Here is a 114897-nt window from a genome sequence, read left to right on the forward strand (position 1 = left end):
CCAAGCGCAGCTGCATCGTGATCGTGGAGATCGCGCATGGCCAGCTGCATCAGGTGCTCGGGCTCCTGGTGGATGCGGTCAGCGAAGTGCTGGAAATCGCGCCTTCCGACATCGTCGACACGCCCAGCTTCGGCGCCGGCATCGCGCGCGACTTCATCCACGCCATGGGCAAGATCGGCGAGCGCTTCGTGATCCTGCTCGATGCCGATGCCGTGCTGGGCAACGACACGCTCGCCCAGCTGCCGGCCGCCGAGCTGGCGGCCTGACCTCACGCATGCACTCAAGGACTCCCATGCGCCCCGCCCTTCTCTCCTGCAACTGCACGCTGGCCGGCCCGGTCCTGGTCGTGGACGACAGCGTGGTCCAGCGCGAACACGCCATGGCGCTGTGTCGCCAGCTCGGCGCAAGCGTGGTCGACGGTGCCGTCGACGGAAACGCGGCACTGGAATGGCTGACGCGCGCCCAGGCGCCATCGTTGTTGCTGGTGGATCTGGAAATGCCGGGCATGGACGGCGTGCAGTTGCTCGACGCCCTGGCGCGCGGCAAATACAGCGTGCCGGTGGTGGTGGTCTCGCAACGCGGCGGTGCCTTGATCGATGCGGTGATGCAACTCAGCCGCAGTGCCGGCGTGCGCGTGCTAGGCGGCATCGAAAAGCCGATGAACCTGCAAGATCTGGCCACCGTGCTGGATTGCGAACCGGAGCCGGCCGCCGATGCACCGGCATTCGCGCCGGTGGCGATCTCGCCGCTGATGTCCAGCGGTGGTGCCGCCGCCTCGCGGCTGGACCGTGCCATGCGCCGCGGCGAGATCCGTGTGGCCTACCAACCCAAGCTCGACCTGAAGGACGGCCGCCTGCGTGGCGTGGAAGCGCTCGCACGTTGGCGCCGCCCGCAAGGCGACATGATCGGCCCGGACCGTTTCATTCCGCTGGCCGAACGCGAAGGCTTGATCCACGCGTTGACGCAGCAGGTCATCGACAAGGCCATCGCGCAATTGGTGGACTGGCGCGCCGAAGGCTTCGACCTGAGCCTGGCCTTGAACCTCTCGCCCCGGCTCTTGGGCGAAGACCATTTTCTCGAAGAGCTGTGCGCCAAGCTGGGCGAGAACGGCCTGAGCCCGGCCAACCTGGTGCTGGAACTCACCGAAAGCGCCATCGTGGAGCCGGCCAATGCGCTGAGCATGCTGGCGCGTTTGCGCCTGCACGGGTTCGGCCTGTCCATCGACGACTACGGCACCGGCTTCTCCTCGCTGCAGCGGCTGGCCAGCATTCCCTTCACCGAACTCAAGCTGGACCGCAGCTTCGTGCATGCAGCGCATCGCAGCCGCAGCCAGCGCACCGTGCTCGAATCGACGCTGGAGCTGGCGCATCGGCTTGAGCTCACTGCCGTGGCCGAAGGCGTGGAAACGCCCGACGACTGGCGCCTGCTGCGCGAACTTGGCTGCGACTTGGCACAAGGCTATCTGATGGCCTCGCCGATGCCCGGGCCGATGCTGTCGGAGTGGTGGCGCGAACACGCCATGCGCATCGCACGCCTGAGCGACAGCACGTTCCACAGCGATACGGATGTGGCCTGAGCCGATGAGCACCGCGACCGCCATCACCGAACAGGAGTTCGGCCGCTTCCAGCGCTTCATCTTCGAAGCGGCCGGCATCACCATTTCCTCCGGCAAGAAGGCGATGCTGTGCGGCCGCCTGGGCAAGCGCCTGCGCGAACATCAGTTCAGCACCTATACGCAGTACCTGCAGCTGCTGGAAAGCCGCCAGGACCGCAGGGAAATCCAGACCGCGATCGACCTGCTCACCACCAACGAAACCTATTTCTTCCGCGAGCCCAAGCATTTCGAGCTGCTGCGCAAGCTGGCCGGCGAACACCGTGGCGGGCTGCCGTTCCGCTGCTGGAGCGCGGCCAGTTCCAGCGGCGAAGAGGCCTACAGCATGGCCATGGTGCTGGACGACACCTTGCAGGGCCGCCCGTTCGAGGTGGTAGGCACCGACATCAGCACGCGCGTGCTGGCCAAGGCGCGCACCGGCCATTACGCGCTGCAACGTATCGACGGCATCCCGCAGGCCTATCTCAAACGCTATTGCCTGCGTGGCCAGGGCGAGTACGACGGCACCTTGCTGGTGGAGCGGCGGCTGCGCGAGCGCGTGCAGTTCGTGCACGCCAACCTCAATGCCGCGCTGCCGGCACTGGGCAGCTTCGATGCGATCTTCCTGCGCAATGTGATGATCTATTTCAACGGCCAGACCAAGCGCGAAGTGATCCTGCGCGTGCTGTCCAACCTCAAGCCGGGCGGGCACTTCTGCATCGGCCATTCGGAAAGCCTGAGCGAACTCGACATCGATCTGGTCCAGGTGGCGCCCTCGATCTTCCGCAAGGCATGACCCAAGGATTCACCGTGTCCACAGCGCTCCATCGCCCCGCCGCCAACCCCACGACCATCAAGGCCATGGTGGTCGACGATTCGGCAGTGGTACGCCAGGTGCTGGTGGGCGTGCTCAACGACGCGCCGGGCATCGAGGTCATCGCCACTGCCGCCGACCCGCTGCTGGCGATCGAAAAAATGCGCCAGCACTGGCCGGATGTGATCGTGCTGGACGTGGAAATGCCGCGCATGGACGGCATCACCTTTCTGCGCAAGATCATGAGCGAGCGGCCCACGCCGGTGGTGATCTGCTCCACGCTTACCGAAAAAGGCGCGCGCGTCACCATGGATGCACTGGCCGCCGGCGCGGTGGCGGTGGTGACCAAACCCCGCCTGGGTCTGAAGCAATTTCTCACCGACTCTGCCGACGAACTGGTGGCGACCGTGCGCAGCGCAGCGCGCGCCAACGTCAAGCGGCTGGCTGCGCGCGTGACTGCCGCGCCGCTGGAAGCGGAGGTCAAGCACACCGCCGATGTCATCCTGCCGGCACAAAGCGGACGTGCGCTGGCGCAGACCACCGAACGCATCGTCGCCATCGGCACCTCCACCGGCGGCACCCAGGCCCTGGAAGAAGTGCTCACCGCGCTGCCGCGCGTCTGCCCCGGCATCGTGATCGTGCAGCACATGCCGGAGAAATTCACCGCTGCCTTCGCCGCGCGCCTGAACGGCCTGTGCCAGATCGCGGTCAAGGAAGCCGCCAACAATGACCGGGTGATGCCGGGCTGTGCATTGATCGCACCGGGCGGCAAACATCTGCTGCTGCGTCGCAGTGGCGCGCAGTATTTCGTCGAAGTGCTGGAAGGCCCACCGGTCAACCGGCATCGCCCGTCGGTCGATGTGCTGTTCCGCTCGGCCGCGCGCGCGGCCGGCAGCAATGCGCTGGGCATCATCATGACCGGCATGGGCGACGATGGCGCCGCCGGCCTGCTGGAAATGCGCCAGGCCGGCGCACGCACGGTGGCACAGGACGAACACACCAGCATCGTGTTCGGCATGCCCAAGGAAGCGATCAAGCGCGGCGGCGCAGACCGTATCCTGCCGCTGGGCGCGATGGCGCGCGAGATCGTGACGCAGCTGCAATAACGCGACAGACGTCCACGTCACGCGCTCAACGCTCTGACACAACCACCGCGTCTTCCGCGCGACAGACCCACTGCACCTGCTGGACAGAGCCTGTGCACCTGCTGGACACAGCCATTGCCCGTGCTCCAATGCAGCCATTGCGTCTGCGCCGCATCGACGCGCGCATTCTCCTGTCCATGAAAGACCGCCACCTGCCCTTCTCCCGCCGGCGGGAGAAGGTGCCCGAAGGGCGGATGAGGGCAACACGCTAACCAGCCAGCTACAGCTGCGACTCCAGCGGCAACCAGCCCATCACCGCTGCTGCGCCACGTCGCCACACGCTCGCCGCCGGCTCGCGCGACCACACCTCGGGCGGCTGCGCTGCATCGTCGTGCCAACGCAGCTCGCCCTGCTCCAGGGTCACGCGGTAACTCACCGGCGCACTGATCTTGTGGTTGTACAGCCGCTCCAGCTCCGCGGTGACCAGGCGGTCGTTGAACAGCAGGCCCATTTCGGTATTGAGGTTCATCGAACGCGGGTCCAGGTTGAACGAGCCGATGAAACCGCTGCTGTCGTCCACGACAAACGCCTTGGTATGCAGGCTGGCGCCGCTGGAACCGAACAGGCTGCCGTCCGGCTTGCCCATCGGCTTGAGCTCATGCAGGCGCACGCCCTGATGCAGGAGCGGCACGCGATAGCCGGCATAGCCGCTGTGCACGGCCACCACGTCGTTGGCCGCCAGCGAGTTGGTCAGAATGCTCACGCGCACATCGCGCTGGCGTAGGTTGCCGATCCAGCGCATGCCCTCGTCGCCCGGCACGAAATACGGCGAGATCACTTTGAGCTCGCGCTGTGCGTGCGCCATTTCGCCGATCAGCACCGGCGTCATCCAGTCGGCTTGCGGCGGCGCACCTTCGGCTTTTTCCGGCGGGTCGGAGACGATGCGCGCCTGCGACACCCAGTGCACCGGTCGGTCGCCCTGCATCAGTTCACGCACGCTTGGCGAGCGCTTGAGCCGCTCCACATACGGATGCGCGCGCACCGATGCCATGCCCGCGTCCAGGCTGCCACGCAAGGCCTCCAGTGCCTGCGGCTTTGCGGTGACCAGCGCAGACAGCGGCAAGGCATTGGGGCTGTTCCAGTACGCGTCGAACACCTGCTCGGCCTGGCCCACCGCCGGCCCCATCAGCGCCGCATCCATATCCATGAAGTTGGTGTCGCGCGCCGCATCGAAATATTCGTCGCCCACGTTGCGCCCACCCACCACCGCGATGCGGCCATCGGCAATCCAGGCCTTGTTGTGCATGCGGCGATTGATGCTGAACATGCGCAGCACCATCTCCACGCCGCGCATCAAGGTGCCTTCGCGCGCGCGCGTGGGGTTGAACAGGCGAATCTCGATCAGCGGATGGCTATCCAGGGCAGCCAGCACCGAATCGCTGCCATGGATATTCATGTCGTCCAGCAACAACCGCACGCGTACGCCGCGATCGGCCGCGCGCAGCAATTCGTTATGCAGCAGGTTGCCGGTGAAATCGGCATGCCAGATGTAGTACTGCAGATCCAGGCTGCGCCCGGCCGCACGCGCGGTGAGCGCACGTACCGCAAACGCATCGACGTTATCCGGCAGGATCACCATGCCGGTCTGATCGACGTGCGCCTGTTGCAGTGGCGCCACCACCTTGTCGATGGGCGTCGCGACCGCCGTGGCAGGCAGCACGTGACTGACCGGCCCGCGTTGGCGGTCGGCAAAGCGCCCGTAGCCGTACAGCGATAACGCGCTGGCCAGCACCAGTACCAGCAGCGCAATGCCGAACCATTTGAAAAATTTCCGCTTTGTCACTGCCGATTCCGCGATGCGCAGCGCGGCAGTGTAGAGCCCATGCGGGCAGGCCGGTGTGCAGACGCCGCCACAAGCAACCTCGACAATTCCCGCGAGAAACAGACGGGTGTCGTGGAAGTGCCGTGGACGCGAGTACTCGCAGCACCGCGTGCCGCACAGGGCGAACGTGGTGGTTACGGCGTCATCAGCGGTATGGCGCGCCAGCTGCCGAAGCACCATCGCGCGCCCGCGGCGCTTACCAGATGGTCACCCGCTCCTTGTCGCCACGTACCATCGCATCGCCGGGCTTGCACTGGAATGCCTGCGCAAACGCCGGCATGTTCGACGGCGCACCGTTGGCGCGGAAATTCGCCGGTGCGTGCGGATCGGTGTTCAGGCGCACGCGCAATTCGCCATCGGTAAAGTTGCGGCGCCAGACCGTGGCCCAGTTCATGAAGAACCGCTGGTCCTGCGAATACCCATCGATCTGCGTGTTGGCGGCCGGCTGCTCCTGCAACGCCATTTGCAATGCATCGTACGCCACGGTCAGGCCGCCCAGATCGCCGATGTTCTCGCCCAGCGTCAGCTTGCCTTTGACGTGCACGCCCTTGATCGCTTCATAGCCATCGAACTGTGCCACCAGCCGGTCGGTGCGCTCGGTGAACAGCTTGCGGTCTGCATCGGTCCACCAGCTATCGAAGTTGCCCTTGGCATCGAACTGGCTGCCGGAATCGTCGTAGCCGTGCATCATTTCGTGCCCGATCACCGCACCGATGCCACCGTAGTTCAAGGCCGGATCGGCCTTGGGGTCGAAGAACGGCGGCTGCAGGATGGCGGCCGGAAACACGATCTCGTTGCGTGTGGCGTTGTAGTACGCATTCACCGTCTGCGGGGTCATGTGCCACTCGCGCTTGTCGACCGGCTTGCCGATCTTGTCCAGCATGTCGCGGTAGTTGAATGCCTGCGCGGCCTGCATGTTGGCAAGAAAGCCGTCGCCACGCGTCTGAAGGCCCGACCAATCGCGCCACTGGTCCGGGTAACCGATCTTGGGAGTGAAGCTGGCCCATTTCTCCAGTGCGCGCTGTTTGGTGTCCGCGCTCATCCAGTCGAGCTTTTCCAACCGCGCCTTGAGCGCCGCCGACAGGTTTTGCACCAGTTGCTGCATCTGCTCCTTCGATTCGGCCGGGAATGCAGATTGCACGTACAGCTGGCCCAGGGCCTCGCCCATCGCCTCGTTGACCGCATTCAAGGTGCGCTTCCAGCGCGGCAGCATGTCCTGCTGGCCGCGCAGGGTCTTTGCGTAGAAATCGAAATTGGCCTGCTCGAACGGCTTGGCCAGATACGGCGCCGCTTCGTCCACCGTGTGGAAGCGCAGATACGCCTTCCAGGTAGCGATCGGCGTATCGGCCAGCATCGCATCGAGCTCGGCGAAATAGCCCGGCTGGCTCAGCGAGAAGGTGCCGGCCGGCACCTTGAGCGCTGCGAAAAACGCCTTCCAGTCGAAGTGCGGCGTGATGGCGTTGGCGCCGGCCACATCGACCGGGTTGTAGCGCTTGGCCGGGTCGCGCAGTTCGATACGCGACAACGACGCATTGGCCAGGCGCGTCTCGAACGCCATCACCGCCTTGGCCTGCGCGGCCGCCTGCGCGGCCGGGATACCCGACAACTCCAGCATCCGTGCGATGTAGGCCACGTACTGCTCGCGGATCTTTGCTTGCGCCGGGTCGGTGTAATAGCCCTTTTCGGGCAAGCCCAGACCGCCCTGCCCTGCGTAGGCGATCATCTGCTCGGAATTCTTGTAGTCGGCATTGGCACCGAACGAAAACACCAAGCCCTGGCCTTGCGCATAACTGTTGCGCAACCAGGCGGCGATGGACGGCGCATCGGTCAATGCGTCGATGTCCTTCAACTGCGGCTGCAGCGGCGTAATGCCCGCTTTGTCGATCGCCGCTTCATCCGAGCCGGTCCGCCACAGGTCGGCGATCTTGGCATCCACCGAACCGGCCGACAGATTGCCGCGCGCCAGTTGCTCCACCAACGCGTGCTGGATGGTCAGCGAGCGCTCGGCCAGCACCTCAAAGCTGCCCCAGCTGGTGCGATCGGACGGCACCGGATTGGCCTTGAGCCACTTGGCGTTGACGAACCCGTTGAGGTCCTGACACGCAGCGATGCTCGGGTCCAGGTCGCTGTTGCTGAATGCCACGATCGGCGCATCGAGCTTGGACACATCCACCTTGGTCGATACCGCCTGCGGCGCGGCAGGCGCCACCTTGGCGGTGTCATCGGAGGCGCCGCACGCAGACAGCGCGACCACGATGGCGACCGCAAGCGACAGCGGAGCTAACTTGCGCAACTTCATTGAATTCTCCGGGGCATGACCGCGCAGGCGCGATCGAAAAAAAGTCGACATCCGGTCGGCAAGCGCCGGCGAAGAACCGCGCAGCGCAGGCGCCCGCCTCTTCGTCAGTCGCTCTGCAACCGGCCAGACCACATCCGTGCAGCGGCACCGCAACATGAAGTCGATGCCGTGCGCCATGAAAGTCCATTGCATCTGTACAGCACGTGCGCGTCCGTCATCGGCACCGCTACGCACTGCTTCCACTCCACCTGCATGCCGGCGCAACGCGCGCCATCGCATGCGCTCAACGCCGCGCGTAAAACGGCGCCATCACCAGATACACCGGATACGCCAGCACCATCAGCGCCAGGGCGACCTCGTGCCCCGACGCCGCATCGGCCCACGCTTCCATCTGTGGCGCCGGCCCAGCCACGCCAAACCCCAGCAACAGCGCCCCCATCGCGCAGATCAGCAGTGCCAGCGCCAGCCCCGCGCCTGAGATGTCGCCAGCAGCCAAGGCGACAAACGCGGCCCCGCCGGCCACCAGCATGCCGAGCGTCACCAGATACGCGCGACAGTAAACGGCAGTCATCTGCCGGGTTCTCCGTTTGCCGGACATCGTGTCTCGCCTGCGCCTCGGTGCCGAGCGCGTATTACCCTCTCGCACCGCTTCCATTCATCACCGCACGCAGCCGCTTGCAGCCTCATGCGCACAAGAACGCGCGCTGCGCGCACCGCACGCAGCGCTGCAACCGCCGGCGGCGATTACTTCGCCTTGCCCTGGTTGGCCACCGCTTCGGCCGCGCGCTTGGCCGCTTCCGGGTCGCCCAGGTAACGGAAGCTGCGCACCTGCAGGTTGTCGTCCAGCTCGAACAGCAACGGGATGCCGGTGGGGATGTTGAGCTCGAGGATCTGCTCGTTGGAGACATCGTTGAGGTACTTGTACAGCGCGCGCAGCGAATTACCGTGCGCGGTCACCAGCACGGTCTGCCCGGCCTTCAACTGCGGCGCAATCGCGTCGTGCCAATACGGCAACACGCGTACCAGCGTGGTTGCCAACGACTCGGTCCCCGGCAGCGCATTGCGGTCCAGGGTGGCGTAGCGCCGGTCATGGCACGGGTGGCCCGGGTCGTTGACGTCCATCGCCGGCGGCGGGATGTCGTAGGAACGGCGCCAGATCTTGACCTGCTCCTCGCCGTGCTTGGCCGCGGTTTCGGCCTTGTCCAGGCCTTGCAGGCCACCGTAGTGGCGCTCGTTGAGGCGCCAGCTCTTGGACACCGGCAACCAGTCCTGGTCCAGTTCCTTCAATGCGCCCTGCAGCGTGTGGATGGCGCGCTTGAGCACCGAGGTGTGGGCGACATCGAACTGCAGCCCTTCGTCCTTCATCAGCTTGCCGGCCGCCACAGCTTCCTGGCGGCCCTGGTCGGTGAGTTCCACATCCACCCAGCCGGTGAAACGGTTGTCCAGATTCCATTGGCTCTGGCCATGGCGCAGCAGTACGAGTTTGCGGGTCACTACGGTTCTCCGATTGGGGCCGATCAGCCTGCGATTGTAGCGGCAGCGCGTGCATCGCAGGCGTGCACGAGATCGCCACAGGCAGCGCGCGATGCTTTCGCAATGCAGACCAACGATCCCGTCTTCGCCGGTTGGGACGGCAGCGTGATTCAGGCGCGACAGTTGCAGCAGCAACTGGCACGGCGCGTGGTGCTCGATGACGCGGTGAGCGCAACGCCGCAGTTGCTTGCAGGGTTCGATGTCGGTTTCGAAGACGATGGCCAGACCACCCGCGCGGCTGCCGTGTTGCTGGATGCGCAGACGCTGCTCCCGCTGGAAACGCACGTCGCGCGCGTGCCGACCTCGATGCCCTATGTCCCCGGCCTGCTCAGTTTTCGCGAATTGCCCGCGTTGCTGGGGGCCCTGGCGCTGCTGTCGCGTACGCCGGATCTGGTGTTCATCGATGGCCAGGGCATCGCGCATCCGCGCAGGCTGGGCATCGCAGCGCACTTCGGCGTGGTCACCGGCCTGCCGTGCATCGGCATCGCCAAGCAGCGCCTGGCCGGCAGCTTCGCCGAGCCTGGGCCCGAGCGCGGCGACCACACGCCGATCCTGCTGGGCGGTGCGCAGATCGGCTGGGCACTGCGCAGCAAACCGCGTTGCAACCCCTTGATTGTCTCGCCCGGCCATCGCGTGTCGATGCAAGGCGCGCTCGACTGGACCCTGCGCACATTGCGCGCCTATCGCCTGCCCGAGCCCACGCGCCTGGCCGACCGGCTGGCCTCGCGCCGCGGCGAGGTGACGGTACCGGCAGCCTGCTCCGATCAGCTGCTGTGAGCAGGCGTCGCGTCAGCGGCCACGTGCCACAGCCCCAGCGCCGGCCGCATAGGCACGGCGCTGGGGCAACCCATCAGTTGTAAGTGATGAAGATGCGACCGGAACCGTCGATCCGGAAGAAAATCATTTGCTTGTCTGACGGAGGCCGGTAGTTCACCAATGACCCCACTGCATAGGGCTGATCGCTGCACGAGGACGAGGACGCAGCGACCTGATAGGTGGTCGCCGTGCTGAGCGTCGGCCCTGCAACACTCCTGCCGGAGTAGACCGCATAGCAGCCGACCGCGCTTCCATTTATCAGGAATGCCAGCGAGCGGACATTGGCGGACGCACTGATGATGCGACTGGGGAGGGCCCGGGCGCTCTGCGCACTACCAAGGCAGGGCGCCAACGCTGCCATCACCAAGAAGAGCAGCGATGTTGTCTTCCTTCCTGAGATCGATAAGGACATAACGTATTCCTCGGATTGGGAGTGAGAATCTGAAACGCATCGAGTAAAACGCTAAAGCGCGAGCGACTTGCCGCTAGGTGTGCACTGCAGACGATGCGCAGCAAGCGACCGTTGCCGATCCGTCACCTGAGACGCATGCAATGAAGGCCAAAGCGCTCGTGGATCGTGCAGCGCCGCCATTATTCATGGCGCGATGACGCACGTGACCTGGCACGCTGCATTTAGGATGCGGCGGTACGTTTCCCGCCATGCAACTTCGTTCGTGTTGCAACTTCGCCGCTGCCAGAACCTCGTCCGCCGATACCTGGCGGCAGCAGCGGTGGCGAGCCCTGGAGACAGCCGCTTGCGTTGCAAGATCAGGCCGGCCATGGCGGCCACAAGCGCCCCGGGCCTTGCCGATGGGAGACGTGCGCACGGCAATGGCGCCCGCGCCGAGCTTCAGTAGTGCGGCCTGCATGATCCCGGACCGCAGCGCTGGATGCGTCGTCTTCGCTGCCGACAATGTCCTCGTTGGTACCGCATCTGCCTGCACAAGACCGGGGCTGTCTCGCGCTGAGCCGCTGCTACCTCGTGCCGCGCCCGCACGGCGTTCGCGGTGCGGCACTCGCTGCCGCGCCGATGGCGCGCTCCCCCGACGCGCAGGAAGCGCCATGACCCGGACACTGCGTTTTACGCCACGCACCCGCCCCGGCCACCGCGCATGCGAAGCTCGTGCCCACGTCATCAACTCCGCGAGACCGCGCATGACCACCCTGATCGCTCCACGCGTCCATGACATCGGCGGCCTGGAAGTGCGTCGCGCCGTGCCCACCCTGCAGGCGCGCAGCGTCGGCCCGTTCGTGTTCGTCGACCACATGGGCCCAGCCGTGCTGGAGCCCGATCACGGCATCGATGTACGCCCGCATCCGCACATCGGCCTGGCCACGGTCACGTTCCTGTGGGCCGGCGAAATCGGCCACCGCGACACGCTGGGCTCGGATCAGGTGATCCGCCCCGGCGACGTCAACTGGATGACCGCCGGCCGCGGCATCGCCCATTCCGAACGCACGCCTGGCCCGGAGCGCGCACGCGAACACGCCTTGCACGGTATGCAGACCTGGATCGCCTTGCCGCGCTCGGCCGAAGAAACCGCGCCCGCGTTCCATCACCACGCGGCGGCAAGCCTGCCGCAGCAGCGCCGCGACGGCGTGTGGCTGCGCGTGATCGCCGGCCGCGCATATGGCGAGGAATCGCCGGTACAGGTGTTCAGCGGCACGCTGAATGTGGCGCTGGATCTGGCGCCCGACGCCGAACTGGATCTGGACACCGGGCACGCCGAGCGCGCCCTGTACATCCTGGAAGGCCAAGCGCAGCTGGACGGTGCCGACGTGCCAGCTCGCCACCTGATCGTGCCCTCGCCCGGCGCCCGCGGCCGCCTGCGCGCCAAGACCCCGCTCAAGGCGATGCTGCTTGGCGGCGAGCCGCTGGATGGGCCGCGTCATCTATGGTGGAACTTCGTGTCCAGTTCCAAGGAACGCATCGAGCAGGCCAAGGACGACTGGCAGGCAGGCCGCTTCGGCAGCATTCCCGGCGACGACAAGGAGTTCATTCCGCTGCCCGAGTCACCGGCCCCAAAACCGGTTAATTACCCTTGAAACCGTGCGCTGCGCGAGTGGACCAACACGCGCGATCACCAGGTCTCTTACCGGAAGTGCCACGCTGCACATGCGATGCCAGGCACAGGTGCGACACCACTTGAGCTGACTCGCAAAACTGTGGTAGTGATGGCCCTGTAGACGGAGCGCGTTGCGTAGACGGCAGTCCTTGGACGGGGAGTTCGAGGCACTGCAACGGCACGAAATCGGCGCGCCCGCATCGTCATCCAATGCCGGGGAATCGTGTATGAAGTCTGCATCCTGCCTTGTTGGCCTGAGCTTGCTGCTGGCCGCTGCCACCGCCCATGCCCAGACCTCGCCGGTCTGCCCGCCGTTGCCACCGGCCTCCGGCCTGCAGTGGAACGAGCTCGCCGGTGCCGATTACCTGGTCTGCAAGGCCATGACTGCCGATGGCCGGCAGGTGGTCGGCGTGATGCTCACTACCCGCGACCCGGCGATGACACTGGCACGCGAGCGGCGCGCCGAAAAGGGCCAGATTCAGCAGGAAGACTTCTACTGGTACAAGCTCGATCTGGGCGGCCGCGACATGCCGGGCACGGAATCGCGCCGCGTCACCGTGGTCGAACTGGGCAAGAAGCGCTACGCCCAGCTGTGGATCGACGGCGCCAGCACCGAAGAACTCGCCTCGATGCAGTCGATGGTGCAGAACATGGATCTGCAGCCGGCCAGCCTGGCGCTGCAGCGCTGACGCAGCGCGCGTCACAGCCCCGCGCACTGCTGCACCCGTCTTGCAGCGCGCGGGTTTGCCAGCACGCTGCAGACAGTGTCTGACGGTATCTGCCGCGAGCGTGTCGCCGCAGATCACCATTGCGCACTGATGCTCGTGCCCTCGCGTGTCGCGCCGACGCGCATGAGGCGACGCCCGAGCGGCTTGCGCATGCACCAAGCGCGCCGGTGCGTCCAGCCGCTCAACGATTTTGATCCCGGCGGCCACCACGTGCGGCGGCGATGGGCTGGAGAACGCTCACGGTTGCAAACGTTGGAGCAGTGGCGCACGTCATGTCGGCATACGCCCGGAATCGGGGTGGACCGATCGCTCGTTCCAATTCCGATTCCGCACTCACCGAACCCAAAGACTGCCGGCAAGCGTCTGTCAGTCGCTTCGAATCGCCGTGTCTCCACCGCCGCCAGCCGCCTGCAACTGAGTCTCGATGCGCACCTCGCCGGTCAGCAGGCGATGGATCGGGCATTTGTCGGCCACCTCCATCAACCGTGCGCGTTGCTCGTCGTCGAGCGCACCGTCAAGCACCACCGCGCGGGCGATCGCCGTGCCGGCAGCGCCGCGCTGCGTGTAACGCAGATGCACGTGCACCGCCGTCAGCGGCCACTGCTTGCGCGCGGCCACCATCGACACCGTGATGGCGGTGCACGCACCCAGTGCGCCCAACACCTGCGATTCGGGATCCGGCCCGGCGTCGCTGCCACCATTGGCCGGCTGCGTATCGCCGCTCCAGGTGTGCAGCCCGTCGTGGATGCTGACCGTGTACGGCACCGTGCCGGTGCGCACGCTGACGGGCCGGTCACTCATTGCCGGCTCCTGTTGTCGTACGCGGGCCGGTTCAAAACCGGCCTTCCTGGAAATCGACGAACGCCTGCATCAGCTCCTGCTTGGTGTTCATCACGAACGGGCCATGCCGCATCACCGGCTCGTTGAGCGGGCGGCCCGCGACCAGGATCAGCTGCGCACCGTCGGCACCGGCGTGCAGGCGCAGGCGCTGTCCGCCACCCAGCACGGCCAGCTGCTGCGCCGGCAACACGCGCGCGGTGTCGCTCTCGCCCACCGTCAGCGCGCCCTCGAAGGCATACGCGAACGCGTTATGTCCGCTGGGCAGCTGATACTCCCATTCCACGTTCGGTTCCAACGCGATATCCAGGTACACCGGGCTCGTTGCAGGTTGCACGATCGGCCCGACCACCTCGCCCACCGCACCGGCAATCACCTTGACCGTCACGCCGGGCGCCGGATGCGCCACCGGAATGTGGTCGGGTGCGTACTCCTGGTACTTGGGATCGGTCATCTTCTCGCGCGCCGGCAGGTTCACCCACAACTGAAAGCCGCGCATGCGCCCGGATTCCTGCTCCGGCATTTCCGAATGGATCAGCCCGCGCCCGGCGGTCATCCACTGCACGCTGCCCGGCGTCAGCAGGCCTTCGTTGCCGTGGTTGTCCTTGTGGCGCATGCGCCCGTCGAGCATGTAGGTCACGGTCTCGAAACCGCGATGCGGGTGGCTGGGGAAACCGGCCAGATAGTCTTCGGCCTTGTCGGTGCCGAATTCGTCCAGCATCAGGAACGGGTCCAGCTCCGGCAGCTGCTGGGTGCCGATGACGCGGGTCAGTTTGACCCCGGCCCCGTCGGAGGTCGGCATGCCGCGAATGGTGCGCAGTACGTGCGCTGCTGTGGTGGTCGTGGTGCTCATCGCTTGTCCCTGTGCCCTGTGGCGAAGCGCCAATGATGGGTGCGCGCGGGCCGCCGCCCAACCGCGACCATTGCAACCGATCGTTCCAAACGCCGCCAGCGTGCCAGCGCTCTAACCGATCTGTGACCGCAGCACCCTACGACCAAAGTTTTAACCCGTTGCGCCCGCCTGGCATTGACCGCAGCCGGGCGTGGGGGGACCCTTGAACGAATCGTTCCTGAGGGGCATGCATGAAAGGGTTCTCCAAGCTGGCCTGGGGCGCGTTGGCGCTGCTGGCCGCGTTCTGCCTGGGTACCGTTGCGCTGCGGCGTGGCGAGCACATCAACGCGTTATGGATCGTGGTGGCCGCGGTGTCGATCTACCTGATCGCCTACCGGTTCTACAGCCTGTTCATCGCCGACAAGGTGATGCAGCTGGACATCACCCGCGCCACCCCGGCGGTCGCCAACAACGACGGCCTGGATTACGTGCCCACCAACAAGCACGTGCTGTTCGGCCATCACTTCGCCGCCATCGCCGGCGCCGGGCCGCTGGTCGGCCCGGTGCTCGCCGCACAGATGGGCTACCTGCCCGGCCTGCTGTGGCTGGTGGTGGGCGTGGTGTTCGCCGGTGCGGTGCAGGACTTCGTGGTGCTGTTCCTGTCCAGCCGTCGCAACGGCCGCTCGCTGGGCGATCTGGTGCGCGAGGAAATGGGCCAGGTGCCCGGCACCATCGCCCTGTTCGGCGCCTTCCTGATCATGATCATCATCCTGGCGGTGCTGGCGATGGTGGTGGTCAAGGCGCTAGCGGAAAGCCCATGGGGCATGTTCACCGTCATCGCCACAATGCCCATCGCGATCATGATGGGCGTGTACATGCGCTACATCCGCGTCGGCAAGATCGGCGAGATCTCGGTGGTGGGGTTGATCCTGCTGCTGGGGGCGATCTGGCTAGGCGGCAAGGTGGCCGCGGACCCGACCTGGGGCCCGGCCTTCACCTTCACCGCCAAGCAGATCACCTGGATGCTGATCGGCTACGGCTTCGTCGCCTCGGTGCTGCCGGTGTGGCTGCTGCTGGCACCGCGCGACTACCTGTCCACCTTCCTCAAGATCGGTACCATCCTGGCCCTGGCGATCGGCATCCTGGTTGTCATGCCGGACCTGAAGATGCCGGCGCTCACGCAATTTGCCTCCACCGGCGATGGCCCGGTCTGGAAGGGCGGCATCTTCCCGTTCCTGTTCATCACCATTGCCTGCGGCGCGGTCTCCGGCTTCCATGCGTTGATCGCGTCCGGCACGACGCCCAAGCTGCTCGCCAACGAAGGCCACATGCGCTACATCGGCTACGGCGGCATGCTGATGGAATCGTTCGTGGCGATCATGGCGCTGGTGGCCGCGTCGATCATCGAGCCGGGCATCTACTTCGCCATGAACAGCCCCGCCTCGCTGGTGGGCACCGACACTGTCGCAGTGGCTGCCAAGATCAGCGAGTGGGGCTTCTCGATCACACCGCAGGTACTCGAGGCCACGGCACGCGATATCGGCGAGCACAGCATCCTGGCGCGCGCCGGCGGTGCCCCTACGCTGGCGGTGGGCATCGCGCAGATCCTGCACCAATTGCTGCCGGGCGAAGACACCATGGCGTTCTGGTATCACTTCGCCATCCTGTTCGAAGCCCTGTTCATCCTGACCGCGGTAGACGCCGGCACGCGCGCCGGCCGCTTCATGCTGCAGGACCTGCTGGGCAACTTCATCCCGGCGTTGAAGAAAACCGAGTCGTGGACCGCCAACATCATCGCCACCGCCGGTTGCGTGGCGCTGTGGGGCTACCTGCTCTACACCGGCGTGATCGATCCGTTCGGCGGCATCCAGACCTTGTGGCCGTTGTTCGGCATCTCCAACCAGATGCTGGCCGGGATCGCGTTGATGCTGGGTACGGTGGTGTTGTTCAAGATGAAGCGCGACCGCTACGCGTGGGTCACCATCGTGCCGGCGCTGTGGCTGTTGTTGTGCACCACGTACGCCGGGTTGATCAAGATCTTCGACAGCAACCCGGCGCAGGGCTTCCTGGCGCAGGCGCACAAGTTCCAGGCGGCCATCGCCAGCAACACCATCACCGCGCCGGCCAAGACAGTGCCGCAGATGCAGCAGATCGTCACCAATGCCTACGTCAACACCGGGCTGACCGTGCTGTTCCTGTTCGTGGTCGGCTCGATCCTGATCTATTCGATCAAGACGATCGTGGCAGCACGCCGCAACCCGCAGCGCACCGACCGCGAAACCCCGTACGTGGCGTTGCAGCCGCATCAGATGGCAGACCTGTAATGGGCACGCAACTCGTCCTGGCCAGTCACTATCAGGCGCATCGCCGCATCTGGCGGCGTCTGATCCAGACCGCGCGGCTGTGCTGCGGCATCCCCGACTACGACAACTACGTGCGCCACATGCTGGAAAAGCATCCCGACAAACCGGTGATGGACTACCCCGCCTTCTTCCGCGAGCGCCAGGATGCGCGCTATGGCGGCAAGAGTGGGTTTCGCTGTTGTTGATCGGTGACGGTTGATTGCCTGGCCGGTCGTCGGCTGATCAAGAGGTAGAACCGCAGCAGGGCGCGATGCGAATCGCGCCCTGTTGCGTTGGCTCGACCGCAACTCGATAAAACGAATCACGTAATGGCGCATTCGCTCGTCGCAGCGCCTGTCGATGTGATGGCCAATCGATCCGCAGCAAAAACCCAATCGACGCGTGCAGGAACCTGTTCGCGGCAGCGAGCTGCTTTCATCAGGCGTCAGTCAACTGTCTAGTGCGGTGTCCTCGCCACTTGCGGGACCGTTGGCGGCATGGATGCCGCCAACGACTCCCATGGACGGGTTCACGGCGTGTCCCGCAAGCGGCGAGGACACCGCGCACTCGACGACCCAGCTTTTGAATGCGTCAAGATTGGGCGACGACCCGAATCGCGATCACTCGGACGGATCGCAACGTCCAATCCATCAATTGCAGGACACTACCCGCGCGTTGGCTGCGGGCCCTCTCACGTTGGTCGTTACGCATGTTTCGACAAGACAACCGAACACCTTGCGGCGCGGTGTCCTCGCCGCTTGCGGGACGGGTCCACTGCGTACCCATGACACCGCCCCCCCTCACCAAGCTGCCGCCTTACCCAGCCCGCTTTTGCGCCAACCGCGCGAACAGCGCAGGCAAATCGCGCATGTCGTCGAACACTTCAAGCACACCAATGCGGCGCAGGGTGTCGCCATGCCCCGGTGGAATGTGGCTTGCACCGGTAAACCCCAGCACCTGCATGCCGGCCGTCACGGCCGCGGTTGCACCGGTGGGGCTGTCTTCGATGACCACACAACGCGGCGGCGCGACTCCGGCGGTGCGTGCCGCCAGCAGATACACGTCCGGTGCCGGCTTGGGCCGCTCCACCATGTCGGCGCTGAAAATACGTCCCGCCGCGCGTGCGGTGAGCCCGGCCCGTTCCACCGAGGCAATCACATTGTGGCGCCGGCTATTGGAGGCCACCGCCAACGGCAGTGGAATCTGCTCCAACGCCTCGCGTACGCCTGCGATCGGCTGCACCTGCGACTGGATCAAGGCCTCGCTACGCGCCTGGATCTGCGCGAGCAGAGTCTCTGGCAACTGCAATGCAAAGCGCTCTTCCACCCGCCGCAGCACCTCGCGCGTGGTCTGCCCGAAGGTGGTTTCCAGCAGCTGTTCCAGCGGCTCGCTTGGCACGAAAGATGCCAGCGCCTCACGCATTACCCGGTCGGCCAGTATCTCGCTGTCGACAAGAACGCCATCACAGTCACTGATCAGTAGCTCGTACGCCATCGCACCCATCTGCTCACAAAGCGCCATTATGCCGGCCCGGGTGTGACCGTCGGCTGTGGGGCAGCAGGCTGTGGCGATGGACACTTCGCCGCTTGCAGCACGCGCACCATCAGGACAGGCGGCCCCGAGCATGCGGCCCGCAGCACCGTCATGTCACAAGCCGTACCGTCATGTCACAAAAAGCCATGTCACGAAATCTTACCGCAAGCGATTTTTCCAGCTGCTAGGATCTGCCCCGCTGCGGCGGGACTTGCTGCAGCGTCATCAGGAATGCGATCAGGAGAAGGAGATTTCGATGCAACCGCGATTCCCCGCCCTGCTCGTTCTTGCGACCTCGTTTTTCGCGGTCTCATGCACCGCCTCGCCCGGTGCCAAGGAGCAAACCACCATGTCAGCCACGCTGCAGGACCACACCGTCGCCTTCCGCGACCCCGCCCTGACCGACATCGCCCAGGCCATTGCGCACGGTGATGTGGCCCGGATCAAGGCACTCGCCCCCACTGTCGATCTCGCCGCGCATGGCGATCAAAACGTCACCTTGCTCGAATGGGCAATCTGGAACGAACAACCGCGCGCGCTGGCCGCATTGCTCGATGCAGGCGCAGACCCATCGCTCCCCGGCATGGACCAGGAAACGGTCGTGCACATGGCCGCCATGGCGCAAGACCCGCAGTATCTGCAGATCCTGTTGCAGCACAAGGCGCCGATCGATGTCGTCAGCGCGCGGGCGGGCTGGACGCCGCTGTTTCGCGCGGTGCAAAGCAAGCGCGATGCGCAGATCGATTTGCTGATCAAGGCCGGTGCAGATGTACAGCGCGTCGACCACACCGGCAACAGCCTGCTGCACCTTGCAGCGCAAAGTGGCGCAGCCAGCCCTGCAGTGCTCATCCTCCTCAAGGCCGGTGTCGATCCCACCGTGCGTAATGCCCAGCAGAAGACCTTCCAGGCGTATTTCTTCACCACGCCGGACCGCCTGCTCAACGCCAGCGGCCAGCAGGTCAGGTCGGACGTACGCGCGTGGTTGAACGCCCACAACATTCCCGTGGAAAGCAGCCGCTAAGCGCGCTTTTCGCATGACGAACGCAAGGAGCCGCGCATGAGCCCGTCAGAATCCTCTTCTTCCACCCCGTTCGCAGAATCGATGCGCGGGCAACAACCGCATCCGGAAGACCGCCAGCTTCCAGCGATGCTGCAGGACCTTTACGCCACCGCCGCCCAACGACGCGAAGGCGGCGCCGAAACCTTTGCCGCCCTGCCCAATGGCTGGTCGCGCATGGACGACCGCGCGCTGCAGCAGGCAGGCATCGACCCTGCACTGCTGCACGACGCCAAGAGCGGCTTCGATGCCGCGTTCTATCGCAATGATCAGGGGCAGGTGGTGCTGGGCTTCTGCGGCACCGACGAAGGCAAGGACTGGAAGCACAACATCGGCCAGGGCCTGGGCTTCGACGATGCGCAATACGCTTCGGCGATCCAGCTCGGTAGCCAGGCCAAACAGGCGTTCGGCGACCAGGTGGTGATCAGCGGGCATTCGCTGGGCGGCGGTCTGGCCGCGGCATCGGCAATGGTCAACGACATTCCGGCAGTGACCTATAACGCCGCCGGCGTCAACGACCGCACGCTGGAGCGCCAAGGTCTGGATGCATCGGCGGCCAAGGATTACGCCAACAGCGAATTGATCCGCGGCTACCACGTCAAGAACGAAATCCTGACCCATCTGCAGGAAGACAGCATCCCGCTCAAATGGGCCATGCCCAATGCGGCCGGTCATCAGATCGAACTGCCCGAACCGGACCCGTTGTCCTTCGGCCAGCGTCTGGTGCCGGGCATGATGCTCAAGCATCGGCTGGATCTGCACGGCATCGATTCGGTGATGAAGGCGCAGGACATGCAGTCGCAGGACCAGGCGCGCGGCACCGCATTGCAGCCCGGCAGCCAGCTATTCAACGACGCGGTGGTGCAGTTGGATGGGCAACGCGACCGCCTGGGGCTGCGCGACGACACCGCGTTTCTCAATACCGCTGCCAGCGTGGCCGCGCGTGCAGGCAACGATGGCTTGCAACGTATCGATCACCTGGTGCCCAACCGTGACGGCGACAGCCTGATCGCGGTGCAGGGGCGCATGGACGACCCGGCCCATCTGCGCAGCCATGTGCAGACGGCATCGGCAGCCAACGAGCCGGCGCAGACCAATGTCAGCCAGCTGCACCAGCACAATCAGCAACACACCCAGCAGCCGCCGCAGCAGCAGGAAGAGCAGCGCCGGGTGATTCAGCAGTAAGGCGCCAGTGGCCCGCGCAATGTCGCGGGCCACTCTTCGCCTGCACGCGGCTGGCAGCAGCGCGTCAAGGTCTTGCGCGCGATCGCTGTCGGCTTCGCGCAGTGCAGCGTGTCTTTGAGACTAGCGCGCGTATTCGAACCGCGGCGCGACATGGCCGACACCGTGTCATCGGAGTCGTCAGCCAATCGCGCACGGTGCGCAGAAGCGGCATGCCAGGCGCGGCACATGGCGCAACGCCGAGCATCGCCCAGCCCAGCCGCACTGGCGATTGCACAGCGGTGTGATACCTCGCTCGGTCGCTTCATCGTGGCGTTGCAGATTGCGGCGCGAGTTATCCAGCGCCTGCCATCGCCCGCAAGGTAATGCCGACCAGATAGGCTAGATAGGTGCCGGTGGCGTAGCCCATCGTGCCCAGCAGCACACCGACCGGCGCCAGAGCCGGGTGAAATGCCGCGGCAACCACCGGCGCGGAGGCCGGGCCGCCGATATTGGATTGCGAGCCGATCGCAAAATAAAAGAACGGCACCCGCAACAACCGGCCAAGCCCCCATAACACGGCAATGTGCACGGCAATCCAGATCAGGCCGAGCAGGAACAACCATGGCCGGTCCAGCAGCGCCAGCAGATCCATCTGCATGCCGATGCAGGCGATCAGGAAATACAACAGCAAGGTGCCGATCCTGGACGCGCCCGCGCCCTCCAGCGTGCGCGCACGGGTAAAGCTCAGCAGCAGGCCCAGGCTGGTCGCCAGCACCACCACCCACACGAACGGCGTATCCAGGCTGAACTGGCTGGCCCAATCCAACTGCGCCTTGCACCACGCGGCAAGGGGATTGGCCAGGGCATGCGCAAGGCCGACACCGCCGAATGCCACCGCCACGATCACCATCAAGTCGGCCAAGCTGGGAATGCGCGCATGCTCGGCCTGGAAGCGCGCCATGCGCTCCTGCAAGGCATCCAGCGCCCGGGTGTCGGCACCGCTGCGTGCATCGATCTTGCGCGCGCGGCCGGCCAGGAAGATCAGCGCCGCCATCCACACATAGCCCACGCCGACATCGACCACCGCGAACTGCCCGAACGTGGTTGCGTCCACATCGAACACTTCGCGCATCGCCAGCATGTTGGCGCCACCGCCGATCCAGCTGCCCGCCAGCGCTGCCATGCCGGCCCAGGTATCGCCGGCCACGGTGGCCGGATGCAGCCAGCGCATCACCCAGAACGCCACCACCGCACCCAGCATGATGCTTAGCGATGCGCCCAGATACATCGCCACCAGCTTGGGGCCGAGCCGCAGGATCGCGCGCAGATCGATGCTCAAGGTCAGCAGGATCAATGCCGCAGGCAGCAGTACGTCACGGGCGATCGGGTTGTACAACCTGGTGTTGGCACCATCGATCAAACCGACCGTGTTGTAGATGCCGGGCAGTAGATAACACAGCAACAAGGCCGGCACCACCGCGTAGAAACGCCGCCAGAACCCCTGCTCCCGCGCAGACGTCCAGAACACCGCGCCCAGGGTGGCGGCGATCAGGCCGAACACGACGATATCGTTTTGAATCAGCGCAGCACCGGCAGCATTCACGACAGGCGGACATCCAGAGAAGTAGCCGCCAGAGCGCGGACCGGACCCAGGTGGCCGATCCCTCGAATCTAGCCGAACCGGACGTCTGCGCAAACCCCGCACAGCTGCGGACAGCCGCCACCGTGGGCAATGGTTTACTGCAGCAAGCGACAGCGTTGCCTACGGCCTCAGCCGTAACGCCGCACCACCCGATCGCCGCCGCCGGTATTGACCACCACGCCGCTGGGCTGGCCGGTGGTCAGGCAGTGCAGTTTTGCCATCCATTCGGCAAAGTCCAGGGCGCCCTGCTCGCGCAAATACCGCAGCGGCGACCAGTGCGGGCGGGTTACCCACCAGCCGCCCTGTGCGGGGTGGATGCGTACAACATAACGAGACTCGTCCATCAGGCCTCCGGCCAGTGCGTCTAGCGGTCGAGCAAAGGCGCATGGGGCGTAGGGCCGCGATGCGCGAGGAATGGGAACGCCTTCTCCCGTCCGGTATGCCGGCGTGCCCTTACTCAAGGGGCCGCGGGAGAGTAGCCAATGGCCCCGCGTCCGGCATAGCCAGGATGTTCTTTTATGCATGCCAATGCCGTCGGGCTGACACTGGCAGGTCGGTAGGAAAATTCTTACGTGACACACATCACGTCCAGCGCTACATTCGGTCAGGACTGGTGAACGCCGCGTCATCAGCAACCGTCAGACGGGCGTGGACGGTGCGCAGTGGGTGATCAGTCGCTCTTAAAGACTGCCTCTGGGGAGGGGTTGCATGCATCTGCTTAGGAAATTCCAGTTTTCGGTCAAGACCGCCATGGTCATTGGCTATGTGTTGGTGATCAGGGAAGCGGTCGTGCTGTGGTCGTAAGGCTGTTGCACGGTTGAGCGTGTCGGCCAGGCATGTCGGTTGGCGGGCTGCAAAGAAGAGGTAACGCGCCTGGACCGGTGTCGGTGATCGGCACCGGTCACGTCAGCGTGCGTGCAGTGACGGTGCCTGCCGCTGACGGTGCGGCCGGCGCCGATCGTGTCAGGACCCAGGCTGCCAGAGATTTGCGTGCGTACCCGTCACGGCGTCTCAGTCCGCATCGACCCAGCCGCGCTGCTGCGCGGCCGCCAGATCCGCCAGCGTGTCGATATCCAATGCCAACGCCGGAGCGCTTACGCACCCCAGGCTCTGCATGTCCAGGCTGGCGAACAGGCCGCGCAAGCCGCTGTCGGCCTGCAATGGCACATCCGCCCAGGCCGCATGCGTGACCACCGCGGGAATGCCGCGCACGCCGCTGTAGCCACTGGTTGCACACCCGGAGACGGCGCGATCGGCTTCTTCCAGCAGGGAACGCAGATGCGGGGCATCCAGCGCAGGCTGATCGCACCCCAGGATCAGGCTGCGTCGCAATGCCGGGTCGCCCTGCACATGCCGGCGCAACGTGGCCAGGCTGGAGCCCATGCCCTCGGACCAATCGGGGTGCCGCAGTATTTCGACATCCAGATCCTGCAACACCTCGCTCAACGCATCAGCATCGGCACCCAGCACGACCACGCAGCGGCGTGGCGCAGTCAGTAACGCAATGCGAGCAGCGCGATGCAGCAACGGCTCGCCATCGCGCATCAGCAATTGCTTCGAGCGGCCAAGCCGGCGCCCTGCCCCGGCGCCCAGCACCAGTGCGGCGTGATCGCCACTCATGCGCCGTACGCTGCTGGCGTGGCGGCAGCAGCGTGCGGTGCTGGTTGCCAGACGGCGGGAGCGTGGCGCTTTCCGACGTCGTCACCACGTGCGGAATGGTGGGTGGCGAAGAAGCTAACGCGAACAGCATCACGCGAGACGTCGACGTGGCGATCCGGAACAGGGGTCATGGCGACGTGCTGCTTGAATGGAAGACAGCTGCAGCCTAGAGCGCCGGCTGTGCGTGCAAGGTGACTACCCTTTGCGTGCGCTGTGGATGCATTGGCGAAGGCCTGCCCATGGCGATGCAGATCACAGCGTACTGTCGGAGGCCTGCCACGATAGTGCTCGAAAGCAGCTGTGTGCGACCCGACCGGCTGCGATGCGCCTTGATGACTCACGCACGCGGCAGGAGCAGCCAGCGACTTATCGGCTTGCGGTCACGGCCTGTAGATCCACCACCGCTTGCGTGGCTTCGGCGATGATGCCGAGCGCGATGGTGTGCGGTGACGAGCGCCCCATGCGCCAGCCCGCCGGCAAACGCAGACGTGCGAGTGCGGCATCGCCATACCCAAGCGCCCGCAAGGCCTGTAAGCGACCTTCGCGCTTCTGCCGGCTGCCGAGGATGCCGATGCAGGCAACAGGGGACGCCAAGCCGCGCTGCGCAACCTGCATGTCGATCTCGGCATCGTGGGCCAGACTATACAGCGCGGTGTCGGCATCCAGATGCAGGTCCTGCAGCGCATCGCCCAACGCACGTCGGTCGTAGTGCTCGGGCGCCAAGCCCGGCGGCGGTTCGCCCGGACCATGCGGCCGCAACACGCGCACATCGATGCCCATCTGGCTGGCCAACGACACCAGCGCCAGCAGCGATGGGTCGGCGCCGACCAGCACCAGCCGTAACGGCGGACGATGAGTGCGCACGAATTCGCCTGCACGCGCGTCCTGTGCATTTGCCAGGTAACGCACCGTGCCGGACGCACGATCCAAGGCCACATGAAATGCACGCCGATGCTGGCGCGCGTTACGCCAACGTGCGAGGTGCTCGCCCAGATCCGGCACCGGCCACACCAGCACGCCGATGCGCCCGCCGCAGCTGAGCTGGATGTCCAGCACCTGGCTGCCTTCGCCATAATCCAGCCAGCGCGGCTGACCATCGCGCAGCGCTGCCATGGCTTCATGCGCCACCGCCGCCTCGACACAGCCGCCTGAGACATAGCCTGCCACGCTCCCATCGGCGCTGATGGCCATCTCGCTCCCCAACGGCCGTGGGGAGGAGCCTTGCACATCGATCAAGGTCGCCATCGCCACGCGCTGCCCTGCACGCTGCCATGCGCTCAACGTTGGCAACAAATCGTCGAGCAACGCGTAGCCCGGCCATGCCGGCCACGCCGGCGGCGCATGCGCGACCGGGGCAACCACCGCGCTCACGCGCGCAGCATCTCGGGCAGGTGCGGCAGCAATTTGTCCAGGGTCACCGGATAGTCGCGCACACGCACGCCGGTTGCGTTGTAAACCGCATTTGCGATGGCTGCTGCCACGCCGCAGATGCCCAACTCACCCACGCCCTTGGCCTTCATCGGCGACGATAGCGGGTCGCTTTCTTCCAGGAACACCACGTCCTGATGCGGAATGTCCGCATGCACCGGCACTTCATAGCCGGCCAGGTCGTGGTTGACGAAAAAGCCCAGGCGTTTGTCCACTGCCAGCTCTTCCATCAGTGCCGCGCCGGCGCCCATGGTCATGCCGCCGATGACCTGGCTGCGTGCGGATTTGGGGTTGAGGATGCGTCCTGCGGCGCATACGGCAAGCATGCGCCGGATGCGCACTTCGGCGGTGGCCACATCCACGCCCACCTCGACGAAATGCGCGCCGAACGTGGAGAGTTGATGCGTCTTGCTGAGGTCGCCGAACTCGATCTTGTCTTCCACCACCAGCGCGCCACTGGCCGCGGCATCGCCGAGCGCAATGCGCTTGCCACCGGCGCGCACATAGCCATCGGCAAATTCGGCAGCGGCCGGATCCAGGCCCAATTGCCTGGCCACCGCTTCACGCAACTTGACTGCGGCCGCATAGACGCCTGCGGTGGAACTGTTCGCGCCCCACTGCCCACCGGAGCCTGCAGAGGCCGGAAAGCTCGAATCGCCCAGGCGCACATCCACCCAGTTCAGCGGGACCCCGAGCATTTCCGCAGCGGTCTGCGCAATGATGGTATAGGAGCCGGTCCCGATATCAGTCATGTCGGTTTCCACCACCACGCGCCCGCCCTGCTCCAGCCGCATACGCGCGCCGGAGGTCGTGACCGGCGCATTGCGAAATGCCGCCGCCACGCCCATGCCGACCAGCCAACGACCGTCGCGCGTGCTGCCCGGCCTGGCCTTGCGCTTGGACCACTCGAATCGCTTTGCGCCATCTTCCAGGCATTTGACCAGCTGACGCTGCGAGAACGGGCGTTGCGGATTTTCCGGGTCCACCTGGGTGTCGTTGACGATGCGGAACTTGACCGGATCCATGTCGAGCTTTTCGGCCATCTCGTCCATGGCGATTTCCAACGCCATCAATCCCGGCGCCTCGCCCGGCGCGCGCATGGCATTGCCTTCGGGCAGATCGAGCACGGCCAGACGGGTCGTAATCAGGCGGTTAGCACCAGCGTAGAGCAATTGCGTTTGTGCAGCGGCGTTTTCCGGGCTGCCGTCGGGCAAGTCACCCGACCAGCTTTCATGCGCAATCGCCGTGAGCTTGCCGTCGCGCCCGGCCCCAAGCCGGATGCGTTGCACCGTGGCCGGGCGGTGGGTGGTGTTATTGGCGATCAGCGGCCGCGGCAACATCACCTTGACCGGACGTCCGACCTGACGCGCGGCCAGCGATGCCAGGACTACATCGGCACGCAGGAACAGCTTGCCGCCGAAACCGCCGCCGACGTACGGCGACATGATCCGTACGTTTTCGCGCGGGAGGCCCAGCGTCCTGGCCAGATCGCCGGCACCCCAATTGATCATCTGATTGGATGTCCACACGCTGAGCTTGTCGCCATCCCACATGGCAATCGATGCGTGCGGCTCCATCATCGCGTGCGAATGATCCGGTGTGGTGTATTGGGCATCCAGTTGCACCGGCGCTGTAGCGAAGGCAGCGTCGAAGTTGCCGACATTACTGTTGGGCGCGTCGCCCTTCTTGGTCACCTTGGCGCCGGCACGGGCCTTTTCCAGATCGTAGGCGCCAACGTGCCGGCCGTAATCGACCTTGATCAACTGGCCGGCCGCACGCGCCTGCTCGAAGGTTTCCGCCACCACCACGGCAATGGCCTGGTGGTAATGCGCGATCTCGGGGCCGCCCAACAGCTTGGCGGTGTTGAACTTGCCCTTTTGCAACTTGCCTGCGTTCTGCGCGGTCACGATGCCCAGCACGCCCGGCGCCTTGCGCGCCGCGCTCAGATCGATGCTGCGAATGGTGCCCTTGGCGATGCCTGCGCCCACCACATGCCCGTAAGCGGGCTGGCCCGGCAGGTCGTGATGTTCGTAGGCATACGGTGCCTGCCCGGTGGTCTTGAGTGGCCCGTCGATACGGTCGACGGGCTTGCCGACGACAGTGAGCTGATCGATGGGATTGGTGCCGGCGGGAGTGTCGAATTTCATATCAGGCCCTCGTGTCGGCCAGGATCGCGGTCAAGGTGCGCTCGACCAGCGGCACCTTGAATGCGTTGTGTTCGGTGGGCTGTGCGCCGTCGAGCAACACGGACGCAATGGCGCGGGCACCCTCTTTCGCTCTGGCTTCGGCAGCTTCGCTGCGCCATGGCTTGTGCGCGACGCCGCCGACTGCGACGCGCGTACTGCCGTCGCGCTGAACGACGGCGGCCACCGACACCAGGGCGAACGCATACGAGGCACGGTCGCGCACCTTGCGGTACACGTGCGTGCCACCGAGCGGCTTGGGCAAGGTGACGGCGGTGATCAATTCGCCGCGCTCCAGCACGGTTTCCAGGTGCGGCGTCGTTCCCGGTGCGCGATAGAACTCGGACAGGGCCACGGCGCGCGTCTGCCCATCCGGGCGCACCGTTTCCACCACGGCATCAAGCAGGCGCATGGCAATGGCCATATCGCTGGGATGGGTGGCAATGCACGCATCGCTGGCACCGATGACTGCCAGTTGACGGTTATAGCCACCGATGGCCGCGCAGCCACTGCCAGGCAGTCGCTTGTTGCACGGCTGATTGGTGTCGTAGAAATAGGGACACCGCGTCCGTTGCAGCAGGTTGCCGGCCGTGGTGGCGCGATTGCGCAGTTGTCCCGAGGCACCGGCCAGCAATGCGCGCGACAGCACGGCGTAATCGCGGCGCACGCGCTGGTCGGCCGCCAGATCGGTGTTGCGCACCAATGCACCGATGCGCAGGCCGCCCTCAGGCGTGGCCTCGATGGTATCCAGGCTCAGGCCGTTGACATCGATCAGGTGCGACGGCGTTTCGATCTGCAGCTTCATCAGATCGAGCAGGTTGGTCCCGCCTGCGATGAACTTGGCACCGGGCTGGCGCGCGGCCTTGGCTGCCGCATCGGCTGGCGAGGTGGCCCGCTCGTAGCTAAAGGCCTTCATGCGCGGCCTCCGGCAACGTCGTTGATGGCTTCAACGATGTTGGAATACGCACCGCAGCGGCAAATATTGCCACTCATGCGCTCCTGCAATTCGGGTGTGGTGAGCTTGGTCTTTCCGGTGAGGTCTTCGGTGACATGGCTGGGGATCCCGCGCTTCACCTCGTCCAGCACCGCCACTGCCGAACAGATCTGCCCGGGCGTGCAATACCCGCATTGGTAGCCATCGTGCTTGACGAACGCCGCCTGCATGGGATGCAACTTGTCCGGCGTGCCCAACCCTTCGATGGTGGTGACCTTGGCGCCCTCGTGCATCACTGCCAGCGACAGGCACGCGTTCATGCGTTGCCCGTCGACGATGACCGTACAGGCGCCGCACTGGCCGTGATCGCAGCCCTTCTTGGTGCCGGTGAGATGCAGATGTTCGCGCAGCGCATCCAGCAAGGTGGTGCGGTTATCCAGCGTCAGAGCGACCGGCTTGCCGTTCACCTCGAAAGCGACCTGGCTGGATGCATTGGCAGGCTCGGTTGCCGGCCGCTGCGAGATCGCAGTGGCGGCGGTGGCGGCCATCGACTGGGTTGCGGCAACGCTGGCTGCCGATGCCGTTCCTGCGATCAATACCTCGCGACGGGTCATCTTGATGTCTCTCATGGCTGGCATCTCCAACAATGCTGGCTTTTACAGTTCTCAATCAATGTGCAGCGCTGCCGGTCACAAGCGCGTGAGTGCGCGGTGGCGCCTGCGGGCGTGAAGCGGTGTATTGCCCGATTCTAGTAGCCGCCTTTGCCCGCATTAGCGCTGGGTGCTGCATGCGCCTATGAAAGACGCTCATCACTGCGAGTAACCAGGCCCATGCGCCGATGACGTTGGAGACGGACGGGCCGGCCGAACAGTTCTTGGAATGTGCACGTGCAGCACGTTGGTTGGCCGCCGTGGGCTGCGAACGAACGAAACTCGAGAAGTATTGGTTGCGCTCGCCAGCAGCGTCATGCAGGCGGCGGCCCTTGCACACGTCGAACTACGGAATTCACGCGCCGGCGCTGCGGACGCATCGCCCGCGCTCAGTACCGCGGGCTGGATCAGAACTCCAGCGCGATCTTGCCGAGATGCCCACCGGCCTTCTGCAGCGCGAACGCTTCACCGATCTCATCCAGCGCAAAGCTGCGATCGATCACCGGCCGCAGCGGCAAGCTGTCGAGTGCGCGCACCAGGTCCTGTTGATGCCTGCGGCTGCCAACGACCAACCCCTGCAGGCGTTGCTGGCGCCCCATCATTTCGGCAGTCGGAACCGGCCCAGCGGCACCGGTCAACACACCGATCAAGGCGATATGCCCACCTACGCGCGCTGCACGGATCGATTGCGTCAGCGTGCCCGGGCCACCGACCTCGACCACATGGTCCACCCCACGCCCTTCGGTGATGTCCAGGACCTGCGCCGCCCATTCGGGATGCTGCCGATAGTTGATGAGGTGGTCGGCGCCGAGCGCTCGCACCTTCTCCAGTTTCTCGTCGGATGAGGAAGTGGCGATCACGCGCGCACCCATCGCCTTGGCAAATTGCAGCGCGAAAATCGACACGCCGCCGGTGCCTAGTACCAATACGCTGTCACCGGCCTTGAGCCCGCCATTGACCGCAAGCGCGCGCCACGCGGTAACGCCGGCAGTGGTCAGCGTCGCAGCCTCGGCATGGCTGTAACCGCGGGGCGCATGGGTGAATGCCTGCGCGTCGGCGACGACCGCCGAGCGCGCATAGCCATCGACGCCATCGCCTGGGGTAGTGGCAAAACCGGCATGCAAGGGCTCGCCGTCCAGCCACTGCGGGAAGAAGGTGGACACCACATGATCGCCCACTGCGAACTCGTCCACCTCCGGCCCCACTGCTTCCACCACGCCGGCGCCATCGGACATCGGAATACGCCCGTCTGCGGTCGGCATCTGCCCGAGCACAACGCCCAGATCATGAAAATTGAGCGAACTGGCATGCAGGCGGACGCGGATCTGACCGCGTGCAGGCTGCCCCGGATCGGGCAGTGCAACCGACTGCAGCGATGCGATGGCGGCGGGATGGCGAAGACGAATGGCGTGCATGGGGAGCTCCTGAGCGTGATTCAGTACTCGGGATAGCATGCTGTCCGTTACGCAAACGCAGTCGAGCTGGCTCTGACATCTGTCGCGGTGCGTGGTGATGCGCTGCAGCGAGCGCTGCTGCAGCGGCTATCGCGCGTGGCGACGTGGGCAAGCGGGCTGTTGCATGCAACGTGAGGCAGCAATCACAGATCTGTTATTGCACGTGTTGCTGCACCTCGGCACGCGCGCCGCGACGCGTAGGCTGGCACGGCGGTTGCATCGCCCTGGTATCCAGACAGGTAGCCACAGTGACGTCAACAAGCAAGCGGCGGCGGCAACGTGCTCAGCGCATCGCGCTGCATTTCGTACTGACTGTGTCTTGGATGTTGTTGCTCGGCTCGGAGTATTGGTCCATCCACGAAGAACGCGCGACCGCGCTGCGTAGCGCACAGGCGCAGTCGTTGAATCTGGCCAATTCGCTGGCGCAGCATGCCAGCGACACCCTGTCCATTGCCGACGCAGTGCTGTCCGGGTTGGTGTCGCGGGTCGAACACGACCAGGGCTCCAGCGCGGCGCGTTCTGCGATGCATGAGTTTCTGGTGCGCGAAGCGCGCCGCTCCGATCGCCTGCATGGCATCTTCATCTATGCCGCGGACGGCAGTTGGGTGAGCTCGTCGCTGGACAGCACCCCCAGGACCCACAACAACGCCGACCGCGCCTATTTCAAATACCACCGCGACCATCGCGACGCCTTGTCGCTGGTCGGCCCGCCCGTGCAAAGCCGCTCGGACGGCTCCTGGGTGCTGACCTTGAGCCGCCGTCTCAACGCGCCCGGCGGCGAGTTCGCCGGCGTGGTGCTGGTCACCCTGCAGCTGAAGTATTTTCAGAACTACTACAGCACCTTCGAAGTTGGCCCGCACGGCACCATCGGCATGACCAACGACGATGGCATCGTGATGGTGCGCCGGCCAGACAAACAGGGCGTGATCGGCACCTCGATCGCGGGGACGTCGATCTACGTGACCATGCGCGCGCACAAGCACGGCACCGCCACCTATCGCTCGCCGATCGACGGCGTGGAGCGCATCTCCAGCTTTGCACCGGCGCGCCCCTATCCGCTGACCGTGCTGACCGGCGTTTCGGTCGACGATGCGTTGGCGAACTGGCGGGAAGCCGCGCGCCAGCGCATCGTGGTGGCCGCGCTGGGCTGCACCCTGCTGCTGGGCGTGGGGATCTGGCTGGATTTGCAACTGCGCCGCATGCATCGCAACGAAGCCAAGCTGAGTACCGAAGCCTGGGTAGACGCATTGACCGGCATCGCCAACCGGCGCGCCTTCGACCACCGGTTATCGCGTGCGTTGCAGGACGCGGTTCGCCTGGAGGCGCCATTGTCGGTGCTGATGATCGACGTCGACCACTTCAAGCTCTACAACGACACTTATGGCCACGTGAACGGCGATGCCTGCCTGCGTTTGATCGCAGGCGCCATTGCCGGCTGCTCGCGCCGCAGCGAAGACCTCGCCGCGCGCTACGGCGGCGAAGAGTTCGGCATGATCCTGCCGCATACCGATGCCGCCGGCGCGCTGCGCCTGGCCGACGCCGTGCGCAATGCGGTCGCCGAGCTCGGCCTGATGCACCTGTCCAGCCCCACCAGCGCGCACGTCACCGTGAGCATCGGCGCAGCCACCTTCGAGCCGGGCGAAGCGCCGCTGAGCCCCAACGCCATCGTGCACGATGCCGATTCGGCGCTGTATCGCGCCAAGCAGAAGGGACGCAATCGCACATCGGCCTAGCGCTGCCGGGGTGCCGACAACCTGCGGTAGAGGTCACGCTGTTGTCGCGAGGTGGATGTCGCGAGCCGGAAGCAACGCATGGACGGCGCACCCACTCCATGCGTTACGCACAAGCCTGCGATGGAGGGGCGCTGCACGTACGACCCGCGCCTCCGAGCACGCGTGACACCCGCGTGGCTCTTGCCGCCGTTCTGCCGAAACCGGCCAATGCCTGCGCGGACTTCCCATAACGCGGAAGGCCCGCGCAATGCGGGCCTTCCTGGATGAGGCAACGACGAGCTGTCCTCAGAACGGTTGTGATTACCAAAAGTGTCAACAACTACTCGCCGGCCAGGCAATGCAGCTACTCTCTTCGACTGAGCCCGGTCGAACGTAAACATCTGCACTTGCCAGCGCAGAGCATCGACGCGGTCCCGGCCTCCGGCTTCCGGCTCCCGGCTCCCGGCTCCCGGCTCCCGGCTCCCGGCTCCCGGCTACCGGCTACCGGCTCCCGGCTACCGGCTACCGGCTCCCGGCTTGAGATACTGCAAGCAGCCAAACCTCTTCCGCTGGACTGAAGCCAAGCTGTGCCATCGCCCATCAAACCGGTAGCACGGTCCCGACGAGCCCTTCCCCCATGCAGCCCCTCGCGGCACGCTCAGCAGAACACTAGGTAGCGCAGAGTGAGTCGACCGCGGTCAAATTGTCATCTCGCAGACAGGAACCAAGGCATTGACGAACGTGCTTATGGACTTAAGGGCGGAAAGGAAGCGCACATTGAACGGCGGACGACTACCCACAAATCCAGGATCAATTCACTTTCTGCTAGAACATGAATTAGCTCCAGTCCGGCGGCAATGGACGCCACGCTCCCGCAGCTTCCTCTGAAAGCTTTTCAAGAGCCCGACGCGCTCCGACGAAGTCTCGCTTAGCCAGCGCGGAACGCAGGCGCGCGAACCGATCCACGGCTTGCTTATCGCCAGCCTGGAACGCGAGCAGGCTCGCCAGCGGCACATCAAAACAGACGACATCGTTTACATCGCGCTCGATAAGCCGACAAAGGTCCCGCTCCCAGCGAACTGTTCTTGGGGCCCAAGCGACGTCCCCCCGCCCTGAGTAGCGGCCGCGTTTAGAGTCCGGGGTTGATGATATCGGTGTTTGCCAGATGTTGGGCATAAGCGGACGGCGTCATGCCGCCAATGGCCTTCTTGGGTCGCTCCTCGTTGTATTCGCGTCGCCAGCGTTCGATCTCGGTACGCGCATGCAGCAGGGTTGGGAACCAGTGCTCGTTGAGGCATTCGTCGCGCAGCCGGCCATTGAACGATTCGACGTAGGCGTTCTGGTTTGGCTTGCCAGGCTGGATCAGCCGTAACTGCACGCCACGCGCATGTGCCCAGGCCACCATCGCTTTGCCGCAAAACTCCTTGCCGTTATCTGTGCGGATCACCTGTGGCAAGCCGCGACTGTGCGCCAGCCGATCCAGCACGCGTGTCACGCCATGGCCCGAGATTGCGCGCTCCACCTCGATGGCGATCGCTTCGTGGGTTGCATCGTCCACGATCACCAGACACTTGATCACTCGGCCTTCGGCGCTGCGGTCGAACACGAAATCCATCGACCACACCTGATTGGCCTGCGATGGCCGCAGCAGCGGCTGACGCTCTCCTATCAGCACCTTTTTGCGCTTGCGGCGCCGGACCTGCAGCTGCTGCTCGCGGTACAACCGCTCCACACGCTTGTAGTTCACGATGCGTCCTTCCTGTCGTAATTTGAGATAGATCATCCCCACACCATAACGGCGATGGCGATGCGCCAACGCACAGATGCGTTCGCGCAGTTCGACGTTGCGATCTTCGCTCGGGCAATATCGCAGCGCACTGGCGCTCATGCCGATCACTGCCAACGCACGACGCTCGCTGGCACCACGCCCGATCCACTCGCGCACCAGCATGCGACGCGCCGGTGCGCTCACCACTTTTTTCGCAGTGCATCCTTGATCAGGTCGTTCTCGAACAGCTGCTCGGCCAGCAACTTCTTCAGCCGCGCGTTCTCGGACTCAAGGTCCTTGAGCCGCTTGGCATCGGGCACGCTCATCCCGCCGAACTTGCTGCGCCACAGATAATAGGAAGCCTCGCTGAAGCCATGCCGCCGGCACAGGTCCTTGATCGCCACACCGGCATCAGCTTCGCGCAGGAAGCCGATGATCTGTTCTTCGGAAAAACGCTTCTTCACGTCCAATCTCCTTGGGGTAGGGAATTGGACTCCAAACTGAGGTGCTACTCAAAATTGGGGGGACGTCGCAAGCACGACAATCTGAGTAATGTCCATTATTCGCAATCGCAATGACATTGTGAAGCTGGAAGCCAACAGATTGAATAAGATGATCATATGAGGAAGTATCGGGGTTCCAAGCTGGGCAGAGCACCATCTGTGCACGACCGAGCAGATCAGCAACTCGGCGCGCCTCGATAAGTTCACTGCAAATAAGCACAGAGAACGCACCCCAAGCCGAGTGTATTACGGTCCTTGGCAGCGAACTCACATGCGGAGGAGCAAATGAAACCGGCGTTTTCTGCTTCAAGAGCATGGCCGCCTCTTCTCTTGCTGGAAGCCGCTTTGTCCATGGCCACGCCGCGACAGAGAAGAAGGGCCCCGGAAGGACCGCGAAAACTTGATTTGCGACATAGGGCTGCGTCTGCGTCCCATGATGGATGTATTCGAGACCGACGACCACTCCATAATGACCGGCCTTTACGACATGATTCGCGACAGTACGGAACCATTTCCGAGGCAAGGAGAGTTCAGGCAGAACGAGCAACTCAACAGCCTTGCCTCTAGATGCTGCCGCTGCCTTCTCCAAGACATCGGTCAGCCCCTGAAGTCTGCTCTTTGTTAGCCTAGGGGCACCGTACGAGCTGCCAGGGGTGCGGGTAGCTGCCCCGATCCATGCGGCGTCATCAACAACGAGATTCCCCAGTATTACCCGGGGCTCCATTGGCACGGCGCCAGCCGCTAGCGGACTTCCAGCTAAGGGCCGCTCAATCGAGATCGTACTGCGGTCAAGGACAGTACCGACAGCATCCTTATACTCCGTACCGCGAACTGCGTTAACTATTCGAATAAGATCATCGAAAGTGGAGGCATCAAACCCTTGCTCTTCGACACGAAAAAGCCAGCGCCGTGCAATGTCGAAATACGATGGTGGACGTGTACAAAGGAACAAGCGAGCGGCGGGCATTATCCAGGATGGATCACCAAGACCTTCGCACTGGGCAATGTATTCATCTATGGCCTGCAGTCGAGTTGCCAACTCCTTGTTCCTTGACAGCCCCGAGCGAAGCCATTGGCGGTCGACATTAGTAGAACGTCGACTTGGAAGCCCATCGTCTTCTCGGTCCCGCGAACGGAGGTCAGCTGAAGCAAGCTGCTCAGCACGTCGACGAAGTACTGTCGCCTTCACTTCCACTGTCCTAACCCTTAGGCCGCCAGGGAAGCGAGTGGCAATAGCTTTGGCATCCATGCCAATTGGTAGACAGGAGCAGATCGCCTCCAATCGACGCTCATGAAGGTAGTTGCGAAGCCACGTCCACGGGGCATGGCGACTGGAATCGATTTCGTTACCTCGGTAGTAGAGCTTGCTCGTCGTCGCTTTCAGAGCATCCACACTTCCCCATACGCGATCGGTGCGCTTACGAAGTTCCGTAGCAGACTTCCAGTCACCGGTACAGATTGCGAGCTTCAGAAGTCGCAAGGTCACGTCTAGGTCGTTTACCCAGCTATCCTCAGCATCAAGCACCCGCCCTACTCGCTCTAGGCTTGTTCTTACAAGGTCCCGAGCTTCTTTGTGATCGATAAGACTTGATACACGCTCAAGCGAACGGAGACTCGTGGATAACGCAAAACGTTCGAGCCGAGCGCGGTCAGCCTCCCGGAGAACTCGCAAGGGGGAGCCTTCCACGTTGCCCGCACGAATGAGGTGGCTAACACCGTCCCCCACCAACGTAGATGAATCTACAAAGGCGCGCCGCTCGCTCAATGCCTTAGCAAAATCTGACGCGACAGCGTCTACGAAGTCCGCACCAGGAACACCCGCCAAGTGGTGCGCACGAACCTTTCTTTCCTGAAGCTCGAACTCCGAACCCCGACGATTAAGCGCTTCCGAATCCAGTCTAAAAACACCGGTACCGCTCGGCTCGATGTTCGAATTGAGCGGAAGAAACCGCCGAATCGTATCAGCCAAATCTCGCTCGCCATCCGCATCGGCAACGATTACCAAATCATCCACATATCTCTTGTAGCAAATTACACCAGGGCGAGATGCGACATGATTATCGAGCGGTGCAAGAGCGAGGTTAGCTATCAGCCTACTCGTCAACGCCCCTATCGGAACCCCTATGCGTATGGGCGTCGCTGCACGCGCTGACGCCACCCTATAGAACCTAGCGTACGCACCAAGTAACGACGCCGTAGCATGTCGATAGTCACCTATGAGAGATTCATCTGCCCCAGCACTCACCAGATCCGCAATTAGCGAGCTATCCAACATGAAAGAGGGATCGATGGTCTCATAGAAATTCGCAAGATCACCGCTAACTATTAGCGTCTGATCACCAAGCTCAAGATTGAATTTTGCCGCACTGAGCGGAGCTGAACGGAATTGCTGATAACGTTTCGGCCAGTATTCAAACAGCCAGCGGCGATGGGGAACAACCCCCCCCTGACGAAGATCTAGCCTGTAGCCCAATACATCACTTGAGAGGAGAGAATCCAGAAGACCACCAAACCGCCACAAGTAGAGAACTTCGGCGATTGCAAAGTCCGGATGTGGCGTTATTCGCAGCTGAACCTCAATCGGTTTAGCCGCGCTATCCTCACGACTTGCCCCGATGCGTATGAGCCCATTAGATCCGTCTGGACTGGTATGAAAGCGCTTCGGCACTATCCACACTTCACCAACCTCAAGTTCATCGAACCACTTACCATTGGACAGCTTTGCCTGAAGCAATTTTAGGTTGTCAGGCAGACTCTGTTCGTAGGCCGCGAGCTCGACAAGGCCAACCCCGCGCTTCTCAAAGAAGAGCGCAGACTTCGCCTGACGAAATGCGAGATAGAGTTCTGAGATTGATGGAACTTTTGAGCCCTTGATCACCGAACGCGCTTCCCTATAACTGAATCTTAAAAATAGTTTGCAGTTCTTATTTCACTAATGCGACTTTGTGATGGGCCACGGAATCGCTAAAAACTCACCTTTCGAGAACCAATCGCTTGCCGTTACTCTGTTCAGCGCGACTGAAGGGGCAGAGGACCATAGCACGAGCGCCAACGACTCCTTAGCCCGACTGCAGGTGACATATAGGAGGCGCAAGGTACGATCGATGGTCGTTTCCTTTCCTTTCCCAACATTATCCCAGTCCGATTTGCTGAGCTGGACGCCTCCAAAAATCTTGTCGTATGAAAATTGATTGCCGCCAGCCAGCTTATCGTCCATCACGACCATAACGTGAGGAAACTCTGAGCCTTTGACCACCTGGTGGGTGGCAAGCACCGAATTTCCGGCGAGGTAGGTGCGATACTTCTGCAACTGACTCCAAGGAGTGTCGAACAGCGCACACCACCCCCGACGTATGCGGTCCTTCTTGGACTCCTCCTCCCCCCTGGCCGGAGCAGGTGGAGCTGGAGACTTGTCGGAAAAGGCATCTAGAAGTCGATGATCGACCTCGAACAGGTTCGCGCCCAGTATCGGGGTGAGAACTTGTTCAACAGTGGCGCCAGGACTCTGACAGGCAGTAGCAAAGGCGGAAATGCCTCGAAGCATCTCGTCGGAACGCCTAGCGCGCTCGGCCGCTTGTTCTGGCATGTTCTCGAGACGACCGAAGCAGCGAAGGACTTCGGTGGCCTTAAGCTCGTCTATGGCACCATCGGGGCCAACACAGGCCTCCAACTGCGCGAGTTCGTTCAAAAGCACCTGCACAGCAGTGGGCCCCTTGTTCTCGCCGCTGCCCGTAGGCGCGGCCGAATTTGGGTCGATCAGAACCATTGCACTGTACGCGTCGAGGAACGCGCCGCGAGTTGCAACGAGCTTGTGCTCTAGAGCGAGCAGCTGATAGTGACCTTGGCTCCAGGCATCGGAACCGCTGGCTTGCCGCATCTGATCTGCGCACCATCGTTCGCTTGCAACCTTTTCCTCCGGTGAGAGCGATGTGTCGCCGACAAAGAGTCGGACCACTCCGCCGGCCTTCTCAGTTCGCGGATGCTGCTCGACGCCGTTGGCAGGCTGCGTTCTGCCATCGATCTCTGCCTCCCATATTCTGTTGATGAGCGTGACGATTCGACGTTGACTGCGATGATTCATTTGCAGCTCGGGCGTCGCCCAGCTCGCTGGAACTAGGCTCGGAAGGTCCGAGTGACCATCCGTGTATATGCGCTGCCGATGGTCGCCAAGCAGTCCTAGGGTGAGGCCGAAACTCCTTGGCTCCGCGAAGCTCATTAATGCGTCCAAGATACCCTTCATGGTGTCTTGAGACTCATCGATAAGAATGATGGGGTGGCGGTCCTTCAAAATGGTCTGCAGCGTAGATTTGTGCTGCAGCAGCCACGCCGTCGCGTCCAACACGTGTTTGTGGGCGAGCGCGCCGGCACCATGCGTCTCGCGGTCCGGGTTGTAGATGAACACATCTGTCAGCCGAAATGCCTCGATGTCTGCTTCTATCTCATCCAAGTCCCGCTGCTTCGCTGCAGTGATCCCCCTAGGCTTGGCAACTGCCTCTGCAGTTTCCCTTTCGAGCTGAGCTTGCTTGATGGCGACGAGGGCTTCTCGGATGTCGTCGTTGAATCCACTAATGAGTTCCCAACAGAACGCGTGGATTGTGGAGACATCCACCAGGTCGTTGTCTCCAAGGCGCCCTTTGATGACGGCGACCGCGTTCTTTGTGTATGTGACCACGCGTATCGAGCGGCCATAGATCTGCAGTCGTCTAGCGAGTCGCCCCCCTTTTTCGTGCTCCACAACGCCGGTCATTCGACGCAGCACCTCGACCAATGTGCGCGTCTTTCCGGACCCCGCGCCGGCAAAGAGGAAGTAGCTGCGAGGCGGCTCCTCAGTGAGATAGCCGCAGACCTCCTCGACAACCCCATCATCGCGCTCGTTGTTACCAAGGACAGCGAGCGCGCTCATGTCACCGGTTCCTTGCTGGGCTCAAGCTGCGCCTGTAACCAGGCCAGGGCATCGGCGATGTACTTCGGGCAGACAACTGGTTCATCAGAAGAAAGCTGCTCGAAGATGCTTGCGGCAAACTCGCCCTTGTTTAGCGAGCCATGCATTACCGTATGGAGTGCCTTGATCATCTCTGCAACGCTTCCAGCGTCGGCCGCGGCTCTTGCCACAGATCCAAGCGCGCCAGTCGGTGGCTCAACCTCGACGCCATCATCACCGGCTTTGCCTTCCATGAGCCCCTTGAACCAAGGCATGTTTGTAAGAACGAGGGAATCTTCAAAGGAGCTGGGCCAGCTACCGTTCGCTTCAGCAACTGGCAGCTGCCAAGCGAATCGCACGAGACCCGCTGCGGCCTCACCCCATACCAACTGAGCGTCGGTCGGATTCTTCAAATCATCGAGCATCTGAAGCTTTGGGTGCCACCCACGAAGCGTCGGATTGCCGCAGTGGAGACCGGCTTGACCGGTGTTTGCGACCGCGACCAGCCTCTTGGTTGGCTCGCCGTTCTTCTTGGGTTTGCCGTCCTGTTCCTCGCAGGGGTCGACGTCGGTGATGATGACAGTAGGAATCCGCAGCTTCTCGACGAGTGGCTTGAGTCGGTGGGCATGACTCCCTCCTATATCAAGAAAGGATACATATCGACCGTTCAGCTCCTTGAAATCTCGCTCCATGAAAAGAGGGATGAGCATGCGCTCAGCAACGCCCTCCACGAAGATGGCCGCATTGGCGAATAGCAGGTCGGTGTGTTGGACACGGAAGTATCGCTCTGCGAACTGACGTGTCTTCTTGTCATCACCAAAGACCTGCCCGAGATTGACTATTTCGGTGGTTGGCATTGAGCTTGCCGCGCTCTTTGCAACGCGGCGTACATACCGGAGGCGGTCAAAGTCCTCAGCGTGCGCGAGATGGCTCGAGTGGGTGCTGATCAGCAACTGGCTCTTGAGCGCTGAGGCGTCTGCTCCCGTCGGGCTTATGAGCTTGTGTGCCTTGTCGGGAAAGATACGCTGCACTTGGACATGAAGGTGCGCCTCAGGTTCTTCAATCATCACAAGGTGAACAGGCGCAGGAGATCCTTTATCGGGCTTTAGCCTGGCGGCTTTGAATGACACCAACTGATAACTGAGGGACTGGAGGTTCTGGTAGCCGAGTCCGATGGAGTGTTCAGGGAGGAGTTCTTCAAGCGACTCCTTCTGCATGCTGTACTGCACCGCAGTTCCATGGTCTAGTAGGTCAGCCGTCTGGATGCGCGTGCGAAAACGAATTTCCTGGGGATCATGCAGACCCGGATAGCCAAGCTGCTTCACTTCCTCAACCGAATCGGCGATGGCTTCGTGAATCTTTTTGTCAAGGTCTCTTTGCGCCTCTGCCACCGCTTTGACGAGGTCTGCGCGGTGACCATGCCCTGTACTGGCGACGTTCAAGTGCTGACGGGCAAATTTGAGGAGTTGGTTGGAGAACATGCCAACTCGATGCGGTCCGGATGCGGATCGCGACTCAACCTCTTCACTGCCCAGCCCACGCTGAGCGGCAACAAAGTCGACTCGGATGACCTTGGACAGATGCTTCCGATCAATGCGGCTGGCATTTTCAGCAAGCGTCTGGCTGGCGTAGGTCTTGAAGCCGGTTATCGGGTTGTTCTCTGCATCGAGTTTGTATGCACGAACCTGGCCGAGTTTCGAAGGTTCACGGAGCCAAAAGTCTAAAAGGTCTATGGGCCAAGCCAACGAGTCAGCGCCCATTTCCTTCACGGGCCCGCGCGCCGTGCGGTATATCCAGGCGAGTTGCTTTAGCTCTTCAACGGTTGACGCCGGTTCCAAGCGAAGCCGGATACCGACTGCACCGCCCTTCCAGCTGAACTTGGAAAGGAACGGTGCGACGTAGTGGTACATGCCCGCCTCGGCATCGAACCAAAGGTCCAGCGTTGGCATGGTCGAGAGAAGAGCCTGAAGCTGCTGTTTCCACTGCTCATCCTCAGCTTGCACGGTTAAGGGGTCTTCCGCTAGGGCTTCCCATGCTTTCCCAAGAGCTCGCAGTGTTGGCCATTGCGAGAGGCTGATGTCAAAGGAGCCAAAGGACGAACTTTCCGCGAGGAAGTGACGGAGAGCGGTGAGTACCGAGGTCTTCCCGCTGTTGTTCGCTCCTACCAGAATAGTGGTCTTCTTGTTGACGTCCAGTTGAACCTTGCCGAGGCGGCGGAACTGGCACAACTCTAGAAATCGAAGTGTGATGCCTCCGGAGACCGGAATGACTGGAGCTGGGTCTGGCATTGAGGCACCTTTTGACTGGAAGTTAGCGATGTGCCGCTATTAGGAAGATTTTTAAGGCGCCAGGGAAGACGCCCTCATGTCACCAATAGCAGCGAAGATGATTAGGTTGGCTTTCGTTGATAGCGACATTTCTGGTCGGCTGAAGTCCCGGAACCCGCAAGAGATTGGCAACCGGGAAGACGCGTGCTTCCGACCCAAAGCGACATCGGCCCGCCCTCGATAGATCCCCCGAATCTCGCTTAATCGCTGTTGCGTCGGAACTAGAGCGGATGCCCATCGTTCTGAAACCCCATCCCATTCCTGAGCGTCGTCCGCTAGAACTTCCCGTTGAACGGGAAGCGCATGAAAACCACCCTTAGTCGGGAATGGTCGGCTCATCGCCCCAAGCGGCCGAACCCACCCTGTTCATCCTGGCACTGCCAGCACGGCGCGCCTTGGAAAACGGCGAACTGATTGCTGCGCTTTGAGTAGATCGGTAAATCAGGCGATCTTTAACAATAGAGCCCACATACTTTCCATCGGGGCCAAAAACACGCTCGCCTTTGATGCGACCTACAACTGCGCCCGAGCGGCTGTAAACAAATTCCCCATTCACCTGCAGAGGCTTGCCGTTCTTTGTAAACAGATCCATCTTTTCCCCCGAGCTGCTATAAGGAACGGCAACTCTGCCGCTAATGCCCCTGGTCGACCTAGGGGCCGGCCACGCCATTACCCACAAAGCGTAGCATCTAAGGTTTTCAATCTACTACAACCAGATCCTAAGTGGGCATAGCTTCGCTGGCAAGCTGGACGACTCCCGCGCAGCCAGCCCTCCATTTCCTGCCACGGGACGACATGGACCTTGACCGTAGAAAGCCCAAATTTTCTACCCTCCCAGCGTGCTTTTGCGGGCAACCACGGGAACACGCCTGCTCGATTGGCGAGTCTCAATTGGCAAGTTTGGTCGGAGGGGCGGGCGCCGCTTTGCCCAGCACCTGAACCAGCTCCATCGATCGCAGCATAGCGACGATCTCCAGCTACTTCTCTGCGGCCCACTTGGGTCGGGTGCCCAAGCATTTGGTTTGCCAGCGTCTCCTGGGCAGAGATGGCGATGCCAAACAGTAGCTTAGGAGCATTGGCCGGATTCAACCCTCCCAATCGTACATTCCACCAATGCGATTGCGACTGGGGCTGACCGTAAAGCGAGAAGACAGCATACCTATCGACACTACATGGACTTGATCCCGAGTTGCACCTAGAAAGTGCTGAGCCTCGTGGACTGCCAGCAGACCCGGAGCGTTGGCGTACAGACCACTATCAATGTATTGACAACTGCCGAAGGTGTGCCTAGGGAAATAACCAAACGCAGCAATGGTAGCAAGCGGGACATGAGCGAGCCGATGGCGGTGGTCTCTGGAAAAGTTCCGGTGACACTTGGCCTAGCGCGACGCTGTGATTGTTTGCTACTGCTTGTCCTTGATCTGGTTGCCGCGCACGCTCTGTAATATCTTCAAGACCTCATCAGAGACCTCGGTCGGGGAGAACCCCAAGGCAGCGGCGATGAGGCAGAACTCCAACACATCCAAGCGACGCGCTCCAGACTCAACAGAAGACACGCGCTGCTGAGGCCATCCCAGATGGGAGGCTAGCCTAGTTTGACTGATGCCCAACGACTCCCGTCGCTCCCGGAGCAGACCGATCAACCGAAGGTATGCACTTTGGTAGATCGTCTTGGTAGCCATCGGGTCCGCCTGGAGGAGCGGAACGAAATCTATGGCCACAGCCGGCACTACATGAAAATTGTGTAGACGACATTCCGGTGACTTGCTAGCATCAGGGCCGGTTGAACTTCCGGGGATCGAGTGATCTATGGGCGTGACCAACAGACCCTCATTCCTCCGGGGCCAGAGCTCGATTCGCTGCTGGTATCGCTTGGACCGTTCTATGCGTGCGCATGGTGCGCGCTCGAGCGCTCCACTTCGATTTCCGCCCCTGTAGCCGCTGACACAGCGGTTGCGCAGCGCTTGCTGCTGTTCCTTAAGACAGCGGGAGTTCTAGCTGAGACGGGTCCGTCAAACGGCTATACAAGGCGATCTCTTTACGAACCCATTAGCTGGAGCTATCGGGAGGGCGGCCAGCTGCCTGACGATCTGAGTACTGCGCTGACCCATGCGCTGACAGCTTGGCATCCCTCTCTTGGAGCACAGGACCAACAGTGGCTTTGGCGTCAGCTTTCTGACCGCGAAGCTGCTGCCTATCTTGTGTCATTGCTGCGCAAGCACCGGATCGGCATTCAACACGCCGAAGAGATCCTGCGCATACAGGAAAAGGACTGGCACGAGCTGAGTTTGGGACGCAAGCGATACGTGCTTTGGTCATCAGTCAGGGGAGCAGCCAGTGAGTACCTAAGTAACGGCGGCGACGAATCCGCGGCATTGATCGTGCTGAGCCGCGAGATACGAAGTCGAGCAAACTGGCTCTCTCGGAAGCAAGCATCAGGAGCGCTAAGCAAGTCTGACTACTGCTTCCTGCCAGGCCCTGCGTGGCGGCGACCGCTAATGGTCGATGTCGCACTGGAGTGCCTGCTGCCCATTGGCGACGCCTACTGGCTCGCTCCTCCGATCCTGATGCGCAGCACGAGAGGCCAAGACTTAGATCGCGCCTCTCGTGACGCACTCAAACGTAGATAGGCTCCTATCGCATGCGCCCCAGAATCCTTGCCCTCGATCTTGAGGGGACCCTGATCTCCAATGCGGTCAGCCAGATTCCGCGACCAGGACTTCGCAATTTTTTGGAGCATGCTGCAACTACCTTCGATGAGGTTGTACTTTTCACGACAGTGCCTAAGCATTTGGCGCTGAGAATCGTATTGCTTCTGGCGGAGGAAGCGCATGTGCCTCTCTGGTTCACAGAGGTCCGCCACGTCGAATGGACTGGTTCTACCAAAGATCTTCGATTTGTATCTCCGCTACTTGGCCAAGCTTTGCTGCTTGACGACCACCGTTCATACATCCACCCGGATCAACATAGGTTCTGGATTGAGGCCCCTCTATTCGCATCACCGTACCCTGCTAATGACAGCGGCTTGCAGGTCTGCCAGACACGCATCAGGGAGAGAGTGTCGCTGCTTGCAGCGATAGCCTGACTGAGCGGCAGCAGTCGAAACCATCGCGCAAGAACTCTAGACGAACCTTGAGCTAGCTGCTCTTAACGTAAGAGCGCACCATCCACTGCAGGAATGAGCGTGACTAGGACCAGTCTTTCCCACCCTCTTCAGATAGCGACTCTCCCTGTCGGTCATTGCGGAGGAGCTATCGGGGTAACCTTCGCTCCAGGCAAGCACCAAGATATCGCGATGACGGGTTCGTGGTCGCGAGACTTAGATATCGACCTTCAAGCTATAAGCTCATGGGGCGCAAGCCACCTCATCAGTCTAATTGAACCCTGGGAGTTCGAGGATCTTCAGATCTCCGCTCTGCCAGAGCGTGCGGTAGCCCATGGTCTACGGTGGTACGGACTGCCGATTAGGGATGGAGCCGCACCCGACTGCGGGTTCCTCCAAACATGGAAGGAGTTGGAGAAGTCCATCTGCAATGATCTCCTCGACGGCGAACGGGTTGTGGTCCATTGCAAAGGGGGGCTGGGCAGAGCAGGTACTGTCGCCTGCATGCTTCTCCTCGCCACCAAGACTTCTCTGAGCAGCGAAGATGCAATCAGGCGCGTGAGGCAGGTACGCCACGGTGCCGTTGAGACATCGCAACAGGAGCGATTCATACACAACTGGGGATCCCTCTCACATACTCGCTAGGGAAACACTGATCAATCCGTGTTTTCGAGACCAACCGTCGAGCAAGGTCTATCAAGTGACAGCCCCGTCCGCTTTCGGCCCGCAGGATGTGCAGCATCGTATCCTGCCTAATCGGGCCCGATGCGCGAACGTCCACCAATTCCCAACGTTCTCCTTATGAGGAATTTAGCTGCGGACAAGGGCTTCGAGCAGGATGCGGTGCTGCGTGGGCGACTTGCTGCGGCCGAGCAACCCTTTCCCGAAGCGTTCCAGCCGGTGGCCCTGGCGCTGTGCGCGGCCATGGCGCAGGACCCGCAGCTGCGCGCCCATCCAGCAGAACCAGGCGCAGATCCTGGCCGAGATCCAGCAGCAGGCCACGCACCCACGCAGCGCGTTGCTGGCATGCCTCGCGCTCGAAGGCATGAAGCTGCTGGAGTCGCTGGACTACGTGCAGTGGCCTTCCTCGCAGCGGCAGCAGCTGTTGCAGGACATTGGCGCGTTGATCGACACGCCGCCGCGCTGAATCCGTTCTCTCCCCCGAGGTAACCCTGATGAGTTCTTCCACCCTCTTCCTGACCGGAGGAAGCGGCTACGTGGGCCGCAATCTGATCCGCCGCCTGTGTGCAGACGGCCACCACGTACGTGCGCTGGTGCGCAGCCCCCACGCCGCGGCAGTTGTAGAAGCGCTGGGCGCCCAGCCGGTGCAAGGCAACCTGCTGGACCCGGGCATCGTTGCGGCGATGCAAGGCTGCACTGCGCTGATCCACGCAGCTGCCGACACCGACCACCGCAATGCCTTGCCCAGCCAGTGGCAGACCAATGTGGAAGGCACCCGCACCGTGCTGACCGCTGCCCGTGCTGCGGGTGTGCCGGTGGCGGTCGTGCTGAGCAGCGAATCGGCGGTGACCCATAGCCGCCGTTCACGGTTACGTCCAACATTGCCCCGAATCTCATTGCTACTCAAAACCGGGTGCACGTCGGGTGGCAGGTCGGCCTACGATGCCGGTCCCTCTTCGTCAGCCTCCTCGTCGTCAACAACAGCATCTGCCTCCCCGGCAACGAACCCGCACATCTCCATGAACATCCAGGCGCGCATCCAGTTGTTCACCTCGTCGACTTTCAGGGTGCTAGCGTCTTCGTCGCTTCCGCCCGCCTTACGGATGTACAACGCTTGTAGGGAGGCTACGTACGCCTCGCGGAAGATGCCGGTCGGGCGAAAGCCAAAGTTGTGCGTGAAGACCACTTCTTGAAGCTCGTGAACCATACCCTCCCATAGAGGTACCTCGCGCTCGCATTCGGTTCCGTGCGCCAGGCAATCGTCAATAGCGCGCTTGGCGAGGCGCAGCAGCCGACCATCGAAGGCGTACCGCGGGCTGTCCATGAAAATGTCGCGATGCTGTTCGTCCATCTGCTCGAGCATCGGGACTGAGCGCTCGGGATCGGCCACCAAGAACGGGTTGACGGCACACACAATCAGGCTATTGCGGTAGTAACGAGGGAACTCTTTCCAGGGCTTACGGACGAACACGAATCCGTGCAGCTGCTCGGCCTCCATTAACTGCGCGGCATACGTACTCAGGGCGCCCAACGCCTCGCGGGTGTAATCGTTGAGGTTTCCCTCATCCTCCTCACTGTCGTACCAGCCTTCTAGGTCGTGGAACGAGGCGACAACGCAGCCCATCGCCTGGTGCGATAGCAGCCTATTTGCGAAGTAGCGGAAATCCTCATCAGTCGGGACATACAGCTCCAGCTTCAAGCTTTCCAGCGTCTGCTCCGAAAAGATTGGGCGGTAAGCGATGACGTCCCGATTGGAGATGAGCAGGTCATACAGGTACGCATGGCGAGTAATTTTCGCCCCCATGGGCGCCACCAGAACGTTGGCGATGTCTGCCGGCCCCGAAAGCGCAAACATTTGGGCGATGTAGTTGCTATAGGCTAGTAACTCAGAGAACGCGTTCCGTTCGGAAGAACTGCCGACCTTGAGCTCAAGTACGAAAATGCCGTCTTCATGGTAACCCAACAAGTCGAGCTGCATCGGCTTGGTACTGTCCGTGGGCAGGTCGACTTTGCTACCGACGAACGTTCCGTAGCGAACGCTATCGTGGATGCGATCAATGCGCTGCAAAGCGCGCTGCTTGATGATGCGCCACAGCTCGAAGCTGCTCTCCTCATCTTCTACTTCGGGCAGTAAGGCGCGGCCTTCCAAGGCTTGAGTCAGCTCGGTCGAGTCCATCACGACCGTTTCCATGCCCATCGCCAACAACTGCTCGTGTACTTGTTCTTCAGAAAAGGGGATGGCCACTCAATCGCTCCCGTTGTGGTTCGCCGATGATGACATCATCGAATGCATCCATGACACCGCCGAGCGGCTGACGACATCCGATGCTCGCTGGCGCAGCGGCGGCTCAACACGGCATTCGATGTCTCCTTTTTGGCCGGAAGCGGACGTCGCTCCTGAGTCGAGCAGCCATGGTCTCTAGCGTGGCAGACCTTGCGGGCTAGGAAGCGAAGCAGCAATAGCTGCGGATGCATTAGGCTCATTGGCGCCTTTCTCTTCGCGCAATTGACCAGATTGGACTGTCTAATCGGCGATGTGAACTGCCACGCAAATGGGGAAACGCAAGAAAAGCCCGCAGCTTGGCGCATACGGGCTTTCCATTGAATTGCTACTTGTCCCCTGGAGGAGGATTACGAATTCACTTCAGCGCGGAATGCAATCTCGATCAGCTGTTCGGGGAAGGCGAGCGCGGACACGCCGATGAGATTGCTGGCCACCTGCGGGACTGCCTGGCCGTAGACGGCTGGCCTGACCTTGCCGCTGGCGGCGAACGCGGCCGGTACGTCGATTACGAAAAGGGTTTCCTCCACCACATCTGCCAGCGACGCACCCAGCTCGGCCAGCAGCACCTGGGCGTTCTCATAGGTGCGCTTCATCTGCGCCTCCATGGTGTCGAAATTGGCAGGCTTCCCATCAGCCCCCAGAGCAGCCGGAGCCACCAGCTGGCCCTCCGGCGTGTGCGAGAGCTGGCCCGACACGAAGATCGAATTGTTCACGCGCACGGCCTGCACGTATCCATAAGCCGATTCCCACGGCACGCCAAAGCTGGCCGTCTTGCGGTTGGAGGCGCTCATTTCGTTGTCCTTCCTGTGTAGAAGGCGCCAGTGTGCCGGTAGACGAGGTTGCCTACCTGCCCCGAAAGGGTAATACGAGAGCGCCTGCGCAGGCCCCGGGTGTCCATCTCTGGCCAGGAGCGGACATCGGCGGCGCAGGGGATTAGGGATGTTTATCGAGGGTAGGGCGAACGTCCGCTTCTGGCCGGAAGCGGACACCTTGCCCGGCGGCTTCCGGGAGGCATCTGTCTGAGGGATACGCTATCTCTAGCAGTCCACCCGAGAGATAGATGCTCGACACCGCCTCGGAATCTCTGGACGCGACGGCTGACTTCGCGATCTATGCTTTCTCGCTCTTGGCGGAGAAAAGCTCTGCAGCCCATGCTATGAATGCTTGGACGATGGGCGATCCATAACGGTGGTGCGGGTAAAGGATCGAAACCGGCACCGACGGCGGACGCCACCGCTGAAGCACCTCAACCAGGCTGCCATCCTGCAACTGCTTCTCGACCAGTACGCCTTGCAACTGTGCCAGGCCGTATCCCTTCATGCACAGCTTGATGTACAGCTCGGTCTCATTGACGGCGACCGAGCCCTCCACTGGTACTACCTGTCTCTTCCCATCAGCTGAGAAGAGCAGGCTGCCACCGCCCCTCGAACCAGAGGAAAAATGGTGGACTGCGCGGTGCCCGGCGAGGTCTTCAAGTGATTGTGGGACGCCATACACCTCCAGATAGCTTGGTGCGGCGCAGGTGATCCAGCGGAAGTTCCCCAGCGGCCGGGCTACGAGGCTGGAGTCTTCCAGCGGCCCGGTCCGGATCACGCAGTCCACACCCTCCTGGACGAGGTCGACCGGCCGGTCACCCACGCCGATCATCAGATGGACCCCGGGATACTGACGGCGAAAGCTGTCCAGGTTCGGGAGGAGTATCGAGTGCGCGAGGCCGCCTGGCATGTCGATCCTCAACCGCCCCCGCAGGTCCTGTGGCGACGACTTCAGGCCGGTTTCCGCCTGTTCGATCTGGTTGAGGATCTCGCGGCACTGCAGGTAGTAGCGCTCGCCTTCCGAAGTGGGGCTGACGCTGCGCGTGGTCCGGTTGAGCAGGCGGACGCGCAGGTGCTTTTCCAAGCCCTTGATCAAGCCCGTGACGGTGGAGGGGGGCATGGAGAGAGCCTCGGCGGCACGCACAAAGCTCTTCGCTTCTACCACCCGCACGTACGCCTGCATCGCCAGAATCCGATCCATTTCGCTTCCACCCTACAGTTGACGGTCACCTCGATCCTGATTATGCGCGTTCTACGAATAATAAAAACGAAGAGCATGGATTCTTCGCAGGGTCAGCGTGGCATAGAGTTCACGCCAGCCCAGAAATCGACCTTGCCCCAATGAGCACCCTCCCGCGAGACATTCTTCAGCAACCGACAACCGCAGCGGCCGAAAAGACGCTCATCCGTGGCGCAACCATCATCAGCATGGACCCGGCTGTGGGCAACCTCGTGAAGGGCGACATCCTGGTCTCCGGTCGGACCATCACTGCCGTTGGCGAGAACCTCAGCGCCGAGGACGCGTTCGTCATCGATGCCAAGGACATGATCGCCATCCCGGGCATGGTGGACTCCCACCGCCACGCCTGGGAGGGTCAGCTGCGCCGGATCAACTCCAACGCCGAGACCTTGGAGCACTACTCCAACGCCACGCATTTCTCGTTCGCCAAGCATTACCGTCCGCAGGACATGTATGTCGGCACCTTGCTGTCCGCGCTGGGCGCAATTGATGCTGGCATCACTACGGTCATCGACAACTCCCACAACAGCCGCACAGCCGCGCACTCCGATGCATCGGTTGAAGCTCTGCTCGATGCCGGCATCCGTGCGCTGCATGCATCAGGCGCTCCCGTGTCCGGCACTTGGGACCGCGCGCATTGGCCGGGAAACCTCGCCCGCCTGCAGGAAAAGTACTTCAAGGACCCGGCCAACGACCTGGTCACATTGGCGACCATGGCCAACATCGAGCCGGAGCTCTGGGCCGAAGCACGCCGCCTGGGTATCCCGATCGTCACCGAGTTCTTCGGTGAACAGATGGGCGCCCAGCTCCCTCAGTTGCATGCGCAAGGGCTGCTGGGCCCGGACAACATCTTCAACCACTGCACCTGCCTGAAGGATGAGGGCTGGGAGATCCTTCGCGATGCCGGTGTGCACATCAATGTCTGCCCGCGCTCGGATGCCCACTACGGTATCGAGGATGGCATGTTCGCCTGGGATGCGGCGGTTCGGCACGGGCTGCGACCCGGCTTCAGCGTTGACAACGAGACGTCCTACAGCGGCGACATGTTCATGGAAATGCGCGTGGCCTATTACCTGGAGCGCGTGCTGCGCGTCAATGCACGTCCCCCGCGTAGTGCCGGCACCCCACAGGATCCGCTCAATTCCCACCGCCTGCTTGAAGCCGCCACGCTTGATGGCGCGGCCTGCGCAGGGCTGCAGGACAGGATTGGCAGCCTGACGCCGGGCAAGCAGGCCGACATCGTGCTGTTCCGCACCGGCGACATCAACCTGTATCCGTCCAACAATGCGTTCGGAACAGTGGTGCATGCGGCGGAGCGCAGCAACATCGACACCGTGATGGTCGGCGGCCGGGTGCTGAAGCGGGGCGGCGAAATGTGCGGCCTGGACATGGGCAAGTTGCGCGCTGCGGTGGACGAATCCTGCGCGCACCTGTTCTCGGCTGCCGGCTACACGCCGGACGCGTTCGGCACTTCCTTCCCCGTTCTAACCAATCACTGAGAGTAAACATGAACAGCTTCGGTGCCTGGGCCTTTCCACTGGCAATGGTTGCGGGATTGGCCGTCACATTGCAGACCACGTTCAATGGTCAGTTGGCAAAGGGCCTGGGCGGCGATCCTGTTGCAGCCGCCATCTTCTCCTTCATGGTGGGGCTGTTGTCGCTCACTCTCGTCGGTCTCGTACGGGGCAACACCCTCGGCCTGCTTGCAGGCATCCCGGCGCAGCCGGCCTGGGTGTTGCTGGGGGGCGTGATGGGCGCATTTGCGCTGCTCAGCAACGTCATCCTGGTGCCCCGTATCGGCATGGCCGCCCTGGTGGGGCTGGTGATCGCCGGGCAGCTGCTGTCTTCGTTGGCCATCGATCATTTCGCATTGATGGGTTCTGCCCATCGTCCCGTCTCCCTCATCAAGCTTGCAGGCGCGCTGGTCATGCTGGCCGGACTTGCAATCTCGCTGTTTGGAGATCGCTGGTCCAGGTTGCTTGTGTGATTGCTCGAGGAACGGTGCAGGCGGCCGCGCGCTCGAACCCTGGCTTGACCGAAAACGTCCGCTTCTGGCCGGAAGCGGACATTTGGACGGCATGGTGGCCGCCCCGGTGGTAACGAGACTTAGAATTCGATCTGCGCGCAATTCGTGAGCGGGGGGCGACCAACCTAGTGTCCCTACTTGAGCCATGTGAAATCCATGGAATCAGGATCGCCGCACTACCCAAACGAGCAGCAGCCCTAGGTGTCCGATGGTTTGGCCTGCCGAACGTAGATGGTGTAGGCCCGGCGGATGCCTTTCCTGATGACTGGCGGAAGGTGGGAACTGCACTCTGCGAGAAGATACCCGAGTAATTGGTACTCGTTGAGGCTAGGTTAGCTCTTCTTGGAGGAAAAGGACCCAACACTGTCAGGTGGCCGACCGCGAGAATCGATCCCTTTCAGCGATGGCAAGGGAGAGTTCAGGTACTCAGCGTCTAGGCCTCGCAGGCTCGCGTTGTACGACCATCTTACGAACTGCTCCAGTAGGCAGTTGTTCTCGCGATAGACCCGTTCTAGTTCCGCCTCCAGCCGTAGAATTCGGTCCATAGCGATCTGCATTTCAGGAACAGCCTTGACCTGCCGCAGATGCCCCCCTTGCGCGGCTAAACCCGCCTTACGCTGTTCGAAGGCCTGCTGAATGCGAGTGTGCTTATGCAATGCTTGCCGCGTATATCGCGTAAAGAGGTGCCGCTCCACCGCGTCCAGCAGAGATTGCCAGGTCAAACGACCTGACCAGCCGTCAAGAATTCCGACAATGCTAGCGATGTCTTCATCACTAAGATTCTTTGCTCTTCTCATGAAGCGGTGCCTCGCACTTCGATCGCCCATTCCGTTTGCACCGACTCCTCGTCATGTTGATCCAACAACCGGCGGGCACCCAATGCCTGCCGAACCCGAGAGGCCGGACGAATGTGAGTCAAGCGGATTAGCGCACCTGGTGGAACTTGCGGATCGTCCAGAATTGCAACAAGCTCCGACAGTCTCGTTAGCGTCAGCCTTTGGTGTTCAACCCAACGCGACGCACCATATATCCCTTCAGCGTCCGCAGCTTCTGCCTCAGCTAGCAGACTAGTGGTTTCGGCAAGTTTGGCACGCGTATTTGCATCACCGATTTCGTCGCCTTTGATACACACCTGCTCGTTGCAATTCGTACAGTCACGGTGCAGGGCGCAGGGAGACATGACGAAGTCGTGCACGCAGACTCCGAAATCGGTTGTGTGAGCGGCTTGGATACCCATTTCCTTGAACTTGTCTCGAGGAATTAGACTAACGCGGACCTGCGGTAGCGGATCGGTCGCCAGTTCAGTCACCGACTCCCGCTGCCTTTCCTGACGTAAGCCCACCAGCCGAGCCTGGACATCGCGATCAGAGACATGGTTGTACGAGTCATTCTGACGAATGTCACTCCGACCAGACCACTTTGCGATGTCAAGTTCACTCATGCCACCGGCCTGAGCCAAGGTATTCAGATAGTGTCTGAACTGGTGAGTACGAATGACGATTGGAGATCCGTCTGAATCGAAGTAGCCCAGATGATCGAACACGGACTTGAACCCGTGCTCTGTGCGACCACCAAGGCCAGTAGAGATAAAGTTCTGATCTGGCGCCTCGATGACGCAACGAAACGTTCGCTTAGTCCGATGCAACTCATTACGCCGAACTACGCAAAGCGCTTCGCTGTACCGCAGACCAGAATCGACGTCCAACCACGGGAACCCTCGGGGCAGGAAGCTGATGACAGCAGCCTCAACATTCGTGAACTTGGCTACTATTCTGCCGCGACGCTTCTCGACAGGCACGCCATTACCCAAACACCACGCCCTAGTGGTCGCCGGCGACACCGATTCTACAAAAAGGATCTCGCCGAGCTCTGCAATTGACAAGTCACCGCCGCGAAAATGCTCGAGATGTGGTGGGATGAACATCGATTTGGGATTGCGTTCGTACCAACGCGCCACGCGACGCGCCTCTGCTGATAAGTCATTGAGTCTTCTCACGGCCTCGCGCACGACTGAACTCATAGATGGCACAACCCACTTGATCATGGGGTCTGCACCCTTGGAGGGCCAGAACCGCAGCCCATATGCCGGCGACGCATCGGGACGAGCTGTTGTGACCTCAGGCTCCGCTCTAAGCAGCAAAACCTCATTCACCCGATCCGGGGCCGAGCACATGATCCCCGCCGTCGACGTCACAAAGAGATCAGCAGGCTCACTCGCTGCGCGAAACGCCAGCGCTAGGCATTCCAACGAGCGGGGGCTGGGAAGCTTAGCCTGCCGCGCAGCCTCAAACTCGTCTCCTACCCTGCCGTTCGCCTCCGTCGGGCGAGGTATGAAATTGGACCAGCGCAATGGGACTGCCGCTAAGCGGTTGTCGTCAATGAACGACGCAAGCATCTCCAATTGCGAGCCGACTCGATAGCCCGCAGATTGGCTGAACTTCGCCCGGATCAGTAGAGCCGCTCTGTTGAAGGTCGCCGCAGTGACTGAAGCAACGTTACAAGCCCCCTGATCTTCCAGTGCAGCCGCCAACGCTCGTAGGGAGGCGAGCCGAAACCCTATACATTTCGTTGGCCGCATCCCATGCTGATATCGAATGTAGGATTTGGCGAACGAACCAAAGGGCTCGAGCATTGGGCGTGGCACGCGCTCGTTAACTGAGTCCCATGAGCTAAAAATAGCGCGAACCGCGCCTCGCCGAGCTTTGATCCTGACAGAATCCGCGATCTCCCACGCCATATCATCGAAGGCAAGCTCGGCACCAAAGATGGTCAGCTCATTCCGGCACAGAGCAATAAACGCAGAGACATTCTGCTCGGCATTTAGCTCACTAAGCGGCTGAAAAAGAACTACTTTAGCCACAGGTTTTAGCTCCACCAAGTGAACAACGGCGCACCTTAACCTGGCGGCACTCCTCTATCACAGCCGCAACTGCGAAGATGGTTCGGTCATTGATGGAAGCAATGCGCTTATCGGAATCCCTGAGTTGCTTTTCACGCTGGTCAAGCAGGTGCTGTAGTACCGCCTCATGTGGCCCGTCCATCCAAGCCTCGAAGCTGGAGCAGGTGTAACAGGCGATCGGAGCATTGAATCCACAGAATCCGTGCGTTCCACAATCGCCCATAGGGGAACCACTTCGGTCAATACGCAGATCCATTACGCGCCTCGAAGTATTCGAGCCCAGTCCCTCCACAAGAGTTCCCGCGAACGCTTGGGCCAAGGGAGCCATCTCCATAGCAATGGCACGATCAATGCGCTCGATGATTGCAGGTGAACTGGCCGAGTAAACGCCAACATTCTGGGTGTCCGTGTGATCGAGAAGTCGGGCGATGACCAAAGGACTGTAGCCCTCTTCGCCAGCTCGCGTGCCGATCGTTCTCCTGAACCGGACGCCGCTTATGCTCATCGCCTTACCCGTGCGCTCGGATACCACTGACAGGCTTTCGAGAACGGTCGTGATCGTCCGGCCAATCATGACGGCAGTCCGATGGAATTCAAATCCTTGGGCACCCATCTTCGAGCGCTCAGCGGGAAAGAGAGGGGCTTGCCCTGCATCATCTAAGATCGAACAGAAGCGTGCGCGAACGCCCTCAGCGTACGAACAGAGATGCTCACCAAACTGCTCGACAAGCGGGCGTTCTACGAACTGAGCACGCGAAAACTTGGCACCCTTCTTAGCGCTTGGCACCTGGATGGAATACTTCAGCATCCCATCAGCATCTGTTTCCACCCTGACATCGCAGACCTTTAGGGACGCGTACTGCTTGCTACGCTGACCCAATAGGATAAAAAGCCACGCCAAGGTGAAGTCCGCGGTAGACACATCACCTTTCGCATATGCTTGATTGAGCGCTGATTGCAGGGCCTCTTCTTCGACATGGGTGAAAGGACCATCATGTGGATCCCATGTAAGGACAGACACACCCTTGTCATTGCCTTTGAGCCGCAATTGTTTGAGAAGCAGCTCGACGTCTTCATCGACCCCTGGGTAGCCCAGCTGGACCCATTTGCGGAGGAACCCCGCGAAAGACCCCAAGTACCATTCCTTCGACTGATGGAGGCCTGCACGGTAGTTCAGCAAATCTACGGCTGTGATGCTGGAAACCTGCATAGGCGTAGCACGCAGGAAGTGCTGCAGCCTTTGAAACATATTCTTTAGATGGTCGGGAGAGCGATTCTCTGCATACCACGTCAATACCGACTTGGCACCATTACGCAGCACTGGCGAAGCGGTTGGCAGCTGGTCGAAGTCTAAATGAATGTTATTGACACCATCGCGGTATGCCCAGATATTGGCGTTTGGATCGAACTCGATGCCCGACTTAGTGCGACTGCCTACCCATACAGTGAGTGCACGCGCCTCGCTAGCTTCTTCCTGATATTGTTTCACCTGCTCCTCCTCACTGGGCGGCTAAAGGACTTGGCTTGCATCTCCAGCGACGCCTCATTGCTTTTTCGCTGCACGTGCCTTTTCGTGTAGTGCGAAGCCATCTTCGACCTAGGTGACCAGCCCATCGTCTGGGTCCGCATCCTTTCTTCGTCTTCTGCGGACACACCTCGGCTATCCATGAGATCGGAGAAGTCGTCGTTCCAGGTGTGCCTCAAGACATGCGGGGAGAGGTCATCAGGAAGACCAGGAACCTTGCTACGTAACTCCCTGAAAAGCTTGTTGAGCGCCGGCTTTGACAGCGGCTGGCCTGTCCCCGTCGCCACGAAGAGATAGGGATGGCGGCGCGCACCTTTGATCTTTGCTCGTTCCCCCATTATGTACCTCTGGATCAACTCCGCCAGATCAGGACCCAGTGCAAGTAGGCGACCTCGTGTTTTGACAAGCGGCGCACTTTTTCGCGGCTCTTCGGGGTTGCCAGGCCGCCGAACGATCGTGACCTCCCCGGTCCGAATGTTGACGTCACTAGCGTAGGTAGCAAGCAGCTCGCCGTTACGCACGCCCAGAAGGAGTAGCCAGAGGAAGATAAGTTGATTGCGAACCCGGACGTGCCTGTTCTTCCAGGGGTTGTCCGCACTGTCGGGATCAATGACCTCGAGAATGCGTGCACGGACCTCCGCGTCTACCCCCTGACGGCTACCCTGCGCGGAGTGGCGGCTGGGCATTCTGGCATTGATAAGGCTGACGAATGTTTGAGTGGCCTCGAGCAAGCTGTGATTGTGGGGATGTCCCACTTCTAGCTTCAGGCGCCGACCGGCTGTTAGCCAGGACAAGTAGTCGCGAATGTATGCCATACGGGTTGCCTTCGTGTCGGCACCCACCTGCGCCAGCGCTTTCACCGTGGGGCGCATTCGGGCCTGCTCCAGTGTTACGACCCTAGACACCACCGCTCGGGGTGACTCATCCATCTGGCTCATAGCGTCGAGCTCATCCTGCCGCAATCCAGCCAGCTTGGTGAGCGACTCCACCTCGCCCAAGGTAAGGAGCCGACCGTCATTGATTCGATCGTGAATGTCTATACCGAGATGACGAAACACTTGATGGGCAATCATCACAGCCCTGGCCGCGTGCTCGAGCGTGTTCTTCGCCAGCCCAGCAGCCCGAAGCTCGGTCACCAAAAATAGGTTTGGATGCCAGAGGGGGGCTCCCGACTCCTTACACAGAAGCATCGGAAATCGCTCTCCAGACAGGAACCGAACTGTTTTCACCCTATAGCCAGCTGCCATGTTGACATTTCCCAAAGGTAGTCGGTAAGCCGAGAAATCAGCAGCCGATGGAAAACGTTAACAACAAAAAAAGGCCCTTGGCAAATGCGCCAAGAGCCCTTGTTAACAGATACTAAAAGGTATCCTCTAGAACGGGATATCGTCGTCTGCGAAATCGTCCATCGGCGGTGCCGACTGCTGCTGGGCCGGCTGCTGACGGCGCGGCGCATAGTCCTGACCACCGCCACCGCCGCCGTATCCACCACCCTGCCCACCGCCGCCGCCCTGCTGACGCGGCGCCGAGCGCTGCGGGCGATCGCCGCCCATCCCGCCACCGCCGCCTTCACCACGGCCGCCGAGCATCTGCATCTCGTTGGCGACGATGTCGGTGCTGTACTTTTCCACGCCGTCCTGGCCGGTGTACTTGTCGTAGCGCAGTTCGCCTTCGACGTAGACCTGCGAACCCTTGCGCAGGTACTCGCCGGCGATTTCGCCCAGCTTTCCGAAAAACACCACGCGGTGCCACTCGGTGCGTTCCTGGTTATTGCCGTCGCGGTCCTTGCGCATGCTGGTGGTAGCCAGGCTCACGCGCGTGATTGCCATGCCGGCCTGGGTGTACTTGGTGTCGGGATCGTTGCCGAGGTTGCCGACGAGGATGACTTTGTTGATGCCGCGGGCCATAGGTGCTTCCGAGATGATGCGCTGGCGCCGGGAGCGCGCAACGATGAATGTCTGTGCGGCAATGTTACCGCACCTGCCGCTCGGCGGTCCTGGCAGGTTGCCGCGCGACGCTGCCGGGCAAGTGCCTTGCCAAGGGTCGGAAATCCAGCCCGTACAGACCTTTGCGGGTAACGGCCCAGCTGCGCTGGGCGGCAAATGTGAAGACGCCGGATGTGCCCGGCGGGACGGATCCGGCCGGGGCACCTATAATCGGCCCACATCACGAATGCCTGCGCATGACCATCGCCGAAGACCTCCCCACCGTGCTGGGCCTGCCCCAGATCCAGTCCCTCGCCGCGCCCGACATGACCGCGGTCGACGCACTGATCCGCCGCCGTCTGGCCTCGGACGTCGTGCTGATCAACCAGATTGCCGATCACATCATCTCTGCCGGCGGCAAACGCCTGCGCCCGATGCTGGTGATGCTGGCCGGCCACGCCGCTGGCGGCTCCGGCCCGGAGCACCACCAACTGGCGGCAATCATCGAATTCATCCACACCTCGACCCTGCTGCACGACGACGTGGTGGACGAATCGGACCTGCGCCGCGGACGCAGCACTGCCAACGCGCTATGGGGCAACGCCCCCAGCGTGCTGGTGGGCGACTTCCTGTATTCGCGCAGCTTCCAGCTGATGGTCGAACTGGACCGCATGGAAGTCATGCAGATCCTGGCCGACACCACCAACCGCATCGCCGAGGGCGAAGTGCTGCAGCTGCTGCACGTGCACAACCCCGACACCGACGAAGCGGCCTACCTGCGCGTGATCGAGCGCAAGACCGCGGTGCTGTTCGCCGCCGGCACGCGTCTGGGTGCGCTTGCCTCCGGCGCCAGCGCGCAGGTGCAGCAGCAGTTGTACGACTACGGCATGCAGCTGGGCTTTGCCTTCCAGATCGCCGACGACGTGCTCGACTACGCCGCCGAGGCCGCGGACCTGGGCAAGAACCTGGGCGACGACCTGGCCGAGGGCAAGGCCACCCTGCCGCTGATCCACGCGATGGCGCACTCGGATGCCACCACCCGTGAGCGCCTGCGACAGATCGTCGAGCAAGGCGATGCGGCGGCGATGCCGGAAGTGCTGGCCGCCATCCATGCCACCGGCGGCTTGGACTACAGCCGTCAACGCGCGGCCGAATACGCCGCTGCCGCCGAACAGGCGCTGGAAACCCTGCCGCACAGCCCTGCCGTGGCGGCGTTGCGCGGCCTGGCGCGTTACGCGGTCGAGCGCACGCACTGATCCGGCGCGCAGCGCGCGCCGGCCGGGATTTGAGATTGGAGATTAGGGATTCACAAAGGCGGCTTGATCGCGGTTTTGCGCGTCCCGACATCGGTTAGCCGAATGATTGATCAGCGCAACGCCCGAGCAAAAACCCGGGGGTTTGATTCGCTGAAGGACGGGACTTCGCTCTTGCGAATGCCAATCCCAAATCACCAATCCCGGTTACTGCCCAAAGCGCTCGTCGAAGAAATCGCCGAGCATGCGATACGCCCGCTTGGCCGCACGCGGGTTGTACAGGCAGCCCGGCGGGCTGTTGGCATCGGCCTCGGCAAAGCAATGCACCGCGCCGCTGAAATTGACGAATTGCCAATCCGCGCCGGCTGCATTCATTTCGGTTTCGAACGCGGCGATATCCGCCTTGCTCACGCTCTTGTCGTCGGCACCGTTGAGCACCAGCAGCGGTGTCTTGGCCGAGCCGGCGGCGGCCGGGCTGGGAGTCGCGATGCCACCATGCAGGCTCACCACGCCGGCCAGCTGCGCGCCTGAGCGCACCAGCTCCAGCACCGTGGTGCCGCCGAAGCAGAAACCCACCGCACCGATGCGCGCTGCGTCCAGCGGCGCCTTGCCGGCCTGCGCCTTGAGCACCTCTACCGCTTTCAGCGCGCGTGCGCGCAACTCCGGCGGATCCTTCTTCAGGGCGCCGGCGAACTGCCCAGCCTCGCTGTCGTTGGCCGGGCGCTTGCCCTTGCCATACACGTCGGCCACCAGCACCACGTAATCGTCGCCGGCCAGCTGCTTGGCCTTGGTCACCGCCGAGTCGTTGACACCGCGCCAGTTGGGCACCATGACCAGCCCCGGGCGCTTGGCATCGCCGGCATCGTCGTACACCAGCACGCCGCTATAGGTGTCCTTGCCGATCTTCCATTCCAGCGGCTTGGCCTGCATCGCCGCTGCTGCGGGGAAGGCCAGCGAAGCCAGAACACCGATCAACCCAATGCCACGCCATGTCCGTTGCTTGTACATGTGCTTGCTCCCAGGATGGTGCGGCGAGTGTAGGCGCTGCTGCCGTGCAGGAGAGGTCATCGTCGCCGCTGCCGGCCACGGTGGCGGCAGGCAGTCAGTCCGATCGCACCTGCGCGTTCGCATGCGCTGCGCATGCGTGCTTTCGAGGCGATCGCGCCACCGCGGCGGCGCTGGCGTTGGCGCGGCGACCAACAGGCAACCTGGTGACATTCACGCCCGCGCCTGGCGAGCACTATGTCGCTAGCCAGCTCTATGATGATCAACGCTGCCTGCTTACCGTCATCGACGTAAAGACCGGCCTTGCCCCGGCAGATTTGGAAGTTGTTCCGATTTCAGGCGAGTGCCATGCCGACTAGACGCATCCTGATCACGGCACTGGTCGCGCTTCTGGCCGGTTGTGGGATGACGCGCAGCGCGTCGATTTCCTTGTCGACCTTCGATGAGCCACGCGATGGGCCGCGTGCGCGTATCCGCTTGGTCACCGAACGACCCGCACCCGTGCTTTATCCAAACCGCACATGCGTCGGCGGAGCGATCCGTGGCGCCGGAATTGCGCCAAGCTCGCGGCCCGGTCCATTCGGCACGGGCGCAGGGCAGAAGATAGGGATACCTGCCGTTGCCGTCAGCGGAGGACGCTACGTGACTGAAACGCAGGTCAAGGCAGGCGAGCCGCTCACCCTGTCGCTGTCGGCAGGTGGCTGCATGGACAACCGCTGCGTAGTGAACGCACCGCTATGTACCGTAAGCCGCAGCTTTGTCCCTGAGGCCGGCCAGGATTATGTCGCCACCCTCCTGTTGCAAGGGCAGGAGTGCGAGGTGGAGATGTTCCGCATCGTCACCCAGCAGGGACGAACACGCCTCATGGCCGAGCAGACGGTGGCGGCATCGCGTTGCCCCGTTTCAAACTGAACGCCCTGACTTTCCCGCACCATACCCCACGGTATACATTCGCGATCAGGCCGCCGACGGCGGCCCTAGCAAACCCTGGGAGGGGAACCATGCGCAAGACCTTCAAGACCCTGTTGCTCGCGCTGCCGCTGGCGGCCGCTTCGCTGATGGCCCATGCGGCCGATTCGCCGGTGGGCCGCTGGACGACCATCGACGATGAAACCGGCAAGCCCAAGTCGGTGGTGCAGATCGAGCAGGCCGCCAATGGCACGCTGAGCGGCAAGGTGGTCGAGATCCTGCAGTCGTCCAAGGGGCCCAACCCGGTCTGCGACAAGTGCGACGGCGCACTCAAGGGCAAGCCGATCAAGGGCATGACCATCCTGTGGGGCCTCAAGCCCGACGGCACCGCAGTGTGGAGCGGTGGTTCGGTACTCGACCCGGCCAAGGGCAAGACCTACAAGTCCAAGATCACCCTCACCGACGGCGGCAAGAAGCTGCAGATGCGCGGCTACGTCGGCATCGAAGCGCTGGGCCGTACCCAGACGTGGGTGCGTGAGTAATCGGGATTCGAGATTGGTGATTCGGGATTTGCAAGAGCGGGCGTCCTTCGGGGCGCCCTTTTTTGTGCACAGGCGCATTTTGGGGCTTGCCTGCAAGCAGGATCAACGGCTGCCGCTGCTGCAGAGATGGCTAACGCCGCGCGGCTCGACAGGCAGGCGGCTTGATCCTGCTTTGACGAATCCCCAATCCCCAATCCCGGCTCACGACTAATGCGATAATCGCGCGTCCCCCGCATTACGCCCGCCATGACCCGCACCGCACTCGTCACTACTGCCCTGCCCTACGCCAATGGCCCGCTGCATCTTGGCCATCTGGTCGGCTACATCCAGGCCGATATCTGGGTGCGCGCGCGCCGGTTGCGCGGCGACAAGACCTGGTTCGTCTGTGCCGACGACACCCATGGCACGCCGATCATGCTGGCTGCAGAGAAGGCCGGGGTGACCCCGGAAGCCTTCATCGCCAACATCCAGGCCAGCCACGAGCGCGATTTCGCCGCGTTCGGCGTGACCTTCGACCATTACGATTCGACCAATTCGTCGGTCAATCGCGAGCTCACCGAAGCCTTCTACGCCAAGCTGGAGGCCGCCGGCCACATCAGCCGCCGCTCGGTGGCGCAGTTCTACGATACGGCCAAGGGCATGTTCCTGCCGGACCGCTACATCAAGGGCATCTGCCCCAACTGCGGCAGCCCCGACCAGTACGGCGACAACTGCGAAGTGTGCGGCGCCACCTATGCGCCCACCGAGCTGAAGGAACCGAAGTCGGTGATTTCAGGTGCCACCCCGGAACTGCGCGATTCGGAACACTTCTTCTTCGAAGTGGGCCACTTCGACGGCTTCCTGCGCGAGTGGCTTGCCGGCGATGTGGCGCTGCCCGGGGTCAAGGCCAAGCTCAAGGAATGGCTGGATGCCGAGGGCGGCCTGCGCGCCTGGGACATTTCGCGCGATGCGCCGTATTTCGGCTTCCAGATTCCCGGCCAGCCGGGCAAGTATTTCTACGTGTGGCTGGATGCGCCGATCGGCTACCTGTGCAGCTTCAAGACGCTGTGCGCGCAGATGGGCGAGGACTTCGCCTCGCATCTGGTGGCCGGCACCCAGACCGAGCTGCATCACTTCATCGGCAAAGACATCGTCAATTTCCACGGCCTGTTCTGGCCGGCGGTGCTGCACGGCACCGGCCACCGCGCGCCGACCCGCCTGCACGTCAACGGCTACCTGACGGTGGACGGCGCCAAGATGTCCAAGTCGCGCGGCACCTTCGTCATGGCGCGGACCTTCCTGGATGTCGGCCTGGAGCCGGAGGCGCTGCGTTACTACTTCGCGGCCAAGTCTTCCGGCGGCGTGGACGACCTGGACCTCAACCTGGGGGATTTCATCGCGCGGGTCAATGCGGACCTGGTCGGCAAGTTCGTCAACCTGGCCAGCCGCTGCGCGGGCTTCATCGGCAAGCGCTTCGACGGCAAGCTGGCTGATGCGCTACCCGATGCCGCCCAGTACGACTGCTTCGTCGCCGCGCTGGCGCCGATCCGCGAGGCCTACGAGCGCAACGACGCGGCCAGCGCGATCCGCCAGACCATGGCGCTGGCCGACGAGGCCAACAAGTACATCGACGACACCAAGCCGTGGGTGATCGCCAAGCAGGACGGCGCCGATGCGCAGCTGCAGTCGGTCTGCACGCAGGGCCTGAACCTGTTCCGCATCCTGGTGGCCGCGCTCAAGCCGATCCTGCCGCGCACCTGCGCCGAAGCCGAAGCCTTCCTGTCGGCGCCGATGACCAGTTGGGAAGACGTGGTCCGCCCGCTGACAGCGCACACGATCCAGCCCTACACCGCCCTGTTTACCCGTATCGACCCCAAACTGATCGACGCCATGACCGACGCTTCCAAAGACACGATGGCCGCACCTGCGGCACCGGCTGCAACCACCAAGCCCGCACCGAGCAGGGCCGACGCAAAGCCTGCCGCCGTTGCGAATCCCGAATCCCAAACCACCAATACCGGCTTCATCGGCATGGATGACTTTGCCAAGCTCGACCTGCGCATCGGCAAGGTGCTGGTGTGCGAATTCGTGGAAGGCTCGGACAAGTTGCTGCGTTTCGAACTGGACGCCGGTGAATTGGGCAAGCGGCAGATCTTCTCCGGCATTCGCGCCAGCTACGGCGAGCCGGACGCACTGGTCGGCCGCAGCGTGGTGTTCATTGCCAACCTGGCCCCGCGCAAGATGCGTTTTGGCATCAGCGAAGGCATGATCTTGTCGGCCGGCTTCGACGGCGGCGCGCTGGCGCTGCTGGATGCCGACAGCGGCGCACAGCCGGGCATGCCGGTCAGGTAATGGGATTGGAGAGTTGGGAGTTGGGAGTTGGGAATCGGGAATCGTAAAAGCGGAGTCTGCAAGGTCTGCTGATTGCGAGCTTGAGAATCGCCGCACCCGACATCCACACAGCGATTTGCGCTTGAGAGGCTGACAAAACATATTGGAAACACGAACCGATGAGGGATGCGCGAACAGCGCGCTCTCAAGCCCCTCTCCTGCGGGAGAGGGGCTGGGGTGAGGTCGGGGCGAAGCTCTGGTGTGGTTGTCGCTGCACGTGGCTTCGCTCGTACCCTCATCCGCCGCTGCGGGGCACCTTCTCCCCCCATGAAGGAGGACAATGTCCCGGTGGGAGAAGGGACATCCGGCACAGCTTCAACCAACTCCAATCCACCATCCACGCCCCAATGCACCTGGCCCTGTTCGACTTCGACCACACCATCACCACCTGCGACAGCTATGGCCGTTTCCTGCGCAAGGTGGCAACGCCGGCGCAGGTTGCGGCGGCCAGATGGCAGGCGGGGCCATGGGTGCTGGGGTTCCGGATGGGCGTGGTGTCTGCCGCCGCACTGCGCGCGCGGGTGACGCGACTGGTTTTCAGCGGCCGCTCGCTCGATGAGATGGACGCGCATGGCGCCGAGTACGCGCGCACCGCGCTGCCAGGCATGCTGCGCGACGAGATGATGCAACGTATCGACTGGCATCAAGCGCAGGGACATGAAGTGGTGCTGGTGTCGGCATCGCTGGATCTGTATCTGCAACCGTGGTGTACCCAGCATGGGTTGTCGCTGATCTGCAATCGGCTGGAACACGCTGCAGATGTGCTGAGCGGGCGCTATGCCGACGGCGATTGCGGGCCGCACAAGGTCGCGCGGATTTGCAGTCAATACGACTTGCATCGGTACGACTGCGTGCACGCCTATGGCGACAGCCGCGAAGACAAACCGATGCTCGCGCTTGCGCAACAACGCTGGTATCGCGGGCATCTGCTGCACTGAAATGGCCGCGACGTCCGCCCCTGCACCCGATCTGGTCGAACGCCTCGACCGCCTGCTGCCGCAGACCCAATGCGGGCAATGCGGGTATGACGGCTGTCGTCCGTACGCGCAGGCGATGGCAGATGGCCAGGCGACGATCGATCACTGCCCGCCCGGCGGCGATGCCGGGGCACGCGCCTTGGCGCAGGTGCTGGGCGTGCCTGCACGTCCCTACGATCGCAGTCGCGGCGCACACAAACTGCCGCAGGTGGCCTGGATCGTGGAAGCCGACTGCATCGGCTGCACCAAGTGCATCCAGGCCTGCCCGGTGGATGCCATCGTCGGCGGCGCCAAGCATATGCACACGGTGATCGCACCGTTGTGTACCGGTTGCGAACTGTGTCTGCCGGCGTGCCCGGTGGATTGCATCGAGTTGCATCCGACCGGCTGAGGCGGCGGTCAGCGCGATACCGCGTCCAGTCGATGCCTGCATGCTCATGGATTGGCGCGCAGTCCAGCATGACCACCAGCTGCGAAAGGCAGATTTCGAACTGCGCGACAGGCAGGCGATGCCCCGATCGATCAGTGGCCTGCGCATGCAGGTTGGAAGGCCGGCACCAAGAACATCGACACCCCCGCAAGCGGGTTGGCATTGATCCGAATCTCCGGGTTACAACCGCGTTTGGCTGCGCGCCAGTCGCATGCGCATGCAAGCGTGTGCCACCGACATGTCGATGCGCCACGCTGCGGACCGGTGGCCGCGAGCCACCGCGGACTGCGCGACCTGATCGTGCCGCGCGCGCATGCGCCCACCGTTGGAAACGTTGCACTACGCGCGCGCCGTGGCATATGCCACCACGCTTGCCGTCACTCTCGCTCCCATGGCGGCAAGACCACCGGTTGCCACACGAGGCCGTGCCGCTGCAGCACTGTCGCCAACCACTCCCAAGCCAGCCACGCCAGCGCCCACCACCGCGCCGTCAGGAACGTCCTGACGCAGCCGGCGCATCCGTGCTGCGGCCGCGCCCGTATTGGTAGGCACCCCATCGAGGATCTGCCGATGCGTCCACTTGCCGCCACCCTCGCCGCGCTCACCGTCCGTTGCCGGCCGATTCGGCCGTTGTTGCTGCTGGTACTCGGCAGCCTGCCGCTCGGCGCAGGCGCGGTGACGCGGGTGGACGGCGATGCCTTCGATGGCGACAACGGCGCGTTGCGGTATCGCGAGTCGCACTGGTTGCTCGACGATGGCGGGCGGCTGGTGCTGTACCGCTGCCCGGACGGGCGGGCGTTTGCGCGCAAGCAGGTCGACGGCGGCGGCAGCTCGCCTGATTTCAGCCTGATCGATGGACGCGACGGATATCGCGAAGGCGTACGCCAACGCGACGGCGTCCGCGAAATGTACCAGCTCGCCCCGGGCAAACCCGAACGCCGCACCACGCTGCCGTCTGGCGGCGGCGCGCGGGTGATCGATGCCGGGTTCGACGCCTACCTGCGCGAGCACTGGGACGCCATTGCGCGTGCGCCGCAACAGGTGGACTTCGTGCTGCCCAGCCTGCAGCGGCAGTTGGGCTTCCGGGTCGAACGCCTGGGCGATGCTGCCGGCCAGCGGCGCTTCCGCATCAGCCTGGATGCCTGGTATGGGGCGGCAGTGCCATCGCTGGAGGTGCGTTATTCGCTCGCCGACAAGCGGCTGCTCGAGTTCCGCGGGGTCGGCAATCTGCGCGATGCGAACGGCCGCTATCCGCGCGTGCGCATCGTCTTTCCGGACACCCCCGCGCGGACGGCCAGTGCCGAGGAATTGCGCGACGCGCGCGAGCAGCCGCTGGCCACCTCGTGCAGCGCCCCATGAACCACGCCCGCGCCATCTTCACGTCCGACCACGCGCGCTTGCGTACAACGGCCCGGGCACCCATTCCCCCTACAGGAGCACCGCCGTGGCAAAAGCCTATCTCTGGATCAATGCAGTGCTCTACGTCGTCCTGGCGGTGTGGTGCACGCTCTCTCCGGCCAAGACCGCAACGGCAGTGGGCTATACCCAGCTCTCGCCGGCCGGGCAATCGGAGTATCTGGTCATCTACGGCGGGCTGCAGCTGGGCATGGCGTTCCTGTTCGGCTACTTCGCCTGGATCGACCAAGCCCGCACCGGCCTGGTGGTCGCCCTGGCGTTCTATGTTCCCATCGTGCTGTTCCGCAGCGTCTCGCTCTCGCGCTTGTGGCCGGTCTCCGCACCCACTGTTGCGCTTGCCGGGGTGGAGATCCTGTTGTTGCTCGCCGCGGTGCTGCTGTGGTTCCAGCGCAAGTGAAAGACACGCTCGGCCCAGTCCGGTAGCATCGCCCCCACCTCACCCAACGCCCGACCGCATGAGTGCCATTCCTGGCCACGACGACGATGAGACCGGACGCCTGCTGACCGCCACCGCGGGCGGCGACCGGCATGCTTTCGAAGCGCTGTATCGGCAGACCTCCGCCAAGCTGTTCGGCGTGTGCCTGCGGATGATCCCGCAACGTGCCGAAGCCGAAGAGGTGCTGCAGGACGTGTTCACGCTGATCTGGCACAAGGCCGGACAGTTCGACCCGAACCGCGCACGCGGGCTCACGTGGCTGGCGATGATCGCGCGCAACAAGGCCATCGACCATCTGCGCGCCAACGCGCCGCAGCGCCGCAACGTGGCGCTGGACGATGCCGGCGAACTGCGATCCAGCGATGCCTCGCCGCTGGATCGCACCGAGCGCGCCAGCACGCGCCGGCGCATCGATCACTGCCTGGCCGAACTGGAACCGCCACGCAGCGAGTTGATTCGCACGGCGTTCTTCGAAGGCATCACCTACGAAGAACTCGCCGCGCGCACCGATACGCCGATCGGCACGGTCAAGAGCTGGATCCGTCGGGGTCTGGCCAAACTCAAGGCATGTCTGGAACGATGAGTACGCCCTTTCCCATCGACCAGGAACCGCCACGCGACGTGCTGGCTGGCGAATACGTGCTTGGCCTGTTGAGCGCAGAAGAACGCCTGGCGGCCGAACAACGCATTGCCACCGACGGCCAGTTCGCCCAGGCAGTGCTGCAGTGGCAGGAACTGCTGGCGCCGCTGCTGGAGGAAATCGTGGCGCAGACGCCACCGGATCAGGTGTGGGTACGCGTACGCCAGGCGCTGGGCTTCGATACGCCCTTGCGCGCGGTGCCGTCTGCAGCGCCGGTCAGCACGACCGCGCCCGCGGCCCCGTTGTGGAACAACGTGCGGTTCTGGCGCTGGGCCAGCGTCGGCGGCCTGGCCACTGCCGCGGTCTGCGTGCTCGCCCTGCTCAACGTGCGCACGCCGCCGGCACCGGTGCAGCCGCCGTCAACCGGCGAAGTGGTGCAGACCCCGGTCACCCCGCCTGCGACCAATCCACCTGCCGCGACCGGGATCGCCATGACCTCGACCCTGGCCACCGAAGACGGTCGCCCGGGTTATGTGGCCTTGATGGACGCCGACAAGCACACCATCACGGTGACGCCGCTGGACCGCACCGCCACCGCCGACAAGGTGCCGGAGCTGTGGCTGATCACCCCCGACGGCAAGGCGCATTCGATGGGCACCTTCGACGATCAACGTGCACGCCGTGCGCAGATTCCCGATCAGTTGATGCCCATGTTGAGCAACGAGGCCATTCTGGCCGTCACGCTGGAGCCGCCGGGTGGCGCGCCCGGTGGCGTTGCCACCGGCACCGTGGTGGCCAAGGGCGGCATCAGCACGCTGGCGATGGCTCCCTGATCCAGCGCGCCTAACCTCGCCTGCGGGCACTCGCAGGCGGGGCTCTGCAAAACAGCCTCATCCGCGCCGGACGTCCCTGGCGCGGGCAATGTGTGCGCAGCTGCGCGATTCATTCGCGACGCCAAGCGAACCCCACCCATGCGTGCGACGATCAAGCGGGCTGGTGCATCTGTTTGCCGGCGGCGTCCGTACTGGGTCACGACTACTTATGGAGAATCACGCGTGCCGAGCACTGGCCTGGACCCTCACGCCGCAGCGCCCCAGCCCGCCACCGCACCACCGCGTGGCGGCCTGGCCGCACGCGTCGGCAGTCTGCGTCGCTGGGTGGATTCGCAAGCCGACGAGCCCCTGGACGAAGCGCGTGCCGATCGCATCGACTGGCTACGTGCCGTGCCCTTCATCGCCCTGCACCTGGCCTGCCTGGCGGTGTTCTGGGTCGGTGCATCCTGGTTCGCGGTGGGCATGGCGGTGGCGCTGTACGCGCTGCGCATGTTCGCCCTCACCGGCTTTTATCACCGCTACTTCTCGCACCGCGCGTTCAAGACGTCGCGCGTACTGCAATTCGTCTTTGCCGCTATCGGGGCCACCTGCGTGCAGCGCGGGCCGTTGTGGTGGGCGGCGCATCATCGCAACCACCATCGGCATACCGACACCGGCCGCGATCCGCATTCGCCGGCGCAGCACGGCTTCTGGTGGAGCCATACCGGCTGGTTCCTGACCCCGCGCAATTTCCGCACCGACTGGGAAGTGATCCCCGACCTACGCCGTTTCGCCGAACTGCGCTTTCTGGACCGCTTCGACATCGTGATGCCGGTGCTGCTGGCGCTGGGGCTGTACCTGCTCGGCGACTGGCTGGCAGTGGCTGCGCCCGCGCTGAAGACCAGCGGTGCGCAGTTGCTGGTGTGGGGCTTTGTGATCTCCACCGTGGCGTTGTTCCATGCCACCTTCACCATCAACTCGCTGGCGCATCGTTTCGGCAGCCGGCGCTTCGACACCCGCGACGACAGCCGCAACAACTGGCTGCTGGCGTTGCTCACCTTCGGTGAAGGCTGGCACAACAATCACCATTTCTTTCCCGGCTCGGCGCGCCAGGGACTGCGATGGTGGGAATACGACGCGACCTGGTACGGACTCACCGCGATGTCGTGGGTGGGGCTGGTGTGGGACCTCAAGCCGATGCCGAAGCTGCTCACCCAGCGCGCCGAACGGGTGAAACAATGAGCGAGGGCAGGATTGCCGTGGTCGGCAGCGGAATCGCCGGCCTCGGCGCGGCGTGGCTGTTGTCGCGGCGCTACGAGGTGACCCTTTTCGAGGCAGCCGATTATCTGGGCGGGCATACGCACACGCACGACATCGAGCTGGAGGGGCAGCGTTACGCGGTGGATAGCGGTTTCATCGTGTTCAACCCGCAGCATTACCCGCTGCTCACGCGCATGTTCGCCGAGCTGGACGTGGCCGCGCAGCCGACCACGATGAGCTTTTCGGTCCACGACGCGCGCAGCGGGCTCGAATACAACGCCGGCACCTTGAACGGGTTGTTCTGCCAGCGCCGCAACCTGCTCAGCCCGCGCTTCTGGGGCATGCTGGCCGACCTGCGCCGCTTCTATCGCCAGGCACCGGCGGTGCTGCACAGCGACGAGCGTTTCAGCACGCTGGGCGCGTATCTGCAGCGGCACGGCTATTCGGATGCATTCCGCGACCAGCACCTGGTGCCGATGGCGTCCGCGCTGTGGTCCTCGCCTTCGCAGACCATTCTCGAGTTTCCGATGGGCCAGTTGATCGGCTTCATGGCCAATCACCACATGCTGCAACTGAGCGGGCGCCCGCAGTGGCAGGTGGTGCGGGGCGGGTCCAACAGCTATGTGCGTGCGCTGCGGCGGCGCTGGCAGGTGATCGAGCGCCTGTCCACGCCGGTCCAGGCAATCCGCCGCACGCCCAATGGCGTGGTGCTGAAGGCCTCGCGTTGCGAGGAACATTTCGACCACGTGGTGCTGGCCTGCCATGCCGACGATGCGCTGGGTTTGCTCAGCGACGCTACGCCGGTCGAACGCCACATCCTCGGTGGCATCACCTACCAGGACAACGACACCGTGCTGCACACCGATGCCAGCGTGCTGCCGCGCGACCGGCGCGCCTGGGCAGCATGGAACGCGCACGTGCCGGCCGACCCGGATGCCGCCTGCACGGTGAGCTACTGGATGAACGCACTGCAGTCGATCGCGTCACCGCAGCCGTTCATCGTCAGCCTCAATCGCAATCACGAGATCGACCCGGGCAAGGTGCTGCGGCGCATGCGCTATCGCCACCCGGTGCAGAACGCCGCAGCAGTGGCAGCACAAGCGCGCAAGGCCGAGATCCAGGGTGTGCAACACACCTGGTTCGCCGGGGCCGCATGGGGCTTCGGTTTCCACGAAGACGGCCTGCGCAGCGGCGTGGACGTCGCGCATGGCCTGGGAGTGCATTGGTGATGCAGTTGCTGCGCGACGCCCACCACGACGCGGTGCCGTTGCCCCCTGCCGAGGGCAGCGGCGCCGGTCGCGTGGAGGCGCCGTTGCGCAGCGCGATCTACACCGGCTGGGTGCGGCACCGGCGCTTCATGCCCAAGGCGCTGCACTTTCGCCATCGCCTGTTCCTGATGTACCTGGATCTGTCCGAGCTGGATCAGGTGTTCGCACGACGCTGGTTGTGGTCGGTGGGGCGCGCCAACCTGGCGCAGTTCCGGCGCAGCGACTATCTGGGCGATGCGCGCATTCCGCTGGACCAGGCCGTGCGCGACTGCGTGCAGACGCACACCGGCGAGCGCCCCGAGGGCGCGATCCGGCTGCTGACCCATCTGCGTTACTTCGGCCACGTGTTCAACCCGGTCAGCTTCTACTATTGCTTCGATCGCCACGACGGCCTGCGCTGGATCGTGGCCGAAATCACCAACACCCCCTGGCAGCAGCGCCACACCTACGTGCTGCCGGTCGCGCAGGCGCGCACGCATCGCGACGTGCATGCGTGGCGCTTCGACAAGCGCTTCCACGTTTCGCCGTTCATGGGCATGCAACACCGCTACGACTGGCGCTTCAGCGTGCCGGATGCGCAGTTGCGCGTGCACATGGATGTGCTGGACGCCGTTGGCGACGATGCTGGCGGTGCCCTCGACAACAGCGGCACGCGCCGCTTCGACGCCACCCTGGTACTGCAACGTCAACCGCTCACCGCGCGCAACCTGGCGCGCACGTTGCTGGCTTATCCGTTGATGACGGTGTGGGTGGTGATTGCCATCCACTGGCAGGCCTTGCGCCTGTGGCTGCGCGGCAACCCCGTCCACGACCACCCTCACCCGCCTGTGCGAGAACCCCGATGAACGCCACGTCCCTGCCCGATCACGCTGCGCCGCGCGCGGCTTCCTGGACGGACCGCCTGCTGCGCAAGCGCCTGCTGGCCACGCTTGGGCAATTGCGTGACGGGCAGCTGCAGCTGCATGAAGCCGGCACCGTCACCACGCTTGGCACGGCCACGGGCGCGCAGGCCTTGCAGATGCAGCTGCGCGTGATCGACCCCGGCTTTTATCGCCAGGCGGCGCTCAACGGCAGTGTCGGTGCAGGCGAGTCGTATATGGACGGGCAGTGGCAGTGCGACGACCTGGTGGCGTTGATGCGGCTGCTGCTGCGCAACCGCGAGCGGCTGGACGCGATGGAGACCGGCACCGCACGTCTGGGCGGCTGGGCCATGCGCAGCCTGCATGCGTTTGCGCGCAATACCCGCAGCGGCAGCCGGCGCAATATCGCCGCGCACTACGACCTGGGCAACCCGCTGTTCAAGCTGTTCCTGGATGAAAACCTGATGTACTCGTCGGCGATCTTTGTCGACGGCGAAGAGGCGCAGGGGGAGGCGGCACTGGAGCGCGCGGCGACCCGCAAGCTCGAACGCATCTGTCAGAAACTGCGCCTGGCGCCGCACCATCATGTGCTGGAGATCGGCACCGGCTGGGGCGGCTTTGCGCTGCACGCCGCACGCGAACACGGCTGCCGCGTCACCACCACCACCATTTCGCGCGAGCAGTTCGAACTGGCCAACCAACGCATCGCCGCGGCAGGCCTGAGCGATCGGGTGACGGTGCTGTTGCACGACTACCGCGACCTGGAAGGCCGCTTCGACCGCGTGGTCTCGATCGAGATGATCGAAGCCATCGGCCACCAGTATCTGGACACCTACTTCGCCAAGGTCGGCAGCCTGCTGGCCGACGATGGCGAAGCGCTGATCCAGGCCATCACCATCGAAGACCACCGCTACAAGCAGGCGCTGCACTCGGTGGACTTCATCAAACGGCATATCTTCCCGGGCAGCTTCATTCCTTCGGTTGCGGCGATGACCGGCGCGATCGCGCGCGCCAGCGATCTGCGCCTGTTCAATCTGGAAGACATCGGCCCGAGCTATGCGCTGACCTTGCGCGCGTGGCGCCAGCGCTTCATGGCGCAGTTGCCGCAGGTGCGTGCGCTGGGCTACGACGAGCGCTTCATCCGCATGTGGGAGTTCTATCTGGCCTATTGCGAGGCCGGCTTTCTGGAACGCTCGATCGGCGATGTGCATTTGTGGCTGAGCAAACCCGCTGCACGCCCGCCGCAGTTCGTGCCTGGCCTCACTGCCGGCGCATGAAGCAGCTCGGCAACTACCTCGGCCTGCAGGTGCTGTGGCTGGTCGCGGTCGGTTCCGCTGCGCATGCGCGCATCTGGCCGACGCTGCTGGCGCTGGCGGTCTTCGCGCTTTACCAGCTGTGGCCTTCGCGACGCGCGCCCGGCGACGTGCAGTTGATGGTGGCGGCCTTGTCGCTGGGATTGCTGCTGGACACCACGCTGGCAGCGGGCAATTGGGTGCGCTACGCCGCGCCGTGGCCGGGCAGCCTGCTGGCGCCGCCGTGGATCCTGGCGTTGTGGCTGGGCTTTGCGCTCACCCTCAACCATTCGCTGGCCACGGCAATGCAGCGGCCGTGGCTGGCGGTGCTGCTGGGCGCGATCTTCGGGCCGTTTTCGTACTGGCTGGCGCAACGCAGCTGGCACGCGGTGGAATTTCAATCGCCTTACCTGCATGCCGTGCTTGCCGTGGGCATCGGCTGGGGCGTGGCCTGCGGCGTGTTGTCGCTATATGCACGCCGGCTGGCGCGACCATTACCCGATGACCCCACTGGAGAACTGCAATGAATGCCTGGCCGCTGCTGCATGTGGGCGTGTTCGCAAGCGTGGTGATGGTGATCGGCTGGCTGTGGCAGCGTCGCAGCGGCAACGCCGGCCCGGTCGATGTGTTGTGGGCGGGCTGCCTGGCGGTGGCTGCGCCGTATTGTGCGTGGATGTCCGAGGGCGCACTGCTGCCGCGCGTGCTGGTGGCGGTGCTCGGGGGCGTGTGGGGGGCGCGTCTGGCGCTGCACCTGGGCGTGCGCGTCTTCGGCGACCCGCATGAAGACGGCCGGTACCGCGCGTTGCGCGAACATTGGAACGGCAGCCAGAGCAAGTTCCTCGGTTTTTTCCTGGCACAGGCCGGGGTGGTGGTGCTGTTCGCGGTGCCGTTCCTGGCCGCGGCGAGCAACCCAAACGCGGAATGGAGCGCATGGACAGGCATCGCGATCGTCGTGTGGTTGATCGCGGTCGGTGGCGAGGCGTTGGCGGACCGGCAGTTGTCGGCGCACAAGGCCAACCCGGCCAATCGCGGCAAGACCTGTCGCGCCGGGCTGTGGCGTTATTCGCGTCACCCCAATTATTTTTTCGAGTTCGTGCACTGGTTCGCGTATCTGGCGCTGGCCGTCGGTGCCGGCCCGTGGCCGGTGGCGCTGTGCGCGCTCGGGCCGGTGGTGATGTTCGTGTTTCTGTATCGCTTCACCGGCATTCCTTACACCGAGCAGCAGGCGCTGCGCTCGCGTGGCGAGGACTATGCCCGGTACCAGCGCAGCACCAGCGCGTTCTTTCCGCTTCCCCCTTCGTCCTGATTTGCCTGGAGAGTTGCATGTCTACCGTTATCGTCCCGCCCTCCGCGCAGCCCGAAGAAGCCTTCGCCACGCGGCTCGCCGAATCCGGTGTGCTGCCCGACGCCGTCTTGCGCCGCGGCATCCGTCGCCTGTGCGCGCAGCGCCTGCGCGATGAGCGCGGCAACGATGCCGATGCCAACGGCGAGCGGCAACGCGCCTTCATCGACAGCCTGCGGGCCAGCGCGATCGCGATCGAAACCGATGCGGCCAATCGCCAGCATTACGAATTGCCGCCGCAGTTCTTCACCCTGTGCCTGGGCCGCCGGCTCAAGTACAGCAGCTGCTACTGGGATGCCACCACGCCCAATCTGGATGCCGCCGAAGAACGCATGCTGGCGCTGTACGGCGAGCGCGCCGAACTGGCCGATGGTCAACGCATCCTGGAACTGGGCTGCGGCTGGGGCTCGTTGACCCTATGGATGGCCGAGCGCTATCCGAACGCCAGCATCACGGCGGTGTCCAACTCGCGCCCGCAGCGCGCGCATATCCTGGAGCAGTGCCGCGTGCGCGGGCTGAGCAACGTGCATGTGATCACTGCCGACGTCAACGCGCTGACCCTGCCACCGGGCGACTTCGATCGCGTGGTGTCAGTGGAAATGTTCGAGCACATGCGCAACTACCGCGACCTGCTCGCACGCGTCGGCAGCTGGCTGGCATCGGGCGGCAAGCTGTTCGTGCACATTTTTTGCCACCGCGATCTGGCCTACCCGTTCGAAGTGGCCGGCGAAGACAACTGGATGGGCCGGCATTTTTTCACCGGCGGGCTGATGCCGGCGGCCGACACCCTGCTGCACTTCCAGCAGGATGTGGTGATCGAACAACGTTGGCTGCTGTCGGGCGAGCATTACGAGAAGACCGCCAACGCCTGGCTGGAAAACCAGGACCGCCACCGCGACCAGATCATGCCGCTGTTGAAGCAGACCTACGGCGACGACGCGCAGCGTTGGTGGCAGCGCTGGCGGATGTTCTGGCTGGCCTGCGCGGAATTGTTCGGCTACGACCACGGCCGCGAGTGGGGCGTGGCGCATTACCGCTTCGTCAAACGTTGATTGCACCGCCGGCAGTCGTTGCGAACATGACTGCCGGCCACCATGCACCGCGCGTGCTTGCGCGCACTTCGATAACCGCGCAGCAGTCACTTGGTTGCGCTGAAGCGCTGCGTGAAATCGCGCGTACCGCTTCAAGCGCCGCACCCAGTGGCGCGATCAACCCGCCGCAGCGGTCACCACGATTTCCACTTTCCACTCCGGCCGCGCCAACTTGGCTTCAACGGTGGCACGGGCAGGCGTGAAGCCGTGCGGCACCCACTCGTCCCAGGCCTTGTTCATGCCATCGAAATCGGCGATGTCGGCGAGGAAGATCTCTGCACGCAGGATCTTGGTCTTGTCGCTGGCCGCCAGCGCCAGCAGCTTGTCGATCTCGCCCAACACCTGGCGGGTCTGCCCGGTGATGTCCTGGCTGGTGTCCTCGGCAATCTGGCCGGCCAGGTAACACACGCCGGCATGGACGGTCATTTCGGACATACGCGGACCCGCATCGAATCGCTGCAGCATTTCAGGCTTCCTACGGTTGATTGACCCCTGCATTGTCCCGCGAATGCGGCAGACGTGCAGCCCCGTCGCGCTCGCAGCGCGCCAACACGGTGCCCGCGCGCACCATCCAGGCCACGATCAGCACGATGGCGATCTTCTGGCTGATGCCCAGGGGTGCGCTGGTCACGGTGACATGGAACAGCAACACCGCAAACGCTGCCCAGCCCAGCAGGAAGGCCGAAGGAAAGTGTGCACGCCACCGCACATCGGCCCGGAAGTACCACGCCTGCAGCAATACCGCGGCAATCACGCACAGAAACGTCGTATCCGCCGACAACACATGCACCATCGCGGCCGCCTCCGGCGCCAGCTCGGGCATCCAGCTGTCTCCGATCGAGACCATGCACAGCCCCACTGCCGCCATCCAGAACAAGCCCAGCACGGTGCGGCTGCGCGCGGCCGGCGCCAACGCCGCATACAGCCCCAGCGCCAGCCACGCCATGCTGGCGGCCAGCAGGCAGTAGGCGGTGCGCAGCAACAGGCCATACGGACCGTGCAGATAGGCGCTCAGTTGCGCATCCACCCACCAGAGATCGCGGCGCAGCCATTGCAACACCAGCACCAGCCCGATGAAGACCATGCCAGCGGCGGCGGCGATGCGGCCGGCGTGGCCGCTCCAGCGCGGCGGCATGGCCCGCGCGTGCGGCGCAAACGTTGGGGAATCGGGTGGAGTGCGCATCAGCAGCCTGTCTGCCTTCCAACTGTCATGGCTGTCCTGTCGTGTTCGTTCGGCACGCGTGTGCGGCTTTGCCCTATGATGCGCGCGGCCGGCCCGCACGGACACTGTGTCGGTACGATCGAACCACGCGTTCACTGGATGTCGGCACCTTCGCAACCACGCTGCATGCACCCTCAACCCGACCGGCCCATGCATTGCAAACGCGCGCGCGGCACACCTCGTGCATGCACCCTCCTTCCCTTTCAGCAGATCCCGTTGCCCTCATGACGGATACCCCCGCGTCTTCCGAAACGTCCGCCAGCGGTTGGCGTCGCGCCTTGCCGGTCATCATCAGCCTGGCGATCCTGGCGATGGCCCTGCATGCGCTGTCGTCGCAGTTCACCGACCACGGCTACCGCCAGATCCGGCACGCATTCCGTGCGCTGGGCGCGGGGCAGATCGCACTGACGCTGCTGCTCGGCCTGAGCAGCTACGCGTGCCTGGTGGGCTTCGACTGGGTGGGGCTCAAGCGCACCGGCAAGCAGCTGCATCCGGCACGGGTGGGCATCACCGCCTTCATGGCGCATGCGGTCGGGCAGACATTGGGCTTTGCCGCACTCACCGGCGGCGCCGTGCGCCTGCGCGGCTACGGCAGCGTGGGCCTGACCCTGGCCGAGATTGGCCAGGTGGTGCTGATGAGCACCCTGGGCTTCATCTTCGGGGCCTGGGTGCTGCTGGGTCTGGCATTGCTGCTGGAACCGGAAGCGGCCGCGCGCGCGTTGCCGATCACTGCGCAGGCCATCCGCATTGCCGGCATCGCCCTGCTGGTCGGCTACAGCGCCATGCTGGCGCTGGTCGGCAAACAGGGCCGCGAGTTCGGCATCCGCACCCACCGGTTCTGGTTACCGGACCGCACCACGGTGCTGGGCGTCACCGCACTGAGCGTGGTGGAACTGGGCCTGGCCGCGGCCGCGTTCTACGTGCTGCTGCCGCCGGACCCCGGTACCGGCTACTTCGGCTTCATCGGCATCTGGCTGGTGGCCGTGGTGGCCGGGCTGATCTCCACCGTGCCGGCCGGCCTGGGCGTGTTCGAGTGGAGCCTGCTCAAGCTGCTGCCGCACGTGACTCCCGCCGCGGTCCTGGCCGCGGCGCTGGCCTACCGCGTCACGTACTACATCGTGCCACTGCTGATCTCGGTGGCCATGGCGGCCGCCTCCGGGCTGCGCGCGCCGGTACGCGTCGGCGCCAGCACCGCGCGCACCGTGTGGAAGACCCTGCGCCCGTGGCTGCCGCAGATTCTGGCGTTGGCGGTATTTGCAGTGGGTGCCGCGCTGGTGATCGACGGCACCCTGCCGACACCGCGCGCGCGCCAGGAAGTGGCGCCGCTGCCGCTGATCGAAACCTCGCATCTGCTGGTCAGCCTGGGCGGCATGATGCTGCTGCTGATCGGCCAGGGCCTGCAGCGCCGCAGCCATGCGGCCTGGGTGCTGGCGCTGGGCGTGTGCTTGCTGCTGCCGCCGTTGGCGCTGCTGCGCGGCAGCCATATCTCGGTGTCGTTGTCGGCGGCGCTGGCAGCGGTTGCGCTGTGGGCGGCGCGACGCGAGTTCTATCGCCAGGGCGCGCTGCTGGACGAAGCCTGGTCGTGGCGCTGGCTGAGCAACCTGGGCCTGGTGCTGGTGGCCACGTTCTGGCTGCTGTTCTTCGTCTACAGCCATGTCGAATACAGCAACGATCTGTGGTGGCAGTTCGCCACCTCGGCCAATGCGCCGCGTGCATTGCGCGCCGCGCTGATCCTGTGCGTGGGCGTGATCGTGTTCGGCATGGCGCGCCTGCTGCGTGGTGGGCGCAGGCCGATGCCGGCGGCCGATGCGCAGACGCTGCAGACGCTGGCACCGATCCTGGCCACCAGCACCGATACCCAGGCCTGCCTGGCGCTGACCGGCGACAAGGCGTTTTTGTTGGATGAGCAGCGCCGTGGCTTTGTGATGATGCAGCGCTATGGGGGTTCGTTGATTTCCATGGGCGACCCGGTCGGTCCGCCGGAGGTGGCGTGCGCGCTGATCTGGCGCTTCCGCGAAGAGGCCGACCACATGGGCCTGCGCCCGGTGTTCTACCAGGTCGGCGAACGGTACTGGCAGACCTATCTCGACATGGGCCTGACCCTGGTCAAGCTGGGCGAAGAGGCGATCGTGCCGCTGGAGGGTTTCACCCTGGAAGGCCGCGACCGCGCCGACCTGCGCCAGGCCTGGAACCGCGGCAAGCGCGGCGGCCTGAGCTTCCGCATGCTGCCGCCCGAACAGGTGGAGGAGGTATTGCCGCGCCTGGCCGAGGTGTCGGAACAATGGCTGGAAGAAAAATCCGGCGAAGAGAAAGGCTTTTCGCTGGGCAGCTTCGATCCGGATTACCTGCGTCGCTTCCCGGTGGCGGTGGCCGAGGTCGAAGGCCAGATCGTGGCATTTGCCAACGTGTGGTGGGCACCGGCCGGCGGCGAACTGTCGGTGGACCTGATGCGGCACAGCGCGCAGGCACCGAAGGGCACTATGGACTTCCTGTTCATCGAGTTGTTCCTGTGGGGCCAGGCCAACGGCTACACGCGGTTCTCGCTGGGCATGGCACCGTTGTCGGGCCTGGCCGAACATCGCCTGGCCGGGCGCTGGAACCGCTTCGCCAGCCTGGTCGCGCGGCACGGCGAGCGTTTCTACGGATTCAGCGGTCTACGCCGCTTCAAGTCGAAGTTCGCCCCGACCTGGCGTCCACGCTATCTGGTCGCCCCCGGCGGCATGCATCTGCCGGCCGCCTTGCTGGATGTCACCCGCCTGATCTCGGCCGATCCTGGGCGGCAGGAGTAAGCCCGCGCGCGACGCTGGCGCCGAACATGCAGGTCCGGCCGCCTTTGCTGGCGCCCACCGGAGCGGATTGACAACGCAGGAGCACGCCGTTTCCGGCAATCCTGGTGTGCGGAGCAGCGGTCGCAGACCGTGAAAGCGCGGTGCCACCTCCGCGGGCCAGCGCATGTGGGGCGGCATGGATGCCGCCATCGAGCTTCCAAGGATGGATTCACAGCGTGTCGCGATTCCGGACCCGGCACCGTGCCGCCGACCAGGACACGGTCGGCGCACTCAGATCAAACACTGTCCGGCCTTACGGCTTCGACAGCGTGTGCAACTGGTCCATGATCGTCTTGGCCAGGGTCGTGTAATCGCCCTTGAAATGGTGATCGCCTGGCAGTGCGACCCGCTTGGCCACGTTTGCGGGCAGGTTCGGGCAAAGCGCATCGTCGTCGTCCTGGCCGTAGATGCACACCGTCGTGCCGGCCGGCAGACGCTGGATCTCCGGCGCGATCGGCAGGCCCTCGTCGTCCGAGCCCAGCCAGTTGCTGACGTGGAACTCGTAGTCGGCCAGCTTGCCGACCGACAGCAGCGCCGTCATACGCAGGTTCTGCTTGGTCGCAGCGGGCAGTTTATTGATGGCCGCCGGCAGCACGTCGGCGCCCTGCGAAAAGCCGATCAGTACCACGCGCTGGCGATCCCAGCGCTGCGCATAGATGCGGGCAATGCGATCCAGGTCGTCGGCAAAGCCTTGCGGGGTGCGTTCGGTCCAGAAGTAACGCAGCGAATCCAGGCCGACCACCGGAATGCCTTGCGCGGCGAGTGCATCGGCCACCTCTTCGTCCAGGCCTGCCCAACCGCCATCGCCGGACACGAAGATCACGAAGGTGTCGTCGTCGCTGTCGCCATCGGGCTTGGCCGGCAGTTCCACCACCGGCAGATCCGCCAGACCGCCCGGCGGCGGCGGCAACGCCACGCCCTTCTGCTCGCCCAGCGAACGCACCGCGGCGCGCAGGCCGGGCAGGATGTCGCCTTTGGCAGAGCGCCGGAAGGTTCGCGCCTGCGGCACCTGCTTGAGGAAACCCTCTTCGGCAGCCGCCGGGCAGCGTTTGTCCTGGCTGGCGGCAAGCACCCAGGGAATCTGCAACGGCACCGGCAACAGCGTGTTGGTCCCGGGGCGTACACCCGGCTGGCAGATTGCCTGGTTGGACACGGTGGCCGGGCAGAGCCCGTCGGTGAGCACGCCGGCCAGGACGTGCGGCTTGGCCTGAGCCGCGATCGCGTAGGCCAACGCGGCGCCCTCGCCATCGCCCACCAGCAGCGGCAGACGATAGGTGGGGATGTGATAGAAGGCCTGCACGTAACGCGAGAAATTTTCCACGTCGCCGACCGAGAACGTGCAGGTGCCGCCAGCCTTGCGCAGCACTGCGTACAGGTGCGCGGTGTCCACCACCGCCACCATCGCACCGTCGGCGCGCAGGCTTTCTGCCTGGGCCTGGCGCTTGGCGGCATCGCCCGCACCGGCCAGCCAGATCACCACCCGTTGCGGCTCGCCCTTGGGCATCAGCACCGGCACCTGCTCGAAACGGCCGTGGCTGACCGGTTCCGGCGCCTGCGCGGCGGCCATGCCCGACAGCGTCAACATCGCCGCGCCGCAGAGCGCGCTCCACATTTCAAGTCGTCGCATGTCGCACCATCGGGAAAAGTGGTTCAAAGATAATCGTTCCGGACTGCAGCGCGAAGCGCAGGACCTGGCTCATTGCGCCTCGGGGCGGCTGACCGCCGGCTGGCGCGCTTCCCACGCTGCCAGGGCCTGGCGGTAACGCGTCAGCTCCTCGGCATACAGATCGTGCACGCACAGCGGGCAGCCGCTCTCACAGCATTCGTTGGGCGCAGGCGGCTGCGGGGCGATCGGGCGTGGGTCTGGGCGGGAAGCAGCGCTGTCGTGCATGCGGCCATTGTAGCGTGCGCATCGGACTCAGCCGGACATGCAGCCGGGCCGGGGCATGGCCGCTCAGCGCCCCAGCCGCCGGCGCAGATTGGCGCGCGCCGCGGTGTCGTAATGGGTATGGAAGTAGTCGCTCAGGAAGATGCGCGGCTGCTTGAGCACACCGGCCAGGAACCGGCGGCGATTGACCCGGAACAGCACGCTGGGCACGTGCCCGCGATACTCCTCGGCGATGGCCTGATCGTAGGCATCGAATACCGCCGCGGGCGCGGCCAGGATCGCCATGTCGCAGTCCAGGAACAGCGCGGCGTCTTCATCCACGTCCTGCGGCTGCACTTGCCCATGCCGGGCCGTGAGCAGGATCAGCGCCTGCACCCGCTCGACATCCACCCGCGCCTGCGGCCACCAGCGCGGGATGGCTTCGGCCGCCATCAGTGCCGATTGCGCCTCGTTGTCACGGCGTCCGGGCTGATACACCGCATCATGGAACAGCACCGCCAGCCAGACTTCTGTCGGCTGGCGCCAGCCCGGCCCGGCCGCGACCTCGGCGTAGTGCTGCAGCACCGCGCGAACGTGGCCGAAGTGGTGGTAAGCGCGCGGCGGGGCGGCATAGGCCTGTTCGAGCGCGGCCAGGTGGTCGGCGTGCAATGGCAGTGGCGTGGCGATGTCCATGTCCGCAGGCTACCGCGTACGCGCGGCCATGCACATCAGCGCAGCGACCAGCGGCCTTCGATCTGGTAGCGCGACTGGCCAAGAAAGCTGCGCACCAGCGCGAAGTCGCGCACGGTCCAGGCAAGCGCATCGCAGCGCCGCTGCGGCACCGCCTGATTGCAGTACAGCAGCGTCATGTGCGGCGTGTATTGCGCATCGCCGGCAATGCCCACATGCGCCAGCTGCTTTCCCAATGCGCCCTGCAGCTCGTAAAGCCCACGCACCTGCTCTTCGCCACGCAGCACGCAGGGAAGTTGCGAGCGCCTGCCGCCGAAGGTGCCGACGCGATCGAACTCCACCTCGAACGCGTCCATTTGCACGCGCGTCGCGGCCTGGCTGGCGCGGCTCACCAACGATGGCGGCAGACCACCGGCGTAATCGCCCAGATGATGCAGGGTCACATGCAGCCGTTCGCGCGCAAGCGCCTTGCCTTGGGCGTGCCCGCCTTGCAACAGGCGGTCGGCAATGCGCGCTGCATGCTCGGCAGTGGACGTATCGGCCATCACCGCGAAAAACAGACGTTCGGTGGTCTTCTCTTCTCCAAGCCCGAGCGACAGCTGTGCCTCGGCCGATGACAGATACAGGAACTGTTGCTTCATGGGTGGATGCCACGACCGCGCAACGCGGGCCTGCCTGAAGAAGGGCGGCGGATACTAGCAGACCCAACGCGTGCCGGACATGCCGGCATGCATGCGCGGGTGTGGAACCTCTTGCATTGCGTGGAACTGCGATTGCGGCCTTGCGCCATGCATGCGCGCCTGCGGCGACACACAAAGAAACGGGCAGCATGCGCTGCCCGTTTCCGCCTTTATCGTCTTACTCCGGAGCTGCATCGGATCGGTGACGATGCACTCGGTTCAACGCGCAGCTTATGCGGCGCTCTTCATCGCATGCTTGCGGTTGCGCATGACGTCATGGCAAGCGCGTACCTCAGGCAGCAGGCGCAGCGCGGCTTCGCGTGCAGCGGCCGGGGTGTCCTGGTCGGCGATGGTTTCGTCGAACGCCTTCAACAGACGGTCTTCGGACTCTTCCAACTCGGCCACATAGCCGTACTTGGTGTCGCCCAGGGTTGCGCGAACCTTGCCGTAGAACTGCTGCATGCTGCCCACCATGGTGCCGTGCTGTTCCGGGGTGCCACCGGCGGCGGCGACCACACTGCTCAGGCTGCTGACGATGTCGGTCTTGACGCCGGCGATGCGGCGGAACAGCGTCGCGAGCTCCGCGTCGCCCACCTTGGCCGCGGCTTCTTCGTAGAAGTCCTTGCCGTCGCGCGAGATGGCGATGAGGTCGTTGAGGCTATGCTCAGTTTTGCTCTGAATGCTCATGTGTGGCTCCTTGTTTGGATGGACCGACGCCGCGCGGTGCGATGACTGCGCGTGCGGCGGGTTGAGTCAATCGATGGGTTGATTGCAGTGCCGTCGCGTTGTGTACGGCCTCATCCTCGCGTCGCCCGCATAATCGATATGTGAGCGATGTGGGCATCGTCCTCACGCCATCATGCAGGCGATGAATTGCAATTCATCCATGCCAACAGCGGGTCAAGATCACTTCGGCTGGCGGCTAGCCCACATGTTGTCGACCAGATTCGGATACGGCCGCCCCGCCTCTTCGGCGCGCTGCTTGGCGGCTGCTTTTTGCGCATCGGTCAACGGTGTCGACTTCGCCTTGCCCTTGGGATTGGAGCGCTTCCACGGCGGTGGAGTGAACTCGTTCATGGCACTGTTCGGTCCGCTTGATGGAACGCGAAGTCTCGCCGGCGCCCCGTGAGATGGCTGTCGTGATGGCACATGGGCCGTGCGAATCGCTGCATGGCGGCGCAAGCTGCCACCGGAGCGAAACGGCGCCGCGGGCGCTTGACGCATCGCGGCACCGGCAGCTCAGCAATTCGTCAGCACCGCACGTTGCCGATGGCGTTCCTGCCACACCGCCGCTGCACAGACCAGCAACCCGCCGAGCGCGGTGGCCGCGCCGACGTAGCCGGTGGAGGTCCAACCCCAGCCTGCCGTGATCGCCATGCCACCCAGCCATGGACCCAATGCGTTGGCTGTATTGAACGCTGCATGATTGGACGCTGCGGCCAGGGTCTGCGCTTCTGCCGCCACGTCCATCAAGCGCGTCTGCAAGGCCGGCGCCAACGCCCCCATGGTGCCGACCGCCACGATCGAGACGAACACCCACACGCCTGACTGCGCTGCCAGCGGAAACGTCAACATCACCACCACCGACCACAGCAGCAACACCGGTACGGCGCGGAACTGCATGCGATCGAACAACCAACCGCCCAGGATGCTTCCCAGCACCCCGCCCACGCCGAATGCCACCATCGCCAACGGGATGCGCGCTGCGGTCACGCCGGTCACCGCAGTCAAGGTCGGCGCAAAGTAACTGAAGACGCAGAACATGCCGGAAAAACCCACCGCCCCGATCGCCAACGCCAGCCACACCTGCGGCTGATTGAACGCGCGCAATTCGCGCAGCGGCTGCTGGCGCGGCTCCTCCGGCTGCGGCGGCAACAGGACCGCCACAGCGGCGACCGTGCCCAGCGCAATCACCGACACCGACGCATAGGCCCAGCGCCAGCTCACGATTTGCCCCAGCCAGGTTGCCAGCGGGTTGCCCACCAGCAGCGCAACGCTCAGACCCAACAACACGCGCCCCACTGCAGTGGCACGTTGATTGGGCGGGCTGATCGATGCGGCCACCAGCGACGCGACGCCGAAGTAGGCGCCATGCGGCAGTCCGGCGATAAAGCGGCACAGCAGCATGGCGTGGTAGCTCGGTGCCAATGCGCTGGCCACGTTGCCCAGCGCATAGAACACCATCAACAGCAGCAACAAGGTGCGCCGTGGCCAGCGCGCGCCCAGGATCGCCAGCAAGGGCGCACCCACCACCACGCCCAACGCATACGCGCTGATGACGTGACCGACCTGCGGCTCGGTGATCTGCAGGCCCTGCGCAATCTGCGTCATCAGGCCCATGGTGGAGAATTCGCTGATGCCGATCGCAAAGCCGCCCATCGCCAGCGCAAGCAGGATCAGCACGTAATCGCGCCGGAACACGCATAGCGAAGAAAGGTCGGTATCGGTCATGCCCGACTCCAGAGTGGTGGGGCGGTCTATTATTGTGCAATGCAGCACGGCATGAAAGCGCGACACCAGGGGCGGTTCAGCGCCAGCGCCCACTCCATCACAGTTGCAGCGCATTCGACGCGACAGGGACGCTGTGTCCTATCTGCATCGCTCGAATCTGCTTGAGTCCGCCACCATCGCTACCGGGCACCGCGATCGGCGCGGCGTCGCGCCTGGCGCGTGATCAATTTCGACTGGTTGCTGATGTCCAAATCCACTCAATCCCCCTTGTTCTCGCCGGTGCGCCTGGGCGCGCTGGAGCTTGCCAACCGCGTGATCATGGCCCCGCTGACGCGCAACCGCGCGGTCGCCGGCCAGGTGCCCTCGCCGCTTGCCGCTGAGTATTACGGCCAGCGTGCCACCGCCGGCCTGATCGTGGCCGAAGGCACCCAGATCAGTCCGCTGGGCCAGGGTTACCTCGATACGCCCGGCATCTACACCAAGGAACAAATCGAGGGCTGGCGCGCCGTCACTGACGAAGTGCATCGCCGCGGCGGCAAGATCGTGCTGCAGCTGTGGCACGTTGGCCGCGTCTCGCACACCAGTGTGCTGCCGCCGGGCGAAGTGCCGGTTGCGCCCAGCGCCATTCGCGCCGAAGGCAAGACCTTCACCAAGAACGGATTCGAGGACGTGTCCGAGCCGCGCGCGCTGGCATTGGATGAAATCCCCGGCTTGATCGAGGACTACCGCATCGCGGCGCGCAACGCGATCGATGCCGGCTTCGACGGCGTGGAAGTGCATGCGGCCAACGGCTATTTGTTGGACCAGTTCCTGCGCGACAGCTCCAACCAGCGCACCGATGCCTACGGTGGCGATATCGAAAACCGTACCCGCCTGCTTGCCGAAGTGGTGCAGGCGATTGCCGATGAAATCGGCGCCGAGCGCACCGGCGTGCGCTTGTCGCCGGTGACCCCGGTGTACGGCGCGCACGACTCCGACCCGCAGCCGCTGTTCGAACGTGCGGTCGAGCGCCTGAACCTGATCGGCGGGCTGGCCTTCGTGCACGTGATCGAGGGCGCCACCGGCGGCCCGCGCGACAACATCGCCTTCGACTATGCCGCGCTGCGCGCCAAGTTCGACGGCGCCTGGATCGCCAACAACGGCTACGACCGCGGCATGTCCGAACAGGCCATCAGCAGCGGCTACGCCGATGCGATCGCCTATGGCCGCCCGTTCATCGCCAATCCGGACCTGGTGCGTCGCCTGCGCGAGAACGCGCCGCTGGCCGAGATCGACCAGGCCACCATGTACGGCGGCGGTGCCAAGGGTTACACCGACTACCCCGCTTTGCCAGAGTAATCGCCTGATCAGCCGCTGACCACGCGACCGCACCTGCCGGCTGGCACGGTGCGGTTGCCGTGGGTGACGCCGATGCACTGCATGCCTGCTGTTGGCCGATAAGCAGCGACCGGTCTTGCATGCGCGCCGCTGGCCATGCGGCCGCTCGGTGATTGCCAGGCGGACCGCTGCCGGCATCCTGCGCATCGCCTGCGCGCACCTGGTCGTGCGTTATTGGCATCGAGTTTTTTGCCGGTTGCCATGCGCGCCCGACACTCGTCACCCTGCATCATCTGATCCGCAACGCCACCCCATCACCACACGTGATTTCGCAGCGGCGCATGCGCGCTAACCGTCGCGATTGCCAGTACGCCAACGCTGCCGATGATGCAGCTATCTCATTGCCAAGGCTCTCGCGCATGCGACAGGGCTGCATGGTGGCGGCGGTGTATCCGCGCGATTAGCGCAACGGGCCTGCACTGCCCATCCGCAGGTGCGCTGCGCATTGGGGCGAGCGCGCGCCGGCTTCCGCCAACGCACACTGCCGCGCCACGGGGTCACCGCGCTTACGCCTTGCGCAGGAAACAGGTCTTCAACACCAGGCCCTTGATCTTTTCCGAGTTGCCCTCGATGTGCTCGGCATCGTCTTCGACCAGGCGAATGTTGCGGATCACCGTGCCCTGCTTGAGCGGGATCGAAGAGCCCTTGACCTTGAGATCCTTGATCACGGTCACCGTGTCGCCGGCCTGCAGCACGTTGCCGTTGCTGTCGCGCACCACCGTCGTGTCTGCCGCGGCATCGCCTGCGCTCCATTCGAAGCCGCAGTCGGCGCAGATCGACATCGCGCCATCGGCATAGGTATTTTCCAGTCCGCATTGCGGACAGGCGGGGACGGTAGGCATGCAATTCCTTGATCGAAGCGGGCGTGGATTGTAGCCGCCCGGGTGCGCGATCACGCACCCGGCACGGGGATGGGGCGATAGTGCGGCGCTTGTCGAATGCCCCGCAGGTCGCGCGTGTCCAATCAGCCAGTGTCCACTCCCCCGCGCACAACGCCGCCCTCCCCTCACACCCAACAAAGCGACCCCGCCGCCAGCGACAATGGCCCAGGCAAGCCCAAGGGTTCGCACGTGGTGGTGTACGTGGCACTGGCGGGCAATCTGGCCATTGCCGTGGCCAAGTTCATCGCCGCCGGCATTTCCGGCAGCTCGGCCATGCTCAGCGAAGGCGTGCATTCGCTGGTGGACACCGTCAACGAAGTGCTGCTGCTGTATGGCTTGCGCCGCGCTGCGCAGCCGCCCACCCCGACCCATCCGTTCGGTTACGGGCGCGAGCTGTATTTCTGGAGTTTCATCGTCGCCCTGCTGGTCTTCGCGATGGGTGCAGGCGTGTCGCTGTACGAAGGCATCGTGCATTTACGCAACCCCGAGCCGGCCAAGAGCCACCTGATTGCCTACTGCGTGCTCGGCGTATCGATCGTGTTCGAAGGCATTTCATGGGTGGTGGCGGTGCGCGAATTTCGCTCCAAGAAAGGCCGCATGGGCTATTTCCAGGCATTTCGCCAGAGCAAGGACCCCACCACCTTCACCGTGTTGCTGGAAGACAGCGCTGCGTTGATCGGCCTGCTGATGGCGCTGCTCGGCCTGGCCGGTGCGCAATTGTTCGACATGCCCGAACTCGACGGCATCGCCTCGATCGGCATTGCCGGCGTGCTGGCGTTTACCGCGTTCCTGTTGGCGCGCGAAACCAAGGGCCTGCTGATCGGCGAGCCGGCGCATGCGCATGTTACCGACTCGCTGCTGCGCATCGCCGCCAGCGACCCGGACGTGCGTGCGGCCAATGGCGTGCTCACCATGCAAATGGGCCCCAACCAGGTGGTGGCGGCGTTGAGCGCCGAGTTCGAAGACAGCCGCACCACACCGCAGATCGAGGCCTGCGTCGGGCGGATCGAAGCCGCTGCCAAGCAGCAACATCCCGAGCTCACCGCACTGTTCATCAAGCCGCAGACCCCGGAAACCTGGCGTGCACGGCGTGCGCAGATCGAGAGCGGAGCAGCGCCGGACTGAGGGAGACCGAAGCGTGCGGCATGCAGATGTCGTGAAGCATGCCCGTGGGTCACCGCGTCGCTGCGCGTTGGTCCATTGCGCGCTGCAGACGGTCGGCCCAACGCACTCCACGCTCCACTCCGTCTTCGCGCTGAGGCAGCCGGCGCGAGCCTGGTCGTGGAGGTCGTGCCGCCAAGCTGATCCCCGCCTCAACCGCAAACCTGGCTGCGGTTGCATGATCCGGTGCGATTGCCTACGGTGTGCGTGCGGCACCTCTTCGCATCGTGAATCAGCCGATGCATTCCCCTCGATCACCCATTCATGGAGGTTTCCAATGGAAATCAGCCAGGGTCGCGTTGCGACCATCCACTACACCCTTTCCGACGACAACGGCCAAGTGCTTGACCGCTCCACGCCCGATACTCCGCTGAGTTATCTGCATGGCGCCGGCAACATCGTGCCCGGCCTGGAGCAGGCACTGGAAGGCAAGCGGCTGGGCGATACGCTCACCGCCGACGTCGTGCCCGAACAGGGCTATGGCCCGCGCCACGAGCAGCTCATCCAGCAGGTGCCGCGCGATGCGTTTCCGACCGATGTCGACGTGGTACCCGGCGTGCAGTTCGAGGCGCGCACGCAGCAAGGCCCGGTCCTGGTCACCGTGACCGCGGTTGGCCCCGATCAGGTCACCGTGGACGGCAACCACCCGCTCGCCGGGCAAACCCTGCACTTCGCGGTCGAGGTGGTGGCAGTGCGCGAGGCCACCACGCAGGAATTGAACGACGGTCACGTGGCCGAGCTGGCCGCCTGACCCGGCGCGCGCCGCGCGCCCTCCTGGCTGCGGCGCGGGCCAGTGCGCAACACAGCGCTCGCGCTGGGCCATGGCGTCACCGACGCTGCCGATCTCGACGGCAGGTGCGGCGGGCGTAGTAAAGTGCGCGGCCCGCTCCCAGGCCTGTCTGCATGAAACTCGGCATCGACTTCGGTACCAGCAACTCCGCCGCCGCGGCGATCGTCGATGGGCAAGTGGTGCCGGTGCGCTTCGGCGAGGCCTTGCAGTTCCGCACCACGGTGTATTTTCCCGAGATCATGCGCGACCCGGACGATTTCAGCCTGACGCCAGCGCTGGAGTACGAGGTTGAGCGGCTCATTGACTCGGGCCGCCGCGATGCATTGGCCGCCGGCCGCACCCCCAACACCGACCGCCTGCGCCGCGATGCGATCCGCATCGTGCGGCGGCAGTGGATGGAAGAGCAGGTGCGTGAGCCACGCAGTTCCGCCGCCCTGCTGCAAAACGCCGTCTACGGCGACGAAGCGCTGGATGCGTATTTTCTCGAAGGCGAAGGCAGCCTGGTGCAAAGCCCCAAGTCGATGCTGGGCTACAACCTGCATCCGCGCGCACGCCAGACCATTACCGGCATCGCCACCCATGTGCTGGAACACATCCGGCTGACTGCCTCGCGCCAGTTCGACATCAACATCCGTCACGCCACGCTGGGCCGGCCGGTGCAATTTCGCAGTTCGATCGGTGAGGCCGGCAATGCGCAGGCGCTGGAGATCCTGCAGACCGCCGCGATCGCCGCCGGTTTCGACGGCGTGGACTTTCTCGAAGAACCTGCAGCGGCGGCGATGCATTACCACGTCAGCCATGACAGCCGCCACGACACCGTGGTGGTGGATATCGGCGGCGGCACCACCGACATTGCCCATGCCAGCGTCGGCGGCAGCGCTGCGCCGCAGGTACACCGTGCCTGGGGCATCGCGCGTGGCGGCACCGATATCGATCTGGCGTTGAGCCTGGCGGCCTACATGCCCCTGTTCGGCCGCGGCATCACGCGCGTGCCCACCCACCATTACGTGGAGGCGGCGATGGTGCAAGACATGACGCGACAGCGCGAATTCCGCCTGCACAAGTACCAGGACGTGCCCGCCCCCTTCGACAAGCGTCTGCAGGCCTTGCAGGACACCGGCAACACCGCGCGCCTGTACCGCGGCGTGGAAGCCTGCAAGATCACGCTCAGCGAGCTGGATCGGCACCAGGCCGCGCTCGACTTCATCGAGCGCGGCCTGGGCGTGGAGGTGCAGGCCGATGCGTTGGTTGCGTCCGCTTCCAGCTATCTGGGCGAACTGGCAGGCCTGCTGGCACAGGTGCGCGCCGACATGGCCGCCGCACCGACGACGGTGTTCCTCACCGGCGGCATGTCGCGGGCGGGCTACATCCGCGAGACCGTGGCCGCTGCGTTCCCCGAATCGCGCCTGGTGCATGGCGATCCGTCATTCGGTGTGGTCCAGGGATTGGCCTGGGCTGCCGCGCAGGTAGTCCACTCGTCGGACGATTAACACGCGCTGCAACGTCATCCCCTATAATGCGCGGTTGCTGCTCGACGCCCCGTCGTCTTGCCTGCAACGGCACGTACACCGTGCCGCCGCGACGGCGCACCGAACGCCGCCGCACTCTCGACACCGCTTCCGCGCGCGCCACCCTAGCCGCACGCGGTGTCACCGCACTTCCCCGCTACAGGAGGCCACATGGCACGTCCCGCGACCAAGCAGAAATCCCAGCCCAGCATCGCTCGCAGCGAAGGTAAGTCGCAGCCGCTCAGTCGTGAGCGCATCGCTGCCGACATCGCCGCGTTCCGCAAGACCGGCGGCCGGATCGAAGTGCTCACCACCAACTTCGGCCCGGCGCGCAACGACGGCGACAAGAGCGCCTAACGCCACCAACACCGCGGCAGGTTTGCAATGCATGTTGCCGCGAAGTTGGATTGTTGTATCAACGTGCCACCGCAAGGTGGCATGTTTGTGTCTGGCGTCCGCCGATGTCATTCATACGCATCGCGCAGGACTGCAACTCCAATGCGACCTCGTGTCGCTTCTGGCGATGACCCGCACAATGACTTCGCACAGGCCGCCGATGCGTGGCAACCGAACGCTGCGGACGCGTCGGCGCCTTGCACTGCATCCGCGCAAAAACTCCAGGCGTGTACCCACGACTCCATCCGCATGCGCGCGTAGGCATGCATTGAACGCATGCAATCTGCCGCACTTCTGCGTTCGCAGACGAGCATGCATTCACTCTGCACACCGACAGCGCAGAGTTGGCCCGCTACAATGGATTCCCCTTTGATTCTGCACGCCGTGATGCCTGCCTCCGATGCGTTGCCCGCCATGATCCGCAGCCTGTTGCCCCATTGGAATCCCGAATGGCTGGCGATTGCGGTACCGACGGTCAAGATCGTGCTGATCCTGGCAGTTGCCGCGTTGGTCCGCCTGCTGCTCCGGCAGTTGCTGCGGCGGCTGTGCACGCGTTACAGCGTGCCCGCCGAAATGATGATCGGCATCCGCCGCGTCGGCAGCTTCGTCATTTCGGTCAGTGCCTTGCTGATGGTGCTACGGGTCATCGGCGTCTCGGGCGGCACGTTGTGGACCGCATTCACCGGGTTCGCAGCCGTCGGCGCAGTGGCGTTCTTCGCTGCATGGAGCGTGCTGTCCAATATCTTCTGCACATTCCTGATCATCACCACGCGGCCATTTCGCCTGCACGATCACATCGAGGTTCTCGAAGGCGGCGACAAGCCCGGCTTGAAGGGACGTGTGATCGATATCAACGTGATCTACACCACGCTGGAAGAAACCGGCGAGCGTGCCGGCAGCGTACTGCAAGTTCCCAACAGCCTGTTTTTCCAGCGCACGACGCGTCGCTGGCGCGAGACCGGCAGCTTCAACGCCAACTAGGCGCAAGGCCAAGACGCGGTACTGCGGCGAGTTCGCCAGTGGCAGAACCCATACACGGCGATATCGGCAAGCGGCAACCTTCGACGACCGCAGTAGGCTCCACTGCGGCGCACGCTTGCGATAGCGGCGCCGTCTGCGGGGATTGCAGTCGCGGTCGCATCGCGGGCATGACCCATCAGCCACTCAACGCAGCTGACTGTCCTTGCTGCCGCGACGGTTGTAGCCGCTTTGCCCAGCCTGCTCCAGGTCATGCGCCTCTTGGCAGTGCACGCACAAGTGCACGCCGGGCACCGCCTTGCGGCGCGCCTCGGGAATCGGTGCCTCGCACTCTTCGCAGTGCGTCAGGCTCGGGCCGTGATGCAACTGACTCCGCGCGCGCTTGATCGCATCGTCGACAGTGGCATCGATCTGGTCCTGTACCGCTCCATCACCCGCCCATCCGGTCGCCATGATCGCCATACCTCGCTGGTCTGGACACATATATGGTCACTCGCGCAGGCAAATCCAAGCCGCGTGTGCACAGTACGCTCAAGCTGGTTGAACTAGCATCAAATCAACGCCGCCGGCCGCCGCGCGCGGCAGTGACCAGTACTCCGCCATCCGCACCCACGAAGGAACAGCAATGGAACAGCCCGTCCACCCGTTTTCCGAACTCTTCGCCCAGCTTGGCCTGCCGTCCGACGAAGCCAGCATTCGCAGCTTCATTGCCGAGCACTCCCCGCTGCCGGGCGATATGCGCCTGGAAGAAGCGCCGTTCTGGACGCCTGCCCAATCCCAGCTATTGCGTGAAGAACGCCTCGACGATGCCGACTGGATCGTGACCATCGATCAGCTCAATATCGCCCTGCATACCACTGCCGACGATACCGGCGTTTGAGCCAGGCACGCACTCACGTGCGCCACGCTTGAGATCGCCTGCAGCTGACATGCTTGCCAGCGCATTGGTGAAAAAAAAGGAGCGGCCAATGGGCCGCTCCTTTGCATCGCAGGCAGGACCGCGGGCAGCCACGCGCGTGCCCGGCCGTGCAACCTGCGTCAGGTCACTTTCTTGGCAATCGTCATGCCCAGCACGAACAGCACGATGGCGATGATGATGCCCGCCCAGAACAGGAATTTGGCGATACCCATCGCCGCGCCGGCCATGCCGCCGAAGCCCAGCGCACCGGCGATCAAGCCGATAATTGCGAAAATGATGGCCCACTTGATCATGATGTTGTCTCCTCATCGGCACCGTGCCGTTGTTCGATCGTGTGCTTGCGGCGCAGCGCCGCAGAACATGCACCGCACGCTACCGATTCGAATGTGCCGCACTCGTGAATACGCCTGACACACACTGCAATACACGCGTTGCATTCAGAGAGTAAGCGCCGTGTCCACGCGAGCGCACGCGCCCGTGGAGGGATCATCGCAGCTGCGCGCGGGGCCGTCCTTGCACGACGAAACACCACATGCGCATGGCATCGTGCAAGCCGCACTGGGCGCAACAGATGCACGCGCTTGCCACGTCGACTCTCAGCGCGCATGCGCGACTGGTTCGTAGTCACGCATCTGCACGGATGGATTGGTCAGTGGCCGACACATCGGCGATCATGCGCCTCTGCCCGCGACAGATCGCCATGGACACTCTTCGCTACCTCACCGGCTACCCGCCCGCCGTTCTGGATCAGGTGCGCGAGCTGATCGCACAGGACAAGCTCGCCACCGTACTGGCGCGACGCTACCCCGACCGGCACGCGATCCGCACCGATCGCCATCTCTACGAGTACGTCAAGGCGATGAAAGAGCGCTACATGCGCTCATCGCCGACCCTGCACAAGGCGACGTACGACAATCATCTGCACGTGGTCAAGCACGCCCTGGGCACGCATACGGCGATCTCCCGCGTGCACGGCGGCCGCCTGAAGGCCAGCCGCGAGATCCGCATCGCATCGGTGTTTCGCGACGCGCCGGAGCCGTTCTTGCAGATGATCGTGGCGCACGAACTGGCGCACCTGAAGGAGGCCGATCACAACAAGGCCTTCTACCAGCTCTGCAACCACATAACCCCGGACTACCATCAGCTGGAATTCGATCTGCGCCTGTATCTGACGCAATTAGCCCTGTCTGCCGATCGCTGAGCGTGCAGGACACGCGCAGGACTTGGCGCGGCTGACCGAACCACTGCGCTCACCGACAGGCGGGCGCGCACGCCATCGGTGCCCGGAATCGGCAAGTCTCCTTCGCACACTCTCGTACACTGCAGTTCCGAGCGCGCCGCCCACCTCCACCTGACGACCGCTCGCCACGTGGTGTTGGCCACTTTAGGATGCGCGCATGCAGCCCTCCTCTTTTGCAGACCTCACCCGCGCGGCGCAACGCCAGCAACCCGGCGCGATCAACGCGCTGGCCCAGGCGCTGGTGCGTGCCGGCCAACCGGAAGAAGCGCTTGTCTGGTATTTGCGCAGCGCGGCCGCCGGCGATGCGCTGGCGCAGGTCGAAGCCGGGCGCATGCGGGCCTATGGCGTCGGTTGCGAGGTGGACGTCGGTCAGGCGCGTGCGCACTGGGAGCTGGCCGAGCGGCAGGGCGCGGCAGCAGCACGCTATTTGCTGGCGACCCTGGCTGTGGGAGAGCAGCCGCTGGCCCTGGCCGGCACTGCGCAGGATCGACTGCAGTCGGCAGCCAATGCCGACTACCCGCCAGCACTACGCGCCATCGCCATCCAGCACGGGCGTGTGGCGCATCCGGAGCGGCAACGGCAGTGCGTCGCCTTGCTGGAACGCGCGGCGGCCGGCGGCGATGCCGTGTCGGCCGCCCTGTTGGCCGAGCGCCTGCTGCGCGGCGAAGGCGTGCCGCCCCAGCCCGATGCCGCTGCACAGCTCTTGCAGCAGTTGCAGCCCCTGGGCATGACCGCGCTACCGCCGGTGGACGTCGCGCCGCCGGACCCCGCGGACGACACCGCCGGTCACCGCATCGCATTCGCGCCGCGTGTTGGCCCGGTGCGACGCCACACAGCCCCACGCATCGAAGAATATGCCGCAGTCCTGTCGGCCGACGAATGCCGCTTGCTCATGCTGCTGGCGCGACCGCATCTGCGTGCCTCGAAGGTGATCGATCCCAACGATGCCAGCACCGGGCGCGCGCCGATCCGCACCAGCCACGGCGCGACATTGGACCCCATCATCGAGGACTTCGCCGCGCGTGCCGCACAGGCGCGGTTGGCGGCCTGCGCGCAGCTCCCGCTCGCCCACGCAGAACCGCTCTCGGTGTTGTGTTACGCACCGGGCGAGCAGTACCGCGCGCACCGTGACTACCTGCCGCCCGGAACGATCGCCGCCGACCGCCCCACCGCCGGCAACCGCCAGCGCACCGTCTGCGTCTATCTCAACGACGTCGGCGCCGGTGGCGAGACCGAATTCCCGGTCGCCGGCGTTCGCGTGCGGCCACGTCCCGGCACACTGGTCTGCTTCGACAACCTGCATGCCGATGGCCGCCCGGACGCCGATTCGCTGCACGCCGGCCTGCCGGTCACGGCAGGCAGCAAATGGTTGGGGACGCTGTGGTTCCGCCAGCAACGCTACCGGGATTGGTGAACAGATTCATACACACCCCCCTGCCGACGTGGTTTAAAATGTTGCAGCGCGACGTGATCGGACAGGATCTGCAAACGTCGCGTTTTTTGTTTCCCACGGCACGGGTGCACGCCCGGCTTCAGGGAAGGCACATCACGCAGCCCCGCGGAGCCTTCGATGCTTTTCGAAACCCTCGATACCACCGGCCACGAGCAGGTGATTTTCTGTCACAACCGCGACGCCGGGCTCAAGGCGATCATCGCCCTGCACAGCACGCGCCTTGGGCCAGCGTTGGGTGGCGTGCGGATGCGCCCCTATGCCAGTAGCGAGGCGGCACTCAACGACGCGCTGCGGCTGAGCCGCACCATGACCTACAAGAACGCCCTGGCCGGCCTGAATGTCGGCGGCGGCAAGGCGGTCATCATCGGCGACCCTCGGACCGACAAGACCGAAGCGCTGTTCCGCGCGTTCGGCCGGTTCGTCGATACCCTCGGCGGGCGCTACATCACCTCCGAGGACGTCGGCACGGACGTCAATGACATGGAGCAGATCTACCTGGAAAGCGAGTACGTCACCGGTGTGCACCAGGTGCACCGCGGCTCCGGCGACCCTGCCCCGTTCACGGCCTACGGCGCCCTGCAGGCACTGATGGCCTCGCTCAACCGCAAGCTCGGCCACGAAGAAGTCGGCAAGGCCAGCATTGCGATCCAGGGGCTGGGCCATATCGGCATGGAGTTGGTGAAGCTGCTCAAGGAGCGCGGCGCAAAACTCTATGTGGCCGACCTGAATCAGGCGCTGGTGGACCGCGCAGTGGCCGAATACGGCGCAGAAGCGGTGCGCCCGGATGAAATCCATCAGGTATCGGCCGACGTATTTGCTCCCTGCGCGCTGGAAGGCGCCATCAACGAAGACACGCTGCCGCAGCTCAAGGCCAAGATCATCTGCGGCACCGCCAACAACCAGCTTGCCAGCGCCGCCATCGGCGAAGAGCTGCACCGGCGCGGCATTTTGTATGCACCCGATTACGTGGTGAATGCCGGTGGGGTGATGAATGTGTCGCTGGAGATCGACGGCTACAACCGTGAGCGTGCGATGCGGCTGATCCGCAGCATCTATCACAACCTGGAAAAGGTCTTCGATCTATCCACGCAGCTGGACGTCTCGCCGCAGCAGGCGGCCGATCAGATTGCCGAAGCGCGCATTGAGGCCATCAGCAAACTCAAGCTGCCGCTGGGTCGTACTGCGCCGCGCTTCCTGCACAAACTACGCGGCGAGTAACTGGCAACAGATAGATTGGGCGTAGCGATCAGCGCAGTACGAGATTGCCGCTGAAAACGCCACGCCCGGGCATTGCGCCCGGGCGTCATGCACGCCGATCAGAAATCGGCGCTGTACTTCAGGCTAAACGCACGGTCGTCGCCGCGCTCGCCCACCCGCTGGTCGTAACCGAAACGCAGCTGGCTCTGCTGGCCAAGCGGTGCTGCAGCGGTGATGCCGAACAGACCCTCCGAACGTGCGGGCTGCATGCCACGCAGCGGTGCCCACGCATCCACCCCCACGAAGCTGGCATCTAGCGTCAAGCCATCGCTGCTCAGCGCCTGCTGCCATTCCGCATAGCCGCCCAGCTGGATACCGCGCCAGCGATACGCCGATCGCACACCGGCAAGCGCCTGCGTGCGCGATGACGTACTCGCGTCGGCACGCAAGCCGAAGCCATCGCCGCCGCTTTCGCGGAAACCGTCGCTGCGCAAACGCACGTAATCCAGGCCCATATACGGCGTCAGGCTTGCATGCGCGCCACCCAGGCGGTACCCGGTTTCCAGATTGCTGCTGAGGTAACTGCCGCTGTAGTCGCTGAAGGCGCTGCTGCGGTCTTCGCCCAGCTGCAGGGTGCGCTCGATCTGCCGATTGACGTTGCCAAAGCCCACTTGGCCCAGCGTGTACGCAGCGCCCAATGTCGTGCCCCAATACAGCTGCGCCTGCACCTGACGATCGCGCCCGCGTGCCCCATCCAGGTCGCCCAGACTACTGGAGCGCGTTTCGCCGAACGCAAAACCGGTGACCGCACCGGAAGCCAGACGCACATCGTTGCCCATCATCCAGCCGGAGGTGGCAAAGCCCGAAGTGGTTGCACCGCCCTCGCCCGGCCCGCCGAGTGCCCGTTGCCAGTTGCCCAACAGACGCGGCTGTTGCGAGAGCCCATCGAAATGCGCTGCCAGCGCGCGGCGACTCAGATCGATGGTGTCGAAGGTCATCGCCGCAGAGTCGGCATGCGCACGGCCGGACAGGCTGCGCAGCGAATCCGCCGCGGCCTTGGCGGTTGGCGATTGTTGCAAGGCAGCTGCAGCGCGAATGAAGCCGCCGCTGAGCGCACCATTGCCCTGGAACTGCTGCGCATCGACCTGCTGGAACGCCTGCTCGACGCGGATGGCCGAATCCATCGACGCGGTGCCGATCGCGCCCAGCGACGCAGCGACCGCGGTGACATCCATGCGCTGCAGCGACACATACGCGGTGTTGGCGTCGTAGCTGCGCGTGGCGCTCAGAAAGGTCACCGCCGGCCCGCTGCTCAGCGTGTCGAATGTGCCTTGCAAACCATTGGTCGCCTGCAGCACCGCGTAGGTCGTGTTGTTGGCGACGTAGTCGCGCCGACCGAGCAATTGCAGGTCGCCGGCGATGGTCGCCGTGCCCGCGACATTCAACCGGTCACCCACATTCAGTGCCAGGCGACCATTGCTGGCCTGCGTGTAGTTGCCGGCAATGGAGGCGGTCGCGCCGTTGACCTGCAAGGTCCCGGCGTTGTCGACCCGACCACCGATGTTGCCCGCAACAACCAGGCGCGCGCCATTGGCGACGCTCACCCGCGCACTCTGCAAACTGGCGGTCTGCAAGGTGCCGCCAAGGACCTGGGTGTCGCCGCTGAAGGTATTGGCCGTGCTGCTCAATACCAAGGTGCCGGTGCCGCGCTTGGTCAGGCCGCCGGTGCCACTGATGTCGTTGGCCCAAGTCGAACGCAAGGTCGTGACAGTGACATCCACCGTGCCCCAATCGAAGCGTGCCGGCCCCAATACTGCCTTGCCGACGTTGAGCAGGCCGTAGCCGAAGACCGGATCCACGCCAGCAGCCCCCAAGTCGGTGGCGGTTCCCAGCAAGGTCTGGCGCACCAGATCATTGTTGAAATACGGAAATGCCTGCCACACCAGCGCAGCCGCACCGGAGACCAGCGGCGCTGCGAACGAGGTGCCGCTGCCGTAGAAATAACGGATGTTGCCGGCAGTGGCGTCCGGGTCGATGAACAGCGAAGTGCCTGGCGCGACCAGGCAGTAGCGCATCGCCACACCACAGGCGTTGGAGTACGACGCCAGTTGCGTCGGGTTGGCGGTATCCAGCGCGCCGACCACCAACCAACCGCGCTCCAGATCGGCCGCCGGTAGCGTCCCGTTCGGGCCAGGCTGACTGGGCAGCGCCGCCGTATCGGAGGGCTGCGAGCGCGATTCATTGCCCGACGCGAACACCACCAGCCCATCGTTGCTGAGGATGAAAGGGCGGTACTCCTGGGCAATCTGATTGGTCACCGTCGGGTCGTTCCAATACAGGCCGCCCCACGAATTGTTCATGATGCGCACACCGGCACTGATCAGATCGGCATGCACCGGCCCCAGACCGAGCGGTCCATCGACCTCGTTGCCGTCGCCGCTGCCGTCATCGTCCGGCGCACGGTCGCTGATGATGCGCGCAGACACCAGGCCCGCACCCGGCGCGATGCCGCCGGGCCATTGCCCGACCGCACGCCCGGCGGCCAGCTCGGCCACCACGGTCCCGTGCCCAACCACATCGCCCACTGCGGTGTTGTTGGTGCGTGGATCCACATAGATGAAGCTGTCGCTGACGCGTCCCTGCAACGCCGGATGATTGGCATTGATGCCGGTATCGATGACACCGATGCGGTACCCCGCGCCGGTAAAGCCAAGCGCCTGAGCCGCACGCGCGTTGGTCAGCGCCAGATGCGCATCGATCGCCGGCTCCGGCGTCGTTGGCGTTGTCACCGGTGGCGGCGGTGATGTTGGCGGCGGAGGCGGTGGTGGCGAGGTCACCGGCGGTGCGGCCGGGGTGCTTGGACGGATACCACCTCCGCCACCACCACCGCCACACGCGGTCAACGCAACCGCCAGCGCCGAGGCCAGCACGGTCCTGGCGACGTCTTGCTTCTTCATTGGTGTTCTCCCCGAACCCATTCCATGGATGGGGCCCAATCGGGCCCGAATAACGCTTTGCTTACTTTAATCGGAAAGCGTGCGCGTGGGGCGCGTGCTGGCGCGGCGCCGCCATGAGGCAGATAATCGTTTCACTTTAAACGGTATCTGCTCATGTCCGACATCGTCATCGTTGCTGCCAAACGTACTGCCATCGGCTCGTTCCTCGGCCAATTCAACGCGGTGCCGGCACCCACGCTTGCCGCGGCTGCCATCCGGGGGGCGCTCGCGCAATCGGGTATCGCGCCTGCCGATATTTCCGAAGTCATCGTCGGCTGTGTGCTGCCGGCCAATCTCGGCCAGGCACCTGCGCGCCAGGCCGCGATTGCCGCAGGCATTCCTACCTCGACCGGCGCCACCACCATCAACAAGGTGTGCGGCTCGGGCATGAAGGCGATCATGTTGGGACACGACCTGATCAGGGCCGGCTCGGCCAGCATCGTGGTGGCCGGCGGCATGGAGTCGATGAGCAATGCCCCGCATCTGCTGCCCAACTCGCGCACCGGCAACCGCTACGGCAATTTCCAGGCGGTCGATCACATGGCCTGGGACGGCCTGACCAACCCGTATGACGGCCAGGCCATGGGCGTATTCGGCGAAGCCACTGCGGAGAAGCTCGGCTTCAGCCGCGCCGACCAGGATGCGTTCGCGATCGCCTCGGTGGAGCGCGCGCAGGCGGCGCAGCGCAGCGGCGCGTTTGCCGACGAAATCGTGCCGGTGACGGTCGCCACGCGCAAGGGCGAAGTCGTCGTGGACAGCGATGAGCAGCCGGGCAAATCCGACGTGGCCAAGATTCCGACGTTGAAGCCAGCCTTCAAGAAGGACGGCAGCGTGACCGCGGCCAGTTCCTCGAGCATTTCCGATGGCGCGGCAATCACCGTACTGATGAGCGCGGACGATGCGCAACGCCGCGGCGTGACGCCGATGGCGCGCATCGTCGGCCATGTCACCCACTCGCAGGAGCCGGAATGGTTCACCACCGCACCGGTCGCTGCGATTCAATCGCTGCTCGGCAAGCTCGGCTGGCAATTGGACGATGTGGACCTTTTCGAAATCAACGAAGCCTTCGCCGTCGTGGCGATGGCGCCAATCAAGCAACTTGGCATCGCGCACGGCAAGGTCAATGTGCATGGCGGCGCCTGCGCACTGGGCCATCCGATCGGCGCATCCGGCGCGCGTTTGGTGGTGACATTGGTGAACGCGTTGCGCAGCCGCGGAGGCAAGCGCGGAATCGCAACGCTATGCATCGGCGGCGGCGAAGCGACCGCCATCGCTATCGAATTGATTTAATTATCTTTAACGGCGATTTTGCAAAACTGAATGCGCGTGCGCTTGACACTCGTCTTGTGGCCGTCATCATGTCGGGGGCGCGCAATAGCGCGTTGCCTAATCTAACGACGAGGATTGAAACAATGACCATCAACAAGCTGCTGATCGCAATGGCTCTGGGCCTGGCCCTGACCGCTTGCTCGAAGCCGGAACAGGCTCAGGACGCTGCTGCTTCGGCTAACGAAGCTGCTGCCGACGCTCAGACCGCTGCCGACCAGGCTGCTGCCTCGGGCTCGCAGTCGGCTGACGCCGCTCAGGCTGCTGCCAACACCGCTGCTGCTTCGGCCGACACCGCTGCTGACGCTGCTCAGGCTGCTTCCGGCGCCGCGACCGACGCTGCTGCTGACCAGGCTGCCGACGCTGCCAAGACGGCTGAAGACACCGCCAAGGCTGCTAAGGACACCGCAGAAGAAGCCAAGAAGTAATCACTTCTTGACTCCAAGCGAGTTCGGAAAAAGCCGCTGGTTTCCAGCGGCTTTTTCTTTGCCTGCGGTGCAAGCCTTGCACGCCGTACCTGCCGGCAAGACCACCGACAACCTGCACGATTGCGTCTGTCTCCCCGGCGGCTGAATGGCCAGCCACGCATTGACGCAGACTGCATCGCCTCCTACATAAGCTCCGGCTTCCAACACCGGAACAGGAACAGGACCACCCATGAAGACGATCCGCATGCTGTCGTTGAGCGCCATCGCCGCCCTCACCCTTGCTGCCTGTCAGGGCCCGGATGCCGAGCAGGCGCGCCGCGATGCCGCTTCTGCCGCCAAGCACGCCGCCGCCGCGACCGAACAGGCCGCCGACCGTGCGGCAGTGGAAGCGAAGGCCGCAACTGCCGATGCACGCGTGGCTGCGCGCGAGTTGGCCGCAGACGCCAGCCGTGCCACCGCCAATGCGGCCGATGCCACTGCCGACAAGACGCGCGAAATGGCCAACAAGGCCGAACAGAATGCCGACAAGCACGACGCCGACCACGCGCAGCACTGAGTCCGTCCCCCCCTTTCGCAGCACCCGCAACGCGCCGGCCATGTGCCGGCGCGCTTGTCTCGGCCGACGGATGGCTCGTGTTGTCGAGGCCGGCAGGCTAGCATTCGCATATGTCCTCTTCTTTTACGTCGCGCCGGCGCAACCAGCTGGCGCTGATTTTTTCTGCGCTGATCTTCGTCGTCATCGGAATCGGCATCTTCGTCGGTGCCCGCCGTTCGCTGGCCGACGCTGCGCTGGTGTCGCACACCCACGAGGTGATCGGGCGGGTGGACGAGATCCAGGCGCGCGTGCTCGATGCCGAATCGGCGCAGCGCGGCTTCCTGCTTACCGGCAACGACGCCTACCTGCTGGACTACCAGACCAGTGTCGAACGTCTGCCGATCCTGCTGGACAACCTGCGCCGCCTGATCGTCGACAACCCCGCACAGGAGCAGCACCTGGCGCAGTTGCAACGGCTGGTGGAAACCCGCCTGCGGCAGATTCAGCACGTGCTCGACCTCTATGCACAAGGTGGGCTGGAGGCGGCACGTGCCGACATCCGGCAGAGCGCATTCCGCACCACCAGCGCCATCCGCGAGCAGGCATTGACGATGGTGCAGCGCGAACAGGAGCTGCTGGCACAACGCGCGCGAAGCAGCGAACAAAGCGCCAACCTGTTGCTGGCACTGGCATTGGCCGGCATTCCGTTCGGGCTGTTGGTGGTGGGCATGGTCTATGCGCTGTTGATGCGCGAACTGCGCCACCGCGCGCAGGCCGAACAGCTGGCGGCTCAGGCCAATCGCGAGTTGGGCAAGAGCATCGAGGCACTGCAGCGCAGTACCGCCGATCTCAACCTGCTCAGCCGTTACACCGGCCTGCTGCAGAGCTGCATCAGTGCCGAAGAAGCGTTGATGGTCAGCAGCCGTACCCTGGCCGGCCTGCTGCCGGGCGTGGCGGGAAGCGTGTACCTGCTGCGCGCCTCGCAGGACCGCGCCGAGGCGATCAGCCACTGGGGCGAGCCGCTGGTGCGCAGCGCGCCGCATCTGTCGCCCGAGCAGTGCTGGGCGCTGCGCCGCGGCCAGCCGCATATCGTCCAAGACCTGGGCCGGGATGCGCTGTGTGCGCATATCGAAGAACCCGCACACGATGCGTCCGTCACCACCGCGTGCCTGCCGATGTCGGCGCAAGGCACCCAGCTCGGGTTTCTGTTCCTGTCTGCCGCCGGCCCGGGGCCGATGCCGCGGCTGGAAATCGCCGAGGCGGCCGCCGAACAGTTGTCGTTGGCGCTGAGCAACCTGCGCTTGCGCGAGTCGCTGCGCCGGCAGTCGATCCGCGATGCGCTGACGGGGCTGTATAACCGCCGCTATCTGGAAGAATCGCTGAGCCACGAGTTGGCGCGGTGCGCACGGCGTGGTCTGCCGTTGTCGGTCTTGATGCTGGACGTGGACCATTTCAAGCAGTTCAACGACAGCCAGGGCCATGCCGGCGGCGACCTGTTGCTGGCAGCGGTGGGCGAATTGCTGCTGACCCGCCTGCGCGCCGAGGATGTGGCATGCCGCTACGGCGGTGAGGAATTCACCGTCCTTCTGCCCGAAGCCGATGGCGAAGAAGCCATGCGCGTGGCCGAGCAGATTCGCAGTTACATCGCCGCGCTGGCGGTCAGCGACGGTGCGCGCGCCTTGCCGAAGGTGACTGCCTCGATCGGCGTGGCCAGCTTCCCTGCCGATGGCGAACAGGGTGCGAGCCTGATCCAGAAAGCCGACGCAGCGCTGTATCGTGCCAAGCATGCTGGGCGCAACCGGGTCGAGCGATACGGTGCTGCTACAGACAGTGCGGACTGAAGGCAGCTGACAAGGCCACGGCGGGCAGCCAGGCGCGGCCGCGCCCGAAGCCGGGAGGTAGCACGCGGAGACTGTGGCCCTGGTGCGCCGCGCGCACCCACTTGACGGCTGCTCGCAGCGTTTGCCGACAGCTTCGTAACGCGCGCCGTCCATCCCGGTTTGCGGAGTCCGTCACACAAAAGATCCAGTTGCGCAGCGATAGTCGGCCTCGACCCCTAAAGCGAGGCAGTCCGATGTCGATGTGGCGCGATCAAGGTCCCAACAAGAAAGACGGCGTTCCGGTCACCCCCGAGGTTCCTGCGGCCGATGGCAGGCTGTTCACCGCCGAGGCCAGCCCCGCGCCGCCGGTGCCCGCCGCCGCAGCGCCCAGCGTCGCGCCGGCAGCTGTGGCCACGCAGCGTCACAGCGAAGCGAAAGAGTCGCTGATCGCTGCCGACATCAGCATCGAAGGCAAGATCGAAGGCGCCGGCCATGTGCGTCTGGCCGGCCGCTTCAAGGGCGATGTCAACGTCAAGGGCGATCTGACCATCGAACGCGGCGCCAAGCTCAATGGCGGCGTGCGCGCCAACAAGGTGATCATCGCCGGCGAGCTGGAGGGCAACATCGAATCTGCCGCGCAGGTCGAACTGCAGACGTCCGGTGTGTTGGTCGGCGACGTCAAGGCTGGCAGCCTCACGGTGGCCTCGGGTGCGCGCATGCGCGGCCAGGCCGATTTCGGCTGGGGCGATGATGGCGGCAAGCCGGTCACTGCCAGCAAGCCAGTGGTCAGCGGAGACAGCGACGCCACATGAGTGCACCTCGCCCGGGCACGCCCGGCGCCACGCGCAGCTGCCCGCACTGCAAGGCGACGATCCTGGAAAGCGCCAGCGTCTGCCCTGCGTGCAAGCACCACCTGCGCTTCGATTCGGCGGCTGCGCAACACGCGCAGCCGGCGCCGATCGTGCCGCTCAAGGTCGACGGCACCATCCGCCACCCGGCCGACGGCGATCCGTGGGAATACACGGTGGTGGTGGTGGTGCGTAACGGGAAGGGCGAGGAGATCCGTCGCCAGGTGGTCGATGTCGGCGCAATGCACGGCGGCGAAGAACGCGGCTTCACCCTGGCGGTGGAAGCGAGCGCGGTGCGTTCGCCCGGGCGGCGTACGCGGCATTAAGAACAGCTGACAAAACGACTGCGCAACCGCCAGGCGGGCGCGGCCGTTGCTCGGAATCGGCATGTCCCACGCGTACACCGCGGTTCCTTCGTACCGTCCACGCCACCTGACGGCCGCTCGCTACGTTTTGTTGGCCGCTCTGAGGCGTCCACGATCCACGCGGCTGCCAACACTAAACGCGCACTGCCGGACGAACGTGGCGGTGAGTTGATCGGCATGTGCCGTGCGTGCACCCGTAGCCTCTGTGCGCCGTCCACGCCTGTCCGGCGGCTGCTCGCGAGGTAGTGGCACCTGCCGGTAAGCGCGCGTCGCGCGAAGGCACCGCCGCACGCGGTTCCCATTCTCAGGATCTGCACACCGGCTTGGCCAGAGTTGCCGCATGCGCAACGGCAACGATGAGACATCTCACACACGCGGCGATCTGGTGGTGCTCGGGCCGGAGGGCCTGTATTGCCCGCAAGGCGATTTCCATATCGACCCGTGGCGGCCGGTGCCGCGCGCGGTGATTACGCATGGTCACGGCGACCACGCCCGCAGCGGCATGGGCGAGTACCACTGCACGCGCGAGAGCCTGTCCATCCTGCAATGGCGCCTGGGCGAACAGGTCTATCACACGCATGCGGACGCTGAAGCATTTCAGCTGGGGCGTGCGCGCGTGTCGCTGCATCCGGCCGGACACGTGCTGGGATCGGCGCAGGTGCGCATCGAAGTGGATGGCGAGGTCTGGGTCGCCTCCGGCGACTACAAGCGCCAACCCGACCCCACCTGCAAGCCGTTCGAAGTGGTGCCATGCGACACCTTCATCACCGAAGCGACCTTCGGCCTGCCGGTGTACCGCTGGCCCGACACCTCCCAGGTTGCGGCCGATATTTCTGCCTGGCGCCGCGAATGCGCCGAACGCGGCGAAGCGGCCATCCTGTACTGCTATGCGCTGGGCAAGGCGCAGCGCGTATTGGCCGAATTGCGCGCGTGGGAGACGCAGCCGGCATTGCTGCATGGCGCGGTCGCGGTGGGTGTGGAGGTCTATCGCCAGGCGGGCATCCCGATGCTGGATACCCAGCCGGTCAGCGAGCATGCGCGCGGCGCCGACTATGCCGGGCAATTGGTCATCGCGCCGCCATCGGCGGCCGGCAGCGCCTGGATCCGCCGTTTTCGCAGCGCACAGCAAGGTTTTGCCTCGGGCTGGATGCGCATCCGCGGCAATCGCCGCAGGCGCAATTACGATCGGGGCTTTGTGGTCTCCGACCATGCCGACTGGCCCGACCTGCTGCGCACCATCGAAGAAACCGGCGCACAGCGCGTCATTGCCACCCATGGCAATACCGATGCATTGATCCAACACTTGCGGGAACGCGGCGTCGCAGCAGAAGCCTTCCGCACCGATTTCGGAGCCGAGGAATGAACCCGCTGCCCGCACGTCGTTATGTTCGCGCGCGTCCGCGCATTCGCTTGAGCGGTGCGCTCGCGTTCCGCCGTCATGCCTTGGCGTTTTGCGTGCATCGCAACGCGCCAGCGGCCACCATCGGCCCACCGCGACCGCTGCGGCGCCCACGCGTGCTTGCCGCGTTTACCCGACGCGCACTGGAGCTGCGTGCTGCCGACAGGCGCGCAGCGACACAGGCGCTGCCGTGAAGCGTTTCGCGGCGTTGTACCGCACCCTGGACCGCAGCACCGGCACGCTCGACAAGCGCGCTGCGCTGGTTGCGTATTTCCGCGATGCGCCCGCGCTGGACGCGGCATGGGCGCTGTATCTGCTGGCCGGTGGCAAGGTGGCCAGCGCGCGCATGCGCATTGCCAGCAGCGGCGAACTGCGTGAATGGATCACCGACACCGCCGGCGTTGCCGATTGGCTGGTCGCCGACAGCTACGACCATGTCGGCGATCTGGCCGAAACCCTGGCCTTGCTGCTGGACGACCCGGTCACCGAGGCGGCCGATCTGCCGTTGGCAGAATGGATCGAACAGCGGCTGCTGCCGATCGCCAACCAGGACGTGCAAGTCCGCAAGGCCTGCATCGTGCAGGCGTGGCGCAGCCTGGCCTTCGACGAGCGGCTGGTGTTCAACAAGCTGCTGACCGGCGCATTGCGGGTTGGGGTGTCGCAACGGCTCGTGCAGCAGGCGCTGGCCGAATTGTCGGGCGTGGATATCGCGCGCATTGCGCAGCGCATGCTCGGCAGTTGGCGGCCGCATCCAACCTATCTTGCAGACCTGTTGACCAGCGAAGAACTGCCCGGCGACCGCCAGCAGCCCTATCCGTTCTTTTTGGCATCGCCGCTGGAAGCGGAGGTCGACACGCTGGGCCCCATCGACGACTGGCTGCTGGAATGGAAATGGGACGGCATCCGCCTGCAGCTGATTCGCCGCGCCGGCGAAGCGGCGCTGTGGTCGCGCGGCGAAGAGCGTCTGGATGGACGTTTCCCCGAAATCGAACACGCCGCACTGCAATTGCCGGACGGCACCGTCATCGATGGCGAGCTGCTGGCCTGGCAACCCGAACAGCCCCTGCCAATGCCGTTTACTGCGTTGCAGACGCGTATCCAGCGGCTCAAGCCCGGGCCCAAGACCTTGGCCGCCGCACCTGCGCGCGTGGTGGCCTACGACCTGCTGGAACTGGCGGGCGAAGACCTGCGCGAGCGCCCGTTGCAGGAGCGGCGCGCACTGCTGGAAGGCGTGCTCGCCACGCTGGCAGATCCGCGCATCGTTGCCTCGCCGCTGGTGCAGGTCAGCGATTGGCAGGCCGCAGCTCACGTGCGCGTGGAAGCGCGCGAACGCGGCGTGGAAGGGCTGATGCTCAAGCGCGCCAGTTCGGTGTATCAATCCGGTCGCCGTCGCGGCGATTGGTGGAAATGGAAGATCGACCCACTGACCATCGACGCGGTGCTGCTGTACGCGCAGGCCGGCCACGGCAGACGCAGCACGCTCTACACCGACTACACCTTCGGGCTATGGCACGAGGGCCAACTGGTGCCGATCGCCAAGGCCTATTCGGGCCTGGACGACAAGGAAATTCTTCAACTGGATCGCTGGATCCGTGCCAACACCACCGAGCGCTTCGGCCCGGTGCGCGCGGTCACTGCGCATCACGTGTTCGAGCTTGGGTTTGAAGCGGTGAACCGCAGCGCGCGGCATAAGTCCGGCATCGCGGTGCGCTTCCCGCGCATCCTGCGCTGGCGTCACGACAAGCCGATGGCCGAAGCCGATCATCTGAGCACCCTGCAGGCACTGGCGCGGTGAGCGTCACGCAGCACACGTATGGCACGCCACTGCAACAGTGGCGTGCCTGGTTCGCGCAGCGCGGCTGGGCGCCACTGCCGTTCCAACGCGATGTGTGGAAGCGCTATCTCGACGGCGAATCGGGCCTGCTGCATACGCCCACCGGCAGCGGCAAGACGCTGGCGGCATTTGGCGGGCCGTTACTGGAGGCATTGGCCACGCGTGGGCGCAAATCCCCGCGCAAACCGGGCAAACCCACCTCCCCTGCGCGCCGCCAGCCGCAACGCAATCTGCAAGTGTTGTGGATCACGCCGCTGCGCGCACTGGCCGCCGACACCGCACGCGCGCTGCGCGAGCCGGTGGACGCATTGGGGCTGGATTGGCAGGTGGGCCTGCGTACCGGCGATGCCAGCGCGCGCGACAAGCGGCTGGCACGCAGCGGCAAGCTCGACGTGCTGGTCACCACGCCCGAATCGCTGGCATTGCTATTGTCGTATCCGGATACCGCGCCGCAGCTGTCGGCATTGCGCTGTGTGATCGTCGACGAATGGCACGAGCTGCTGGGCAACAAGCGCGGCGTGTTGCTGCAATTGTGTCTTGCGCGCTTGCGCGGATGGACGCCGCACCTGCGCATCTGGGGGCTGTCGGCGACGCTTGGGAACTTATCGCAGGCACGCGATGTGCTGTTGCCGCATTGCCCCGAGGCGGCGCTGGTCTCCGGCGTCAAACCGCGCACCATGACGCTTGAAACCTTGCTGCCGGACAGTGGCGAGCGCTTTCCCTGGGCAGGCCACCTTGGTCTGGCGCAACTGGCGCGCGTGCTGCAAAAGATCATGCAACAGCGCACCAGCTTGGTGTTTACCAATACGCGCGCGCAGGCCGAGTTGTGGCATCAGGCCTTGAGCGCGGTGTGGCCGGAGGAGTTGACCACGCTGGCGCTGCATCACGGCTCGCTGGATCCATCGCTACGCGCGGCCGCCGAACGCGGGCTGGCCGACGGCAGCCTGCGCTGCGTGGTCGCCACCTCCAGCCTGGATCTGGGCGTCGACTTCCCGGCCGTGGATCAGGTGCTGCAGGTCGGCAGCCCGAAAGGCATCGCGCGCCTGCTGCAACGCGCCGGGCGCGCACGCCATCGCCCCGGCGAATCCGGGCACGTGGTGTGCGTGCCTTCGCATGCGCTGGAATTGGTCGAATACGCCGCGGCACGTCGCGCGCTGGTGCATGGACATATCGAAGCGCGTCCACCGCCACGGTTGTCGCTGGACGTACTGGCGCAGCACTGCGTCACCCTCGCCCTCGGCGGCGGCTTCCACGCCGATGCGTTGTTCGAGGAAGTGCGCGGTACCGATGCCTTCGCCGCGCTGGAGAAAACCACCTGGAACGCGGTGCTGGATTTCATCGTGCAAGGCGGCAGCGCGCTGGCGCATTATCCGGACTTCCACAAGGTGGTACGCGACGACGAGGGTCTGTACCGCGTGATCGACCGACGCGTCGCGCTGCGGCACCGGCTGTCCATCGGCACGATCACCAGCGACGGCAGCGTGCGCGTGCAGTTCCTGCGCGGCGGGCGGCTGGGCGCGGTGGAAGAACAATTCATCGGCCGCCTGCGCCGCGGCGACCGCTTCCAGTTCGCCGGCCGCCTGCTGGAACTGGTGCGCCTGGAAGACATGACCGCCTACGTGCGCGTGGCCAAGGGCGGCAGTGGCGTGGTGCCGAAATGGATGGGCGGGCGCATGCCGTTGTCGTCGGCGCTGGGCCGCGAGGTGGAAGCGGTGTTCGCCGACCCTGGCGATGCGCCGGAGATGCAGGCCCTGGCGCCGTTGCTGCACCTGCAAGGCTCGCTTTCTTCGCTGCCGGGGCCGGACCATCTGCTGGTGGAAAGCGTCAAGGCGCGCGACGGCCGCCACGTCTTCGTCTACCCGTTCGCCGGCAGGCAAGTCAACGAAGGCCTGGCCGCGTTGCTCGCGGCACGCTGGAGCCGGCGCCAACGCAATACCTTCAGCTTCGCTGCCAATGACTATGGATTTGTGCTGTCGCCGGCGCAGGATGTCGACATCGATGCCGATGTACTGCAAGCCCTGCTCTCGCCGGTGGGCCTGTTCGACGATCTGCGCGACAGCCTCAATCTGGGCGAGTTGGCGCGCCGGCAATTTCGCGAGATCGCGCGCGTGGCGGGATTGTTGTCGCCCTCGTTGCCTGGGCGTGCGCCGCGCAGCCTGCGTCAGCTGCAGGCCTCCAGCGGCTTGCTGTACGACGTGTTGCAGCGCTTCGACCCCGATCATTTGCTGCTTGCGCAAGCCGAACGCGAAGTGTTCGAAGGCCAGCTCGAACTGGCGCGGCTTGCACATGCGCTGGAAGACTGCGCGCGCCGCGCGTTGCGCCTGTGCAAACCGCGCAGCCTCACACCATTATCGTTTCCGCTGTGGGCAGAACGCGTGCGTGGGCAACTGAGTACCGAAGACTGGAAGGCCCGCGTCTTGCGCGCTGCCCAACAACTGGAGCGCAAGCATGGGCGATAGCGTGCAGCTGCAGCTGGCCGGCGAAACCGTGGAATTGCTCGGCGAACGCGCGTTGTATCGGCCGGCACAACGTGCGCTGTTGATCGCCGATCTGCATCTGGGCAAGGCCGATGTGTTCCGACGTGCCGGCATCGGCTTGCCGGCCGGCGGCACCGCGCACGATCTGGAACGGCTGGATGCGTTGCTCGATCAACGCGATGTCCAGGCGCTATGGATTTTGGGCGACCTTTTGCACGGCCCTGCCCCACGCGCGGCCTGGCACCGACGCTGGAGCGCATGGCGCGAACGGCATTGCGCGTTACGCGTGATCGCCATTCGCGGCAATCACGACCGCGCCCTGGCCGGTGCGGAGTTGCACGTCGAAGCGGCCGGCGAACAGGTCGAAGATGGCCCGTTCGTGCTGCGCCACGACCCGTTGCCGCATCCCAGCGGCCACGTGCTGTGCGGGCATCTGCATCCATTGGCCAAGCTACCGGGGCTGTCACGGCGCTGGCCGGCGTTCTGGTTGCGCGAGCGCGTCACCATCCTGCCGGCGTTCTCGCAGTTCACCGCAGGCATCGTGCCGACGCTGGCCGAAGGCGAGCGCCTGGTTGCCTGCGTGGAAGGCGATGCGCTGGCACTGCCGGTGCGTTAGCCAATGACGCACGCACCGGCCGAAGCTACGACTGCGCAGCTGCTTCGGCGTTAGCGTCGGCCAGCCGCGCGACTGGTCGCGCCAAAGCCTCGACGAATTCCGGCGCCAGCGCCAGCTTGCCGAACCAGCCATGCTGGGTGCCGCTGAGCACGCGCAACATGTGCCCGCGCCCGCCCGGCACGCGTCCCATCGGGCGTAGCAGCAGGTCGCGGCCATGTGCCCACAGATCGCGTTCGGACTGGAACAGCGGCGTCAGCCAGCGGCTCCAGCGGTGATAGATCGCCACGTGCGCCTGGCGTTCGCGCTGGTAGCGCTGCAAGGCAGCGTCCAGATCGGCGCCGGCGCGCAAGGCATCGCGCATCGCCAACGCATCCAGCAGCGCCATGTTCACGCCCTGCCCCAACTGCGGGCTCATCGCATGCGCGGCATCGCCTGCAAGCACGAAACGGCCGCGATGCCAGCGCGACACCACCGCATCGCGATAGCTCGCGCGCGCCAGAGCTCCATGCACCTGCACCGTAGCAAGCCGCGCATGCGCCTCTGGCCACATCTGCGCCACCTCATCGCGCCAGGCGGCAATGCCGCGCTGTTCCCACGCAACGAAATCGCTGCATGGCAGGCTCCAGAAAAAACTCAGCCGCGGCGTGTCGTCGCCCGGGCGCGTGCCCACCGGCAACAGACCGATCATCTTGCGTGCGCCGATATAGCGCTGGCGCAATTCGTCTACAAACGGCCAGTCTTCGCGCGGCAGCAGGCACCACAGCGCCCCCCATGGATACACCCGATCCAGCTGCGTTCCCTGTGCCTGCGCACGCAACGTGGAAGCCGAGCCATCGGCGGCGATAATCAGATCGAAGGGGCCATGCCACTGCCCACGTTGATCCTGCACGCGCACGCCCGCGTGATCGATCGCGGTGATCTGCGTATCCACATGCAGTTGCGCGTGCTGCGGCCAGGCCTCGCGCAGCAGCGTAAACAACGCGCCGCGCTGCATGCCCACACCCATCAGGCGCGTATCCAGATCGCGGTACTGCATGTCCATCACCGCGCGCCCGCACGGCGTGTCGCCATACAAGCGGCGCACCGGCGCGCCATGCGCGAGCGCCTGCGGCAGCAAGCCCATGTTCCAGAGCACCTGCAACCCGCTGGGTTGCAGCAGAAAACCGGCGCCCACCGGCCCGGGTGCAGCTGCGCGCTCGAATACCTCCAGCTGATGCCCATCGGCGCCCAGCAGCACGGCCAATGCCTGCCCTGCGGTTCCGTAGCCCACCACTGCAATACGTAATGCTCGTTGCATCGTCCCTGCTCTGTTTGGCTATTGCTGCCCGCGCACAACCGGCGCAAAAAAAACCCCGCCGTGGCGGGGTTTTTCAACCGCACAATCGAGTCAGATTACTCGACCGGCGTGATGTTCGAAGCCTGGGCACCCTTGGGGCCCTGGGTCACGTCATAACTGACGCGCTGGCCTTCCTGCAGGCTGCGGAAGCCCTTGGAATTGATCGCGGAGAAGTGCGCGAAGACATCGGCGCTGCCGTCCTCCGGTGAGATGAAGCCAAATCCCTTGGCGTCGTTGAACCACTTGACGGTACCGTTCGGCATGGTGATGCGAGACCTTTGCAATAATTAATGGGTGGTGTACGGCGGTGCGTACGCGCCGAGTATGCAAAGCTTATGCCCCGATGACAATCACCCGCGTGCAAGTTCGCCAATCAGCTCGGGCAGCCCGGACGACGCCGCATCGACGTTGGCCAAGACTTCGGCCATGGTGATTTCCAGCGCGTCGCCACAGCCGGCCGCCCAGTTGGCCACGATCGCCAAACACGCATATTCCAGGCCTTTTTCGCGCGCCAGGCCCGCTTCGGGCATGCCGGTCATGCCCACCAGATCGCAGCCGTCGCGACGCATGCGGGCGATCTCTGCAACCGTTTCCAGTCGTGGCCCCTGCGTTGCGCCATAGCAGCCGCCGGCCACCAGCGTGACGCCGGTCACTTTGGCTGCCGCAATGACCTTGCTGCGAAACATCGGCGAATACGGATGGCCGAAATCCACATGCTGTACCTCGCTGCCGGGCTCTTCGCAGAAGGTGGACACGCGGCCCCAGGTGTAATCGATCAACTGATCCGGGCACGCCAACACGCGCGGGCCAAACTGTTCGGTGATACCCCCCACGGTGTTGAGCGCCAGCACGCGCGAGGCGCCGATTTGCTGCAATGCAGCGATGTTTGCGCGGTAATTGACCTTGTGCGGCGGCAGCGAGTGGCCTTCGCCATGGCGTGCCAGGAAGGCGACGCGGTGGCCGAGCAGCATGCCGACGCGGATCGGCCCGGACGGCGCGCCGTAAGGCGTTTGGATGTCGTGCGACTGCACATCGTCCAGCTGCGCGAGCTTGTAGACACCAGTGCCGCCGATGACGGCCAATGCGATGGAATTTGCGGACACAACCGACCTCTGCAGCGAAAGACATGATGGGGCGCGCAGGCGTGCGCGCCGGGCTGCCCGCAACGATGCGGGCAT

Annotated in this window: 104 protein-coding genes, 2 other RNA genes and 2 pseudogenes (1 of these 108 running past the window's edge); 60 read left to right on the forward strand and 48 right to left on the reverse strand. The window is 64.2% G+C overall.

Going from position 1 to position 114897, the window contains the following annotated elements; translation table 11 throughout:
- The 4 genes in view from AC1POX_RS14860 to AC1POX_RS14875 are tightly spaced (at most 26 nt apart) and all read left to right on the forward strand, a layout consistent with a single transcriptional unit that may run on beyond the window.
- Positions 1 to 266 carry the 3' portion of a chemotaxis protein CheW gene (locus AC1POX_RS14860; RefSeq protein ID WP_372356322.1) on the forward strand. The gene continues 250 nt to the left of window position 1, outside the view, so the window shows 266 of its 516 coding nt (coding positions 251-516); its start codon lies beyond the left edge, outside the window; its stop codon occupies positions 264 to 266.
- 26 nt (positions 267 to 292) lie between these two features.
- Positions 293 to 1576, forward strand: coding sequence for an EAL domain-containing response regulator (locus AC1POX_RS14865; protein ID WP_008571301.1), 1284 nt, complete (start codon positions 293 to 295; stop codon positions 1574 to 1576).
- 4 nt (positions 1577 to 1580) lie between these two features.
- Positions 1581 to 2387 (forward strand): CheR family methyltransferase, encoded by an 807-nt coding sequence (locus AC1POX_RS14870; RefSeq protein WP_008571300.1) that lies wholly within the window; start codon positions 1581 to 1583, stop codon positions 2385 to 2387.
- Positions 2384 to 3511, forward strand: coding sequence for a protein-glutamate methylesterase/protein-glutamine glutaminase (locus AC1POX_RS14875; RefSeq protein ID WP_372356323.1), 1128 nt, complete (start codon positions 2384 to 2386; stop codon positions 3509 to 3511). Before AC1POX_RS14870 ends, AC1POX_RS14875 begins: the two co-directional genes overlap by 4 nt.
- A gap of 259 nt (positions 3512 to 3770) precedes the next feature.
- Here AC1POX_RS14875 and AC1POX_RS14880 read toward each other — a convergent pair whose 3' ends face one another.
- From AC1POX_RS14880 to gpmA, 4 genes are all read right to left on the reverse strand, one after another.
- On the reverse strand, positions 3771 to 5333 hold the full coding sequence (locus tag AC1POX_RS14880; RefSeq protein WP_372356324.1) for a phospholipase D family protein: 1563 nt from the start codon (positions 5331 to 5333) through the stop codon (positions 3771 to 3773).
- 235 nt (positions 5334 to 5568) lie between these two features.
- On the reverse strand, positions 5569 to 7671 hold the full coding sequence (locus AC1POX_RS14885; RefSeq protein ID WP_209261251.1) for a M13 family metallopeptidase: 2103 nt from the start codon (positions 7669 to 7671) through the stop codon (positions 5569 to 5571).
- A 283-nt stretch (positions 7672 to 7954) separates the two neighbouring features.
- On the reverse strand, positions 7955 to 8269 hold the full coding sequence (locus AC1POX_RS14890) for a hypothetical protein (protein ID WP_029819865.1): 315 nt from the start codon (positions 8267 to 8269) through the stop codon (positions 7955 to 7957).
- Between the two features lie 146 nt (positions 8270 to 8415).
- Entirely contained in the window at positions 8416 to 9165 is a 750-nt protein-coding gene (gene gpmA, locus AC1POX_RS14895) for a 2,3-diphosphoglycerate-dependent phosphoglycerate mutase (protein ID WP_008572455.1), read from the reverse strand.
- A 102-nt stretch (positions 9166 to 9267) separates the two neighbouring features.
- On the opposite strand from gpmA, the gene nfi reads away from it, so the two are divergent.
- Positions 9268 to 9981, forward strand: a complete 714-nt coding sequence (nfi, locus tag AC1POX_RS14900; protein ID WP_372356325.1) for a deoxyribonuclease V — start codon at positions 9268 to 9270, stop codon at positions 9979 to 9981.
- Positions 9982 to 10054: 73 nt separating this feature from the next.
- Here the strand turns inward: nfi and AC1POX_RS14905 are convergent, their stop codons facing one another.
- On the reverse strand, positions 10055 to 10432 hold the full coding sequence (locus tag AC1POX_RS14905; RefSeq protein ID WP_218196452.1) for a hypothetical protein: 378 nt from the start codon (positions 10430 to 10432) through the stop codon (positions 10055 to 10057).
- 743 nt (positions 10433 to 11175) lie between these two features.
- On the opposite strand from AC1POX_RS14905, the gene AC1POX_RS14910 reads away from it, so the two are divergent.
- Both AC1POX_RS14910 and AC1POX_RS14915 read left to right on the forward strand, forming a co-directional pair.
- Complete coding sequence (locus AC1POX_RS14910; protein WP_008572447.1) at positions 11176 to 12066, forward strand: pirin family protein; 891 nt, start codon at positions 11176 to 11178, stop codon at positions 12064 to 12066.
- Positions 12067 to 12313: 247 nt separating this feature from the next.
- A complete protein-coding gene (locus tag AC1POX_RS14915; protein WP_008572445.1) occupies positions 12314 to 12775 on the forward strand; it encodes a hypothetical protein in 462 nt (153 codons plus the stop codon).
- A gap of 405 nt (positions 12776 to 13180) precedes the next feature.
- Here the strand turns inward: AC1POX_RS14915 and AC1POX_RS14920 are convergent, their stop codons facing one another.
- Together AC1POX_RS14920 and AC1POX_RS14925 are read right to left on the reverse strand one after the other, a co-directional pair.
- Positions 13181 to 13615: an OsmC family protein gene (locus AC1POX_RS14920; RefSeq protein ID WP_031423537.1), complete on the reverse strand. Its 435-nt coding sequence runs from the start codon at positions 13613 to 13615 to the stop codon at positions 13181 to 13183.
- A gap of 31 nt (positions 13616 to 13646) precedes the next feature.
- Positions 13647 to 14504 carry a pirin family protein gene (locus AC1POX_RS14925; RefSeq protein ID WP_065613314.1) on the reverse strand — a complete coding sequence of 286 codons (858 nt, stop codon included), beginning with the start codon at positions 14502 to 14504 and terminating at the stop codon, positions 13647 to 13649.
- A gap of 230 nt (positions 14505 to 14734) precedes the next feature.
- Between AC1POX_RS14925 and AC1POX_RS14930 the strand changes: the two genes are divergently transcribed.
- Entirely contained in the window at positions 14735 to 16807 is a 2073-nt protein-coding gene (locus tag AC1POX_RS14930; RefSeq protein WP_008572442.1) for a carbon starvation CstA family protein, read from the forward strand.
- Positions 16807 to 17031 (forward strand): YbdD/YjiX family protein, encoded by a 225-nt coding sequence (locus AC1POX_RS14935; RefSeq protein ID WP_003488133.1) that lies wholly within the window; start codon positions 16807 to 16809, stop codon positions 17029 to 17031. The genes AC1POX_RS14930 and AC1POX_RS14935 overlap by 1 nt, the downstream gene beginning before the upstream one ends.
- Before the next feature lie 610 nt (positions 17032 to 17641).
- On the opposite strand, the gene AC1POX_RS14940 is transcribed toward AC1POX_RS14935, so the two are convergent.
- The gene (locus AC1POX_RS14940; protein ID WP_372356326.1) at positions 17642 to 18346 is read right to left on the reverse strand and encodes an HAD family hydrolase; all 705 of its coding nucleotides are present in this window, start codon (positions 18344 to 18346) and stop codon (positions 17642 to 17644) included.
- A 223-nt stretch (positions 18347 to 18569) separates the two neighbouring features.
- Between AC1POX_RS14940 and AC1POX_RS14945 the strand changes: the two genes are divergently transcribed.
- Together AC1POX_RS14945 and AC1POX_RS14950 are read left to right on the forward strand one after the other, a co-directional pair.
- On the forward strand, positions 18570 to 19379 hold the full coding sequence (locus AC1POX_RS14945; protein ID WP_372356327.1) for an ankyrin repeat domain-containing protein: 810 nt from the start codon (positions 18570 to 18572) through the stop codon (positions 19377 to 19379).
- Between the two features lie 36 nt (positions 19380 to 19415).
- Complete coding sequence (locus tag AC1POX_RS14950) at positions 19416 to 20600, forward strand: Tle-like phospholipase domain-containing protein (RefSeq protein ID WP_029819872.1); 1185 nt, start codon at positions 19416 to 19418, stop codon at positions 20598 to 20600.
- Between the two features lie 331 nt (positions 20601 to 20931).
- On the opposite strand, the gene AC1POX_RS14955 is transcribed toward AC1POX_RS14950, so the two are convergent.
- From AC1POX_RS14955 to AC1POX_RS14990, 8 genes are all read right to left on the reverse strand, one after another.
- Complete coding sequence (locus AC1POX_RS14955; protein WP_029819873.1) at positions 20932 to 22182, reverse strand: DUF819 family protein; 1251 nt, start codon at positions 22180 to 22182, stop codon at positions 20932 to 20934.
- Positions 22183 to 22349: 167 nt separating this feature from the next.
- Positions 22350 to 22565 (reverse strand): hypothetical protein, encoded by a 216-nt coding sequence (locus AC1POX_RS14960; protein WP_008572430.1) that lies wholly within the window; start codon positions 22563 to 22565, stop codon positions 22350 to 22352.
- A 667-nt stretch (positions 22566 to 23232) separates the two neighbouring features.
- Positions 23233 to 23841 carry a nucleotidyltransferase family protein gene (locus AC1POX_RS14965; RefSeq protein WP_372356328.1) on the reverse strand — a complete coding sequence of 203 codons (609 nt, stop codon included), beginning with the start codon at positions 23839 to 23841 and terminating at the stop codon, positions 23233 to 23235.
- Between the two features lie 405 nt (positions 23842 to 24246).
- The gene (locus AC1POX_RS14970) at positions 24247 to 25251 is read right to left on the reverse strand and encodes an XdhC family protein (RefSeq protein WP_372356329.1); all 1005 of its coding nucleotides are present in this window, start codon (positions 25249 to 25251) and stop codon (positions 24247 to 24249) included.
- Positions 25248 to 27455, reverse strand: a complete 2208-nt coding sequence (gene paoC / locus AC1POX_RS14975) for an aldehyde oxidoreductase molybdenum-binding subunit PaoC (protein WP_126952683.1) — start codon at positions 27453 to 27455, stop codon at positions 25248 to 25250. Before paoC ends, AC1POX_RS14970 begins: the two co-directional genes overlap by 4 nt.
- Before the next feature lies 1 nt (position 27456).
- Positions 27457 to 28407, reverse strand: coding sequence for an FAD binding domain-containing protein (locus tag AC1POX_RS14980; RefSeq protein WP_071117639.1), 951 nt, complete (start codon positions 28405 to 28407; stop codon positions 27457 to 27459).
- Positions 28404 to 29054 (reverse strand): aldehyde dehydrogenase iron-sulfur subunit PaoA, encoded by a 651-nt coding sequence (gene paoA, locus AC1POX_RS14985; protein WP_029819880.1) that lies wholly within the window; start codon positions 29052 to 29054, stop codon positions 28404 to 28406. The genes AC1POX_RS14980 and paoA overlap by 4 nt, the downstream gene beginning before the upstream one ends.
- Positions 29055 to 29482: 428 nt before the next feature.
- Positions 29483 to 30490, reverse strand: coding sequence for a zinc-dependent alcohol dehydrogenase family protein (locus tag AC1POX_RS14990; protein ID WP_014090655.1), 1008 nt, complete (start codon positions 30488 to 30490; stop codon positions 29483 to 29485).
- Positions 30491 to 30777: 287 nt separating this feature from the next.
- Between AC1POX_RS14990 and AC1POX_RS14995 the strand changes: the two genes are divergently transcribed.
- Positions 30778 to 32262, forward strand: a complete 1485-nt coding sequence (locus tag AC1POX_RS14995; protein WP_277574015.1) for a sensor domain-containing diguanylate cyclase — start codon at positions 30778 to 30780, stop codon at positions 32260 to 32262.
- A gap of 1108 nt (positions 32263 to 33370) precedes the next feature.
- Here AC1POX_RS14995 and AC1POX_RS15000 read toward each other — a convergent pair.
- The 7 genes and pseudogenes from AC1POX_RS15000 to AC1POX_RS15030 form a co-directional block, all read right to left on the reverse strand.
- A protein-coding gene (locus AC1POX_RS15000) for an IS3 family transposase (RefSeq protein WP_372356330.1) occupies positions 33371 to 34473 on the reverse strand; the annotation gives its coding sequence in 2 pieces (ribosomal slippage) (positions 33371 to 34215 and positions 34215 to 34473; 1104 coding nt in all).
- Positions 34421 to 37390 (reverse strand): RNA-directed DNA polymerase, encoded by a 2970-nt coding sequence (locus tag AC1POX_RS15005; RefSeq protein WP_372356331.1) that lies wholly within the window; start codon positions 37388 to 37390, stop codon positions 34421 to 34423. The genes AC1POX_RS15000 and AC1POX_RS15005 overlap by 53 nt, the downstream gene beginning before the upstream one ends.
- Positions 37391 to 37444: 54 nt before the next feature.
- The gene (locus AC1POX_RS15010; RefSeq protein ID WP_372356332.1) at positions 37445 to 39415 is read right to left on the reverse strand and encodes a UvrD-helicase domain-containing protein; all 1971 of its coding nucleotides are present in this window, start codon (positions 39413 to 39415) and stop codon (positions 37445 to 37447) included.
- Positions 39412 to 41721, reverse strand: coding sequence for an AAA family ATPase (locus AC1POX_RS15015; RefSeq protein WP_372356333.1), 2310 nt, complete (start codon positions 41719 to 41721; stop codon positions 39412 to 39414). The genes AC1POX_RS15010 and AC1POX_RS15015 overlap by 4 nt, the downstream gene beginning before the upstream one ends.
- A 355-nt stretch (positions 41722 to 42076) precedes the next feature.
- A complete protein-coding gene (locus AC1POX_RS15020) occupies positions 42077 to 42352 on the reverse strand; it encodes a hypothetical protein (RefSeq protein WP_372356334.1) in 276 nt (91 codons plus the stop codon).
- Positions 42353 to 43163: 811 nt separating this feature from the next.
- Entirely contained in the window at positions 43164 to 43286 is a 123-nt protein-coding gene (locus tag AC1POX_RS15025; RefSeq protein ID WP_372357209.1) for a hypothetical protein, read from the reverse strand.
- Positions 43287 to 43442, reverse strand: a pseudogene (locus AC1POX_RS15030) (helix-turn-helix domain-containing protein); the annotation flags it as partial.
- Between the two features lie 282 nt (positions 43443 to 43724).
- On the opposite strand from AC1POX_RS15030, the gene AC1POX_RS15035 reads away from it, so the two are divergent.
- From AC1POX_RS15035 to AC1POX_RS15055, 5 genes and pseudogenes are all read left to right on the forward strand, one after another.
- Positions 43725 to 44390 carry a hypothetical protein gene (locus AC1POX_RS15035; protein WP_372356335.1) on the forward strand — a complete coding sequence of 222 codons (666 nt, stop codon included), beginning with the start codon at positions 43725 to 43727 and terminating at the stop codon, positions 44388 to 44390.
- A gap of 11 nt (positions 44391 to 44401) precedes the next feature.
- Complete coding sequence (locus tag AC1POX_RS15040) at positions 44402 to 44845, forward strand: NIF family HAD-type phosphatase (protein ID WP_372356336.1); 444 nt, start codon at positions 44402 to 44404, stop codon at positions 44843 to 44845.
- A 93-nt stretch (positions 44846 to 44938) separates the two neighbouring features.
- Entirely contained in the window at positions 44939 to 45508 is a 570-nt protein-coding gene (locus AC1POX_RS15045) for a cyclin-dependent kinase inhibitor 3 family protein (protein ID WP_372356337.1), read from the forward strand.
- Between the two features lie 205 nt (positions 45509 to 45713).
- The gene (locus tag AC1POX_RS15050; protein ID WP_372356338.1) at positions 45714 to 46010 is read left to right on the forward strand and encodes a hypothetical protein; all 297 of its coding nucleotides are present in this window, start codon (positions 45714 to 45716) and stop codon (positions 46008 to 46010) included.
- Positions 46011 to 46038: 28 nt separating this feature from the next.
- Positions 46039 to 46356: pseudogene (locus tag AC1POX_RS15055) on the forward strand (NAD(P)H-binding protein); the annotation flags it as partial.
- A 125-nt stretch (positions 46357 to 46481) separates the two neighbouring features.
- Here the strand turns inward: AC1POX_RS15055 and AC1POX_RS15060 are convergent.
- From AC1POX_RS15060 to AC1POX_RS15070, 3 genes are all read right to left on the reverse strand, one after another.
- Positions 46482 to 47789, reverse strand: a complete 1308-nt coding sequence (locus AC1POX_RS15060) for a hypothetical protein (RefSeq protein ID WP_372356339.1) — start codon at positions 47787 to 47789, stop codon at positions 46482 to 46484.
- 386 nt (positions 47790 to 48175) lie between these two features.
- Positions 48176 to 48619 (reverse strand): RidA family protein, encoded by a 444-nt coding sequence (locus AC1POX_RS15065; RefSeq protein WP_372356340.1) that lies wholly within the window; start codon positions 48617 to 48619, stop codon positions 48176 to 48178.
- A gap of 319 nt (positions 48620 to 48938) precedes the next feature.
- On the reverse strand, positions 48939 to 49844 hold the full coding sequence (locus AC1POX_RS15070; protein WP_372356341.1) for a LysR family transcriptional regulator: 906 nt from the start codon (positions 49842 to 49844) through the stop codon (positions 48939 to 48941).
- A 140-nt stretch (positions 49845 to 49984) separates the two neighbouring features.
- On the opposite strand from AC1POX_RS15070, the gene AC1POX_RS15075 reads away from it, so the two are divergent.
- Together AC1POX_RS15075 and AC1POX_RS15080 are read left to right on the forward strand one after the other, a co-directional pair.
- Positions 49985 to 51382: an amidohydrolase family protein gene (locus AC1POX_RS15075; RefSeq protein ID WP_372356342.1), complete on the forward strand. Its 1398-nt coding sequence runs from the start codon at positions 49985 to 49987 to the stop codon at positions 51380 to 51382.
- An 8-nt stretch (positions 51383 to 51390) separates the two neighbouring features.
- Positions 51391 to 51870 carry a DMT family transporter gene (locus tag AC1POX_RS15080; RefSeq protein WP_372356343.1) on the forward strand — a complete coding sequence of 160 codons (480 nt, stop codon included), beginning with the start codon at positions 51391 to 51393 and terminating at the stop codon, positions 51868 to 51870.
- Positions 51871 to 52241: 371 nt separating this feature from the next.
- Here the strand turns inward: AC1POX_RS15080 and AC1POX_RS15085 are convergent, their stop codons facing one another.
- The 5 genes from AC1POX_RS15085 to AC1POX_RS15105 all read right to left on the reverse strand — a co-directional run bounded on the left by AC1POX_RS15085 (position 52242) and on the right by AC1POX_RS15105 (position 58240).
- A complete protein-coding gene (locus tag AC1POX_RS15085; protein WP_188252506.1) occupies positions 52242 to 52706 on the reverse strand; it encodes a hypothetical protein in 465 nt (154 codons plus the stop codon).
- Positions 52703 to 54769: an integrase gene (locus AC1POX_RS15090; protein WP_372356344.1), complete on the reverse strand. Its 2067-nt coding sequence runs from the start codon at positions 54767 to 54769 to the stop codon at positions 52703 to 52705. The genes AC1POX_RS15085 and AC1POX_RS15090 overlap by 4 nt, the downstream gene beginning before the upstream one ends.
- Entirely contained in the window at positions 54762 to 56297 is a 1536-nt protein-coding gene (locus tag AC1POX_RS15095) for a site-specific integrase (protein WP_372356345.1), read from the reverse strand. Before AC1POX_RS15095 ends, AC1POX_RS15090 begins: the two co-directional genes overlap by 8 nt.
- The gene (locus tag AC1POX_RS15100) at positions 56294 to 57580 is read right to left on the reverse strand and encodes a tyrosine-type recombinase/integrase (protein WP_149908857.1); all 1287 of its coding nucleotides are present in this window, start codon (positions 57578 to 57580) and stop codon (positions 56294 to 56296) included. Before AC1POX_RS15100 ends, AC1POX_RS15095 begins: the two co-directional genes overlap by 4 nt.
- A 126-nt stretch (positions 57581 to 57706) precedes the next feature.
- The gene (locus AC1POX_RS15105) at positions 57707 to 58240 is read right to left on the reverse strand and encodes a single-stranded DNA-binding protein (protein WP_008572410.1); all 534 of its coding nucleotides are present in this window, start codon (positions 58238 to 58240) and stop codon (positions 57707 to 57709) included.
- A 275-nt stretch (positions 58241 to 58515) separates the two neighbouring features.
- Here AC1POX_RS15105 and AC1POX_RS15110 point away from each other — a divergent pair, with 275 nt between their 5' ends.
- Positions 58516 to 59514 carry a polyprenyl synthetase family protein gene (locus AC1POX_RS15110; RefSeq protein WP_008572409.1) on the forward strand — a complete coding sequence of 333 codons (999 nt, stop codon included), beginning with the start codon at positions 58516 to 58518 and terminating at the stop codon, positions 59512 to 59514.
- 204 nt (positions 59515 to 59718) lie between these two features.
- Here the strand turns inward: AC1POX_RS15110 and AC1POX_RS15115 are convergent, their stop codons facing one another.
- Positions 59719 to 60519 (reverse strand): dienelactone hydrolase family protein, encoded by an 801-nt coding sequence (locus tag AC1POX_RS15115; protein WP_008572408.1) that lies wholly within the window; start codon positions 60517 to 60519, stop codon positions 59719 to 59721.
- 345 nt (positions 60520 to 60864) lie between these two features.
- Here AC1POX_RS15115 and AC1POX_RS15120 point away from each other — a divergent pair, with 345 nt between their 5' ends.
- From AC1POX_RS15120 to AC1POX_RS15195, 16 genes are all read left to right on the forward strand, one after another.
- Positions 60865 to 61428, forward strand: coding sequence for a hypothetical protein (locus AC1POX_RS15120; protein WP_029819011.1), 564 nt, complete (start codon positions 60865 to 60867; stop codon positions 61426 to 61428).
- Positions 61429 to 61517: 89 nt separating this feature from the next.
- Positions 61518 to 61967, forward strand: a complete 450-nt coding sequence (locus AC1POX_RS15125) for a DUF2147 domain-containing protein (RefSeq protein ID WP_003485424.1) — start codon at positions 61518 to 61520, stop codon at positions 61965 to 61967.
- Positions 61968 to 62213: 246 nt separating this feature from the next.
- The gene (gene metG / locus AC1POX_RS15130) at positions 62214 to 64298 is read left to right on the forward strand and encodes a methionine--tRNA ligase (RefSeq protein ID WP_372356346.1); all 2085 of its coding nucleotides are present in this window, start codon (positions 62214 to 62216) and stop codon (positions 64296 to 64298) included.
- Between the two features lie 386 nt (positions 64299 to 64684).
- Complete coding sequence (locus AC1POX_RS15135; RefSeq protein ID WP_031421821.1) at positions 64685 to 65275, forward strand: HAD family hydrolase; 591 nt, start codon at positions 64685 to 64687, stop codon at positions 65273 to 65275.
- A gap of 1 nt (position 65276) precedes the next feature.
- The gene (gene rnfB, locus AC1POX_RS15140; RefSeq protein ID WP_008578248.1) at positions 65277 to 65705 is read left to right on the forward strand and encodes an Rnf electron transport complex subunit RnfB; all 429 of its coding nucleotides are present in this window, start codon (positions 65277 to 65279) and stop codon (positions 65703 to 65705) included.
- Between the two features lie 609 nt (positions 65706 to 66314).
- Positions 66315 to 67103 (forward strand): hypothetical protein, encoded by a 789-nt coding sequence (locus AC1POX_RS15145; protein WP_031425292.1) that lies wholly within the window; start codon positions 66315 to 66317, stop codon positions 67101 to 67103.
- An 85-nt stretch (positions 67104 to 67188) separates the two neighbouring features.
- Positions 67189 to 67557, forward strand: coding sequence for a hypothetical protein (locus AC1POX_RS15150; protein ID WP_008578245.1), 369 nt, complete (start codon positions 67189 to 67191; stop codon positions 67555 to 67557).
- A 58-nt stretch (positions 67558 to 67615) separates the two neighbouring features.
- Positions 67616 to 68179 (forward strand): sigma-70 family RNA polymerase sigma factor, encoded by a 564-nt coding sequence (locus tag AC1POX_RS15155; RefSeq protein ID WP_008578244.1) that lies wholly within the window; start codon positions 67616 to 67618, stop codon positions 68177 to 68179.
- On the forward strand, positions 68176 to 69009 hold the full coding sequence (locus AC1POX_RS15160) for an anti-sigma factor (protein WP_008578243.1): 834 nt from the start codon (positions 68176 to 68178) through the stop codon (positions 69007 to 69009). Before AC1POX_RS15155 ends, AC1POX_RS15160 begins: the two co-directional genes overlap by 4 nt.
- A gap of 222 nt (positions 69010 to 69231) precedes the next feature.
- A complete protein-coding gene (locus AC1POX_RS15165) occupies positions 69232 to 70230 on the forward strand; it encodes an acyl-CoA desaturase (protein ID WP_218505398.1) in 999 nt (332 codons plus the stop codon).
- Positions 70227 to 71477, forward strand: coding sequence for an NAD(P)/FAD-dependent oxidoreductase (locus AC1POX_RS15170; protein WP_372356347.1), 1251 nt, complete (start codon positions 70227 to 70229; stop codon positions 71475 to 71477). Before AC1POX_RS15165 ends, AC1POX_RS15170 begins: the two co-directional genes overlap by 4 nt.
- A complete protein-coding gene (locus AC1POX_RS15175) occupies positions 71477 to 72361 on the forward strand; it encodes a DUF1365 domain-containing protein (protein ID WP_008578240.1) in 885 nt (294 codons plus the stop codon). Before AC1POX_RS15170 ends, AC1POX_RS15175 begins: the two co-directional genes overlap by 1 nt.
- Positions 72358 to 73653, forward strand: coding sequence for an SAM-dependent methyltransferase (locus tag AC1POX_RS15180; protein ID WP_008578239.1), 1296 nt, complete (start codon positions 72358 to 72360; stop codon positions 73651 to 73653). The genes AC1POX_RS15175 and AC1POX_RS15180 overlap by 4 nt, the downstream gene beginning before the upstream one ends.
- Positions 73650 to 74195, forward strand: coding sequence for a DUF2878 domain-containing protein (locus tag AC1POX_RS15185; RefSeq protein WP_008578238.1), 546 nt, complete (start codon positions 73650 to 73652; stop codon positions 74193 to 74195). Before AC1POX_RS15180 ends, AC1POX_RS15185 begins: the two co-directional genes overlap by 4 nt.
- Positions 74192 to 74974 (forward strand): DUF1295 domain-containing protein, encoded by a 783-nt coding sequence (locus AC1POX_RS15190; RefSeq protein WP_008578237.1) that lies wholly within the window; start codon positions 74192 to 74194, stop codon positions 74972 to 74974. The genes AC1POX_RS15185 and AC1POX_RS15190 overlap by 4 nt, the downstream gene beginning before the upstream one ends.
- A 17-nt stretch (positions 74975 to 74991) precedes the next feature.
- Positions 74992 to 76062 (forward strand): SAM-dependent methyltransferase, encoded by a 1071-nt coding sequence (locus AC1POX_RS15195; RefSeq protein WP_372356348.1) that lies wholly within the window; start codon positions 74992 to 74994, stop codon positions 76060 to 76062.
- A 156-nt stretch (positions 76063 to 76218) separates the two neighbouring features.
- Here the strand turns inward: AC1POX_RS15195 and AC1POX_RS15200 are convergent, their stop codons facing one another.
- Both AC1POX_RS15200 and AC1POX_RS15205 read right to left on the reverse strand, forming a co-directional pair.
- Positions 76219 to 76566, reverse strand: coding sequence for a RidA family protein (locus AC1POX_RS15200; protein ID WP_008578235.1), 348 nt, complete (start codon positions 76564 to 76566; stop codon positions 76219 to 76221).
- Between the two features lie 10 nt (positions 76567 to 76576).
- Entirely contained in the window at positions 76577 to 77455 is an 879-nt protein-coding gene (locus AC1POX_RS15205) for a DUF998 domain-containing protein (RefSeq protein ID WP_318658815.1), read from the reverse strand.
- A 92-nt stretch (positions 77456 to 77547) separates the two neighbouring features.
- On the opposite strand from AC1POX_RS15205, the gene mprF reads away from it, so the two are divergent.
- Entirely contained in the window at positions 77548 to 80112 is a 2565-nt protein-coding gene (gene mprF / locus AC1POX_RS15210; RefSeq protein ID WP_031421814.1) for a bifunctional lysylphosphatidylglycerol flippase/synthetase MprF, read from the forward strand.
- Positions 80113 to 80404: 292 nt separating this feature from the next.
- On the opposite strand, the gene AC1POX_RS15215 is transcribed toward mprF, so the two are convergent.
- The 7 genes from AC1POX_RS15215 to AC1POX_RS15245 all read right to left on the reverse strand — a co-directional run bounded on the left by AC1POX_RS15215 (position 80405) and on the right by AC1POX_RS15245 (position 85839).
- Positions 80405 to 81778: a virulence factor gene (locus AC1POX_RS15215; RefSeq protein WP_031421813.1), complete on the reverse strand. Its 1374-nt coding sequence runs from the start codon at positions 81776 to 81778 to the stop codon at positions 80405 to 80407.
- Between the two features lie 69 nt (positions 81779 to 81847).
- Entirely contained in the window at positions 81848 to 82042 is a 195-nt protein-coding gene (locus AC1POX_RS15220) for an oxidoreductase-like domain-containing protein (RefSeq protein ID WP_008578230.1), read from the reverse strand.
- 63 nt (positions 82043 to 82105) lie between these two features.
- Positions 82106 to 82711, reverse strand: coding sequence for an HD domain-containing protein (locus AC1POX_RS15225; protein WP_372356349.1), 606 nt, complete (start codon positions 82709 to 82711; stop codon positions 82106 to 82108).
- Between the two features lie 35 nt (positions 82712 to 82746).
- Positions 82747 to 83349 (reverse strand): RNA 2',3'-cyclic phosphodiesterase, encoded by a 603-nt coding sequence (gene thpR / locus AC1POX_RS15230; RefSeq protein ID WP_136732507.1) that lies wholly within the window; start codon positions 83347 to 83349, stop codon positions 82747 to 82749.
- A gap of 270 nt (positions 83350 to 83619) precedes the next feature.
- Positions 83620 to 84075: a PA2169 family four-helix-bundle protein gene (locus AC1POX_RS15235; RefSeq protein ID WP_014089716.1), complete on the reverse strand. Its 456-nt coding sequence runs from the start codon at positions 84073 to 84075 to the stop codon at positions 83620 to 83622.
- A gap of 219 nt (positions 84076 to 84294) precedes the next feature.
- Positions 84295 to 84465 (reverse strand): hypothetical protein, encoded by a 171-nt coding sequence (locus tag AC1POX_RS15240; RefSeq protein WP_014089715.1) that lies wholly within the window; start codon positions 84463 to 84465, stop codon positions 84295 to 84297.
- A gap of 162 nt (positions 84466 to 84627) precedes the next feature.
- Positions 84628 to 85839, reverse strand: a complete 1212-nt coding sequence (locus tag AC1POX_RS15245; RefSeq protein WP_372356350.1) for an MFS transporter — start codon at positions 85837 to 85839, stop codon at positions 84628 to 84630.
- Positions 85840 to 86058: 219 nt separating this feature from the next.
- Here AC1POX_RS15245 and AC1POX_RS15250 point away from each other — a divergent pair, with 219 nt between their 5' ends.
- Positions 86059 to 87177, forward strand: coding sequence for an alkene reductase (locus AC1POX_RS15250; RefSeq protein WP_031421809.1), 1119 nt, complete (start codon positions 86059 to 86061; stop codon positions 87175 to 87177).
- 545 nt (positions 87178 to 87722) lie between these two features.
- Here AC1POX_RS15250 and AC1POX_RS15255 read toward each other — a convergent pair.
- The gene (locus AC1POX_RS15255; RefSeq protein WP_011346848.1) at positions 87723 to 88058 is read right to left on the reverse strand and encodes a zinc ribbon domain-containing protein YjdM; all 336 of its coding nucleotides are present in this window, start codon (positions 88056 to 88058) and stop codon (positions 87723 to 87725) included.
- A 114-nt stretch (positions 88059 to 88172) separates the two neighbouring features.
- Here AC1POX_RS15255 and AC1POX_RS15260 point away from each other — a divergent pair, with 114 nt between their 5' ends.
- The 5 genes from AC1POX_RS15260 (at position 88173) to AC1POX_RS15280 (ending at position 92933) form a co-directional block, all read left to right on the forward strand.
- Positions 88173 to 89222, forward strand: a complete 1050-nt coding sequence (locus AC1POX_RS15260) for a cation diffusion facilitator family transporter (protein ID WP_071117412.1) — start codon at positions 88173 to 88175, stop codon at positions 89220 to 89222.
- A 313-nt stretch (positions 89223 to 89535) separates the two neighbouring features.
- A complete protein-coding gene (locus AC1POX_RS15265; protein ID WP_014089711.1) occupies positions 89536 to 90009 on the forward strand; it encodes an FKBP-type peptidyl-prolyl cis-trans isomerase in 474 nt (157 codons plus the stop codon).
- 152 nt (positions 90010 to 90161) lie between these two features.
- Positions 90162 to 91538: an Hsp70 family protein gene (locus AC1POX_RS15270; RefSeq protein ID WP_372356351.1), complete on the forward strand. Its 1377-nt coding sequence runs from the start codon at positions 90162 to 90164 to the stop codon at positions 91536 to 91538.
- 189 nt (positions 91539 to 91727) lie between these two features.
- Positions 91728 to 91913: a hypothetical protein gene (locus tag AC1POX_RS15275; RefSeq protein WP_008578219.1), complete on the forward strand. Its 186-nt coding sequence runs from the start codon at positions 91728 to 91730 to the stop codon at positions 91911 to 91913.
- 426 nt (positions 91914 to 92339) lie between these two features.
- The gene (locus AC1POX_RS15280) at positions 92340 to 92933 is read left to right on the forward strand and encodes a mechanosensitive ion channel family protein (protein ID WP_029818992.1); all 594 of its coding nucleotides are present in this window, start codon (positions 92340 to 92342) and stop codon (positions 92931 to 92933) included.
- Positions 92934 to 93116: 183 nt separating this feature from the next.
- Here the strand turns inward: AC1POX_RS15280 and AC1POX_RS15285 are convergent, their stop codons facing one another.
- Positions 93117 to 93383: a DksA/TraR family C4-type zinc finger protein gene (locus AC1POX_RS15285; protein WP_011346842.1), complete on the reverse strand. Its 267-nt coding sequence runs from the start codon at positions 93381 to 93383 to the stop codon at positions 93117 to 93119.
- 172 nt (positions 93384 to 93555) lie between these two features.
- Between AC1POX_RS15285 and AC1POX_RS15290 the strand changes: the two genes are divergently transcribed.
- Positions 93556 to 93810 carry a DUF2789 domain-containing protein gene (locus AC1POX_RS15290; protein ID WP_008578215.1) on the forward strand — a complete coding sequence of 85 codons (255 nt, stop codon included), beginning with the start codon at positions 93556 to 93558 and terminating at the stop codon, positions 93808 to 93810.
- Positions 93811 to 93968: 158 nt separating this feature from the next.
- Here the strand turns inward: AC1POX_RS15290 and AC1POX_RS15295 are convergent, their stop codons facing one another.
- Complete coding sequence (locus AC1POX_RS15295; RefSeq protein ID WP_003489471.1) at positions 93969 to 94142, reverse strand: DUF1328 domain-containing protein; 174 nt, start codon at positions 94140 to 94142, stop codon at positions 93969 to 93971.
- A gap of 380 nt (positions 94143 to 94522) precedes the next feature.
- Here AC1POX_RS15295 and AC1POX_RS15300 point away from each other — a divergent pair, with 380 nt between their 5' ends.
- The 4 genes from AC1POX_RS15300 (at position 94523) to AC1POX_RS15315 (ending at position 97760) form a co-directional block, all read left to right on the forward strand.
- Positions 94523 to 95050, forward strand: coding sequence for a YgjP-like metallopeptidase domain-containing protein (locus tag AC1POX_RS15300; RefSeq protein WP_372357183.1), 528 nt, complete (start codon positions 94523 to 94525; stop codon positions 95048 to 95050).
- Positions 95051 to 95152: 102 nt separating this feature from the next.
- Positions 95153 to 95230: non-coding RNA, sX9 sRNA (locus AC1POX_RS15305), on the forward strand.
- 16 nt (positions 95231 to 95246) lie between these two features.
- The gene (locus tag AC1POX_RS15310) at positions 95247 to 96503 is read left to right on the forward strand and encodes a 2OG-Fe(II) oxygenase (protein WP_372356352.1); all 1257 of its coding nucleotides are present in this window, start codon (positions 95247 to 95249) and stop codon (positions 96501 to 96503) included.
- A 156-nt stretch (positions 96504 to 96659) separates the two neighbouring features.
- Positions 96660 to 97760 (forward strand): Glu/Leu/Phe/Val dehydrogenase dimerization domain-containing protein, encoded by a 1101-nt coding sequence (locus AC1POX_RS15315; RefSeq protein WP_005924809.1) that lies wholly within the window; start codon positions 96660 to 96662, stop codon positions 97758 to 97760.
- Between the two features lie 98 nt (positions 97761 to 97858).
- Here AC1POX_RS15315 and AC1POX_RS15320 read toward each other — a convergent pair whose 3' ends face one another.
- Positions 97859 to 100696 (reverse strand): S8 family serine peptidase, encoded by a 2838-nt coding sequence (locus AC1POX_RS15320; protein ID WP_372356353.1) that lies wholly within the window; start codon positions 100694 to 100696, stop codon positions 97859 to 97861.
- A 153-nt stretch (positions 100697 to 100849) separates the two neighbouring features.
- Between AC1POX_RS15320 and AC1POX_RS15325 the strand changes: the two genes are divergently transcribed.
- From AC1POX_RS15325 to pdeM, 12 genes are all read left to right on the forward strand, one after another.
- Positions 100850 to 102025 (forward strand): thiolase family protein, encoded by a 1176-nt coding sequence (locus AC1POX_RS15325; RefSeq protein ID WP_372356354.1) that lies wholly within the window; start codon positions 100850 to 100852, stop codon positions 102023 to 102025.
- Between the two features lie 122 nt (positions 102026 to 102147).
- On the forward strand, positions 102148 to 102489 hold the full coding sequence (locus AC1POX_RS15330) for a hypothetical protein (RefSeq protein WP_003489455.1): 342 nt from the start codon (positions 102148 to 102150) through the stop codon (positions 102487 to 102489).
- Between the two features lie 229 nt (positions 102490 to 102718).
- A complete protein-coding gene (locus AC1POX_RS15335; protein WP_011346837.1) occupies positions 102719 to 103045 on the forward strand; it encodes an XAC1346 family secretion chaperone in 327 nt (108 codons plus the stop codon).
- Between the two features lie 110 nt (positions 103046 to 103155).
- Positions 103156 to 104865, forward strand: coding sequence for a diguanylate cyclase (locus AC1POX_RS15340; RefSeq protein WP_338334538.1), 1710 nt, complete (start codon positions 103156 to 103158; stop codon positions 104863 to 104865).
- A gap of 233 nt (positions 104866 to 105098) precedes the next feature.
- Positions 105099 to 105656 (forward strand): bactofilin family protein, encoded by a 558-nt coding sequence (locus AC1POX_RS15345; protein WP_014089701.1) that lies wholly within the window; start codon positions 105099 to 105101, stop codon positions 105654 to 105656.
- The gene (locus AC1POX_RS15350) at positions 105653 to 106018 is read left to right on the forward strand and encodes a hypothetical protein (protein ID WP_008578205.1); all 366 of its coding nucleotides are present in this window, start codon (positions 105653 to 105655) and stop codon (positions 106016 to 106018) included. Before AC1POX_RS15345 ends, AC1POX_RS15350 begins: the two co-directional genes overlap by 4 nt.
- 61 nt (positions 106019 to 106079) lie before the next feature.
- A non-coding RNA gene (locus AC1POX_RS15355) (sX9 sRNA) lies at positions 106080 to 106154 on the forward strand.
- A gap of 243 nt (positions 106155 to 106397) precedes the next feature.
- The gene (locus AC1POX_RS15360) at positions 106398 to 107420 is read left to right on the forward strand and encodes a ligase-associated DNA damage response exonuclease (protein ID WP_127167508.1); all 1023 of its coding nucleotides are present in this window, start codon (positions 106398 to 106400) and stop codon (positions 107418 to 107420) included.
- Positions 107417 to 107650, forward strand: coding sequence for a hypothetical protein (locus AC1POX_RS15365; protein WP_029818981.1), 234 nt, complete (start codon positions 107417 to 107419; stop codon positions 107648 to 107650). The genes AC1POX_RS15360 and AC1POX_RS15365 overlap by 4 nt, the downstream gene beginning before the upstream one ends.
- Positions 107647 to 109251, forward strand: coding sequence for an ATP-dependent DNA ligase (locus AC1POX_RS15370; RefSeq protein ID WP_338334539.1), 1605 nt, complete (start codon positions 107647 to 107649; stop codon positions 109249 to 109251). The genes AC1POX_RS15365 and AC1POX_RS15370 overlap by 4 nt, the downstream gene beginning before the upstream one ends.
- Positions 109248 to 111749, forward strand: a complete 2502-nt coding sequence (locus AC1POX_RS15375; RefSeq protein WP_372356355.1) for a ligase-associated DNA damage response DEXH box helicase — start codon at positions 109248 to 109250, stop codon at positions 111747 to 111749. Before AC1POX_RS15370 ends, AC1POX_RS15375 begins: the two co-directional genes overlap by 4 nt.
- Positions 111739 to 112383 (forward strand): ligase-associated DNA damage response endonuclease PdeM, encoded by a 645-nt coding sequence (gene pdeM / locus AC1POX_RS15380; protein ID WP_071117335.1) that lies wholly within the window; start codon positions 111739 to 111741, stop codon positions 112381 to 112383. Before AC1POX_RS15375 ends, pdeM begins: the two co-directional genes overlap by 11 nt.
- 25 nt (positions 112384 to 112408) lie before the next feature.
- On the opposite strand, the gene AC1POX_RS15385 is transcribed toward pdeM, so the two are convergent.
- The 3 genes from AC1POX_RS15385 to AC1POX_RS15395 form a co-directional block, all read right to left on the reverse strand.
- Positions 112409 to 113680, reverse strand: a complete 1272-nt coding sequence (locus AC1POX_RS15385; RefSeq protein WP_071117336.1) for an FAD-dependent oxidoreductase — start codon at positions 113678 to 113680, stop codon at positions 112409 to 112411.
- A gap of 95 nt (positions 113681 to 113775) precedes the next feature.
- Positions 113776 to 113982, reverse strand: a complete 207-nt coding sequence (gene cspE, locus AC1POX_RS15390; protein ID WP_003488188.1) for a transcription antiterminator/RNA stability regulator CspE — start codon at positions 113980 to 113982, stop codon at positions 113776 to 113778.
- Positions 113983 to 114069: 87 nt separating this feature from the next.
- Complete coding sequence (locus tag AC1POX_RS15395; RefSeq protein WP_029818976.1) at positions 114070 to 114822, reverse strand: S-methyl-5'-thioinosine phosphorylase; 753 nt, start codon at positions 114820 to 114822, stop codon at positions 114070 to 114072.
- Between the last annotated feature and the right edge of the window lie 75 nt (positions 114823 to 114897).

It is taken from the genome of Xanthomonas sp. NCPPB 3442 (assembly GCF_056725145.1).

Excerpts from the sequence above, each read along its gene's own strand:
- AC1POX_RS14905 (WP_218196452.1), bottom strand. The coding sequence starts at position 10,432 with ATGTCCTTATCGATCTCAGGAAGGAAGACAACATCGCTGCTCTTCTTG.
- AC1POX_RS14910 (WP_008572447.1), top strand. The coding sequence starts at position 11,176 with ATGACCACCCTGATCGCTCCACGCGTCCATGACATCGGCGGCCTGGAA.
- AC1POX_RS15220 (WP_008578230.1), bottom strand. The coding sequence starts at position 82,042 with ATGCACGACAGCGCTGCTTCCCGCCCAGACCCACGCCCGATCGCCCCG.
- AC1POX_RS15215 (WP_031421813.1), bottom strand. The coding sequence starts at position 81,778 with ATGCGACGACTTGAAATGTGGAGCGCGCTCTGCGGCGCGGCGATGTTG.
- AC1POX_RS15275 (WP_008578219.1), top strand. The coding sequence starts at position 91,728 with ATGGCACGTCCCGCGACCAAGCAGAAATCCCAGCCCAGCATCGCTCGC.
- AC1POX_RS15075 (WP_372356342.1), top strand. The coding sequence starts at position 49,985 with ATGAGCACCCTCCCGCGAGACATTCTTCAGCAACCGACAACCGCAGCG.
- AC1POX_RS15115 (WP_008572408.1), bottom strand. The coding sequence starts at position 60,519 with ATGTACAAGCAACGGACATGGCGTGGCATTGGGTTGATCGGTGTTCTG.
- AC1POX_RS15295 (WP_003489471.1), bottom strand. The coding sequence starts at position 94,142 with ATGATCAAGTGGGCCATCATTTTCGCAATTATCGGCTTGATCGCCGGT.
- AC1POX_RS15330 (WP_003489455.1), top strand. The coding sequence starts at position 102,148 with ATGACCATCAACAAGCTGCTGATCGCAATGGCTCTGGGCCTGGCCCTG.
- AC1POX_RS14870 (WP_008571300.1), top strand. The coding sequence starts at position 1,581 with ATGAGCACCGCGACCGCCATCACCGAACAGGAGTTCGGCCGCTTCCAG.
- mprF (WP_031421814.1), top strand. The coding sequence starts at position 77,548 with ATGACGGATACCCCCGCGTCTTCCGAAACGTCCGCCAGCGGTTGGCGT.
- cspE (WP_003488188.1), bottom strand. The coding sequence starts at position 113,982 with ATGCCGAACGGTACCGTCAAGTGGTTCAACGACGCCAAGGGATTTGGC.
- AC1POX_RS15320 (WP_372356353.1), bottom strand. The coding sequence starts at position 100,696 with ATGAAGAAGCAAGACGTCGCCAGGACCGTGCTGGCCTCGGCGCTGGCG.
- AC1POX_RS15255 (WP_011346848.1), bottom strand. The coding sequence starts at position 88,058 with ATGCCTACCGTCCCCGCCTGTCCGCAATGCGGACTGGAAAATACCTAT.
- AC1POX_RS14865 (WP_008571301.1), top strand. The coding sequence starts at position 293 with ATGCGCCCCGCCCTTCTCTCCTGCAACTGCACGCTGGCCGGCCCGGTC.
- AC1POX_RS15195 (WP_372356348.1), top strand. The coding sequence starts at position 74,992 with ATGTCTACCGTTATCGTCCCGCCCTCCGCGCAGCCCGAAGAAGCCTTC.
- AC1POX_RS15285 (WP_011346842.1), bottom strand. The coding sequence starts at position 93,383 with ATGGCGACCGGATGGGCGGGTGATGGAGCGGTACAGGACCAGATCGAT.
- AC1POX_RS14930 (WP_008572442.1), top strand. The coding sequence starts at position 14,735 with ATGAAAGGGTTCTCCAAGCTGGCCTGGGGCGCGTTGGCGCTGCTGGCC.
- paoA (WP_029819880.1), bottom strand. The coding sequence starts at position 29,054 with ATGAGAGACATCAAGATGACCCGTCGCGAGGTATTGATCGCAGGAACG.
- AC1POX_RS14925 (WP_065613314.1), bottom strand. The coding sequence starts at position 14,504 with ATGAGCACCACGACCACCACAGCAGCGCACGTACTGCGCACCATTCGC.
- AC1POX_RS15340 (WP_338334538.1), top strand. The coding sequence starts at position 103,156 with ATGTCCTCTTCTTTTACGTCGCGCCGGCGCAACCAGCTGGCGCTGATT.
- AC1POX_RS15240 (WP_014089715.1), bottom strand. The coding sequence starts at position 84,465 with ATGAACGAGTTCACTCCACCGCCGTGGAAGCGCTCCAATCCCAAGGGC.
- AC1POX_RS15160 (WP_008578243.1), top strand. The coding sequence starts at position 68,176 with ATGAGTACGCCCTTTCCCATCGACCAGGAACCGCCACGCGACGTGCTG.
- AC1POX_RS14920 (WP_031423537.1), bottom strand. The coding sequence starts at position 13,615 with ATGAGTGACCGGCCCGTCAGCGTGCGCACCGGCACGGTGCCGTACACG.
- rnfB (WP_008578248.1), top strand. The coding sequence starts at position 65,277 with ATGGCCGCGACGTCCGCCCCTGCACCCGATCTGGTCGAACGCCTCGAC.
- pdeM (WP_071117335.1), top strand. The coding sequence starts at position 111,739 with ATGGGCGATAGCGTGCAGCTGCAGCTGGCCGGCGAAACCGTGGAATTG.
- AC1POX_RS14935 (WP_003488133.1), top strand. The coding sequence starts at position 16,807 with ATGGGCACGCAACTCGTCCTGGCCAGTCACTATCAGGCGCATCGCCGC.
- AC1POX_RS14980 (WP_071117639.1), bottom strand. The coding sequence starts at position 28,407 with ATGAAGGCCTTTAGCTACGAGCGGGCCACCTCGCCAGCCGATGCGGCA.
- AC1POX_RS15200 (WP_008578235.1), bottom strand. The coding sequence starts at position 76,566 with ATGCTGCAGCGATTCGATGCGGGTCCGCGTATGTCCGAAATGACCGTC.
- AC1POX_RS15190 (WP_008578237.1), top strand. The coding sequence starts at position 74,192 with ATGAATGCCTGGCCGCTGCTGCATGTGGGCGTGTTCGCAAGCGTGGTG.
- AC1POX_RS15270 (WP_372356351.1), top strand. The coding sequence starts at position 90,162 with ATGAAACTCGGCATCGACTTCGGTACCAGCAACTCCGCCGCCGCGGCG.
- AC1POX_RS14950 (WP_029819872.1), top strand. The coding sequence starts at position 19,416 with ATGAGCCCGTCAGAATCCTCTTCTTCCACCCCGTTCGCAGAATCGATG.
- AC1POX_RS14960 (WP_008572430.1), bottom strand. The coding sequence starts at position 22,565 with ATGGACGAGTCTCGTTATGTTGTACGCATCCACCCCGCACAGGGCGGC.
- metG (WP_372356346.1), top strand. The coding sequence starts at position 62,214 with ATGACCCGCACCGCACTCGTCACTACTGCCCTGCCCTACGCCAATGGC.
- AC1POX_RS14885 (WP_209261251.1), bottom strand. The coding sequence starts at position 7,671 with ATGAAGTTGCGCAAGTTAGCTCCGCTGTCGCTTGCGGTCGCCATCGTG.
- AC1POX_RS15185 (WP_008578238.1), top strand. The coding sequence starts at position 73,650 with ATGAAGCAGCTCGGCAACTACCTCGGCCTGCAGGTGCTGTGGCTGGTC.
- AC1POX_RS15100 (WP_149908857.1), bottom strand. The coding sequence starts at position 57,580 with ATGGCAGCTGGCTATAGGGTGAAAACAGTTCGGTTCCTGTCTGGAGAG.
- AC1POX_RS15385 (WP_071117336.1), bottom strand. The coding sequence starts at position 113,680 with ATGCAACGAGCATTACGTATTGCAGTGGTGGGCTACGGAACCGCAGGG.
- AC1POX_RS15015 (WP_372356333.1), bottom strand. The coding sequence starts at position 41,721 with ATGCCAGACCCAGCTCCAGTCATTCCGGTCTCCGGAGGCATCACACTT.
- AC1POX_RS15310 (WP_372356352.1), top strand. The coding sequence starts at position 95,247 with ATGCAGCCCTCCTCTTTTGCAGACCTCACCCGCGCGGCGCAACGCCAG.
- AC1POX_RS15120 (WP_029819011.1), top strand. The coding sequence starts at position 60,865 with ATGCCGACTAGACGCATCCTGATCACGGCACTGGTCGCGCTTCTGGCC.
- AC1POX_RS15245 (WP_372356350.1), bottom strand. The coding sequence starts at position 85,839 with ATGACCGATACCGACCTTTCTTCGCTATGCGTGTTCCGGCGCGATTAC.
- thpR (WP_136732507.1), bottom strand. The coding sequence starts at position 83,349 with ATGAAGCAACAGTTCCTGTATCTGTCATCGGCCGAGGCACAGCTGTCG.
- AC1POX_RS15065 (WP_372356340.1), bottom strand. The coding sequence starts at position 48,619 with ATGAGCGCCTCCAACCGCAAGACGGCCAGCTTTGGCGTGCCGTGGGAA.
- AC1POX_RS15265 (WP_014089711.1), top strand. The coding sequence starts at position 89,536 with ATGGAAATCAGCCAGGGTCGCGTTGCGACCATCCACTACACCCTTTCC.
- AC1POX_RS15290 (WP_008578215.1), top strand. The coding sequence starts at position 93,556 with ATGGAACAGCCCGTCCACCCGTTTTCCGAACTCTTCGCCCAGCTTGGC.
- AC1POX_RS15365 (WP_029818981.1), top strand. The coding sequence starts at position 107,417 with ATGAACCCGCTGCCCGCACGTCGTTATGTTCGCGCGCGTCCGCGCATT.
- AC1POX_RS14915 (WP_008572445.1), top strand. The coding sequence starts at position 12,314 with ATGAAGTCTGCATCCTGCCTTGTTGGCCTGAGCTTGCTGCTGGCCGCT.
- AC1POX_RS15080 (WP_372356343.1), top strand. The coding sequence starts at position 51,391 with ATGAACAGCTTCGGTGCCTGGGCCTTTCCACTGGCAATGGTTGCGGGA.
- AC1POX_RS15155 (WP_008578244.1), top strand. The coding sequence starts at position 67,616 with ATGAGTGCCATTCCTGGCCACGACGACGATGAGACCGGACGCCTGCTG.
- AC1POX_RS15085 (WP_188252506.1), bottom strand. The coding sequence starts at position 52,706 with ATGAGAAGAGCAAAGAATCTTAGTGATGAAGACATCGCTAGCATTGTC.
- AC1POX_RS15070 (WP_372356341.1), bottom strand. The coding sequence starts at position 49,844 with ATGGATCGGATTCTGGCGATGCAGGCGTACGTGCGGGTGGTAGAAGCG.
- AC1POX_RS15175 (WP_008578240.1), top strand. The coding sequence starts at position 71,477 with ATGCAGTTGCTGCGCGACGCCCACCACGACGCGGTGCCGTTGCCCCCT.
- AC1POX_RS15125 (WP_003485424.1), top strand. The coding sequence starts at position 61,518 with ATGCGCAAGACCTTCAAGACCCTGTTGCTCGCGCTGCCGCTGGCGGCC.
- AC1POX_RS15105 (WP_008572410.1), bottom strand. The coding sequence starts at position 58,240 with ATGGCCCGCGGCATCAACAAAGTCATCCTCGTCGGCAACCTCGGCAAC.
- AC1POX_RS15360 (WP_127167508.1), top strand. The coding sequence starts at position 106,398 with ATGCGCAACGGCAACGATGAGACATCTCACACACGCGGCGATCTGGTG.
- AC1POX_RS15045 (WP_372356337.1), top strand. The coding sequence starts at position 44,939 with ATGAGCGTGACTAGGACCAGTCTTTCCCACCCTCTTCAGATAGCGACT.
- AC1POX_RS15280 (WP_029818992.1), top strand. The coding sequence starts at position 92,340 with ATGCCTGCCTCCGATGCGTTGCCCGCCATGATCCGCAGCCTGTTGCCC.
- AC1POX_RS15325 (WP_372356354.1), top strand. The coding sequence starts at position 100,850 with ATGTCCGACATCGTCATCGTTGCTGCCAAACGTACTGCCATCGGCTCG.
- AC1POX_RS14890 (WP_029819865.1), bottom strand. The coding sequence starts at position 8,269 with ATGTCCGGCAAACGGAGAACCCGGCAGATGACTGCCGTTTACTGTCGC.
- AC1POX_RS14965 (WP_372356328.1), bottom strand. The coding sequence starts at position 23,841 with ATGAGTGGCGATCACGCCGCACTGGTGCTGGGCGCCGGGGCAGGGCGC.
- AC1POX_RS15300 (WP_372357183.1), top strand. The coding sequence starts at position 94,523 with ATGCGCCTCTGCCCGCGACAGATCGCCATGGACACTCTTCGCTACCTC.
- AC1POX_RS15110 (WP_008572409.1), top strand. The coding sequence starts at position 58,516 with ATGACCATCGCCGAAGACCTCCCCACCGTGCTGGGCCTGCCCCAGATC.
- AC1POX_RS14875 (WP_372356323.1), top strand. The coding sequence starts at position 2,384 with ATGACCCAAGGATTCACCGTGTCCACAGCGCTCCATCGCCCCGCCGCC.
- paoC (WP_126952683.1), bottom strand. The coding sequence starts at position 27,455 with ATGAAATTCGACACTCCCGCCGGCACCAATCCCATCGATCAGCTCACT.
- AC1POX_RS15235 (WP_014089716.1), bottom strand. The coding sequence starts at position 84,075 with ATGAGCATTCAGAGCAAAACTGAGCATAGCCTCAACGACCTCATCGCC.
- AC1POX_RS15350 (WP_008578205.1), top strand. The coding sequence starts at position 105,653 with ATGAGTGCACCTCGCCCGGGCACGCCCGGCGCCACGCGCAGCTGCCCG.
- AC1POX_RS15225 (WP_372356349.1), bottom strand. The coding sequence starts at position 82,711 with ATGGACATCGCCACGCCACTGCCATTGCACGCCGACCACCTGGCCGCG.
- AC1POX_RS15135 (WP_031421821.1), top strand. The coding sequence starts at position 64,685 with ATGCACCTGGCCCTGTTCGACTTCGACCACACCATCACCACCTGCGAC.
- AC1POX_RS15345 (WP_014089701.1), top strand. The coding sequence starts at position 105,099 with ATGTCGATGTGGCGCGATCAAGGTCCCAACAAGAAAGACGGCGTTCCG.
- nfi (WP_372356325.1), top strand. The coding sequence starts at position 9,268 with ATGCAGACCAACGATCCCGTCTTCGCCGGTTGGGACGGCAGCGTGATT.
- AC1POX_RS15315 (WP_005924809.1), top strand. The coding sequence starts at position 96,660 with ATGCTTTTCGAAACCCTCGATACCACCGGCCACGAGCAGGTGATTTTC.
- AC1POX_RS15170 (WP_372356347.1), top strand. The coding sequence starts at position 70,227 with ATGAGCGAGGGCAGGATTGCCGTGGTCGGCAGCGGAATCGCCGGCCTC.
- AC1POX_RS15145 (WP_031425292.1), top strand. The coding sequence starts at position 66,315 with ATGCGTCCACTTGCCGCCACCCTCGCCGCGCTCACCGTCCGTTGCCGG.
- AC1POX_RS15180 (WP_008578239.1), top strand. The coding sequence starts at position 72,358 with ATGAACGCCACGTCCCTGCCCGATCACGCTGCGCCGCGCGCGGCTTCC.
- AC1POX_RS14990 (WP_014090655.1), bottom strand. The coding sequence starts at position 30,490 with ATGCACGCCATTCGTCTTCGCCATCCCGCCGCCATCGCATCGCTGCAG.
- AC1POX_RS15335 (WP_011346837.1), top strand. The coding sequence starts at position 102,719 with ATGAAGACGATCCGCATGCTGTCGTTGAGCGCCATCGCCGCCCTCACC.
- AC1POX_RS14940 (WP_372356326.1), bottom strand. The coding sequence starts at position 18,346 with ATGGCGCTTTGTGAGCAGATGGGTGCGATGGCGTACGAGCTACTGATC.
- AC1POX_RS15020 (WP_372356334.1), bottom strand. The coding sequence starts at position 42,352 with ATGGATCTGTTTACAAAGAACGGCAAGCCTCTGCAGGTGAATGGGGAA.
- AC1POX_RS15010 (WP_372356332.1), bottom strand. The coding sequence starts at position 39,415 with ATGAGCGCGCTCGCTGTCCTTGGTAACAACGAGCGCGATGATGGGGTT.
- AC1POX_RS15040 (WP_372356336.1), top strand. The coding sequence starts at position 44,402 with ATGCGCCCCAGAATCCTTGCCCTCGATCTTGAGGGGACCCTGATCTCC.